Below are 114,315 nucleotides of genomic sequence, written 5' to 3'. Positions count from 1 at the left end.
CCATAAACGGTACAAGATCCGGCCCGCTTTGGATGATGGTCAGCGGATCCAACCGTACCAGTTCACCACCATGGTTTGCATAGCGGTCACAAGCGCCGGACTTGCCGTCGGCGATGTAACACATCACCGGGCAGGCATCGCAGCGGATCTTTTCGGGCTTCGAAGCATTGGTCATTGCATCACGCTCTTCTTCAGGGCCTCATGAACGACGCTGGGGGTCGCAGGGCCTTTGTACAACCGCACCCCGGTTGCGTGTTTGATCGCGTTCAAAAGCGCAGGCGCGGTGGGGATCAAGACGTGCTCTCCCAGACCCTTGGCCCCGAAAGGCCCATGCGCATCAGCCTCTTCGATGATGATCGCTTCAATCGGAGGGATATCCCCAATGGTCGGGATCAGATAGTCATGCAGGTTCTCAGTCCGGCCAGGGATGTATTCTTCCATCAGCGCCATGCCAAGTCCCTGAGCAATCCCACCGTGAATCTGCCCTTCCACAAGCATCGGATTGATAGCCTGGCCGACGTCATGAGCCGCGACAAATTTCACAGGTCGGACAATGCCCAGCGCGGTATCTACCTCGACCACGGCCAAATGCGCGGCATAACCGAATTGGGCGTAAGGATGCCCTTGCCCGTTGTCGTCCAGGGGTTTTGTCGGAGGATCATAGCTTTCTTCCGCACGCAGAACAAAACCGTCTTCATCGGCTGCAAGCGCAGACAGGGTCAAAACATGAGATCCTGCGGCATCGGTTGCATGGATTTCTCGGTCTCTGAAGCCCAGAACTGCATCCTCTGCCACATTCAAACGCTCCAGGATCGCAGCCCGCAACGCTTTGCCCGAAAGCCGCGCCGCATTACCCGAGACAAAAGTCTGGCGCGAGGCCGAGGTTTTGCCCGCGTCAGGTGTTACATCCGTATCCACGCCAACGCGCGTGATCTGACCTGCTTCGACCCCAAGCGCGGTTGCAAATATCTGCGTGATGACGGTGTTGGCCCCCTGACCAATATCCATCGCACCTTGATGCAGCACCACCGAGCCATCTGCGCGAATACCACATTTGATGGTTGACGGGTTGGGCAAAGATGTGTTGCCGCACCCGTACCAGCCACTTGCGATGCCGACGCCGCGTTTCAGCTTTTCGTTGCGGGCGTTGAACCCCTCGGCCTCTGCACGTTCTAAATCCCAGGCAGGCCGCAACGCCTCAAGACAAGACTTGATCCCGACGCCCTGATCAAAAACCTGCCCGCACACGGTCGGCACATCATTGTCCAATGCGTTCGCTATGCGGAATTCCAGCGCGTCCATTCCCAATTTCTCGGCCAGTTCGTCAAAAAGACTTTCTTGCGCGATGGCCGATTGCGGCACGCCAAAACCACGAAACGCACCGGATGGCGGGTTGTTGGTGTGAACGCCCTTGGCCTGCGCTACATAGTCCGCAACGCGATATGGACCCGAGGCATGGACCGGAACCCGGTTCGCCACCGTTGGCCCCCAACTGGCATAAGCACCAGTGTCGAAGCTGCCGCGAAAGTCAAAGCCGCACAGCTTGCCATCTTCATCAGCTCCGATCCTGAGTGTGATGTCGCACGGGTGCCGCTTGGTCGAGCTTTGCATGGATTCCGTGCGTGAATAACAAAGCCGTACCGGCTTGCCTGTTTTAATCGCCGCAAGCGCCAGATAAGGCTGAACGCTCATATCCAACTTGGCACCAAATCCGCCGCCAACAGCAGTAGGAACCACCCGGATTTTGGCGCGATCCAACCCCAGAACAAGCGAAAGCCCGTCAAGATCCATCACCGGGGCCTGCGTGCAGGCATGCACCTCAAGACGACCGTCTACGAGTTCTGCAAACCCCGCTTCTGGCTCTATATAGGCATGTTCCACAAAGCCGCTTTGAAATCGGCCTTCCACAGTCACATGGGCACGCTCCAGCGCCGCCTCAGGGTCGCCGCAGGTCACAAACCCGGTGCACATCACGTTGTTATTCCGCCCCTTATGCAACTGTGCCGCAGAGACACTCTGAGCTGCGCCCATGTCCTGAGCTGCAGGCAACTCAGTCCAAACGATCGGCAATACGTCAGGATCAATCGCGCGCAGAGCATCCCGCGCGCCGACCAGGGCAGCGACCGCCTCACCCCGGAACCGAGTTTCTCTCTCGGCGAAAACGGGCTGATCCTCAAACCCCGGAATGACACCAAAGCAATTCTGGCCCGGAACATCCGCCACCGTCAGGACCGCGTCCAGCCCAGCCGCCTGCGCAAACCCCTCAAGATCACCGATTTCGAAGGTTGCCCGCGCAAAGGGCGAGCGGATTACCATAACCTCAAGGCACCCGGCCGGCGCCACGTCGTCCCCATATTTCACGACAGCTGAGACCTTTTCGATCCCATCCAAGTGTTGGATCGCGTCACCCACCTGGCCTGCTGTTTCGGTTGCCATGGCAGGCGCGCCCATGACAGCGTCGATGATTTTGCGGTAGCCCGTGCAGCGACACAGCACGCCACCCAAAGCGTCTTGCACCTGCGTCTCGGTGGGCGCAGGCACATCTCGCAAAAGCGCGACAGCGGACACGATCATACCCGGCGTACAGATGCCGCACTGCGCCGCCCCATGATCCAGAAAACTCTGCTTTAACCTCGTGGCAACGGGGTCTTGGGCGTTCAACCCCTGCACAGTCTCGACCTTGCGCCCTGCAACCTGATGCGCCGGGGTCAGGCAGGCGCAAACTGGGTCACCATCGATCAGTACGGTACACGCCCCGCAATCCCCTGCGTCGCAGCCGATCTTGACATCACGCTGACTCAGACTTTCACGCAAAACCTCGGACAATCGTTGGCCAGGTGCGACGAGTGGGGCCGCCTCTCGACCGTTCAGTTGGAATGGAACCGGGGTATCTGACAACGCTTTGTTCATGACGTAACCGCCTTGTGAATTGCGCGCTGAACTTGATGACGCACCGCGTCGAACCGGTACGATGCCGCCCCCCGGACGTCATCAATGGGCGTCAGACTCGCGATGTCGTCCTGCGAAATCCTTAGTTTATAGGGATCCTGCCCGATCAAACGCGCTTCCAGCGCTGTCAGCCGCTGCGCCACAGCGGAACAGGACCCTACGGCGACGCGGGCATCTGCGATTTTGCCCTGTGCATCCAGCAGGATGTTAACCGCCGTCATGGCAATCGAGATGACCAAATAGCGGCGGCTGCCTAGCTTCTCAAAGCCGGATGTCATGCGGACATGTTGTTTTGGCACAATGATGGCTGTCACCAGCTCATCTTCTCTAAGCACCGTTTGCCGCACGCCCGTAATAAATTCGCCCAACGGCAGAATGCGTGTCCCTCGCGCTGCGCTGGCAAGCTCAACCTCAGCGTTCAAGGCCAGCAGAGGCGGAACACCATCTGCCGCCGGTGACGCGTTGCAAATGTTCCCGGCAATCGTGCCCGCGTTCTGGATTTGCAGGCTTCCGACCTCACGCGCTGCCTGTTTCAAGGCGTCAAACGCTGCGGGCAAATCCGCTCTAACAACATTCGACCAAGTAGCAGCCGCACCAAACCTTGTGGCGTCTTCCGTTTGCTTGATGTCAGACAGGCCACCGACTCTGGTTATGTCTAACACATTCTCCGTCTGCTCACCCGGTCGTAGTGCCGGATAAAAATCTGTGCCACCCGCGATTACACGAACCCCAGCCTGCTTACGAAGACACAGCGCATCCGACAGCAAGCTTGGTTGTGAGTAGGCCATGCACAAATCCATTTTCGTTAGCGTACTAATGATAAGAGGGAGTTTCCACTAAAGTCAACATGACTGGCCAGGGAACGAAGAAGAACGGGATGCGTTCCGGGCAGTCTGTTGGTGTCGCATTCACTGGAACCCCGAACTGCACACGTCTGTGTTGACAGAATTCCGAAGCTGGCTAGGGAACATGACGCAACAAGTGCTGAACAGATCGGCGCTCCGAAATCGGTGCGGGTCGCCCTCACGCTAGAGGAGGGGATCCGATCCGGCAGGCTGGACAAGGGTGCGCCGCAGGCCAGTGAGAACACGCTGAACAAGCGGTTCTAGGTCAGTCGCAACATGGTACGAAAAAGCCTGGAGATCCTCAGCCGCAAGGGCCTGATCACAACGAGGCGCGGGGTTGGATCATTTGTCACTTTCGGCGGCAAAACCGTCGACGATCACACGGGATGGAGCGTGACATTGTCCTCAGGTGAAACCGAACTCGCCACGCGCGTCTTTCGTTTAGCGCGTGGAGAAATGGATCTGGTAGGTGCACCTGATACGGCTGGCACCGATGTCCTGATGGTCGACCGCCTGCGATTTCGGGCAACCACTGGCCAAAGCGTCTCACTGGAACGCAGCCGCCTTCCTTGGCGTGCAGGATTCTCCGAGATTCTTGAAAGCGGGCTGAAAAAGTCGATCAATGAAAATCGGCGCACCATCTGATGTTGTACTTCAGACTTGCCTTCGAATATGACCCCCTTAACCTGCCTCGCTTTGTTGCTACCATGGAAGCTTTGGCAGTTTGCATGGAAACTTTATTCAACGAAAATGATTGAATTTGCGTCGCGTGGAAATCCTCTAACAATTGTCCGCGAAGTTCAAAATCGAGCAATAGTAACAAACCTAAACAAGCAAAAAAATGATTGATTCCTGTTTGGTTGTCCGCCCATCAAGTGTCTCGCCACGATATTTAGACCGGCTCTTGTTTTTCAAGCCCGACAACGGCGATGGAATTCGCCTGGCTGGTTAAATTCACGTTCCGAAACTAAATAGGGTCGGTCGGTATCTCACCCGCCGTCCCTTTTTCCATTTTGTGGGCGATCTCAGCGTCCAGCGAGTAAAACAACCCTCACCGTGCAGCCAAGATCCTAAAGCTGAACCCGCTTTGAATCCGCTGTTGGTCCAGCAAATTGGTGTATTCAGCTATAAGCAACCGTGTTTTGTTGCTGTATGCCGAGGCCTTCGATGGAAAGTCGAATTTGTTGACCTTCTCTCAGAAATACCGGTTCAGGCTTTTGCCCCATACCGACGCCCGGAGGCGTGCCGGTGGAAATGATATCGCCAGGCTCCAGAGTCATAAACCGGCTGCAATAGGAGATGAGTTCTGCCACTCCAAAGATCATTGTTGAGGTCGAACCATTCTGATATCGAACGCCGTCCACTTCTAACCACATGGCAAGTGCCTGCGGATCCGGAACTTCATCCCGAGTCACCAGCCATGGGCCAATCGGGCCAAATGTGTCACAGGATTTTCCTTTAACCCACTGACCGCCCCGCTCGATTTGAAACTCGCGTTCAGAAAGGTCATTTACAACGCAATATCCCGCGACGTACGAAAGGGCATCCGCCTCGGAGACATGACGAGCAGTTTTTCCAATCACGACCCCGAGTTCAACTTCCCAGTCAGACTTTTGAGAGCCTTTTGGGATAATGACATCATCAAAAGCGCCGACGATGGAACTGGTCGCTTTCATAAACAGGATCGGCTCACTAGGGATCGGCATATTCGCTTCCTTGGCATGATCGCTGTAGTCCAGCCCAATGCACAAGAACTTCCCGATACCGGATACACAGGCCCCCAGACGAGCCCCTTCTTCTGCTAGCGGAAGACTGGAGACGTCCGCGGACCGAAGAACTTCAAGCGCGGAATCGGTAAGCACGTCACTGTTGATATCAGCGACAACTGTCGACAAGTCGCGGATCCTTCCTTCTTCGTCTACAATTCACGGTTTTTCCTGGCCCGGTGAACCAAATCGCACAAGTTTCATTTCATCTCCGATTTTATGCTAGAGCAGTTGGGCTATAGCCCTAAGCCTAGATTTCGATGCGATGGTGTGGTCAATTTCATCGTTATGAACATAAACCAGCTCAAAACGCTACTCGCAGTCATTGAACAGAAATCTTTTGCTGCTGCAGGGGAAGTCATCGGGCTGTCGCCTTCGGCTGTAAGCCTTCAGATAAAGGCCATGGAAGATGAGTTGGGCGTACAGTTGTTTGACCGTATCAAGCGACCCCCTGTACCGACGGCGCGGGGACGCGCTCTGGCAGAGCACGCGCAACAGACTCTGACCCTCTTCGAAGCGTCGGCGCGTGTAGCACGGGGTGAGATCGTCAGATCAAGATTGGCGATTGGGGCTGTCCCCACGGCCTTGGCAAGCTTCCTTACGGTTGGCCTGAAGGCGCTGCAGACGACCTATCCCGCCTTGCAGGTCGAGGTAAAAAACGGAAGTTCATCTGCATTGGCCCAGAAGCTCACGGATGGGCATGTAGACGTTGCGATATGCACCAAACCTGTGAACCCGATCCCCGGTCTGGATTGGCACAGTATCGCGATTGAACCTTTCGTTGTTGTAGCTCCAGCGCATGCCAAGGGCGACAAATGGCAGGACTTGCTGCGCACGCAACCGTTTATCTGGTTCAACCGTAAGACTTGGGCAGGCCAGAGCATTGAAGAAGAACTGCGTGCTCAGAACATTGACGTGAAAAGTGCGATGGAGATCGACTCACTGGATGCAATTTCCAATCTTGTCAGTGAGGGGCTCGGGGTTTCGATTGTTCCGCTCTGCAAAGGTCGTCGGCCATTTTCGAACCGCCTGCGCACGCTTCCTTTTGGGGATCCGCCGTTTTCCCGAGAGATCGGAGCTTTCACAAACTCCGACGGCCGGGCAGATCTTGTAATCGATACTTTCATAGGGGCGCTGCAGTCTTCATGAGGAAACCTCATGCAAGAAACAAGAAATTGAAACTAACATAAATTTTTTTGGCGATGCTATGCTGACTTTATCAACAAGGCGAGCGCACCATGCTTCAAGACGCTAACTATTCAGCAACCCCGTCATTCGAGCTATCCGTCAGACAACGCGAAATTCAAAACAAGGCTCGGCACATCGCCGAAACCGTCTCCGGCCCGCTTGCTGCAGAAACTGATCGTTCCGAGAGGTATCCGGTCCGCGTTGTCGAAGCGATGACCAAATCGGGGCTAATGGGCATGAGCGTTCCCAAATCGCTTGGCGGTCCTGGTCACAGCTATTTTGACGTCGCACTTGTTGTTGAAGAGTTGGCTGCAAAATGTGGAGTATCGGGTCGGATCGCTGTTGAAGGAAATATGGGAGCCGTCGGCGCGATTATCACCTACGGATCACACGACCAAAAGAAAAGTGCGGCAGCGCATGTGTTGGCCGGTGACAAACCGGCAATCTGTATCACAGAGCCTGATGCAGGAAGCGCCGCGACCGAAATGACCACTACAGCGGTGCGCGAAGGCAATGCATGGGTTTTGAAGGGAAAGAAACACTGGATCACGGGAGGTGGCGTCTCGCAGCTCTATTTGATCTTTGCCAGAGTTATTGAAGAGGGCGAATTCAAAGGGATCGGTGGCTTTATAGGCTATCTGGGCGAAGACGGGCTGATGATCGGCGCGCGTGAGCCGACGCTGGGCCTTCGTGGCATCCCGGAAACCGAGGTCATTCTGGATAATCTGCGCCTGCCCCTGGACCGGTTGATTTCACCGCCCGACGGGCTGAAGCATGGCTTTTCCGCATTGATGAACGCCTACAATGCGCAACGCGTCGGGGCGGCGGCGGTCGCGCTTGGGATCGCACGCGGAGCGTATGAGGCAACGTTGGCGTTTGTAAAAACGCGCGAGCAGTTCGGTCGCCCGATTGCCGAATTCCAGGGTCTGCAGTGGATTATTGCCGATATGTCGATGCAGATTGATGCCGCTCGGATGATGATCTGGCGCGCAGCGGCCAGTGCAGACCGACAGCACTTAGGTTTTCCTGATCCCATGTTGGCGGCGCAAGCCAAGGTCTTCGCCTCGGAAATGGCGGTGAAAGTGACCAACGACGCGTTGCAGTTACACGGCGCACGCGGGTATTCGCGCAACACTCCCATCGAGCGCATGATGCGTGATGCACGAATGTTCACAATAGGCGGCGGCACGGCGCAAATGCTGCGCAACCTCGTGGCTGGACAGGTTTTGAAAATGAAAACCCCGCAAACACGGGGTGGATATCTTCCGAAAAACGAAAACGCTTGAAGAAACAATCAGAGACCAAGACGTATTGGACAAAGCGCATCCCCTGGCTTTGAAGCGGCGCGGAAGGCGTGACGTTTCCCGGAGAATGCACAACCGACGGCGTGAGCAACTTAGACTTGCAATTGGCTTAGCTTTCCAGCGGAATACCTTCACCTTAATTTCAGCTTTTGTTGGAAGGAGTGCGCATGACGGCCGTATCTGAAGTCTCACACAAACGGGCAACTTTCACCGATTGTCGGGGCGTGCCAATCTCGTATAAAGACTCCAAGGCCATTGACGGATTGGAACGCGCGATTGAGATGTCGTTGTCTTTTCGGGGCGACGCGATTGCGGAAATCGACGCGGTTCTGGCCGAGCATCCTGAATTTATCATGGGTTGGCTTTTTAAGGCCGGTTGGCTGACCCAATCCATGGAAACTCGCATCTACAGCGAGATGGTCGCGGCTTTGGACGAGGCGGGCAAGCGCCTCAAATCCGCCAATGATCGCGAGATTGGCCATTACGAGGCGGTCAAAGCCTGGGTAAATGGTGATTTCTACGGTGCGGTGCAGAAATGGGAGGCCGTGCTGGTAAAATACCCCATGGACCTCTTGGCAATGGAGTTGGTTCACTACACCGACGTTCTTCTAGGAGACGTCGCTGGGCAGCGCGACGTGGTCGCCCGCGCCTCCACGCTCTGGGAAGAAAGTATACCCGGATACGAATTCGTGCTGGGTTTCTATGCTTTTGGCCTCGAAGAGAACCGTGACTTTTCCCACGCCGAACAATTGGCGCGTCAGGCTTTGGCCATTCGCCCTGATCACCCCTACGCCGTGCATGCTGTCGCCCACGTTATGGAAATGCGTGGCCGCCAGATGGGCGGCGTGCGGTTCATGCAAGAACGCGCAGGTGAATGGGGCACGTCCAATTTCGCCAATCACCTTTGGTGGCACACCGCACTCTACCACCTTGATATCGAGCAATACGACAAGGTGTACGAAATTTTCGATGCGCATTTGGACTCGCGCCAGAAGGACGGCAATAAATATGAGGAACTGGACGCTTCAGCCTTGCTGTGGCGCATCAACCTTGTTGGCCAAGAGTCTGGCGACCGATGGAAACACCTCGCGGACAAGTGGGAGCCCGCCGCGCAGGACACGCTTTATGCGTTTAACGATGTCCACGCGATGATGACCTTTGTGTCAGATAACAGGGTCGAGGCACAAGACAAGCTATTGACGGCCAATGAGCGATATCTAGAAAACGCGTCTGATGCCAACGTCGCCATGAGCCGTGAGATTGGTATGCCTTTCTGCCTGGCCATGCGCGATTTCAAGAATGAGAAATATGGTGATTGCGTGGATCGGCTTTTGCCCGTCCGCTACCTGACCCACCGGCTTGGCGGATCCTTTGCTCAGCGTGACATCATCGGTTGGACATTGTTGGAGGCCGCCTTACGTGCGCGTCGGTTTGATCTTGCACTGGCCTTGGCCAACGAGCGCACCGCACTCAAACCAACCTCGGCGCAGAACTGGCGGGCCGTAGCGCGGGCGTTCAAAGGGTTGGGCGACACTTCCAATGCTGATCGGGCGATAGCCAAGGCGCAATCCCTAATCCTTGCGTGATCGGGCCAGACCCTTTCGGTTTACATATGAAAAGGCCTTTAAGCGCCCCGACCGGTGACGCTGTGCCGCCATTGTGAAGTGAACTTACTTACCTATTGGGTGGTCAGGTTCGTACTTGAAAAACTGAGAGCCAACATTAAAAGCGAAACGGCACCCAACCACGCTGCAATTACACGGAAAGAAATTCCAACCCACGGCCGTGTAAAGTGCTTCCCGACCAAAAAGCAAATACCCACAAGATACAGCAAACCTAAGTTGGCACCGATCATCGAACCGGACATCGTGAACACCCTGTCTTGGGATGGGCCATCGTCCGGCACCGAAGCATCACCGATCAAAAATGCACCCAGCCCGATCACTAAGGTTGCAAGAAGCGTAGGTTTTCCGGGAAAAAGTGCAGCCGTTGAACAAGCCAAAAAGGCCATTGCAAACATCATTGAATCGATTTCAGCAAAGCCAATCGCGAAAATGAGGCCAGCTAGGCTGGTGACAAAAAAGCTTACAAGAAGAAATCTCGCATGTGCTGGTTTGAACCCGCCAGCAAGCAAACGCAGGCCAATCATCAGCAGGGCTTGCGGTGGCGTTGAAAAGGGGTGGATTATTCCAACGTAAAACCCCTCGATACCCGGCAGGGAACTATGTGCCGACGCCGGATCGGCCACCAACACCAATGGGACAGATGCAAGGGGTTTGGGGTCGTTCATCCTCAGGCGACACCCGTGAGAAACGCAATCCCGGCAAAAGCAATCAGACCACCCGCGCCGCAAAACCACCACCATACCCATCGCCGGAGTGGGCGTACGCGGCAAATGTAGTAAGAAAGTATACCAAAGAAATAGCAAGAAGGCTGTGCACGATACGAGTAGGGAAAACAATTACCCCTTTGAAAAGCGGCCCTTCATTATTGGTAAGCTACGTATTCGAATGATTAAACGTGAGATGATCCAAGCGTTGTCTAAGCGTATGCCGCCCCGCGCAGTTAGGCACTACTATGCCTCCCCCTCTGTTCTGACAATACTGGTGCTGGGATTGGCAGACACATCCTCAAGCATCGCAAGGACTTCAGATTTCCAGCCCGCTTTGATGTTCAGGGCCAACTGTGAAGGAGGGCGGTGTACTGGCTCTAATATCGCGTATTCATACCTAAGTGGGCTTTCGATGGGCAGAAACACGACCTTTCCGCCAGACAGCTGCAATTCCCGTTCGGTTGCAACGGTTAGAGGATCCACGATTGTGCAACACTGCCCCGAACTTACGAAGGGGATCAGGGGTAAAAAGTACTGACAGGTCACCGTCGAGTTATACTGAGCAGAGGCCCCTTGGAACTGTGCCCTTATTTTGCGCTGAAACGGGTGCGTCTCATGAAGACCACCCATTGGAACCCCGTCGAGATCGGAGACCGAGATGCGATCACGTACGGCAAGCGGGTTTTCTCGGTCAATGGCACAGAAACAATCCGCCATAATCAATTCGACGGAATACTGCGGCCCTTTACCGTTGGAATGTTCGAAATCCGCAAAGCCAAAATCGATATTCTGTGTTCCCGCAAGCTCGATAATTTGCGGTGAGCTGCGCGTTGACAAAGTGATTTTAATGTCAGGGTTTTCACCAACTGACTGGCTAATAAACCGCGGAAACAAAAAGGCAGAAGGACCGGGCATGGTTGCAATATTCAGGCTGCCTGAATGCCCTTTAATAAGCCCCTCCATTGTGTTGGAGATCGCAGCTAGACGGTCCAAGATACCAGTCGTCTCAGCAAGCAAATAATGCGCTTCGGGGACCGGCACCAACCGCCGCCCTTTACGCTCAAACAATGTCAAACCCAGAGTTTTTTCCAGGTTCTTCAGTGCCAAGCTGATCGCTGGTTGGGTGCGGTTCAGCTTTCTGGCCGTCTGAGCGATGGAGCCTGTTTCCATAACTTCGCGAAAGACTGTGAGCTGTGTCAGGTTCATAACTCATATATAAGCTAAACTTTAGTTTTGTGAAATATAACAAATTTGTATTAATGAAATTTGTCTTTACGCTCTCAGGATCGAGGTTCGGGAAAACCGAATCCCACGATCCAACAACGGAGACGACTATGAAACTAGTGAAATGTCTGACGGGTCTGGCTTTGGCTGGTGCGCTGGCCGCACCGGCGCTGGCGCAGGATCCGACCTTTTTCCGCATCGGCACCGGTGGAGCTGGTGGAACCTATTTCCCCATCGGTGGCACCATTGCGAACGGTATCTCGGCCCCTCCGGGCTCGCGTCCTTGCGAAGAGGGTGGCCAATGCGGCGTACCAGGACTCATCGCGATTGCACAATCGACAACTGCGTCTGTCTTTAACAATGCTGCCGTACAGAATGGCGAGCTTGAGGCCGGTCTTGCCGCAGCCGACGTGACCCGCTCGATGTATCTTGGCGAAGGCAAATTTGAAGGCAAACCCCACCCCAACCTGCGCATCGTCGCAAACCTGTTCCCCGAAGACCTGCATCTGGTGCTTCCAGCCGGTGAGACGATCAACGATCTGAGCGATCTGGAAGGAAAACGCGTTGGTATTGCGCAGGCCGGTTCTGGTACGCAGGTTGCAGTTTTGCAGATGTTGGACGCCTGGGGCGTCAACCGCGACAACATGGAAGAAGCCGAGCTGAACAACAGCCAAAGCGCCGAGCGTCTGGCAGATGGTCAGTTGGACGCCTATTTCTACGCTGCAGGTTGGCCTGTTGCCGCGATGGTGCAGTTGTCTTCGACCAAAGGCATGAACCTGTATTCCTTCAGCGACGAAGATCTGGCGAAGATCAACGAGATCATCCCAGCCTATATCCCGTCCGCCATCCCTGGCGGCGTTTATGAAGGAATCGACGCAGAAACCAAGACCCCTGCGGTCAGCGCGATGCTTGTGGTGTCCTCTGAGTTGTCGGAAGACCTAGTTTATCAGTTGACCAAAGCTTTGTGGAACGACAACACCCGCAAACTGCTGGACAATGGCCATGCAAAAGGCAAGCAGATCACGCCTGACACGGCGCTGGACGGTGTCGAAGCCTTGGGTGTTCCGCTGCATCCGGGTGCCGAGAAATTCTATAAAGAAGCCGGTCTGCTTCAGTAAACGAACCCAATTGAAACCTGTCGCTGGTGCCCCTTATGCGGGGCACCGCACTCTGGAAATTTGCGAAATCGGGGGGCCATCATGTCCGAGACCCAGAAACTTGATGACCACGAACTGACGGCCGAGGAACTGGCGGCCATCGAAGAACAGTTCGATGAAGGTGCTGCCGTCCGGCAAGTCACGCCCACCACAGGCAAGGTGCTGCGCGTTGTCGCCCTGATCTTTGCGTTTTATGAATTTTTTACTGCCGGATTTGGCCTGCCCGCCGACCATTGGCATATGGGTATCTATTTGGCGCTGCTGTTCATTCTTGTCTACGCCACGATCCCGATTGTCGGGGCCAAGAGCCTATATGCCCTTAAGGTCAGCCGGTTCCGCATTGGGAATATCCCCCTCTATGACCTGGTTTTCATGGCGCTTGGCATCACGGCCGCGTTGTATGTTGGTCTTGCCTGGCGCGGCATCCCGTTTCTGGGAATCGAGGAACAGACCTTCCGAATGGGCAATCCCAACGGATATGATGTGTTTCTTGGCGTCATCATCATCCTGCTGGTGCTGGATATAGCCCGCCGCACGTTAGGGTGGGTGCTTCCGCTGATCATCTGTGTCTTTATCTCATACGCCCTGCTGGGGCCGTACTTCCCCGGGTTGTTGCAACATCCCGGCGTGAACTTCAAAACCTTCGTTTCGTCGATGTACTTCCCGCAAGAGGGTATCTACGGGGTCACTCTGTGGGTTGTTTCAACCATCGTCTTTCATTTTGTCCTGTTTGGCGTCATCGCCCAGCGCACCGGATTGGGACAATTGTTCATCGACAACGCTACAATTTTGGCGGGCCGCTATACAGGCGGTCCGGCAAAAGTGTCGGTGGTGTCCTCGGCCTTCTTCGGCACGATCTCGGGGTCTTCGGTGGCCAACACCGTATCAACCGGCGCGCTGACAATTCCCAACATGAAGCGCCTAGGATACCCCGGCCACTTTGCCGGGGGTGTCGAGGCCGCGTCTTCGGCTGGTGGACAAATCACCCCACCGATCATGGGGGCCGCCGCCTTCATCATGGCCGAATTTCTTGAAGTTCCTTATACCACAATCGTCATCGCGGCGATCTTCCCGGCCATCCTCCACTACGTAGGCGTCTTTGCCGTGGTGCATCTGATGGCACGCAAACTGAACCTACAGGGCCTTGCCAAGGAACAACTGCCGCAACTCAAAGCCGTCTGGGCCGAAGGTTGGGCCAATATCGTGCCTCTGATTGGACTGCTTGTCGTATTGTTCACTGGCTACACGCCGTTCATGTCAGCTTTCTGCGGAATCTCACTTGCGGTCATCGCAGGCATGTCGCGGCTCAGGCAACCTCCAACCTTGATTTACGCGGCAGCCTTTTTGGCCTTTGTGCTTTGGAAATTCTCGGACGGCGGATTCGACCTGAACATGACCCTGATCTTATGTGGGCTTTCAGCAGTCGCAACGTTGAACCCCCAGAAACGCATCGAAGTACCTGAAATGCTGCAAGCGGTCGAACTGGGCGTAAAATACTCACTGGCCGTGGGTGCTGCGGCGGCCGCGGTTGGCATTGTTGTCGGTGTGATCAACACCACCGGCATCGGCTTCCGCATCGGATTCATGGTGACGCAGGGCGCGGGGAATCTGGCGGCTGATCTTTACAACATGATCTCGTTCGGCAGCTTCCAGTTGTTTGCCATGGAAGACCTTCAGCTGTTTATCTCGCTTGTTTTCATAGCCGTGGTGTGCATCCTGATGGGTGCAGGCATTCCCACCACTGCACTATACATCATGCTGGTCTCTGTAGCACAGCCAGCACTGGCGCAGTTGGGCGTTCCACCCATCGCAAGTCATCTGTTCGTGTTGTACTATGGTGTTGTGTCCGAGATCACACCTCCGGTCTGCACCTCAGCCTACGCGGCAGCGGCCATTGCGAACTCCAACCCATTCCGAACCGGTTTGTCCGCCTTTACCCTTGGGCTGGGCAAGGTGATCGCGCCAATGGCTTTTGTCTACGCTCCGGTGCTGTTGTTTGTATCCTCAACCGGTTTTGATCTGTGGGAGTTCACGTACACTGCGGCCAGCTGTATCGCCGGTGTCATCGCCCTGTCCGCAGCTGTGGTCGGTTACTGGCTGAAGTCATTGAACATAGCGTCGCGTATTTTGATGGCGATCGCGGGGGTGATCTTCGTCGCGCCAAGCCTGACAGCGGACCTGATCGCGTTGGCAGTGGCCTCGCCAGTCATCATCACCCAATTGATCGCGCGCAATCGCACCCATTCTCCGGCCTGACAGGATGACACAACAAGTTACCATCATAGGCGCTGGCATCGTCGGAATTTGTTGCGCGCTGTCGTTGCAAGAGCGGGGCATACCGGTCCGTCTTGTAGACCGGGGTGAGCCAGGCCAGGAAACATCATTTGGCAATGCAGGCGTGGTGTCACCCTGGTCGATAATTCCTCAGGCAGTTCCTGGAATTTGGAAGAAACTGCCACAAATGCTGTTGGATCCGAAAAGTGCGCTGTCGGTACGGGCGTCATTCTGGCCGAAGATGATACCTTGGGGGATGCGCTTTCTGGGAAAATCCGGCGAAAAAACCGTTCGTGAAGTCTCGGATGCGATGGAGCTTTTGTGCCGTCCATCCATCGATTTGTACCGTCGGCATCTGCACGGCACCGGGCATGAAGATTTAATTGCCGACAGTTATTACATCCACGCTTTCCGCAATTCTGATCAGGCCAGCCTGGACGAGCTTGGTTATCGGATCCGCCGAGAAAAAGGCGGGGAATTGGAGCGTGTCGACAGCGCCGAGTTGCGGCGCCTGGAACCTGCGCTTTCAAAAGCGTTCAAGGCCGCAATTGTGATCAAAGGCCAGGCGCGCGCGATCTCTCCGGGACGCTTGGGCACTGTGCTTGCAGAAAAAGCGCGCGCGCAAGGGGCCGAATTCGTGCGAACCGAAGTCGCCAAGCTGACACAAGCCGAAGGAGGCAATTGGCAGCTTGATACTTCGCAAGGCAAAATACATGCACATCATGTCGTTCTTGCCGCCGGGGTATGGTCTGCCGACCTGCTGAAGCCATTAGGACTTCCCGTACCACTTGTGGCTGAACGGGGTTACCATGTTGAATTCCCTAACCCCTCTGCGGTGCTGAACAATTCGGTCATGGACGTGGATGCAAAGATCGTCGCAAGCTCGATGCAAGGTGGATTGAGAGTTGCTGGTACAGCCGAGTTCGCAAGCGTCGATGCTCCAGCCAATCCACGAAAAGAAAAGATTCTGACCGAGCAAGCCAAAGCATTGGTGCCGGAGCTTAATACAGGCGAACCGCAGTTTTGGATGGGCCGTCGCCCCTCTTTTCCCGACAGCCTGCCTGCGATTGGGCCGCTGAAGGGCAAAGACGGTTTATTTGCCGCGTTTGGACACTCTCACTACGGCCTGATGATGGCGCCGAAGACTGGGGAACTTGTGGCAGACCTTGTGTCTGATCGCAGCCCAAATATCGATTTGGCCCCATTTTCGCTGGACCGTTTCTAAATCTCCAATTCGAAAGGACCTGAGCACATGCCAATCTACAATGGCGGTCAAAACATTTGCGGGGCTTCGATCGGGGTTTTGTGCCTTGAAAGTTATTTCCCCAAACCCCCAGGACACATCAAGAATCCGTCCAGCCTTCCGTTTCCGGTGCTCTACAAAATGATAAGCGGGATCACCGTCCCTACCCTTCTAAACAACCCAACGCCTGAGTTGCTGGCTCCATTTATTGAGGGCGCAAAACGCCTTGAAGCCGAAGGTGTTCGGGCCATCACCGGAAGCTGCGGTTTTCTGGCGTTGTTCCAAAAAGAACTGGCCGCGGCTGTTTCTGTACCTGTCTTTGCATCCAGTCTTATTCAGGTGCCTCTGGCCTTTCATATGACCGGAGCAAGTGCTCCAGTGGGCGTGCTGACTGCAGACGCTTCAGCGCTGACAGCGAAGCACTTCGAAGGTGTCGGAGCAGCTACCATCCCCGTTGCAGTGCAAGGTTTAGAAGACACCAATGAATTCGCAGAGGTGATCTTACGGAACACGCGGACACGCATGGACACCGACCTGATCGAGGCCGAAGTTCTGGAAGCTGCGCGAAAGCTCATACAACGTGCACCTGATATTCGGTCGCTGGTTTTGGAATGTACCGATTTGCCGCCATATGCCGCGCTCCTTCAGGAAGAGCTGCGTCTTCCAGTCTTCGATTTGACGACATTGGCACAGATGGCGCATACCGTTGCCACGCGCAAAACTTATGGAGGCCTCATGCCTTGGGCGTAAAAGCGCCTGCAGTATCATGAGGGACAACGGGGAAATCAGTGTCCGTTGACTATTCTATCTTGATGGTCGCCATAGGCCTTGGTGCTATGATGCAGGTCGGTGTCGGCATCGGATTTAGCATCATTGCCGGGCCACCGATGATGATCCTTCTTGGAACGGCAACAGCAGTTCCGATACTGCTACTTTTGAACACTGTCGTTTCAGCGGTCGCAACAGACCAACGGGTGCTGAAGAGCGACAAACAGACAATTCGCACGGCAATCATTGGTTGCCTCGTCGGAGTGGTGTCAGGCCTCTCGATCTACCCCTGGCTAAGCGAAGCGTTTGTCCTTGTTCTGACGGCCAGCCTTTTGCTGATTGGGCTTCTTACGACTTTGCTGCCCGTTCGTTGCTCAATTGGTACAGCAGGATTTTCAACCGTTTCCGGTTTGTCAGGGGTGGCAACCGTTTGGGCGGCGACGCCCGGCCCGCTAATGGTTTTCGGATTGATTGCGAAAGGCCATTCCGCCAAAGAGGTTGCAAAACTGGTGCAACCCATTGCGCTGGTGGCGTACGGTATCGCTTTTGTTTTACACTGCCTGACAGAGACTCAGATGCTCAGTTTTGGCCCGCAACTTTGGGGTTTTATCGCGCTCACACTGACAGGCAGCCTGCTTGGTCGCACTGTAGGCCCCCACTTACCGCAGACACTGGTCACGACTGCCATCCGCGTGATTTCCTTTATCGCCTGCGGTGTTCTTTTTCATCGCGCATTGACGATCGCGTAACTTCGAAGGTCAAACCATGATGCAAAAAAACATTCTGGACAGGTTCCCTAGAGCCCAACTCATGTCTGGCCCTACACCCTTGGAGCGGTTGGACAGGCTGTCTTTAGAACTGGGTATAGACCTATGGTTGAAACGTGATGATCTGACAGGTCTTGGATTTGGCGGAAATAAAACGCGGCAACTTGAATTCTACTTTGGCGATGCTGTTCGACAAGGCGCCGACACTATTCTGATCACTGGCGCTGTTCAGTCTAACTTTGTTCGATCTGCGGCAGCTGCGGCTGCCAAATTGGGCATGCAATCCGTGCTGCAGCTGGAAGAGCGTGTACCAGATATGGGTAAGGAGTATTACAGGTCCGGGAATGTGTTGCTTGCAAAGATTTTAGGTGCGGAACACTTGAGCTTTCCCGAGGGCGAAAACGAAGTTGGTGCCGACGCTGCGTTACACGCGCGGGCCGAAGAACTGAGAGTGCAAGGACGCAAACCCTATGTCATTCATCTGGGTTTACAACATCCACCTTTAGGTGCCTTGGGCTACGTCGCTGCCGGACAAGAATTGTGCCAGCAGATGTCGAATGTTGACGCGGTCGTCGTCCCTTCAGGTAGCGGCGCAACACACGCTGGTATATTGGCAGGCCTCGCGCTGGAAAAGAATGCCTGTTCTGTGTTTGGGGTTTGCGTTCGCCGAAATCAACACAAGCAAAAAACCCGAATGAACACTGTCCTGCAGAAACTAGCGGATTTGCTGGAAATCGACGCTGGGCCCTTGCAAGACAAGGTCACCGTTCTGGACGAGGTGTTATCCCCTGGCTACGGCAGACTAAGCGAAGTGACCCGTGCAGCCTTGGAAAAGATGGCGCGCACCGAAGGAATATTCCTTGACCCCGTTTATTCCGCAAAAACATTTGCGGGGTTATTGCACCTGCTGAGTAAAGGAGACATTCAGCCCAGGCAAACGGTTGTTTTGCTGCATACAGGGGGACTACCTGCGCTCTTCGGATACCAAAACGAACTGGCAGACAACATGGAATCAAGCCAACCAAATTAGTCTCAATAGCCTGCCGACTTGCGCGGCAGATTTATTGTTGCTGAACGCGATTGACCTCAACGGCCATCTGCTGTTTGGCGTCGACAAGCACTCAACTCAAGCTTCCTCAACTGGAAAGACATAAGAAATGACCATTACTCGGATCGAAACCGCCCAGCGCATGAGCCGGATCGTTAAACACAACGGCGTCGCCTATCTTTGCGGGCAAACCTCGGACGCAGCTACTGTCGCTGAACAAACACGCGACATCTTGGCCAAGATTGAAGACCTGTTGACCAAAGCAGGCAGCGACAAGAGTCGTATTTTGAGATGCGAGATTTGGCTGGCCGACATGGCAGACTTTGCTGAGATGAATGCTGTTTGGGACGCTTGGGTGCCCGAAGGTCACGCTCCTGCCCGCGCCTGCGGAGAGTCCAAACTCGCCCGCAGCGTCTTGAAGGTGGAAATGATTGTGACCGCAGCCTACGACTGAACCGAAACCCAGGGGTGTAGACGAGATCAGCTATACGTTTTGACGGCATGGCAGCATACGTCCCTGGCTATCCAACAAACGTCAAAGCAGCCGCACAGTTTGGCCAATCCAAGAACCGCGGGTCAGTCCGAGTGTGATCTCCAATCCAAACCTTTAGGATGAATGTATTGACGTAAACTCCGGCATGCCCGCCGGTCAGATGGGTTGCCGGTTTTTCAGCACCCAGTCACGAACGGTTTCCGCTTTGGGCGTCAACGACCCGATCTTGGACCAAACCAGATAAAACCCGTTTCCAGTTTTCCAGGCCCATTCGGGACGCCCCGCCAACAAGCCCTTTCTCACGAAAGGATCGACAAGGTGGTGCCGACCGAAGGCAAACCCCTCGCCCGCAATGGCGGCCTGCAACACAAGAGCGTAATCATTCAGTCTCAGCCCGCCACTTGGCGGCATGTCCTTAACACCAAATTCGTGAAACCACTGCTGCCAGGATGGTCGTTCGCGGATCGGTTCCTCCAAGTGAATCAAACGTTGGCTCAGTAACCCCGGTACGTTTTTCAGGTTTACGGCCGCAGCCATCACGCGGGGCGCGGCGACCGGGTATATCACTTCTTCGGCAATTAAAGCGCATTCGCATTCCGGCCAAGATCCATTGCCACGACGGATGGCCAAACTAATCGTCTCAACACTAAGATCGGATTCCCGATCACTCGATTGCAGACGCAAGTCGATTTCAGGGTGATTTTGCTGGAACGAACCAAGGCGCGGCAAAAGCCAGTAATTGTTGAAGGCAGACGATGCGCTGAGGGTGACATGGTCGCTGCTTGCGAATTGTCGGATCGATGCTGCGGATTGTTCCAATTGGGTAAACGCCCGGGTCACATCTGAAAACAAACGGCTTCCAGCATTGGTGAGAGTGATCTTTCGGTGGCTACGCTCAAAGAGCACAACACCCAATGACACCTCCAATTGTTTGATTGTCATGCTCACTGCAGGTTGCTGAACATTTAGTTCCTGCGCGGCATTCGTGAAGGATTCCGTTCTGGCCGCCGCTTCGAAATATACCAGATGACGCGGTGAAGAAAAATGAGACCAGAGGTTTTGCATAAGCTCCACTTATCCAAATCATATATTATTTTAAGCGTCACAAAGGCGGATTCGAAAGCTATTTTCTACGTACTTGCTTAAAGAGGGGTCCAATGGCTCGTAGGTCACGCACATCAAGGGCACGAAACGCCGTGCAAACCGGCGCTGCTCCGTCTCCCTTCATTCGCCGAACACTGCCTCATTACGACGTGTTGGACGAGGATCAGATCGCCCGGCTAGAGGAGCAGGTGGATTGGATATTGCAAGATGTCGGCATCGCCTTTCGCGACGACCCAGAGGCGCTGGAACTTTGGAAGCGCGAAGGTGCAACCGTCAACAAAGACATCGTGCGCGCGCCGTCCGATTGGATACGCAATCTCTGTGCCAAGGCTCCACGCGAATTCACCCAACTGGCGCGAAATCCTGAACGGTCCGTTCAGATTGGCGGGATGAGCCAGGTTTTTGCTCCGATTTACGGCGCGCCCTTTGTACGCGACGTTGAGGGCGGGCGCCGGTATGGCGATCTTGAGTCATTCGAAAAGCTGGTCAAGCTGACCTATATGCATCCAAACCTGCATCATGGCGGTTTTGTCACCTGCGAACCCTGTGACGTTCCGGTCAGCAAACGGCACCTCGATATGCTGTTCGCGCACATGACCCTCAGCGACAAGCCGCATCTTGGCGCCATTACCGAGATGAGCCGCGCACAGGATAGCGTCGAGATGGCCGAGATCGTTTTTGGGGCCGACGTGATGGCAGAAAACTGCGTCATAATGGGTAACGTGAACACGAACTCACCGCTCTTGGTGGACCGGGTGGTAACAGAGTCGGCCCGCGTCTATTCGACCCGCGGTCAGGGTTTGATTGTAGTGCCCTTCATCCTGTCCGGTGCCATGGGGCCGGTCTCGACGGCCGCATCCGTGGCCCAGGCCATGGCCGAGGCGATGATGGTCTGTGCCTACGTGCAATTGCTGCGCCCGGGTGCGCCTTTCGTACTAGGAAATTTCCTTTCATCAATGTCGCTGAAATCCGGTGCACCGACCTTTGGCATGCCCGAACCGGTGATTTCCAACTATGCGATCGGCCAGTTGGCGCGCCGTGCCGGACTACCACTGCGTTGCGGCGGATCGCTGACCGCCTCGAAGATCGAAGATGCGCAGGCCGCCTACGAATCCGCAGATTCTATGCATTCCACAATGCTGGCCGGAGCGAACTTTGTACTGCACTCCGCGGGCTGGCTTGAGGGCGGGCTGTGCACCGGCTTTGAAAAGTTGATCATGGATGCCGATCGACTGGGATCTTACCAGAAGGTGCTGGGTCAGGGTCTGAACACCAGTGACGAAGCCTTGGCCCGCGACGCCTATGACGAGGTTGAAGCCGGAGGTCACTTCCTGGGCTGTGCCCACACCATGCGTAACTATCAAACGGCATTTTATGAGCCGAAACTCAGCGACAGTGAGAATGTCGAAAGCTGGGAAGAAGGTGGCTCGAAAGACATGCGTCATCGCGCTTATGAGCGCTGGAACCAGATGCTAAACGAATACGAACCGCCCGCGATGGATGAGGCCAAAAAAGAAGAGTTGGCCGCCTATGTTGCGCGCCGTAAAGAGGAAATCCCAGATGCATGGTATTAGGCTCAGGACCCGTTGATTTCCGTTTGGCTGCGTGATTCATCGCGTTCAAAACAAGCGGTGAACATATCTGATCTTTTCTGGTTGAGCGACGAGCAAATGGCGCGTCTGGCGCCGTTCTACCCAGAGTCTCATGACAAACCTCGCGTTGATGACAGGCGTGCCTTGAGTGGGATTATCCTCGTCAACCGCAGCGGGTTACGTTCGCGCAATGAACCCAGGAAATATGGACCACACAGTTGAAGGGGACCGCGGCCCCAAGGGGGCCGCGAAAGCCCTGGAAACGCTCTACAATCGTTGGAAGCGGTGGAGTGACAAAGGTATCTTTGCCCGGATTTTGGTTGGCTTGGCTGCCAACCACGGCGAAGAAAAGACGGTCATGATCGATGCTAAACACCTGAAAGTCCATCGCACAGCTTCCAGTCTTGCCGTGAAAAAGAGGCCCTGGACTTCTGATCGGGCGCACCAAGAGCGGCATGAACATAAAGTTGGATGCAGTTTGTGATAGTCAGGGACGCCTTTTGAACCTGTTCTTCACTGCTGGTCAGGTCAGCGACTACATTTGTGCTAGGGCATTTGTCAGCAGTCTGCCAAATGTCGAATAGTTGCAGGTTGATCGCGGCTATGATGCCGATTGGTTCAGAGAAGGGCTAAAAATCCAAGGGATACGCGTGTGTATCCCAGGACGCAAACAGCGCAAAACAACCGTCCGATACGACATGCGCCGCTACAAACGCGCAATCGGATTGAGATCATGTTTGGCAGATTGAATTGAAGGACTGGGGGCGTGTCGCGACGCGGTACGACAGGTGTCTCACAGTCTTCCTCTCAGCCATCACTCTCGCCGGTATGGTCATCTATTGGCTATGAGTTCTGCCCCTAAGTCCGAGAGGCTTCGAACGCCGTCCATGCTTTTTCAAAAGTGTCGAAATCGAACCCTGTTGCGCGGGCGGGTTCAAGGATCAGTTTTTCGGTTTCAAGCAGCTTGATGATCGCCTGCTCTAGATCGTCCACCACTTCGGGTGGGACAACAAGGGCACCATGCCGGTCGGCATGCACAAGGTCTCCATCTTTGATCACAAGGCCGTAGATTGTCACCGGTGTGCCAACTTCTTTCACGTGCACGAATCCGTGGCTTGGCCCGACAGACCCGGCAACTACCGGAAATCCATCCGGCAGGTCGCCGAGGTCTCGCATCACGCCGTTGGTCAGGGCGCCGCTGATGCCGAAACCCTTGTGTACGGTCGTATTGATCTCACCCCAATAAGCGCCGATGCAGTTGGGGTAGTCCGTGTCTTCCACAACGGTCACAGATGGGCCACTGCCCGAGGCCATGTGCCGGTAATAGTCCATTCGGCGCGCGCGGATCACGTCGGGGGCCTCGGTCGGCGGATTCACGGCGGCAATCTTAGCGGTGCGGGCATATCCCACCATCGCGCCTGCATCGGGATCAGAGCACAGCATTGTGCCCCGGGTAAAATCATTGAATCCGCGCTTGCCCTGGGCCACTTCGATGGCGTTGCAAACAGTCGGCGTGTCGACCTTTTTCAGCAGGTCCAGCAGGGATTGTTTCATATCAGCTCCAGCCAGCGGGTCAGAGCCGCCGTGGTTTGTTGCGGTTGTTCCAGTGTAGGCAGATGGCCGGCGTTTTCGATAATCTCCAACCGGCTCTGCGGCATCAGATCGTGCATCAACTCATGCCTTGAGACGGGACACAGGGCATCGTCGCGCCCGCACAGAACCAGTGCTGCGCCGGTAAAGTCCCGCAGGGTATTGCTCTGATCGGGGCGATCACGCAGAGCATTGGATTGATTAATGAAAACGCCCGGCCCAAGTCCCATGGCCATATCCATGCACAAATCCAGAATGGCGGCGCGGCGTGGGCCGTCAGTCAGGTAGTTCGGCTTCATCTCTTCGGCCATCACCTTGTGCAGGTTGCCGCGTTCGACGGCATCGATCTGAGGACTGCGCCTCGCCCTGACCTCGTCCATCTCTGCCATCGGGTTGGTGTCCATCAACGCTATACCAGTCACACGATCCGGTGCTTGACGTAGGATTTCCATCGCCACGATGCCGCCCATAGAGAGCCCGGCCATAGCAAATCGTTCAGGCGCATAGGCCAGTACATCGGCGGCCAGCGCTTGTATCGTGTCCTGTCCGCCAATGGGTGCAGACAGGATCGGGTATTTGCCTGACAGCGCGTCAATCTGCGGGGTGAACAACCGCGCATCGCACATCATGCCGGGCAGAAGGATAAGAGGCGTCATTTAACCAATGCAGCCCCTTCAGCAAGCGCACGCAGCTTGGCATAGGCGATATCCGGGTCGACCGCGCCAAAGCCAGCAAAAGTGCCAAAGCCACAATCCGATCCGGCAATCACCCGCTCAGACCCAACAATGTTAGCAAACCGCTCAACACGCTGCGCGATCAGTTCCGGGTGTTCGATAAAGTTGGTCGTGGTGTCGACAACACCGGGCACCAGAACTTTGTCATCGGGAATCTCATCCTTGCTGTCGCGGAACACCGTCCATTCATGCGCATGTCGCGGGTTCGAAGTTTCAAACAGAACATAGCGGGACTTGGTGGACATCAGCGTTGGAAACACCTTGTCCATGCCGATGTCACAGCAATGCGGCCCCTCGTAATTGCCCCAGCAAATATGGACACGCACTTTGTCAGAAGGGACGTTTTGCAGCGCGTGATTCAACGCCTCAACATGCATGTCGGCGATTTTCACGAATTCATTGTCAGAAAGATCATTGAACAGCATATGACGAGACAGCGCGAGGTCAGGACAATCGAGTTGCAAATCCAAACCCGCACCAACGATGGTCTCATATTCTTCCTTCATCGCGTCGGCCAGCGCGACCAGATAAGTCTCACGCGTTGGGTAGTAATCATTCTGCAAAAACAGGGAAATCACCCCAGGGCTGGCGGCATTCATAAAACCGCGCTCAACCCCGTGTTCCGCCATCGCGGCCTTGAGATTATCTATGTCCTTCTGCAATTCGCCCTGCCCCTTCGAGCGCACCTCACCTACGCACATGGGCCGCGCATATTGCGGCGTTCCGCCGTCATCTGCCAAACGCTGCAGAAAACCCGGAAACATCTTGAGGTCCGCCGGCGCGTTGCGTGGGCTGTCACCGGAAAAGCCGGTATAGCGGTCCTTTACATAAGTGGCATATGAGATCTTTGAGGTCTCGCCGTCTGAAACGATATCAATTCCGGCATCGGCCTGTTTGCGCACCGTCTCAGACACTGCGGCGGTCATACAGGCATCGAATGCGGCTTGATCGAACGGTTCCTCTCGCTCGCGTGCGAAGATGAAGTCAACAACCTCCTGACTGCGCGGCAGGCTTCCCACATGGGTGGTTGAAATGCGGGTCATGTATTCATCTCCCTTCAAATCTTGTTCCTGCGCCGGGCCGGAAACCGGGCGCAGGATGTGCTGAGCATGTCCCGATTGATTTCGGGAGACGCAATTTTGGCGTTATGCCCCTGTCCAGGTTGCGCCAGCCGGATCGTCGGTGGCAGTGATACGGTACAGACCCGCTTCGCCGGTCATCGACGGCTCGGCGCTGTAGCTTTCACCGGGCAGAACCAGCGCGGTATCACCGTTGGACAGGGTGGTTTCGACCTCATTGATTTTGATGCGCCAATGACCGCTGGCCGGCATCAGAACCACAGGTTTTTTCGCTATGACCTGTTTACAAACGGCGGAACCGCGTGTCAGGAAATCCACCTCAAAGCCGGGCTTGTCCTTGATCAGACCATTTTCGCCAATCACGACCGCCGGCTTGTCCGCCGCCAACGCCATCAGGTCCCAGTACCGGGCGACATATTTGCCGATCACCGCATCAACGGGAACCTCGGGGTACGCTTTCATCTCTTCCTCGGTTAACAAGGGCATGGGCTGCACGTTGTGCGGCAATTCCTCGCCCTTTTTGCTGTCATAGAGCACCCCGTTATTGCCTAGAACCAAGCCATGGGCCTGCGCGTCCTGAATAACTTGCGGAGCCCAGGTCACACCGCCACCTGCGTCATCGCCGCCCAGCATCGACATGATCATGCCATAGTCCTGGCCGACATTCTCGAACCCACGGAAGATGCCTGTCGGGATGTTGAAGATATCGCCTTCCTCGGCGATAAACTCTCCTGCGGTCCCGTATCGACCCCAGAAGAACCGCCAGCGGCCTTTCGCAACAAAGAAGACCTCGGCTGTGGTGTGGCTGTGCAGCGAGTTGCGGCATTTCGGAGGTTGTCCCGCTGCTCCGATGTTGAACCCGATCTTGTCGGTGATGTGGACGTGCTGATCGGGGCTTTCGCTGACGCCGCCGCCGATGATGGTAAAATTCTCTTTCTGGTCCGAGCCTGGCGTGTGCGCATCGATGAACGCGGTCTTACAAGGTTTCAGCTCGCCATAACGGACGATGCGGCTTTGAATTGTACTCATATCTTTTTTCCTTTTGATTTGCGTTTGATCGGATCAAACCAAACCTCCCGGCGGGCGATTGTTCAGCCGCCGGGCGCGCAGGCTGGCGCGATGGGCGTGGAACCGCCGTAACGCCTGCCCGGTATCCAGATTTGAGATACGGTGCGGCATTCTAGAGATCGCCGGTTTTCAGCAGAATCTGTTTCCAGATCGAGGTTTCGTCAAACAGGGTGTATTCCTTGCGCAAACCCCAGGGACCGAATTCGGCCTGGCTGATACCCAGCACAAAAACCTCGGCCCCTGTCGGCACACCAAAGACGCCCCAACCGTCATGCTTGCCGTGCAGCGTCCAACGGATCGCGGCACGCGGGGGCATCATCGGATCGTCGCGGCCAATCTGGTGCTGAACTTTGAATTCTGCGTTCGGGAAAGAGGCGCGCAGGCCCATCCAGAACCGATCCACTGGCCCCCAACTATGCCCCGTGGTACCGCCGGGATATTCCGAAAGGACCGCGCGATCATACTCTGCCTGGATTACACCCATATCGGCATTCATGATCCGGGTCAGGATCTCAGAGTATTTCTGGCCCCACTCATTATCGTTGCCATGGCCTTTATAAGGACCGGGCTGATCGTTTGCGGGCGTGTAGGGCTGAACACAGGCGTCGGGTCCGCCTTCGCGTGCGATCAGGTCGCGGGCATATTCCTTGGGATCCCAACCCATCTGCTGGACGATCGCGCTCTGGTCGCGGATCAGCCATTCGTCGTTGATCTGGTTGTTGATAGCGTGGCAGTCGGCGAGAATGCGATAAACCAGCTTTTTAGCGGTTGCATTGCCATAAACGCCGTCGCCCAAATGTGTTGCCGTGGACAGCAGCCGGTGCGACGACAGCATGCCCTCTTCCGGTGTGCCCGACCAGATCACATCCTCGCCGAGCAATGTACGATCCGGAAACTCGGCAAGAGTCGCCATCGTGGCGGCGATAACCCCTTGATTGCCAACCACAACCGAAGCGGGCGAACGCACCACAATGTCCGGCGCATAATAGTGGTGCAAAGTGGCAATGCCGCGATCTTCCCAAATCTCTTTGGTGATGCCGATGATATAGTCGGGAAAATCTTTGAATTTGGGATCAAATCCCTTCATGTCTTCCATCCTTCAGGTATGCGGGCAGAGCCGCGAACAATTAGCGGTCCGTCAATCTCTAACCGGCGCGGACCGACGTCCGGGCCTTCGATTTTGCTCAGTAAAATGTCCACGGTTTCGGCAACCATACGGTTGGCGGGTTGCCTCACAGTGGTCAGGTCATAGGTGGGCCATGCAGCCACGGCCACGTCATCATATCCAACGACAGAAACATCATTGGGCACGTGCAGCCCCAACTCAAACCTCAGAGTATCCATTACCGCAATCGCCATATGATCATTGGCGACAAACACGGCGTCAGGCGGATCAGAGGCAAACATCTCGAGGGTCGCCTCGCGCGACTTTTCGCTGGAAAAGTCACCAACCCCGCGCGCGTGCAACGCGACGCCCGCTTTGTTCAACGCAGCTAAAAATCCTGCTTCGCGGTCCCGTTGGGTCGAGGCCCCTTCCCAGCCCGCAATGTACCCGATTTTCTTATGACCGCCTGCCAGAAGAAAATCAGCCACCTTACGGCCTCCGGCAATATTGTCAGACGAAACCGCTGACATCCCCGGATCGTCCTGAGCCCGGTTGAACAGCACCACCGGAATACCGGCTGCCTGACACCGATCAGACAGATCAGACGACAATGCAACCGACGCGGCAATGATCCCATCCACTTGGAAATCAAGGATTTCCTCGACCACCTTGTCGATGTTCTGCGCCGAGTTCGATGCCATAAAGACCAGCACGTGATAGCCACGTTCCTGCAGCGCGTTCGTCAGCTTTTCCAGGGCTTCGGGGTAGAACTGGTTGTTCAGATACGCCACGACCAAACCAATGATCCGGCTTTTTCCAGAAACAACTGCGCGGGCCAGTACGTTGGGTCGGTACCCCAGCTCGTCCGCCGCCTTGCGCACTTTCTCAGCTGTTTTCTTCGACGCGGATGCGCCGGGCGTAAACACCCGGCTGACCGCAGATTGACTGACCCCAGCCAAACGGGCAACGTCCAAGGATGTGATCTTTTGCCCAGGCATCAGTCTGCTGTCCACCCACCGTCAATCATCATCGCAGTCCCGGTCACAAGCGCTGAGGCGTCTGAAGCGAGATAGACCACAGCCCCCATGATGTCTTCGATTTCACCGGGGCGACCCAGTTTGATCTTGTCCAAAATCCAGGCGCGTTTGTCCGGGTCATCGAAGGTCGCGCGCGTCAGGTCCGTCAGGATAAAAGTTGGGCAGATCGTGTTGACCCGGATTTTCGCGGGCCCGAACTCTAACGCCATCGCCTTGGAGAACCCTTCAACGGCGAATTTCGACGCGCAGTAAACGGCGCGTTCGCGGCCGCCGACATGGCCCATCTGACTGGAGATATTGATCAACGAACCGGAGCGGCCAGCATCGAGCAGGCCCTTGGCGACGGCCTGGGTCAGGAAATAGGCACCTTTGACATTGACGCCCATCACGGCATCAAAATCTTCCGGCTGCGTGTCCACGGCCTTGCTATGGCGGGCAAGCCCGGCCGAGTTCAGCAGAATATCAAAGGGCCCGCTCTGCGCCACGGCTTCAGAAGTTGCTGCCACGTCCGACACATCCAGTTCCAGAACCTCTGCCAACCACCCCCGAGCCGACATGTCCTTTGCAATTTGCTGCAGCGCGCCAGTACGGCGCGCCGCCAGAGTGACCTCAGCACCATGTTCCGCCAGCGCCACAGCGCAGGCCATGCCGATGCCGGACGAGGCTCCGGCAACCAGCGCGCGCTTGCCGCGTAGTTTGAAACTGGGTGTGCTGGGGAATTGGGGCATATCAGACCTCGCAGACCGGGAACGCAATTGTGCCCGGAACGCGTGCCTTGTTGAACTCACGCAGGCGGGCAAAGACATCTACGCCCAGTTGGCGGTATGCGTCCAGCAGATCGACCATGACCCAGTTCTCGCGGATCAAACCACCTTCGAGCCGCCAGAAATCAAGGCTACGCATGGTGATCCGCTTGCCAGAGGGTGCAATGCCCATCCAGCCATCGTGGGTGACAGTCTGGATCATGTCGGGCCAGCCGGTCACAGCTGCATAGTCGCCATCGCCAAAGAAGTGATAGGTGATTTCATCAACGAATTTACCGCGGTCGGGCATGCCGTTCAGAAAGGGTATCTGGTGCCAGTTGCGGAAGCCCGAGATGCCGCGCCCGGTTCCGATCCCGGCAGGGCCATACCAGTTCATGCGCGGGTGCCAGAACTTTTCCATCTCCATTACTTCGGGCCCACCCTGACTGGGGTGTTTCTTCAGGTGGTTCAGCATGTCGACGATATGGTTGCACGAGGCCTGTGATGTCGCCTCATCCCACGGTCCGGGCACGATCCCGTCCAGTGTCACCGGGCCGGGAATGCAGAACTCCAATCCCAGTGATGGGGCCATCGGCCAGGCCTTCGCCTGCATCATCACTTCGGGAATGTCCCAGAGCGTCTGGATCTCGACAACCTTGCCATTTTCGAAGCGGTAGAATTCGTGGAACCGCATATGGGTCAGGTGCCCGGTCGGCGGGATGTCCAGCCAGGGGGCAACGAAAGTACCAACGTAGTGGCCACCACAGCCGATCCAATCATTGCCATGTTCCGTGGGTCCACCCATCACGATCCAGTCGCGACGTTCCAGATCTGGCATGGATGTCAGCAGCGGCGCATAGCAGGTATCGTAGAGCTCCTGCGGGCCGGTCAGGTCACCGAACGGATGCGGCATGTGGATGACGGCGTCAGGCGCAACCACAGCGCCCAAAGCGGCCCGAACGCCGGTTTCGTCAAAGTTGTACATGGCTTCGCGCAAGGGCGCGATCAGAGCCTTGTGAGTAGAATGTGTGTCCATTGCGACATCTCGCATTGTGTTATCTGCTTCTCTTTCAAAATCCGTAACACCTGGTCGATCCCGGGCGCATGTTCTGTGGCGGTTACCTGGCGGTCACGAAGACGCCTCGGCGGCCTCGCGATAAGCCGCGCCTTCACCGTAGGGCACGTTAATGCCCCCATAACGGCGAACTCGGATGTTGCATTGCTCGGCATGGCCAACAAAGCCCTCCAGCATACACAGGCGCGAGCCGTATTCGCCGATCATCGCCGCAGCCTCGTCAGTGATGACTTTCTGATAGCTGTGCGTTTTCATGAACTTGCCGACCCAGAGCCCACCTGTATAGCGACCGGCTTTTTTGGTTGGCAGGGTGTGGTTGGTGCCGATCACCTTGTCGCCGTTGGCCACGTTGGTGCGTGGCCCAAGGAACAACGCGCCGTAGCAGGTCATGTTTTCCAGGAACCAATCGTCGCGGTCTGTCATCACCTGAACGTGCTCGGACGCGATGTCATCCGCCAATTGCAGCATTTCCTCATAGGTATCGCAGACGATGATCTCGCCATATTCCTCCCAACTGACTTTGGCTGTGCTGGCGGTGGGTAGGATACCGAGGATACGGTCGATTTCGACGAGTGTTTCCTCAGCCAGCTTGCGCGAGTTGGTGATCAGGACACATGGGCTGTTATAACCATGTTCGGCCTGTCCAAGCAGATCAGTCGCGCAGAGCTCGGCATCGGCTGCGGTTTCATCGGCGATGACCATTGTCTCTGTCGGACCCGCGAAAAGGTCAATGCCGACGCGGCCAAACAACTGGCGCTTGGCTTCGGCCACAAAGGCATTGCCTGGTCCCACCAGCATGTGAACAGGGTCGATGGTCTGGGTCCCTATCGCCATTGCGCCAATCGCCTGAATACCGCCCATGACATAGATTTCATGCGCGCCGCCCAGATACATGGCCGCGATCACCGCCGCGTTTGGTTTACCCTGAAAAGGTGGTGTGCATGCGATAATCCTGGGAACGCCCGCAACTTTCGCCGTTGCCACTGACATATGCGCCGAGGCAACCATCGGGAACTTGCCGCCTGGCACGTAGCAGCCCACGGACTGCACCGGGATATTCTTGTGACCCAGGATCACACCGGGCAGAGTTTCAAGCTCGATATCCAACATCGAGTCGCGTTGCGCCTGAGCGAAGTTAATCACCTGCTTCTGAGCGAACTTGATGTCGGCCAGCTCGCGTTCAGTCAACGACGCGATCAGGTCGTCGATCTGCCGTTGGCTCAGGCGGAAACTCTCAGGCGAGTAGTTGTCGAATTTCTCCGACAACTCGCGCACTGCGATGTCACCGCGGATTTCGATATCTTTCAGCGTCGCCTCGACGACGGTACGGGTCTTGGCATCGTCTTCGGCCCGGTCGGCCTCGGGTTTGCCGCGTTTCAGATATTCGATTGCCATTGTCCTAATCCTCAATTGTCGGGGCGGGGCGGAGTTTTCTCTCCCCGGTCAAATGTTTCCCAGCCTTCACCATTGAACAGATCAACGCCAAGCTGTGCGGCGACATGGGCAAAATCGACGTTCACCCAGTTGTCGACGATTTTGCCGTCAACGACTTTCCAGAAATCCATGTATCGGATTTCGACCCGCTTGCCGGTCGGGGCGATGCCCAGAAATTCGCCCGAATGCGTCGCCTCCTGTCGGCCGAAGGCCGCAGCCCATTCGCCCATGTAAAGCCGGGCCTCGTCGATGCAGGTCTTGTCTGAGAACGCCGCCTGAAACGGGCGTTGCCAGTTTTCCTGAAACTCTTTCAACCCGGTTTTGGTGCCGCAGCCCTGGTTGCCCAGCCAGCGGAACCCTTCCGAAAAGAACTCGCCTATATCGTCGATGCGGTGGTCGTTCAAACCATCGACCATCCCCTCGATCACGGCGCGGGTCTCGTCGGTTTTGCTCATGTCCGTGTCTTTGGTCAGCACGGCCTGTTCGGGGCGGGAGCCCTTCATGTGTCTCTTCCTTTTTAGGTGCGTGAGGAATCTTCTGATGTGAACCGCGCGGTTAGCGCGCCGACAAAAAATCCCTCGGCATCCGGTTGAGCGCTGGGTGACGCGCAACAAAACTATTTCTTGCAGCCGAGCTCATGCCGCTTCCTTCATATCGCTTAGGGCGGCCATACGGGCGAACACGTCCACACCCAGCTGTCGGTAAAGATCAATCATATCGACCATGACCCAACATTCTTGAACCAGATCATTCTCGATGCGCCAGAAATCTAGACTGCATCGCGTGACCCGACGACCCGTCGGGTCAAGCCCGAGGAACCCGTCTCCGGAGTGAGTGGCGGTGCCAGATGGCCAACCGGTGAAGGCCACCAGATTGCGGTCACCGAAAAACACCCCATCTTCTAAATGGCGCGTATTGTCTGACAGTCCCTGCCGAAAGCCTCTAAAGATTCTGTTCCGAATTCCTGCGTGACCGCGTGCTGTGCCCAACCCGGTTGGGCCAAACCAATAGGCATTGTCGCTCCAATACCCACCAAGACCACGACCCGGGGACGTCGCATCGCCTTGCTTCAGGTCATGCAGCATGTCCCAAACGAGGTGTACTGACGCATCAGTCATCGCCTTGTCATTTGGCGCAGTCACCACGCCCTGCCCATCCGCCGGTCCGGGGCACATCCATTCGACACCCAACTGTGGAGCCATGGGCCAAACGCCAGCCTGAAGCATAACTTGAGGAATGTCCCATAGACCTTCCATCTCGACGACTTGCCCGTCTTCGACGCGCAGATATTCGTGGTAGCGCATGAAAACAAGCTGGCCAGTCGCTGGGATACCCAGCCATTTCGCGTGCAACGTGCCAACAAAGTTACCGCCCAAGCCGACCCAGCTACCACCGGCGGAGCCACCCCAACGCGGGCCTGCCATGACAATGAAATCTCGGCGTTCCAGATCGGGCATAGCAACCAGAAGCGGGCGATAAACACGGCTCCACAGTTCCTGAGGGCCTGTTATTTCGTTGAACGGGTAGCCAAGTCGGATCCTCGCGTTAGGCGCGAAAATCCGCAGGATTTCCTGCTGCATCCTTTGCGGATCGCCGGCCCTAAACGCAGCCCGCAATGGCTGTAAGAGGACCTTGTTCTGATCGTGAATCGTCTCCATGATCAGCCCTTTACGGCTCCGGCGGTCAAACCGCTGACGATCTGGCGCTGGAAGAACAGGATCAGGACGAACAGCGGGGCAGTCGCCGAAACCACGGCGGCGACCGCATACATGACCTTGCCTTCAACCTGAGTGGTGCCCATGAAACTGTTGATCGCAGGTATGATGGTTTCATTCTCTTCGCTCAGCAGCATCACCGCGACGGTAAAGTCGTTATAGGCCAGCAGGAAACTGAACAGGCCAGTGGTGATCACGCCGGGCCACATGACCGGGACGATCACGTGCCGGAAGGCCTGGAACCGGGTGCAGCCATCGACCATGGCACTTTCGTCCATGTCTTTCGGGATGTTCTTGAAGAATGAATGCAGCATCCACAGCGTGAAAGGCTGATTGATTGCCACAAGCACAATGATGGTCGTTGGCAGAATGCCCCAGACGTTCCACTCGAAGAACCACAGCAGGTAACCAGAGACCAGCGTGATGTGCGGCATAGCGCGGAACACCAGCGCGGCCATAAGGATCCAGAATGCATAGCGAAAGCCGGAACGGGCCAACGCGTAACCGCCCAATGTTCCGAAGGTTAGCGAGATGACTACTGTGAAAAACACCACGATGCCGGTGTTCTTGAAGTTGAACCAGAAGTCTTCTTCAATCCACGCGCCATAGTAACCCGCACCGGTAAATGCGCTGCCGGTTTGCTCGATCGTGTTAGTGCCGCGCAGTGCATTCATCCAATCGGCCTTGGACAGGAAGTCAGCTTGCACCTTGAAGCTGCCCCAAAAGGTCCAGAAAAAGGGAAACGCAGCAATGATCAGCCAAAGGGCCACAAAGCCAAAAGAGAACAGCTTTAGCGGGGTCATGCGGGATTGTGCTTTGGTCGCCATGTCGTGTCCTCAGTGAGATTTACGGGTGAAGTCGCGCCAAGTGCGCACCAGTACCGGCATCATCAGAATGACAACGATGATGATGGTGATCAGCGAGGTCGCTCCAGCCGAGGCATAAAGCGGATTGCCACTTTCGCGCAGGTCGTTGAAGATAATCCAGCTCAGCGAGCGCGCATGGGCCTCGGCTTTGAAGCTGACGATGGGTTCAAAGACACGCAAGTTGTCCATGATCATCATAAGGGTCACAAACGAAACCAACGGCATCAGATGCGGCACGACCACATGGATCATGCTTTGCCATTTGCTGGCACCGTCGATCTGCGCGGCTTCCATCGTGTCTTCGGGCACGGTCTGAAGCCCGGCATAGAATGTAATGAAGCTGAACGGCAGGGTGTGCCAGACACCGTAAACCATCAACATGATCCACATCAGCGGCGTGGACGCCTTCAGGCTTAGGGTTGGATCATTGAAAAGCCGTTGAATTGTTGCTCCGATCACCCCGTCACCGTCGACCATCCAGAACAGGATCAAGGAACCAACCAGTGGGGTTACGAGGAATGGCAAAAGGGAAATGAAGATCGCAAGGCCCTTCAACGCGCGTGGCAGGTTGTTGACCCCAACCGCAATCGCCAGACCCAACACCAAGACCAGAGGCGTCACAATGAAGGTATAGGCCAGCGTGAAGGTCAGAGCGTTGTAAAATGGCAGGTTGTAAACCTTCGACCAGAACTCACCCAGGCTTTCTGAAGTCGCCCATGCCTCCCCAATGTCGGCGAGGGCCAGGTGTGACCTGTCGAAATACGTGCCCAGACCGTTGAAACGGCCCAGCGGTTGTTCTTCCCGCAGCTTCTCGGTCGCTTCGATATCGACTGTCGTTGTCGGGTTGCAACCAAACGGACCGCAACTTTCCGAGACGACCAGAACCTGTTCGTGTTCGACAAAAAGCGACTGGATAAACACCGACACGATCGGCAGCGCGATGAACAAAATCATCGCTGACAATGTCGGCAGAACAAACCAGAAGAAGGTGCGGTGTTTCATGACATGCGTCCCGATTCAAATTCGAGAAAGAGAGGGGGCCGCGACAGCCCCCTCAAGTCGGGGAGATTTACTGGAGGAAGCCAGCCTCTTTGGCGGACGTCCGGTAAGACGCCTCAACATCAGCGAGCGCCTGTTCAGCGGACTCGTCGCCCTTCAGGAAGTCAGACAATTCCTTGCCAAGCGCGGCATGCAGAATGCCGATCTGCGGGATCATCGGATACGGTTTGGCACCGCCCTGCGCCGTCGCCGAAACACCAGCAGCGGCTGGGCCAGGCTGATAGCCATTCAGCAGCCAGACGGCATCATCGTTGTTTGCCGCCACCATCTCCGGTGTCAGGGCGCTGACCAATGCCGCAAAGGTGGCTTCAGCTTCTTCGTCTGATACGTTGGACGCGATCGAGATTCCGTCCCACCACAGCGTTGCAGCCGGGATCGAACCACCGCCAACGGTCGGCGCCGCGGACAGAACCGTGTTCGACGTCACTTCTTCCGAGGAACCCTCGTCATCCAGGATCGGCGCACCGCGCGAGCCCCACATGACACCAAGTGCGGCCTGACCAGCTTCCCACAGGCCTTGGGTTTCGTTCGAGGCATGGGTCAGGTGGTCGGGATGCGCATATCCAGCAAGCGCCTTCATAACTTCAAGCGTAGCCAGACCTTTTTCGTTGTTGATCGCAGGCTCGGCAGTGCCCGGTTCAAAGAACTCTCCACCATGGCCAAGGTAGATCATGTTGAACACCTCGGCGAGGTTCCAGCCACCGTCACCGGCGCTCAGGTTCATCACGATCGGATGTTCCATGATACCGGCGGCACGGATCATCTCGGCGGCCTCAAGGACTTCCTCATAAGTCGCTGGAATACCCTCAAAGCCGGCCTGCTCGAGAATGTCGGTCCGCGAGAACAGATGCTGCGAGTTGGCCATAAAGGCCACAGCCATGACATTGCCATCGATGGTGATCAGCAAGTTCGGCGAGATGTTTTCGCCGTATTTTTCAACCAGATCATTCAGCGGACGCACAAGGCCGTCATTCATCAGCTGAGTCAGCGTCGAGTTGGCCAGAATAACCGATGTGTATTCAGACGGGTTCGGCGTCAGGGCCGCGTTCATGATCTGGCGCGCCTCGGTTGTGTGGTTTGTCGAAAACTCAGACGCGCCACCTGCGCAATTTTCCTCGGCGGTGCCTGCAACGGCGTGGATGGCCGGGAAGTCACTGGCCAGAATTCGGATGGATTGACCTTCGGGACCGCAGTTCGCCGCATACGCAGCCGAACCCATCAATCCGACGAAAGTGGTTACGGTAGCTAGCTTTCTCAGAAACATCTCATCTCCCTGTTTCTCTGAAGTGTCGTGCGCGCCCCTGTCGCGCACAAAGTTCGGGCCCCGGGGCTGATCCCCGGTGATTTGCGGGGCTACTTTCAGATCCGTTCGCCGGTTTGGCCGTCAAACAGATGACAGATTTCGACCGGCACCGAGATCGACACCATGTCGTCAATTTCAGCCCGGAAATTCTTGTCGGCCTTCACGGACACCAGCGCTCCACCAACGCGGACCGAGATCATCGTCGCGTCGCCCAGCAACTCCTGGGTATAGATCGGAGCATTGATTTGCCCCCGCCCGTCTTCGGCAAGCGTGGCGTCTTCCGCACGGAAGCCGAGCGTAAGAGGACCGTCAGGTGCGTTGATATTCGCGATTTCCACGTGGTCGGCTAGAAACGTGCCGTTGCGGACTTGGCCTTCCATCAGGTTCATGGCCGGGTTGCCGATAAAACTGGCCACAAAGGTATTGGCCGGGGTGTCGTAAATTTCGGTCGGGCTACCCACTTGCTGCACGACGCCTTGTTTCATGACAACCACGCGATCGGCAAGCGTCATCGCTTCGATCTGGTCGTGGGTGACGTAAATTGTGGTCACCGCCAATTCGTGGCTTAGGTTTTTGATCTGTGCCCGAGTGGACACGCGTAGCTTGGCATCAAGGTTGGACAGCGGTTCGTCCATTAGGAACACATTGGGTTCGCGAACAATGGCACGGGCAAGCGCAACACGCTGGCGCTGACCTCCCGACAATTCTGCTGGCTTGCGATGCAGGAAGTCGTCCAGTTCGACCATGGCGGATGCGCGACGCACTTTTTCGTCATGCGTAGACGGGTCGATGCCGCGGACTTTCAGCGGGAACCGGATATTTTCGTAGACGTTCATGTTCGGATACAGAGCGTACGACTGGAACACCATCGCGACGTCACGATCCTTGGGCTCCATATCATTGACCCGGGTACCGTCAATCAGAATGTCACCTTCACTGGCGTCCTCTAGGCCGGCGATCATGCGCATGGTCGTCGTTTTGCCACAGCCTGATGGGCCGAGAAGAACCAGAAACTCTTTGTCGGAAATCGTTAGATCGAAATTGTCGACCCCGACAAACGAACCCCAACGCTTGCCAACGTTGCGAAGTTGAATCTCGGCCATTGAGTCCCTCCCTGCGGGTCGTCATGCATACGTTTGCAAAAAGCATAGACAACAAAAGAAACATCTGGCAAGCTTTTTTTGCATGCGCATGCAAAAGCGGATTTGCCCCTCATAAACTGCTCTGATGCAACAGTTAAAGCACTGAAAGAAATTGATAATGTCTTACGATGCCGAAAAAACGATCGTTCTTGAGTACTACGAGGCGCTAGGCAACGCAGATGAATCGGATGTCACTGACACGATGTCTAACTACTGCGCGGAAGACTACCTGTGGCGCGGATTCCATCCGTTTGATGAACTGCACGGCTCTGAAGATGTGGCCCAGAAATTCTGGCACCCTCTGAAGCACAGCCTAAAGCACCTGCAACGTCGGATGGACGTGTTCATGGCCGGTAAAAACGAGATCGACGGGTTCAGCTCGATCTGGGTCGTGTCGATGGGTCACCTCATGGGCCTTTTTGACAATGAGTGGCTGGGTATCGCCCCAACAGGCAAGATGGCGTTTCTGCGCTACTGCGAATTCAACAAGGTAGATAATGGCAAAATCAGCGAGACGGCGATGTATTTCGACATCCCTCACCTCATGATGCAGGCCGGGCTTCAGCCCTTCCCGCCACAGACCGCAGCCCATCTTGTTCAACCCGGACCGATGACGCATGACGGGCTGATGTTTGGCCCGCAGCCCGCCGAAGAGGGCAAGAAAACGCTCGGCACGATTAATGCCATGATTTCCGATCTGGGCCAATGGAACAGCGGCCTGAGCCTTGTGGACGAATTGCACCAGACATGGTGCGAAGACATGATCTGGTGGGGTCCTGCCGGGATCGGTGCGACTTATACGATCGAGCGCTATGCAAAGCAGCACTCGGGCCCGTTCCGCGCATCCTTCACGGACCGCTCAAAGACCAAACATATCTGCCGCATGGCTGAGGGTCAATATGGTGGTTTTTTCGGCTGGCCGAATTTCACGGCGCGACCCACCGGCGGGTTCATGGGCATGCCCGCCACCGACAAGGCCGGTGAATTCCGAGTTATCGACATATATCGACGCGACGGTGACAAACTGGCCGAGAATTGGATTTTCATCGACCTGCTGCATTTCTGGAAACAACAGGGGGTCGATATTCTGGCCCGTATGGCGAAGGTACCACGGACATGATTGGCTGTGTCGACGCGCATCACCACCTATGGGACCTTGAGACAGTGCACTACCCTTGGCTGATGGCGCGCGGTGTGGATAGGTTCTTTGGCGACCCGACGCCAATCCAGCGGGACTACCTGCTAGATGAATTCCGGTCCGAGGCCGCACCCAGCAGTGTACGCGCTTCGGTCCATATTCAAGTTGGGGCCGAAAACGGTCTGGACGAAGCTCGTTGGGTCCAATCCGTTGCCGATGCCAATCCAGATTGGCCGATGGCGCAGGTTGTGTTTTGTGACCTGACCTCAACCGACCTGCCCGCCCAACTCGACAGGTTTCAGACCCTCCCGACTGTTCGCGGCGTGCGCCAGATCGTTGGCCGCGCACCCGGAGAGGACGCGCAGACAGGCACCAATACCCTACTCGACGACCCACGTTTTCTGATCGGCTTGCAGGAAGCAGGGCGGCGGGGTCTCAGCTTTGATCTGCAACTCATCCCTGAACTGATCGAAAAAACCGCTCGAATTCTAGCACGGGCGCCGAACACGCGGATCGCGCTGTGTCACGCAGGCTCACCGCATGATCGCAGCGCGGCAGGCCTGAACGACTGGGCTCAGAGACTGCATGCGCTGTCTGATCTGCCGCATGTCTCATGTAAATTGTCTGGCCTGGGCATGTTCGACCACAAATGGACCGCGGAAAGCGTACGCCCAATTGTGGATGAGTGCCTCGCCCAGTTCGGAGCGAATCGAGTCATGTTCGGTTCAAACTTCCCGGTCGACAAGCTCTACGGTGACTACGCCTCTCTGATGCAGGCTTACCACGATCTGGTGCCCGCTGAGGTGCACTCGGCAGTGTTCAGTCAGACCGCTGCGCGTTTCTATGATCTTGAGCTGCCAGAAATCTCTGAGCTTGCGACGGTAACTTGAACCGTCCCACGATCTTCTGTCGTTTTCGGCCCGTTAGATGCGTTTGTTCTGCACGGTTGCTCAACACTTTGTGGGATCGGTATTTGGCTGACGGCGCAAGACTCTTTACCGGCTCGAAATAGCCGCGCAACTTGTCCGATATGACAACAAGCGGGTCTTCATATGCACTTTTGAAACGCTGTAGAAATCGCCAGGCTGCCTTTGCATTGCGCTGCTTCTGGACCAGAAGATCAAGCGTGTTGCCATATCCAGATGCCACTTGTCACTATGCCCGGGACGGTCACGTTTGATGCAACTCGCAAAAGGGCGGCCAAACCGGTTCACCCAAAGCCGAACGGTTTCCCGACTGGCAGCCACACGGCGTTCGGCATACAGGTCTTCAACATCAGCCGTACTAAAAGAAAACCGATGATACGCCCAGATCACATACGCGATCAATGCGCGTGGAAAGCGGAAGCCTTTGAGGTCGGGCATATCTGTTGGTATCTTCATCCAAATGCTCCAACCAACCCACCCTAGAAATTCAATTTGGTAATGCCACGCCCACCTCTGCGAGCGCGCATTCCCACTCCTGCGCCGACGTCGCAATAGCTATCGGGATATGGCAGATGCCCAGCCCCTGCTTTCAATGGCGCAGCATGCTTGTAGTGTTCGGGACGACCCTCATTCGCGTAGTTGCGCGCTTGTGTTTGAAGCCACGGCTGCCCAAGTTCAGCGTCAGGGTCAGTCAACAGGCAATCAATCATCATCCGCGAACTGAGTGCCGTCGCAACGCTGGTTCCGTTCATCGCCAGCGCCGCGCCGTCCCGAGGCCCGGCCCCCAGGATGCCTGATTTTGTGTCACTGTCGTCGCACGGGAAAATAACATCAACATCCGATTGACTATTGAACGCAGGCGGGGCGTGATACCCGGTGGCAGAGTATGTCGCCGGACGACCGTCAGAGTTGCGATACCCTCCAATCATAGAAACATAGGGGGTTGAAGCGAGCGCGTTATGGGTTCCCACCCGGCTGATTGGCCCGTTATCAAGGGGTTTGTCAGGTTCGCAATACGAATAGCTGTCACGCACATGTCCGCTTTCCAGGTAGTCGCGGTAAAGCCTGTGGTCGAAATACGCGCGCCTTGCGTTTTGCGGCAACGGACCGCCAAACAGATCAGCCTGAATGTATGCGTCAAATCGCAGAGTGTTTTTTATCCCTTTGAAAGTAAATTTCCAACGACCAGCGGGGGCAAGCTTTACCGTTGTGTTCCGGCGTTGGTTTTTCATCGGGAAAAAAACCAAAGTCGGCGCAAGGGCAACAACAACACGCAATCTAACTTGATCCTTGGCGCGCAAAGGCGACTGGTTCAGATTATAGTAGACCCGCCCGATCTGAGCTGAATTGTCCGGCGAACTTATTTGCCGCACTTCCGGAGCTCCGCGCCCTGGGTTTTTTAGACCGATTGGAATTTTTCGGCCGTCGGGAAGATCGATTTGAAGTTCAAGCCGCTCCAAGTAACCAGAACTCTTGTTGAAAGGTTCTGACCAGAACTCGACATAGGTTGAGGAATGATCGCTGGGCTGCACAATAACTTCGAAAGGCTCATGACCGTCCGGTTTGACCAGATCACGCCCCGAAACACGCATCAGGTTAGAGTTCCCTGCCGGCATGTTGACGAAGGTCTTCACCTTCCGTGGCCTACATTTCCGTTTGCGGTTCTTCAACGGCGCGTCATCGTCAAAATCACAGGCCCTATTGCGAATTTCGTTGCGGATCACCTGTTCCATCTCCAATGAACCATCTTTCGGCCCGGCTTCAAAACCGAATGAAAAGTTCACAACAACAGGAAACTGGTGATCTGCGTCAAAACCAGGACACTTAGCTTTGTGTTTGGCCGCGGAAATTGCATCAGCGAGGCGAATAATTCGGATCAAACCCAGAACTGCATGATATTGTAGAAAGTTCCCCGCGTGACCGTGAAGGAAAAGTGGTGGCAAGGATATAGCCACCAAATGGCAACGTGGGCGCCCATCGTCCAAACTCGCGCCCAGCGCGCCTGGGTTTATTCCACCCGCCACATCAAGAATATGCGTACCATGAGAGGCAGAAAGTTGAAGTTCTTTGGCGCCTTCCCAACTTGGCTTATCCGCGTCTACAGCCCCAGTCGCACGGTTAAAGCTTTCCTGATTCAAAGGGTTCTTCAAGTCTCCGCCGCTGTGTTTGCGAAGTTCTGCTTCGATCTGAACCGTTGAAAATTCGCGCCCGAACGGAAGATGCCGCGCACCTTTTTTGCGGGCATCTGCGCCTTGCAGCCAGGCCGCCAACAACCGCGACTGTCCGTTCTCAAACCGAAGCCGTTTCTGGCCCAGTGCAAAACTTGTATCAATCACTCCCAGAATAACGTCATCGGTGCGTATATGGGGGTAATCTTCCGCGTTGGCTTCCCAGGACTCCCAAGCATTGGGACTGAAATCCGTGTTGGTCGCGCCTTCGGGTAAAGGAACTTCAATTTTGCGCTTTTTCTTATCGTGCAAGCCAAAGATGTTCCGCTCTAACGGCTGAATGTCGATCCGGGTGCAGTCGTCGGAGCGTTGTGTCCTGCTGCCTTCTGCCAAGGCCCACCAATCCACGTAGGGGTCGGAATAGTCAGGCTGCAACAAGCTGGAAGGTGATGAAGTGGGTTTTCCCATATCACCACTCCTGATTTGCTTCATTCCAAAGGTGACGCGCTATGGATAGCGGAGCGAAGCCGCCTTTTAGTTCGGTCACATCTTTTTCTTGGGACAGTTCTAAAAACTCACTCGGAAGAAAATCCGGCGTGCTGTCTGAATAGCCCCAATACCTTCTGGGATTTGATTTCTGAACTCTGAGTTTCCGCGGCGCTTCGGCTTTTGGGTCGTTCGCGTCTTCACAAGCACTTGCCCCCAGATTGTAGATCAACTCTCCTAGAATGACGCCGATATAAGCGCCTGCTCGGCAATCAATTGGGAAATGCACCCCAGAAACAACTCGGTTTACTCCGATCCGATGGGCCAACAGGAAAGGTAATGGGGCTTCCTCTGTCCCGAATTTTACTTTCCCGATGTCGCCAGCAAGTGAGCGCTTCATGAAACGATGTAAAACCGTGGCCACCGCAAATGCTTCGATCGAATGACCGGCCGGAAAAGTCGAATGATCAGGGGTTTGAATAATTGGCTGAACTTCAGCAGCATAGTCTATTGGGCGTTTTTGGCGAAGGTTGTACTTCATCAATGCAGCCACATGGATTGCGACTGAAAGTGTAACGGACAAATACAAAAGCGTTTTACTGCGGCGCCCGTTGTCCAGATATGCATGTGCACCAAAGAAAGACAGCATATCGCTCAATTGAACCTGAATTTCTGGTATCCGGTCGGCCCTCAGGTCGGCATATGCACGGACCCAACGCAACTGATCTTCAAAATACTCTTCTCTAGGTCGTTTGATATTGACCAACATCTGAGACTTTGGGGTCCCTTCAACGTCATGCAAATACACAAGTTTGGCTTTGCCATCGGTGAAGCCGCCACTTTCGTTGGTCGCCCCCAGAACAGCCAAGCGGCTGCGCAATTCGCTATCGAGGATCATCGCCTTGGTTGGGTTTCGGACGTGCTCCAAGTAAGTCGCGTCAGTCGGGAACGGAGTCACCGGACTGCCACGACCAGTCCAATAGTTAATCAAGCCGTCACGAGATGTATTTAGCGCGGCGCTCAGAAGCGGGGACGCAGGTGAGCCCGCGTGCCTGCTGATAAAAACCTCGCCTGCCAGACCAACGTCACCAGCACTACCTGCACCCGGTCCGGTTCCGGGGCCCGTGCCCGGTCCGGTTCCAGGCCCGGTACCCGGCCCTGTCATACGTGTCATAACAATCCCCCCTGAGCTGCTAAGCTTAACAACAGTCAGCGCAAAATTGAGTGAGTCAATGCTGCAGCTCTTGCGCGGTGGCATTTTTGACGCATTAATAACGGTAGCCGATCCTAAGCGCTGTGATTTCTGAGTGCTGCAATTTAATTCGAGAGGCTGTGGCATTGTGAGTATTGTCGCCCATATAACGGGCCCATTTCGGTTAGAGACCGACCAAGGCATTGATCTTACGCCCAGATCGGCGAAGGTCTGTGGCCTTTTGCTGCTGCTGCTCACTTCTCCTAATGGAAGTCGCGAAAGGGTGTGGCTGCAAGACAAATTGTGGAGTGACCGGGGCAAAAATCAGGGCGCAGGTAGTCTTCGTCAGGCGGTATATCAGTGCAAAAAGTCGCTTGGCGCTCAAGCAGCGCTTGTGACTTCGACAAAGCTCAGAGTGTCTTTGAACCTTAACGAAATACGGATCGATGACAGCAATTTCGGAGAGTTCGCTGAAGGGATTGATATACGTGATCCCGAATTCGAAAACTGGCTTTCATTGGAACGGTCGAGCCGCTCAGTCGATCAAAATGTGGTTCCATTGCGGCCGGCGAGCGCTCCTGAACCATCGGTGAAGCCACCTACAATCACTTTAGCCATCGAAACACTGCCCGGCCCAAACCCGTTGGCCGATTGGTTCACCGAGGTGACGGCGGACCAATGCTCTACAATGCTACATCAAGTTATCGGTGCAAATGTCATTGGACCAGAAACCGAAACTCAGTATGAGCCGGAGTTTCAACTGACGTTGAGCGCTGTTCAGAGCGACAATGGCTGGGTTTTCATGCGCGCCAGGCTGCGCGAAGCACCGTTTGGGCTGCAAATCTGGTCGGGACATCGGATCATCAAGTCCCTTCTGGAAAATCCGTTACAAAACAAAGATATGTCGCAAATGGTTTTCGAAATCACAGAGACCATTCGACATCGATTTAGTCAGCGTCGCGACGACAATAATGCTGGATCTCCTTTGATGAGCTCAAAGGCGATTTCAAGTATGTTTGCAATGACCGAACAGGGCGCGGATTACGCTGACCGCCTGTTGGCCTCTGCGTATGACAATGATCCCCACGCCACGCACCTTGCCTGGCGAGCGCAGGTTCGTGTTATCCAGTTCTTCGAACGCTACAAAAACGGGAATGCAAATATTCTTGAAGAAAGCCGCGAACTCGCGTCCCAAGCGCTCGAGAAAGAGCCCAACAACTCAATGGTTCTTGCGTTAGTTTCGAACAGTTTAAACTACCTTGAAGGTCGATTTCACGATGCGTTGTCCCACGCCGCACGTGCCGTCGAATTGAACCCTGGAAACCCTTTCGCCTGGTGGACACTTGCTGCTGCACAACTAAACAATCACGAGTTGGAATTAGCTTATGAGTCCTCTCAAAGATCAAGAGAACTGTTACGCGGTTCAACACTCGAGTTTTTGCCCGAAGCGCTGTTAGGCGGGTCTGCTTTGGCGCTGGGTATGGAACAAGTTGCCCTTCGGCATTTTGAGCGTTCGCTGAGTTTCAGACCAACCTTCAAACCTTCTCTTCGATATGCAATTGGCCTTAACGCCAAACACGGAAACTTGGACCGGGCGCGAAAGCTCGTTATTTCGTTGAGCAATCAGGAAGAGGGGTTCAAACCTGACCAACTCGTGGAGGATGGAAAGTATCCCACTTCATTGCTCAGGCGGGATGAGAGCGTTGATTTTCAAGTTTTCCGAGACTTGTCCTGACTTTTCCTGCAAGGCCATTCGCAGGAGCCATGAGGCAGGGGACCCGACCCATCACAAATTGTATGTTCACAATGGCCCCCTGAAACACAGCACAAAACCTTAGAAATCAAGATTCATCAATTCCGCCATGTCCGGCGTCCATGTTCCGGTTGCAAAGCCAATGGTGTCATTTTGAGCACTGGCGAGCAGTTCTTTGGTTCGCGGGCCAAATTTGCCGTCGCTTAACGCATCGATTTGTTGCTGAAGCTTTGCCACCACCTCACCCTGCGAGCCATGTCGCAAGCAGGCCAAACGCGGCCAGTCAACCGGATTGGTGAGTGAATAGGCTGCTGCCTCGTGCCCGGTCAGCAACATCACATCATAACGTGACCCGTGTCGTTCCCCATCAAACCCGGCGGCCTTGCGGAACCGGCGCCATTCTCCTGTCCCGGTCGTATGGGATGAACCGCTGCCATGTTGGGTGCCCGGCAACGTGAGACATCCTTGCGACGAAAAGCTGACTGACAGGAATGCTGGATGGATATTGTCACCGGGTTTGGTCCGGTCCCAATAGTCTTGAGTTCCATAGGCCAAGTCATTGTGTGTGCGCAATGTCGTGACAGTGCTGGAATTGACTGGAAGCGGCCCGTTTCCCTGGCGCAAAACGAATTTTACCTCGCCATTCACCGTGGAAAAATGTGAGCCGACACAATATTCGTAACACCCGGTCGGCAGCATATTGCACAATACTTTCGATGTGCCGAAATTCACGCGGTTATAGTATTTGAGCATCTGCGTTCTGCGCGGCACGGTCGAGGCCGAGTACAGCGACAAAACACCCGTTACGACATCCGCGACGCCGATCACGCAGCGAAAGTTCTCATGATCAGGCGAGATCGGTTGAAGCTGTGCTTCGGTGACGCCTTCAAGGCGGGACCCACCATTACGAAGCTTGCATCCGCGCAACCCAAAAATCAGCTTATTATGACCATCTGTCACTGGCGCAAACCCGTTGATTTCGGCCAAGCCTTTCAGGGTCGCCAAGGTGAGCTCGAAGGGGTGATCCGCAAACTCTTCCGGAAGATGCCAGGTATCCGGAGCGTTTCGCGGCGACGAGGGCCAATAGGCGTCATGGGCCGACAATTTCGGTCGTGCCACTTGTGTCTCAAAGGCGCTGGGCAAAAGGATGGTCGTATCAATATTCTCCATCCATGCGTCTTCATCCATACGTTCCGCTGGCGTGAGGGGACCAATCGAAGCGGCCGAAACCGGAGCATTCAAAGGCAATGGATCTGATCCGTTCCTGGCTTGCAACAGCACTTGATCGACCTCAGCCGCCATGGCGCTGCCTACATTTCGTTTGTTCAGGATGTCTTTGAGAATTTCGCTGACACGTATACCCCGATTGGCCACGAACTGGCCTGGATTTGCCGGATCGGGCACCGCCATGTGATGCAGAGCAACTAACTGAAATTCTTCATTAAAGACTGGCGCTCCGGAAGATCCCGGTTCAGTGTCTGTGACATAATACAGAAACTGCCGCCGCCGCCCGAGAACCAGGTTTTCCCGCAGCGCAACTTTCTTCAGGTCCCCACGCGGATGTTGAATGATATTGACGTATTCGCGTTTCAAGGCCTTGCCGGACCGGGGCAACATTTCGATGTGGCCGAACTCTGAAAGGCTGCGGCCATTGCTGGATGTCGGCTCAACACTCACAATTGTATAATCGTGCGACACTGACGTCAGGAAGACTTCCTCTGTCATGCGAAACGTCGCCGGTTCGTTGAGCGTGCCATCTATGTCGAACTCATGCCCAAAGGTCACCTGAGAACTCCGCGCCAGACTTGGGTCGCCCAGTACATGGTTGTTTGTCAAAAGCAGATTGCCGCCAATCAAAAAGCCGGTTCCAAAGCTGGACCCGAACCCTGGCGAGCGTACAAATAGTCGTGCAACGGCGTTGCCCATCAGCGCACCGCGTGAAAGAACATAAAACTCGTCAAGGTTTCGGTCACCGATGACACGCTCATACGCGGAGGCTGCGTTTGGAAGGCGGTAATCCTGCCGTGCCCGTACGAGCTCCGGGTCGTCCGGCAGGTGTATTTCCTGCTCCAACTCCTTGAGATCAGCATGAGCAGCGGCCACGTTCTCAGAGCAAAGCGCAAATTCTGCGTCGGCATTTTTTGGATGTGGCACAGATTGTTGCTTGAGCCGATCATACAACGCGTTGCTAACTATGGCTTCCGGCTGTGGCGTGCCAAAACCAGGAATTGAGGCAGAATGACCTGCCAAACCTGAAATCGATAACCGCGTGCCAAGATTGCCAAGAACCAACAAGACTTTGTTTGCAACACGCTCGAATCCGGGGTTGCGCGGGTGAATCTCATCATACCAACTGGAAACGTTGCCTCCGACTGAGGTTCGCACATCGACATAACGCACGTTACCGGCAAAACCGGACGCAAACGCTGCCAGCGCGTCATTAAAACGCCCGACGATCAGCTCTACGATTTCACGTCCAATGCCGAGCGGGATACCTTTTTTATCCAATGGCTTGCCCAACCACTTACCGTTGTTCTGCGGCAAGGCGTTATCGTAACCGTGAACCAATACGACAAGCGAAGGCTTTGTGGCCAACGCGCTGTCGACCATGTCGCGGTAACTGTCCATTACTGTCTTCAGTGCCGAGTTGAATGCGTTTTCGTTCAACAGCGCTTTGGCGGTAGATCCGGGTTGATATGGTTTCAGAAGCTTTACAAATCGACCGTCGCCCAACAAATCATTCCCACCCATCGACAACATGAAAATGTCCGGATCCAGCTCGTGAATTTTATCTACGTGCTCGGATGCCAGCGCCATATTCGATGCAAGATCACTTGGCGCAGACAGCGAATAGGTCGGAAAAATCCGAGACACATTGTCGATCACGTCCCGAAGAAAGACAGGGTATTGGTGCCAGCTGTCCCCCTCTTCCAAGATGCGCAGCTTGTTCGGATGTTGCGCGATCATCCTTTTGTATTGTCCGTTTCGAATTCGACGCGCCCATTTCGTCACAACGCCAATCAGATCAACGCCTTCAAGCAGCTGATCTTCGAAATCTAACCCCTTCAATGTGACGGCGGCAGAGTAGGGCTGAATTTGATCTTCGGGTGCCAGCTCTTTGACATGTTCAGCCAGTAGCGCTTCGGCTTCTTCGAATTTTTCTGCATTAATAAGGTCTGACAGTTTCTTTTCGAACTCAGTGAGTTTCATAGGAATACCTTTTTTAACAGCATCAGTTCTGCGCAATTGGATCTTTTGAAAGCGCGAACGGCGTTCTGAATTGGTCACAAAAACCTCGACAGCCCAGCGAGGGACTGCGCCAGCTACCGTGTGTTTACCCTTGCCGATCGCGGAAAAAAAATCAGTGGTTCTATTGGAAAGACGCATTAGACGCGAGATCCGCAGCATTGCGTATCGGGTCGATGAGAAAATCCACCAGCAATCGGGTTTTGACACGTTTCGCGCGCTTTTGTTGCAGGCGCAAACCCTCATCAAAACGCGTGTTGGGGACTCACTCGTATGCACAACTCCACTGGTCACCGTAATCTCCTATCCCACACAGATTTCGCAATGACCACGATTCTAGGGACAGGCCGTCAGCGCAGCGTCAAACTGGCGTTAAAACGCCATTCGCTGACCCAAAGGGTTGAATTTTTGTTCAGCTAGATGTGAAAAGCCCTTTGCCTATGCCGCACTTTTCGTTGGGCATTCAGATAAATGAGGCCGATCATCACGGCCTTCTCGTCGACGTACTCGGCTGTCACACCGACCGTCATCCACGCGGGGCTTACCCTGGGACTTGAAAAAAGATTGAGAGTCGCGTCATTTGCGCGTCTCTCAACCAGAAAAGATCATACATGTGCACCGCTTGTTTTAGACGCGAAGACTCATGTGGTACGGCGAAGAACAATGGGTCCTTAACCTAGTTCTCCGGAGTATACCAAATCGGGGAAGTATACGCTCGTTCCTGCGTAGACGTGGGAACGTCATTCGGAATCTCATCGCCAAACCGGACTGCCTCATAGACTGTCCATCTTGGCGTTGGGATTTCCAGAACCCGCGCGTAGTAGAAAGCCTTTTGTTCGGGATCAAATTCCGGGTCGGTCCAGACGATTATCAATTCCGGCGCTCCGATAGAGTTCGTGAACGTGCCTGTCTCAACGTCTACGGTGTTGCCAACAGATGGTAACTTACCAGCGTCGTCGATAACGCGGTCATCAGACCAAACGACGTTAAACACTTGCTCCTGCGTCTCGCCGTCAGCCGTTAGCCAGCCCTTGACGATCTGAATTCTATCAAGATTGCCAGAATATGGATCCTTGAGGGCAGCGACGAGAAAGGACGGCGCAGAGGCATCGTCTGGCGCTGCTTGCAGATCTCCTCCCATTGGCACGCCTTTTTCATAGCCAATTTTCGCGGGAAGCCGGGATTGAGCATCAGACGCGTCGAAGTCCCATCCGCCAAAGAAACGTACGGTAATACGGCTGCCGGTTGTGCCGTATACTTCCTTGCGCTCCATTGCGTCAAAAATAGAATCCCGCGTGTTCTCCTGGGCCCAAACAGCTGCATAACCCGACGCCGCCATCTGCCAGCCTAAAATTCGCGTCGCTTCAAATTCGCCGACCACATGTTGCCAGCGGCCCGGTTCCGGCTCTACCCCTGAGTGTTTGCCGAAAAAGTTGTCTTCCTGCGCCGTGGCCAATGCAGTGTGGCTATCAGTCGATCCAACGACACCAAATTTGTAAGGGTTTGTCCCAAGCTGCTGTTCCAGTTTCAAACCATTCTTGAACGCTTCGCGCGCATATTCATACTGCAACATCCAGTCTTCCTTTGGCACAGGGCCAAGGTTCGCGACGTCCCAGGTTTCGTAATCTGCAAACTCATCGTTGGGACTCAGAAACGGATGGGCTTCACCGTCACCCTTTATCTGTGTGATCTCATAGAGAGGCTCCCATTTGGCACGCCGTTCCGCATAATCTCCTGTCAGCGGTTCCCCGGTGTCTGGATTTGTCTCGACCGGAAACATCAGACCGTTCGAGACATTCCCATTGTGCGCCAGCGCCAATACACGGCCGCCGGTCTCTTCTTCGTACCGCTCCATCCAATCCCACAGGTCTTCCGGATTGAAGGTTTCTGCTGTGGTGAACGGCAGCATTTGGCGGGCTCGAATTGCATCGTCGCGATAGATGACATTGCGGTGGAGGTTGTTACCGCCCTCGGTCGACGTCCATTCATACCCGATAAAGGCTGTGAAAGAGCCGGGATCATCAAACGCGTCAGCGGTTTTGGTAAAGTCATCCCAAACCGATTGCACAAAACGGCGGTCCGCTATTGCTTCTGGCAATGCACCACCGGATATGCCCGCAAAAGTCTCGATAACTTCCATGGTTGCACCCAAAGCGACGTCGCCGCCCTGATTCAACCGGTCATTCCAATCACGCAAAGTCGGATCACGCATGAGTGTGGCGTTACCAGCCACGATTTCATTCATCGCACCCATGGCGTCGGAATGGTCAGAGACCACGAGCCAATCAAGCGGACGGGATAATTTCGCCTGCAACCCGTGCGATGTTGTCACTTCTTCGCCGCGGGCAAAACGAAACGCGTCGGCAGGCGACAACAACACCCCAAAGGCACGCGCATCCAGCGAAAGTGAGGTGTGCAGATGTGTGTCACCCCAAAGCGGTCGGGTCGGGAAATCCCGCCCGGCATAAGGTGAAAATGTATCCGCTGCCTGCGCGCGCATGTCGGATTTCGAAATCGTCATCTCACCAACTTGTCCACCTTCTACGGCGTCCTGCGCGAGAATGGATGTTGCGGACATGAAGAAGCTAAAAACTGTGGTCGTGCTATACAGGATTCTCATAACGATATTCCTATCTTTGCAAATGATACCTGATGCGACCATTTTGAAACCGCTGCTGTCAAGTTAGTATCGTGTGCGCAACTCGGGCGCACGCTATCAGTGTGTGCGATCCTACTCGCGGGGTCTTCCAAGCTCGCTATGGTGTTTCAAACCGTGATCTTAAGGAAATCATGGATGGTGTTATATTTTGACTGAATCGCTGGGTGACAAGATATTCAGGCACAATCGCTGAGGCAGGGCATGCCACCTTTGGCCCGCAGGCCCGGATAAATTGCAAGTCGCTACCGCGCCGAACGACTGAGATTGTCTCAGTCAGAAGACTGCCCATAGCTTTGACTGTTCATCTTCTCAATCACAGCCGCCATTTCCTTGTCTGACAGAACAGGCGGTTCCCCCAAAGCCAATGCGTTAATGTAGATTTGCGAAAGTGTCTCGACCTCTGTGGCAAGCCACAAAGCAGCGCTCAGGCTTTTGCCGATTGCGATTTGCCCGTGTTGCCCAAGCAGACAGGCACGACGCCCCTCTAACGCGGTCAGAGCTTTGTCCGATAACTCTTGCGTTCCGAAGGTGGCATAGCCCGCACATTTGATATCGGTGCCTCCGGCAACTGCAGTCATATAGTGAAAACTTGGAATACTTCTGTGATGGCAAGCCAGCGCCGTCGCGTGGACAGAGTGGCAATGCACCACGGCATTTGCATCGGTTCGTGCCTCAAGAATGTCCCGATGAAAGCGCCATTCAGACGACGGCCTGGGACCCTGATAAGATCCGTCAAAAGCCATGTCCACGATGTCTTCCGGTGTCATCGTGTCATAAGGCATACCCGAAGGTGTAATCAGAAAACCGTCCCCCGCGCGTACAGACACGTTGCCAGACGTGCCCTGATTTATTCCGCTCGCGTTCATGGCGCGGCAGGTTGCGATCAGAGCCGTGCGCAGTTCAAGGTTTTCCACGTAAAAACTCCCGATGAATTTACCCAGCCACGTTTCCAGAGCAAATCCAACATTTTTTGGTACAAGATGGCAATCGTCTTTCCTGTATGAGCTTATAGCTTGATGCCGGTCATTATCTGTCACCTGCACTTCGTCAAAGACTTAGCATCTGCAGGCCGTGCATTACGCAACATATCAAGGCTTCGCTGGATTTCAGGCCGGTTTAGGTTTCGGCCTATCAAAACGATGCGGGTACGCCGGTCTTTGCCGGTCCAATTCTTCAACGGGACCGGCGGGTCAAATACGTGCTGGACGCCATGGAAAGCAAACGGCGATTCAATTCCCTCGAGAAACAAAATACCTTTCACACGCAGGATATCCCGGCCCTTGTAGGCAATCAAAGTGTCGAACCACTTATCAAAGACTGCATCATGCAACGCCTCGTCCAGAACAATCGAAACAGACGAGATATCTGTATCATGGCGTCGAAACTCGGAAGTGGTCCCAGGTTTTGTGTTTGAGGTTGACATGAGCCCTGAAAGGTTGCCCAGAGGATCATTTGCAACCTTGGGCGTCGTCCAGGAAATAGCATCCTGTTGACGGGCGTTTTCGCGCATGCTCGTCAGGTTCCGCAAGCTTTTCGGGCCAAAATCATGATCAGATGGGCGAACAATGTCGGCTGTTGGATTGAGACCGCGCAGCCGTTCGGTCACAGCTTTATTAGATGCTTCAGATACTAGGTCCGTTTTGGTTAGGACGATCAGATCGGCCACCGCGACCTGCGAAACGGCCTCGAACTGGGCATCCAATGTTGCAGGCCCATTCACCGCGTCCACCACCGTCACGACGCCATCCATTCGCGTATTTCGCGCGAGAAAAGGATCGACAAGCAGCGTCTGAAGGATTGGCCCCGGATCTGCGAGACCAGTGGTCTCGATCACAATGCGGCCAAAGTTGAGCATGCCTTCGTCGCGCCGTGCGAGCAACTTGACAAAGGTGTCCGAAAGGTCTCCGCGGATTGAACAACACAAACAACCTGACGACATCAGCATCACATCGCCGTCCACCTTTTCAATCAGGTCATGGTCCAGACCCACTTCGCCGAACTCGTTCACAATGACGGCAGTTGGCTCAGAAGTTGGAACGGCCAGCAATTGGTTCAGCAAGGTGGTCTTACCCGCCCCCAGAAATCCGGTTAGCAGCGTTACAGGTATGCTCGGGTCATCAACCTTTTCTGACCGGTTTTTTGAGGCATGGGCCATGAACATCACAAGCTCAGTTTTGAAATAACATTACATCAGTATGGTGAATCAATTGGGCTGTCCAGTTAAGCTGCGCCGTTACATTCCTTCTGCCATATGTTCACCACCCGACCAGTTACAAAACAAGGGTTAACGCCCTGATGCAAATCTTCGACTGCGCGTTCCATTTTAACCAAGAAGTCCGACAGGGTTGGTATTCCCTGCGTACCGGCGTGCCGTTCCAAATCCTGACCTTGTTGTCACTGCGAAAGGCGAAATGTGCGGCAATCAGAACCCTAAAGAACTAACAAAAAACCTGTTTCTTAGAACCTAGGAAAGAATTTCAAAAATGAGGTTGTAAACCTACCTATTGATAGGTAGAGTTCGCATATTGCAATCCCAAACGGAGGCATTCCAATGAAGATTTATGATGTCGAGGGTTTCCCGAATCCCGCCCGCATTCGCATCGCGCTGGCCGAAAAAGGCGTTTCAGATAAAGTGGAATTCATACCGGTGGATGTGATGGGCGGCGAACATCGCACGCCCGAATTCAAGGCCAAGAACCCCGATGCGGCTGTGCCCTGCCTGGAACTGGAAGACGGATCACATATTGCTCAGTGCAACGCGATCACCGAATATATCGATGCAATGTTCGACGGCCCTTCGCTGACAGGTGTGACCGCACAGGAACGCGCACGCATCTCAATGATGAACCTGCGTGCGGAAAACGGTCTACTGAATGCGGTTGGAACCTATTTTCACCATGCCACACCTGGCTTGGGCCCGGATCTTGAAACCTATCAATGCGCCGAATGGGGCAATAAGCAGAAAGAGGTCGCCGAGAATACCATGGCGTATCTGGACTCTGTTCTGGCCGAAAACGACTACTTGGCCGGTGACACATTCTCGGTGGCTGACATAACAGCCTTTGCAGGATTGGCGTTCGCCGATTTTGCCAAGGTTGAAATTCCCGAAAGCCTGACCAAACTCAGGGCTTGGCGTGCGAAAATAGCGACCCGCCCGTCTATTGCAGCCTAAGCGAAACCTGACATTTAAGTCGAAAGGACCTTTCCCCATGGAACTCAACTCGGATTTCACGTCCCGTGTCGTTGTTCACTCCGACCAAATTGAGTGGCAGGCCTCGCCTATGAAGGGTGTGGACCGGCGCATGCTGGACAGGATCGGTGGCGAAGTCGCCCGCGCCACCACCATTGTGCGTTATGCACCGGGCAGCAAATTTTCGGCCCACACCCATACAGGCGGTGAGGAATTCATAGTCTTGGACGGCGTCTTTCAAGACGAACACGGCGACTATCCCGCCGGCACCTATGTGCGAAATCCTCCGACCACGGAACACACACCAGGCTCGGAACCCGGATGCACCATCTTCGTCAAACTCTGGCAGTTCAACATGGAAGATCGCACCCAATTCCGCAAAACCATGACTGAAGAGTTGGCTTCACCAGTGAACGGTGTCGCAAGCGCAACCCTGCACAGGGACGACCGCGAGATCGTAACGTACAGCCATCTTGACCCAGCTGCGACCTTGGCTTCGGACGCGACGGGAGGGATCGAGCTTTTGGTCATCGACGGCTCAATCACAACCGGGGGTGACGTTTTGGGGAAAAAAGGTTGGTTGCGCCTACCCGAGGGTGAAGCTCTTTCCGCCGTAGCTGGACCAGAAGGCGCAAAGGTCTGGATGAAAACCGGGCACCTTCCCTTTGCCCAACCACCGGCGGTGTAGCATATGAAATCCGCTAATCCACTGGCGCTTGTCGCAGGTGCTGGGGCTGGCCTCGGCCAGTCTCTCCTTTCCCGATTTCAAGCTGGCGGCATGACCGCCGTTGGCCTCGGCCGAAGTCGACCGGAAAGCCCAGTCGGCACTTTTCATGAACTTGATCTGAGCGACCCTGAGGCTGTCGGCCCAACCATCGCGGATCTGATAGCGACCTATGGCCCGCCAAAAATCGTGGTCCACAATACTGCTGAACTGGTGATCGCACCCTTTCCCGAAACCACATTAAAGGATTATCAGCGGGCTTGGACATCAATGGTGCAATCGCTAGTGGTCCTTGGGCAATGCGTGCTGCAACCCATGGTGCGTGGCGGCGGTGGTACGCTGATCGTGTCTGGAGCGACTGCATCGCTGCGGGGTGGCCCGCGTTTTTCGGCTTTCGCGTCCGCCAAGTTCGCTTTGCGCGGGCTGACGCAATCACTCGCGCGAGAATATCAACCAGCCGGCGTGCATGTCGCTCATGTGATAGTGGACGGTATCATCGATACACCTCGTTCTCGTGATTTGCATAGTCTCGATCCGGCGAAAATGATCAAACCCGGCGAGATTGCCGAGGCGTACTGGCAACTTGCACATCAGCCGCAATCGACCTGGACACATGAGCTGGACCTACGACCTGCTTCGGAGGGGTTTTGACATATGCAAACTGAGACGTTGATCATTGGCGCTGGCCTGTCGGGCTTGTCGCTCGCGGTGCGGATGGCCGAAGAGGGTCGCGACTTTTTGCTTGTCGAGGCGCGGGACCGACCCGGCGGACGCATTCTAACCCAACGGGTCGGCAAAGGTTACTTCGATGTAGGACCCGCCTGGTTTTGGCCCGGCCAACCCCGGATTGCGGCGCTGATCAGCCAGTTGGGGTTGACGCTGTTCGAACAATACTCAATGGGCGCGCTCAGCTTTGAAGATGAAAATGGACGCGTCGAGCGCGGTCGAGGCTTTGCGTCTATGGAAGGGTCATATCGTCTCAAGGGCGGTTTGAGTGCACTGACCGACGCGTTGGCAGCCCAACTGCCCAAGGCCCGCGTGGTTTTGTCCTCACCCGTTGTGTCGCTGGCGCAGACCCACAAGGGAATAACGGCAAACACAGAGTCGGGGCAGGAATTCCAGGCCAAAAAGGTGGTATTGGCCCTGCCGCCCCGTGTGGCCAGCCAGATCACCTATTCCCCTTCTCTACCGCGGGAAACGCTTACCGCGATGAAGGACGTTCCCACGTGGATGGCAGGCCAGGCAAAGGCTATTGCCATCTATGACCGACCATTCTGGCGCGAAGCCGGCTTGTCCGGCGACACCATGAGCCGCCGTGGGCCAATGGTCGAGATACACGATGCTTCGCCTGACGAAAGCGGCCCGTATGCCCTGTTTGGTTTTATCGGAATACCACCTCACGCCCGCCGGGATCAGCGCCGCTTGCGACAAGCCGTGCAAGACCAATTGACCAACCTGTTCGGACCCAACGCCGCAAAACCGGAAACACTGCTGATCAAGGACTGGGCCTATGATCGCTTCACCTCTACCGAAGAGGATCAACTACCGCTATACGCACATCCGTCATATGGATTGCCACAGGCTTTGACGCAGATTTGGGGAAATCGCCTGATATTCGCCGGAACCGAGGTGGCGTCGCATTTCGGAGGCTATATCGAGGGTGCCCTGGAAGCAGCGGAAAACGCGTTTGCCCTGATCGCTGAAGAAAAGGTTTGAAAGCATGTCGGATACCAAAACTGCGTTACTGGATTTTGCTGAACATGCAGCACGCGCGCGAGGGTTTGACGGGTTTAGCTATGCTGACCTGGCAGAAGCAGTTGGTATTCGCAAAGCTTCGATTCACTATCACTTTCCTACTAAGGCCAATCTGTCCGCAGCGTTGATGGACCGCTATCACACTGTACTTGAACGCGAATGCCAGAAGATTGAGGATAAGTATGAAACTGGATCTGAACGCCTTCAGGCTCTTGTCCAGCTTTACCGGGATGCACTCAACGATGGTAAAACACTTTGCCTGTGTGTCTCGCTGATCAGTAGTCGCGAAAGCCTGTCTGATGAAGTTATCGAAAAAATCCGAGCTTTCAGGGCCATGATGGTCCAGCGGATTCAGTCGATCTTTGAACTTGGCCAGAAGGATAAAACGATCTCGGGCGTGACCAACCCGGCATCCGAGGCCCGCGCCGCTCTGGCATTGCTCGAGGGCGCGCATCTCACCGCCCGGGCGGAGGAAAACATCAAAACTTTTGATGAAGCCATAGGTATTTTGAAGTCCCGTTGTTGACCCAACGTTCCACCTGAGCGATCGCCAAGGCCGTCGGCGGAATGCTAGGTAATGAGTGTCTGCCGATACACCAGAAATCTATGAGTGGAAGACCACACCGGAAGAGTGACAGTGAGTCTGGCTTGGCCGCAATTTCTTCCTCTCTGTCTGAAGTGGGGTCCACATTTTGATGCCGTCATGAATTTCGGCCTTCAGCAATTCGAGAACCGCATCATGTTCAGCGGTAGATGGCAGGTGGGTCATTCGGGGCCGGGTTCCGGGCTCGCCGACAGTTCGTTCAGCAAAGCTTGGGCATGTGAAGCGAGAAAGGCATCTTCGCGCGCGCAAAGTGGCCGGCTTTGCCGCCGAGCATAGAGAAGAGAAAACAGTCATGATTGACGCGACATCAGTTCCTCCACTCTCACCCTTCTAAAGTTGGGCCGCAGTATGGGGTGTGGATCAGAACACCCATCACCACGCCTGAAAGGTTCTGAGCAATTGGATTTCCATGCCACCTTTTCTAAATTCGGAAACTGGAAAATCAAAACCCTGCGTTGGCAACCCAACTCTCAAGGTCAACCCCGGAGAACAGCCGAGTAGTGGTTTCGATGTTGTTGCCCCCTTCAGGTATCGAATTCTAGATGGAAATGGCCGGGGAACCCGGCGATACCTGGTTGGATCTGTCCGGCAGCGCCGGGCGCACGGCGCAGGTTTTTTTGGATCAGAAGCGGTTTCAAGATGGCAGGGATGACCGCCTGATTGATGGTATCACCAAAGCAGCGGTGCATGCCGTAACCCCAGATGATGTAATCCTTCCATGGGCGGTCAGTGCGGAACTCGTTGGGGGCTGGTATGTCAAGGCGGTCAAAACAGGCTGATGCGTTCGCGGCGAAAACGATCTGGCCTTTGCGGATTTTGGCGCGACGCAGGGTAGACGGTGCGATCTCGGTATCGTGCAAGGCTCGGCGGTAGATCACTGGGTTGAACGGATTGAAGCGTAGTGCCTCCCAAATGTGTTGGGCAAGAAGCGCGTCGTCGTCAGCGCGTGCGGCGCGTCGGGCTGAGACGAGCACTTCGGGTCGGTTAAGTAGCTCATCGAGTGCGAGACAGCTGGCCTTTGAGATGGTGGGAATGGCACCGATCAAAAGGCCGAGTAGGTTGTTGCGGATGCCCAGATCGCTCATCCCCGGCGTATCCGAGGATTGTAGCGCAAGGCAACGATTGAGGATGTCCGGAGTTTCGGTAGGGTTGGCCTTGCGTTCCGCGATATGTGCATCAAGGTAGGCACGCAGGAGATCGGCTTGTGCCAGCGCACGAGCTTCACCCGCAGCGTCAGCTCCAAGGTCCTGGAACAGGTACCAGAACAGGTTGGATGTCCATTCCTGCATTTGCGCGGGCTTTGCACCGCAGCCAAAATAGGTTTCAGTCATGTCCCAAGGCACTTCGAGCGTGAGGGATGGGACGATGTCGATCTTGCCCTTGCATTGTGCGATGATACGGTTGGCAAGATCTGCGGCGCGGGGTTGCACGATCTCAGCCACATCGCTCATCCGCGCGGCAAGGCGCATGGCGGACGTGTCGCGGGTATAGTCCCAGCCCGGCTGCATCCCGAGAAAGAAGTTTTCGCCTTCGGTCAGTTTACGCATGCGCGAACCGTAAACGACTTCAAAATCTTCGTTGCGGTTCAGCACATCAAGACAATCGGCGCGGCGGGTGACAATAGCAGTGCCGGTGTTTTCGTAGCATTTCATCAGCACGCGGTTGAACGTAAGATTAGGCCAGAAGGCGCGCAATACGGCAAAGACGCGGCGCTGGGACGCTGGCTTTTGTAGGTAAACGCCGATTCCGCCGGACATAAGCGATCCAAGGCAGCCCGGCAGTAGGCAGGCGAAGGAAAGAAGCCCCTCGCCCCACAAGACGAGGCGTTGAAGGATGCTGAGGAAGATGTTGGCAATGGCGGTAATCATGCACTGATGCTCCGATCAGGTGGGATCAACAATGCCCATGGCCATCATTCGCAGCGCGGTCATGGAAGGCACAAAGAAATAGTCACCTCCGCGGCATTCCACGAAGGTTTTGAGCTTACTCATAACATAAGGCGGTTTGTTGGAACTCGGGTCGGACGGAATCGTGTGGCGTGTGTGGTGGTCGTGATTTCCAAGAAGTGGACAAGTGTTGTTGCCCTGATGGAAATCGAGCCCGTATTGAATCCACTGTTGCTGTATGAACTCGAACTGCCGGAACAAGCTGGCCCCCATGATGATCATGATCACGCCTTGTTCGGTATCATCGTCCTTATGTTCAAAATTATGTGGCCCATAAGGCAGACCGCGCCGCAGAATGCGGCGGCGTTTGTTGAGAGCGCTGGTGGCTTCGGGGTTTTCGAAAGGTTTGCCCGTGGTTTCGTCAATGCCGCCCTTGTTCAGCGGGTCGAGATAGTCGCGGGTGTTCATGCGGCGCATATGGGCACCGCCTGGGCATTTGAAGCCCGTCATGTCATCGCCGTAGCGGAAATCCCGTGCCTCTGGAGACGCAATATAGGCGAGGTTTTTCTTGTAACCTTCGATCGGGTCGACACCCTCACCCCGGAAGCCCATCTTTTCGCCAAAGGCGACCCATTCGTCATAGGTGGGCACCTTCGAGAGCGGTACGCCATCGGACCACCGCCCGCACATTTTGGCGCGTAGGGTTTCCTTGGCTTCTTCGATGGGAACGTTCATCACCTTGGCATATTGTTCGGCCTCCTCGGCGACGACGGCATCGAAAGAACCGACATTTTCGTGCAATTTTCGAAAGGCGAAGAACGTGCCATTTCGCATGAATTCAGGAGGTGTGGCGGTGGGGGCAAGTTCCTGGCTTTCGTCTGGATGGCCAAGGATAAACTCTCCGGTGGCCAATGGTTCCCAGCCATTTCCCATCAACTTACCGCGCCCGATGACGGCAGATTTTTCGTCCTCGGCGCGCAGTTGGCCTTCGAAGACCGGATTGCCAATACCGTCGGTGAAACCAAAATGTTCCTTTGGGGTGGGAAGGATCGCGCCACCGATCTCTTCAAAGACGGCTGAGGCATCCTGATAAGGCTGGTCGCCCTCGGCACCGACACCGGTCAGGTGAGTTACGCCGCATTTTTTGGCGGCCTTGAGCAACCAATCTGTGCGCTCTTCCAGCTCAGGATGTGGGGTTGCAAGGTCGGTTTTGCTTTTGCTCTGCACATTCAGAGTGACCAGCACATGTACGTCGTCATCGCCAAAACCCAAAGTGCCAGGGGCGCGGCTTTTCTGCCAGATCGGGTCCCAGTGCTTTAACCAACTTTGGTCTTTGGCATCTTCGACCTTGGTCTGGTCGCGGTCACCAAGAATAAACGCCCGCTGGCGCATGCCCTCGATGAATTCGGCTGGCATTGCCTGCAGTGTGCGCACGGGCAATTGCAGGGCAAGCATTCCGGGAAAGGTAAGGGCGATATTTGTGGTGCAGGTCGGCTTTAGGTTTTTTTCATTCCAGCGGACAGCGGTTGTGACCTTTTGGCGAACTTCTTCAAGGAATGCGCGCCCGGCCGCGGGGTTGGGGAAATGAAAAAATACATAGCGGGCAAAGGGGAAGGAATGGCGGCCATAGGCGCGGATGACGTTCCCCTGAATGTCATTGAGATTAAGATTGCGTGTCATGTCGTGCTCATGTCTTTAAGAATTCACATTGCCGGGGTGGGTCGAGGAAATGACGCCTGGTTTTTGCGTTTTGACTCTGGTGTTCAGAGGTTCGTGCTCTGACATGAAGTCGCCAAAAGCCGCGTACAGATCTGTATCGGACTTGGCCTGGTTTTCGACAAAGAAGTCAGCGAATTTCTGTTGTAAATAGAGCGCCTTCAGAACTGAAGGTAGATCGTCATACTTGGCCGGGGCTAAGGGTTTTTCACCGTTTTGGATGGCGTAGCGAATGAAGATCACTGCAAGAACAAGTCCAAGCAGAATCGCGAAGAGACCAGTGGCAAGGCTGGAAAGACCCAAGAATGGCACGGTTGCGATACCGAAGAGCCAGAGCACTAGCGAGAACAGACCGATCGCCAGCGGGGCAACCGCGCCGATGATCAGTTGCGTAAGTGGCAGATTGTGGAATTCTGGCAGCTCCAGGTAGTAATCATGGAACGGCATCGTAGTTTCGACATGGCATTTGTCGAGGTAATCCCCGAACTGCTCTGCCGAATTGACGTGTTCGAAGCCGTAGCAGTTAGAGTACACCGCACGAAGCTCTTCTTCCATTGTTCTCCAGAGCTCGCCTGCATATGAAGCGCGCACTTCGCGTTGTTGTTCGGCGCTCAGAGTGGTGGGTAGCCGATCGCCATCTTTCAAAACCGCGTCCACATCCGCGCAGAATACCAAATAGGGCGTTTTCAGTTCATCCACATGCTGGGGAATGATCGGGGGAGGGCTACGCCTAAGGCGGGCGACCAACGTATTTTGCGTGTTGCGTCCGTTATAGACCACATCGCTAAGCACAAACATACGCGCCAAGTGGTTGCGGGTGTTACGGGCAAAGGGGCTGTTGAATTTGGTATGTTCGGTGGCCGGTGACTGATGAGCTGTGGGCAATTCGGCAAGCGCGATGCGAGCGCGTTGCTCGAAAGAGGTTTGAGGATCGTCCTTTGGGGCACCGGGTTTGATCGGGGCAAGCGTGGTCAGGAAAATATGGCCGGAATCGAGGTCGGGCATCAGCGATCTCCCTGTGGCTTTGGAGCGGCTTTGGCTGAAGCGCGTAGGGTGTCAAAGCCGGATTGTGCCTTGTTGACGAATTTCTCACGATTAACGTCCGCACGTTCGGTATCGAGGCTCGCGACGGGTCCGAAGCCAGGATCACCAAGGCCCTTTTGCATAACATAAGCGGCGTCGCGGTAGGCATCGGCGAATTCTTCGGGGGAAGATCTTCCATGTTTTTCAGTAAGGTCGCGCAGTTGGTCATAGATCAGCAGGCTGGTCTTGATGTCACGTTGGGCAGAGCCGGGCGTGGCGTTGTAGTAATAGTCGGTATCGATCTGGTTGTAGGTGATGTAGTTCTTGAACGGCGTAATCGGGATCGACTTGGGGTACTTGATCGAGGAAAACCAGAACAGGTCAAGACCTGACGGGATACCGTCGGAAAAGGCATCGATATACTGGTCCCATGTTCCGTTGAAGTTTGAGCAGAAAAGCACATAGTCGTCTTCTACCTGCTCTTTACCTTGGCCGAGATCGGGCCAGTCCTTGGGTTTGATGATTACCCAGCGGGCGAAGTGAATAAGTGACAGCCCTAGCAGTCCAAGCAAATTTGATGGAACTCCGCGTGCCGCCATGAACAGCAAGCGGTTGATCCCGGTTATTCTTGGATTGCTGGGCGTGACCACATTCATTGCATAGGCTTTACCGGCAATATTCGACATGGCGATCCCTTTCGTTAGCAAATTGATTTTAAAAATTGCGCATGCATAGCGATCCTAATTGAACGTTATCACTGCTGTAGAATGAGTCGAGGAATAATGGCGGTAGCTGAAGATGCTAGGTTCAGGACTCATAACGCGTAAATAACAACTGCTGCGTGGACGATTGCTTAAGGATGTGTCGCAAACTTTGGGCCTGGATTAACGAGCATATAGATTTCGATCTTTGGTGTCCGCGTATTGTTCTCCAACAGGTTTCAGCATGATTTCCTTGAAAGGCTGTCATTTTCCAAAGGATGCAGTTTTGTGCGCCGTTTACTTCTACCTGCGGCACACGGTTTCTTATCGTGACTTGAAAGAGATCATGGCGCATGGACGAAACCAATATTCGTGTGCGCGGGAAGTGGATGTATCTCTATCGAGCGGTCGACGAAGTGGAAAACACTCTTGATTTCACGCTGTCTGAGCGGCGAAATCGTCCAGAAGCCACCAGGTTCTTTGCCAAAGCACTGTCGTCAAACGGAATCCCAAACAAAATCGTTATAGACAAGAGTGGTGCAAATGCAGCCGGCAGTCGAGAAGTGAACAGAATCCTGAAGCGGTTCGGATGCTCTGCCAAAGTACAAGCGATCAGGTCCAAATATCTAAACAAAATGATCGAGTAGGATCACAGTTTCATCAAACGACACGTGCGGCACATGTGCGGGTTCAAGCCGTTCAGATCCGCCTCGGCTACTCTGGACGGCATTGAGGTCGCCAACACGATCCGCAAGCAGCAATTTCCCAGCACTACCACGTCGGGCTTTCTGCAATTTGTCGAGATCGCAGGATAGTCGTGTCCGGCAGGTCGCTGGCACGGGCCGTTCTAAAAGTTTGCGACACATCCATGCTCCTGACCCTAGATAGGATCTGTTGCAAACTTTTTGTCATTGACGCTCAAGAACACAGAGAGTGAATAGCGGCCGGTGTAATTCAGCCGAAAGCCAGCTCATGATCTCCTTTAAAGGCGCTCAATATCCCAAGGATGTGATCCTCTTTGCTGTGTTCTTCTACCTTCGATACGGCGTGTCATATCGGGATCTGGAAGAAATCATGTCCGAGCGCGGCGTTGCGGTAGATCACACGACGCTGAACCGTTGGGTGACGAAATACGCTAGTGCAATTGCCGATGTTGCGCGCAGACGAAAGGGACTGTGCGACCGTTCTTGGAGAATGGAGGAGACTTACATCAAGGTAATAGGCAACTGGGTCTATCTCTATCGAGCCGTCGACAAGCACGGCAAGACGCTTGATTTCATGCTTTCCCCGCGACGAAACAAACCGGCTGCGACAAAGTTCTTCTCCAGGATGCTGGAGATCAACGGTCTTCCGAGGAAGATTGTCATCGACAATAGCGGAGCTAGCACGGCCGGCATCAAAGCCATAAACAAGATGCTGAAAGGCTTTGGTTGTCCGATCCCAATCGAAATGGTCAGGCGGAAGTATCTGAATAACATCGTGGAACAGGACCATCGCTTCATCAAGAGACGCACTCGGCCGATGTTAGGGTTCAAAGCCTTCGCTTCAGCGGCGGCTACACTGGACGGGATCGAAGTGGCACACATGATCCGCAAAGGCCAAATCAAGCCCGGAATCTGCCCGTTTCGTCAATTTGCAGAACTGGCGGCATAAGCCGCGGGTTCGGTGTCAACTCTTCGGTCAGTAAGAAACTTTGCAACAGATCCGTAGCGGTTATTCGCTGCACTCGGCATAAACGACCGCTCTGCGGACAAAGCTGCCGATTAGTCAGTTTGCCGGGATGTGTGACAACGGCCCAGAGCCGACTTTGAGCACTTCGTTGGATTTCGCAGCCGCAGCCCGCATTCCGGCCATTCGCTGCACGCGCGAAATCTAAAAAGCCCGCCGACGGGGATCGCGTAAGAGATTAGACAAATGGCCCCTGGTTGTGAATGCCGATTGCATTTGTACATTCTAAATTGGTCGTCGAGTTTGACTATCCCGAGAAATATTAAAGTACTCACAGAAGAGCTCTTTCATTTAGTCAGAACGACGAAGGAGTGCAGGCGCTGATCACTTTACATGGCGTATCACCGGCATTCCGAAACCTGTGTGGCAGTATGCTTGAGAAATAGTACGCGTCCCCTGGACCTAATACCCTGGACTGCCCATCTACCGTCACTTCAAGACGGCCCTCTATCACAACCGCACATTCCTCTCCTTCGTGCGACAGTTCAGATCGACCCGAGTCGGCACCAACCTCGTACTCTTCTATGAGCATCTGGAGTTTTCTGTCTCGGCGCTCACCTGCGACAAGTAAATAGGAGACACCGGGCGATCCTAGGTCGCGCATTCTTTCGTGCGGGTAAAAAAACGACTCCTCGTTTTGCAACTCAAAACTGAAGAAGAAGCCCAAATTGACGTCTACCGAGGCAAGGATCTTCTTTAGCAACGCCACAGATGGTTGAGTCGAACCGCTTTCGATTTGAGAAATCGTCCCGCTACCCACTCCCGCGCGTTTGGCCATTTCACGTTGACTGAGGCCTTTGGTCGTCCGAATCAACTTTAGACGACGGGCTGTTTCGAGATCTGATGACAAAACCGTTACTCTAGTGCTTTCTTGCTTTGGATCGAAAGCATTCTAGGGGTGCAATGATTTTTTTCAATAACTTGCAGATTAAAATAAAACTGGATGTGCTGAAGGTCTGAACTCTGCAAGGATTTGTCATCAAATGAAAATCTGTTTCACGAGGAATGAACGTGCTCGATCAACCCAACGCAATGTCATCGTTTTGGATGCCGTTTTCGGCCAATCGTGATTTCCTTCGCGAGCCCCGAATGATCCAAGCAGCCGAGGGGATGTACTACACCAGTTCTGATGGTCGGAAGGTCATGGATGGCACCGCCGGACTGTGGTGCGTCAATGCGGGTCACCGTGATCCGCTGATCGTTGAAGCCGTGCAAAAACAGGTGCACAAGCTGGATTACGCACCAAACTTCCAGTTCTCCCACCCTCAGGCATTTGAGTTGTCGGCCAAGCTGACCGCGATGATGCCTGAGGGAATGAACCACGCATTCTTCACTAACTCTGGCTCCGAGTCCGTCGATACGGCACTAAAGATCGCGCTTCACTACCATCGAATGCGCGGCGATGGGGCGCGTACGCGTTTGATCGGGCGCGAGCGTGGTTACCATGGCACAGGGTTTGGTGGCATCTCGGTTGGCGGTATCGTGAAGAACCGCATGCATTTCGGCACGCTTCTGACCGGCGTTGATCACCTGCGCCATACGCATGATCCAGAGAAAAATGCCTTTTCCCGCGGTTGCCCGGAACACGGCGCGGAACTGGCGGATGATCTGGAACGATTGGTCGCGCTTCATGATGCCTCGACCATTGCGGCTGTGATCGTTGAGCCGATGGCCGGGTCCACCGGTGTTCTCCTGCCGCCGAAAGGATACCTAAAACGACTGCGTGAGATCTGCGACCGCCATGGCATTCTGCTGATCTTCGACGAAGTTATCACTGCATTCGGTCGCTTGGGGGCAGCGACGGCGTCAGTGTATTTTGATGTAAAGCCAGACATCATCACAACCGCCAAAGGCCTGACCAACGGTGTCATCCCGATGGGTGCGGTCATTGTATCCGACAAGATCTATGACTCGGCGATGGAAAACGCCGATGCGCCGATTGAGCTGTTCCACGGTTATACCTATTCTGCCAATCCGGTGTCTTGTGCTGCCGCGCTGGCAACGCTGGAGAGTTACAGGGAGAACGATCTGTTCCGCCGCGCTGCATTGCTGTCGCAGCCCTGGGAGGATCAGCTTCACAGCCTCAAAGGTCTGCCGAACGTCATCGATATCCGCAGTCTGGGATTGGTAGGCGCGGTCGAGCTTGCACCACGAGATGGCGCGCCTGGGGCGCGGGGTTATGATGCAATGAAACGAGCCTGGGACGCCGGAATAATGATCCGTGTCACAGGTGACATCATCGCCTTGTCTCCACCTCTGATCATCTCGGAACCTGAAATAACGACACTTTGTCAAACACTTGGAGAGGTATTGGCGGATCTGCCATAACCCCTGACTTCTAAACCCAAAAAGGACTGACATCATGAAAGATGCATCCCCGATCGCGTTGATCGGCCACTACATTAATGGCCAAATCACTGTTCCTTCCGGCGAAAATACGCAGCCGGTTTTCAATCCCGCAACCGGTGCGCAAACCGGAGAGGTGTCACTGGCGAACGTCCAGACTGTCGACGACGCAGTGGCCGCTGCCAAAGCCGCGTTCCCGAAGTGGTCAAACACACCGCCAATCCGCCGCGCCCGCCTTATGAACAACTTTCTGGCCCTGGTACGCGAGCATAAGGACGATCTGGCGCGCGCCATCACGGTTGAGCATGGCAAGGTGTTCACCGACGCCCAAGGCGAAGTTGAGCGCGGTATTGATATTATCGAGTTTGCCTGCGGCATTCCACAACTCCTCAAGGGCGATTACACGGAGCAGGTCTCCACTGGCATGGACAACTGGACAACCCGTCAGGCTTTGGGCGTTGTCGCCGGGATCACTCCCTTCAACTTCCCGGTCATGGTGCCGATGTGGATGTTCCCGATCGCCATCGCCGCAGGCAATACCTTTATCCTGAAGCCGTCGCCGACCGACCCGTCCGCTGCGCTGCTGTACGCGGATCTGATGCAGAAGGCCGGTTTCCCCGATGGCGTATTCAACGTCGTACAAGGTGACAAGGTCGCCGTGGACGCGTTGTTGGAGAATGACGACGTAAAGGCTGTGTCCTTTGTCGGTTCGACCCCGATTGCGAATTACATCTACGAGGTTGGTGCGCGGCATGGCAAACGCGTTCAGGCTCTGGGTGGCGCGAAGAACCACATGCTGGTGATGCCCGATGCCGACATGAACAAGGCCGCGGACGCATTGATCGGCGCAGCCTTTGGCTCGGCAGGCGAACGCTGCATGGCAATCTCGGTTGCTCTGCTGGTTGGTGATGCTGCCGATAAACTCATGCCGGTCCTGAAAGAGCGCGCCGAAACTCTGAAGATCAAGAATGGCCTTGAACTGGACGCCGAGATGGGCCCGATTGTCACCGCCGCTGCGCGTGATCGGATTAAAGGCTACATCGACTCTGGCGTCGATGAAGGCGCTGACCTGTTGGTCGACGGTCGAGACTACACCGTCGCAGGGCACGAGGCAGGCTATTTCCTGGGCGGCACCCTGTTCGACAACGTCACCCCCGACATGAAGATCTACAAGGAAGAGATCTTTGGCCCGGTTTTGTCCTGCGTCCGCGTCTCGAACTTCGCCGAAGGTCTGCAACTGATCAACGACCACGAGTTTGGTAACGGCGTATCACTGTTCACCCGTGACGGCAACGTAGCTCGTGAATTTGGTAAACAGGTTCAGGTCGGCATGGTCGGCGTCAACGTTCCGATCCCGGTTCCAATGGCTTGGCACGGTTTTGGCGGCTGGAAGAAAAGCCTGTTCGGCGACATGCACGCCTATGGCGAAGAAGGCGTTCGTTTCTACACCAAGCAGAAATCCATCATGCAGCGCTGGCCCGAAAGCATCTCGGAAGGTGCCGAGTTTGTCATGCCAACGGCAAAATGATCATCCGATCCAAGGAGTGAAGAACATGTTCATTGGTGTTCCCAAGGAAATCAAGAACCATGAATATCGGGTCGGCCTGACCCCCGAGAGCGTCGCGGAACTGGTTTCTCATGGTCATAACGTCATCGTGGAAACCAATGCCGGCACTGGCATCGGGGCTGATGATGATGCCTATCGTGCCGCTGGCGCAGAGATTGCCGAAACCGCAGCCGATATCTTTGCCAATGCAGAGATGATCGTGAAGGTTAAGGAACCTCAGGCCGTGGAACGCGCCATGCTGCGCGAAGGTCAGATCCTTTACACGTATCTGCATCTGGCCCCCGACCCGGAACAGACTAAAGATTTGGTCGACTCGGGCGCTGTCTGCATCGCTTATGAGACCGTCACCGATGATAATGGCGGTCTTCCCTTGTTGAAACCGATGAGCCAGGTCGCCGGTCGCATGTCGATCCAGGCGGGTGCCAGCGCGTTGGAGAAAGCAAAGGGCGGTCTGGGCGTATTGCTGGGCGGTGTGCCCGGCGTGAAGCCCGGCAAGGTTGTGGTCATCGGTGGAGGCGTCGTTGGTTTCAACGCGGCTCAAATGGCTGTTGGATTGCACGCGGACGTGACCATTCTGGACCGCAATCCGGCAGTGCTTGAGAAGCTGGAGAACCATTTCGAAGCGTCCGCCAAGGTTGTCTATTCGACCAAAGCCGCGCTGGAGGAAGAAGTCACCAATGCCGATCTGGTTGTCGGTGCTGTTCTGATCCCAGGTGCTGCTGCGCCCAAGCTGGTCACACGCGAACTGATCTCAAAAATGAAACCCGGTGCGGTCGTCGTGGACGTGGCGATTGACCAGGGCGGTTGCTTTGAAACGTCCAAAGCCACCACTCACGCCGAGCCCACATATATTGTCGACGATGTTGTTCATTATTGCGTCGCCAATATGCCGGGCGCAGTCGCCCGAACGTCAACCTATGCACTGAACAACGTCACGCTGCCGCACGCTCTGGCTATAGCCAATAATGGATGGAAGCAGGCGCTCGCAGACAATCGTCACCTGATGAACGGCCTGAACGTGGCCGACGGGAAGGTGACGTACAAGGCTGTGGCCGATGACCTTGGATACGAGTTCGTCGCCCCGGAAATTTGCTGATTTGAAGCAAAGAAATGTCCCGCCGCGCGTAATGCGGCGGGACACCCACCACTGAGGAGGAAACCTTAATGATTACGAAAATTAACCGCCGCGCCCTCGGCGCGATGGGTGGCGCTGTATTGCTTGCTGCAACCACACTCTCAACAGCAGCCGCAGCGGAAGACATGACACTGCGCTTTGCCGGCGTGTTCCCGATTGACCATCAGGGCACGAAAATGATGGAGCAGGTCGCAGCGGATGTCGCTGCAGCAGACGTCGGCCTGAAGATCGAAGTATTCCCGGCAAACCAACTGGGTTCTGGTGAAGCTCTGTTCGAAGATGTTGCACGCGGCAACATCGATCTGGCTTCAGCGTTTATCTATGCCGATACCGATCCACGCCTGGAATTCCTGTCAATGCCATTCCTGCTGGGCGGCTGGGATGACATGGAAAGCACGCTTCTCAACATGGATTCCGAGTTCAACACCATCCTACAGGAAATCACGGACGAATATGGTGTGCGCGTTATGGCGCAGAATCCGGAAGGGTTCATCGGCATCGTTTCGTCGCAAGAGCCCGAGAACTGGAATACCTTTGACGACAAGGGCATGAACATTCGCGTCTGGTCGTCCAGCGTCGTGAAATCAATGGTTGAAGAACTAGGGTATCAAGCGACTACCATGGCATGGGGCGACATCTTCCCCGCACTTCAGGCCGGCATTGTCGACGGAGCAATCTGCTGCACGAAGACCGCGACTTACTCGATCTTCGCCAAGTCGGATGTTGGCACCCACTTTGTCGAATACAATTCGATCTCAGAGCTGACAACTTTCTACGCGTCGCAGCGGACACTCGACAAGTTGACCGACGAACAGCGGGCCGCGCTGCAAGCCGCGATGACCAAGGCGTCCGAAGACTTCTTTGCCTACAACCGTGAGAATGACGAAGTATTCGGTCAGAAATTGCTCGACAAAGGCTACACCATCCTGCGCCTGAGCGACGAAGAACAAGCTGCGATGGCCGCTCATGTCCAGGAAACGGTCTGGCCCGCGATGGCACAAAACGTCGGTCAGGACATCATCGACCGCCTGCTGGCAGCCAAAGAACAGCAATAAACACTGAGAAAGGGCCAGCTAATCAGTTGGCCCTTTTTGCGTCTCTAGCTCAACAAAGGGAGGGAGAAAGATGTCTAGCACTGAAGCTGAGCGTCCGTTGGTCGTCGAAAGTGCAGAAAAGAAGAGCTCGCAAAAAATCACTGACGAGTTGCCAGTCATTATTGGGTATCCGCTGAAAGCAGTGGCTTTTGTCATGAGGCAGATCGTTATGTTTGCCGGTTTCCTTATGGCTTTCACATTTGGGGCAGTTGTTGTCATCCGGTATGGATTTGGCGGTGATCTGTTTGCCTACGAAGAGTGGCTTTTGGGAATCAGCATCATCGGCTTTTTTGCAGGTGCTGTTCTGGCCTCTGCCCGCAACCTGCACATCAACGCGGATATTCTTGGCATCGTGATCCAAAATCCTCGGTTGGTTTGGTGGCGCGGCTTTGTCGTCCTGACCGTTGAGGTGCTGGTGATCCTATTCCTCATGTACGCCTGTTATGTCTCGCTGCTTGATGACTTCTCATTCCCCCGGCTGCGCGCAACCCCGGTGCTGCGCATTCCGTTTGTGACCTGGCGGATTGCGATCATGATTGCCTTTGGCCTCATGGCGACGTTCACGGCGGCATATCTGTACGTGCATATCCGCAAGGGGCTCGGGCTTCCCTTGAGATCAGAAATGCAAAAAGGAGAAACCCAATGATCATCGGAGGAAGTCTCCTAATCGTCTGCTTTATGCTGCTGTTGGGCGTCAGCGTTTATGTAGCATTCGGATCGGTTTTGATTTTCATCGCCCTTGTTGGAGATCAATCCATCACCGGCTACTTGCCCACCGGCTCTACAGGTATCCGCTCACTTGTACTTCTGGCGATCCCACTCTTCATGATCGCCGGAGGCATCATGGAGAAAGGTAAAATCGCGGCCCCTCTTGTCTCTCTGGCTGAAATGTTCATTGGCCATATCAAAGGAGGTTTGAGCGCGGCTGGAGTTCTGGCCTGCGGTGTGTTCGGCTCCATTTCCGGTAGCGCCAATGCAACGCTGACCTGTATCGGCGGCATCATGATGCCCCACCTTAAAAAGGCCAACTATCCGGGTGGGCAATCGGCGGCTTTGATCGTAGCGGCCAGCCCCTTAGGTCTGTTGATCCCACCGAGTTCGTCGCACATCCTTTATGGCTGGGTCGCACAGCAGCATGTACTAAAGTGCTTCTTGTCCACGGTCATTCCGGCGATCATCCTGATCACGCTATTGATAATCGTTAATCAGTTCATGCTGCGGAAGTATGACGACATCAACCTGACGGAACGTCCTAAGCCGTTCCTGCCGACATTCGGAGTTCAGGCGCGCCTGGCCGGACCTGCGCTTATGATGCCGTTGATCATCCTTGGCGGTATCTATGGCGGTATCATGACACCGACCGAAGCCGCCGGTATCGCAGTGGTCTACTCGATCCCAATCGCGATCTACTTCTATCGTGGCCTGACCTGGAAAACTCTGGCCCAGACGATCCAGAATTCCGGTGTTACGATTGGTGTGGTCATGGTCATGATCTTCATGGTTCTGATCGTGTCGGACAACCTGATCTCGCAGGGTGCACCTCAGTTGGCCAAAGATCTGGTCTATTCCGTTTCGGACAATCCGGTCGTCATCCTTCTGATGATCAACGTCGTGATGATCCTGATCGGGATGCTGATGGACGATATCTCGGGTTTGCTGCTGGCGACACCGATCTTGCTGCCCATCGCGCAGAGCACTGGAATGGATCCGATCCATTTCGCGGCCGTAATTGGTGTGAACCTGGGTATGGCGAACATCACTCCACCAACTGCGCCGCTACTTTATCTCGGTGCTCAGGTCTTTGATGAACCGGTTTCGCGCATGTTGTGGCCGACTTTGATCTTCATTGTCTTTGCATGGCTTCCGACGCTGATGCTGACGACTTTTGTCCCAGAGTTGGCCCTGTTCCTGCCTGATCTCCTGCTCAGCCGGTAGTGGCAAGAAAGCGCAAAAGCCCGAGACGAAATAGCACGCACCCCAACCTTACGGCTGGGGTGTCTGAGCGCCCTCCTAAAGATGAAGTGGGAGAGGCCAGTTCGCAGAAGAAAACTGAAAACCTAAATACGGAGGTTTAAAATGTACAAAAATATTCTAGTCGCGCTGTCTCTGGAGCATGGCATCAGTGAACACGCGCTTGCGGCGGCACATGCCCTTGTATCCGAAGGTGGAAAAATCACTGCCGCGCATATCCATAAGCCCCCAAATAGACAGATAATGTACTATATGGATGAAGGGATCGCAGAAAAATCTCTCCAAAAAGCAAAGGCGCGCTTGGCCGAGCGCCTAACAAGTGAGACCGACGTGTCGTCTATCTTGCTCGAGAGCCAATCGGCAGGTCGCGCAATCACCGAATACGCCAACAAACATGGCATCGACTGTATCGTCCTCGCTTCACATAAACCTGGGATGAAAGAGTTCTTTTTGGGTTCCACGGCTGCTCTCGTTGTTCGCCATGCTCAGTGTTCGGTGCATGTACTCCGTCTGTGACGCTGGTACCCGCAACATGTTAGCAACTTTGCCCTGTGAAATCTGCGGTGATAAGCACGTCTCATGGCAATCTAGGTCTAATTTTGGCGTACCAAAAGAGTTTCATTTTGCGGCATTTGGGAGGTAGGACTCGCAGCCGACCTCGGCGGCAACGCGCCATCCTGTGATACCCTCTTTCGTCAACGTCGGGTTGTCGTTGTGGGCGGGAATGGCGGAAAGGAGGATCAGTTATGGAAACACCAAATTTACCTGCCATTCGCGCGCTTCGCCCTGCTTGGAACAAGGGACGCATCGTCGGTCAAAAACGGCCGTTAAAACCCAAACACGTCTGGGCAATTCGAGTAAGATTGGAGCTCGCAGAGAACCATCGCGACCTCGCTCTCTTCAATATGGCCATCGACAGCAAGTTGCGCGGCTGCGACTTGGTTAAGATGAAAGTCGTTGACATCATGGCCTCTGGTCAGATCAAGGAGCGGGCTTCCGTGCTGCAAAGTAAAACTCAGAAACCCGTCCGCTTCGAAATTTCTGAAGGAACTCGGGCCTCTGTCGAGAAGTGGATGGAAGACGAGCTCATGGTTGGGTCCGAATACCTTTGGCCAGGGCGTTTCCATGAGCGTTTGCACATTTCAACGCGCCAGTATGCCCGGATCGTGCGTGATTGGGTCACGTCTATAGGTTTGGAAGCAAGCGCTTATGGCACACATTCAATGCGTCGAACCAAGGTCACCCAAATTTACAAGAAGACGGGCAATCTGCGCGCGGTGCAGCTCTTACTCGGACATACTAAGATGGACAGCACCGTTCGGTATCTCGGTGTTGAGCTTGAGGACGCACTTGCCATAGCGGAGGCCATTGAAATCTGAATACTACGGGCCGCTTTCGTTGGCGGCCCATATCAGTCGTTCAAGAACCCTGTGGCGAACGGCCGGTTTGGCCCGAAATATTCGATCTTGTATTCTTTCGGCATTGCCCGCAGTCACAGAAACCAACCCACAAAAAAGCTATCCACAACAGCAGTCCCCTAACTGGATAGGCGGACACGGAACGGTAGCGTAAGAGCAAAAGACACAGCAATCGCCTTCTAAAGGCTTCAAAACTGACTTGCATGATTTGCATTCATAAAACCACTGGCACGAGTCAGTTGGCATTTTCTCGGTTTCAACATGCCCACACCGAGGGCAGGTCAAAGTGCTATCCAGCACCACAGTTTGTTTTGTCATTGTCTCACATCTGCATGATTAGATAATCGTTGATTTGAGCCTCATTGAACACGATGACCCATGCCAGTGCGGTGATCGCCGTGCTTCCGACAAGCCACCATTTCAGGTTTGCCAACGTCCCGTTTCGATGCGCTACGAACCACGAAACCGCGATCAGCGCTGTTGAGATGGCGAGAACATAGTAGCTTGCTGCCGCTATTTTTCCGAATATCGCCAACCAACTGCCACCCAAGCCGAGCAACATCATGGCCATTGGAAGAACACAGCATGTCGCAACTCCCAGAGCGGAAACCGATCCCAGGTAGCTGAGGGTCAAGTACTTCTTCATCTTTCGCTCCCTGGGTACTCGATTTGAATGTGTTGAGGCACCGGCATTCAGAGCGTATAACTCCTGTAGTAACTACAGGATCAAGCGGAGGCACTTCACATGATTGCGATAGGTGAGGCTTCTCGGCAAAGCGGGGTTGGAATAGAAACTATCCGCTACTACGAACGCGAAGGTATCGTACCAAGACCCGCACGAGCTCTGAACAATCGTCGCCTCTATTCAGCAAACGATGTGGGTAGACTTCGGTCTTTGAAGAAATGCCGCGACCTGGGGTTTCCTCTATCTGACGCAAAGGCGCTTTTGGAGCTGTCAGAAGGGAGTACCGAAGACTGCCGATCAGTGAAAGAACTGGCCGAGGCACACATTGCCAGCGTTCGAAGCAAGATTGATGAGCTCAGACGTTTGGAGCGCGCCTTGAGTGAGCTTACGGCCAATTGTGATAGCGGAAACGTTCAATGCCCGATGCTGCAAAGACTTAGAACGATGGATGATATCTGACTCTGGCCGCTGGGCGGAATCAAAGAGTCTGAGATTTAGCCAGATCGCGTCAGACCAAGGTCTGTGGTGCGGTAACAGATTGTAGTTCATAGTCGATTTCACGATGAGAGTGAAAGTAGCTGACCTGACGATTGGCAATTGGTCGTTGTCGCGAGTGTTTCTTGCGGCCAGCATCGTTGTGATGGGCACTGCTACTGCAATCGTCGGGGTGTGGGTGTCAAATCGAATCCAGAACGCAGTCGTGCAAAACTCCGCTAACACTGCGGCTCTATATATGGAAAGCGTAGTATCCCCGCTCAGCCAGGAATTGGCACATGGCGATCGCCTTTCAGAGCAAGCGAGCCTGGCGCTGGACGAGATTTTTATGACCCAACCAATGCGTGACCGCATCGTTTCCTACAAATTCTGGAAGCAAGGCGGTGTGATTGCGCATGCCTCGGATACAGACATCATTGGAAACAGTTTCAATCCAACAGATGACTTAAGGCGGGCGTGGAGCGGTGATATCTCCGGCTCTTTCGAAGAGCTTGATCATGCCGAAAGCGCCGCAGAGGCGGCATTGGGAATACCATTACTTGAAGTTTACAGCCCCATCCGCGAACTCTGGTCCGGCGAAATCATCGCAGTTGCTGAGTTCTACGAAAGAGCTGATCAGCTTGAGTTAGACTTAGCCCAGGCCAGGCGAACAAGTTGGTTGGTCGTCGGTTCCGCATTTCTGGCATGTACGATTGTTCTGTATTCCATCGTTGCAATTGGCGACAAAACAATTCGACGACAGGGGGCTCTTCTTAAACAGCGCCTGACAGAAAGTGAGAGGATGGCTGAGCAGAATGCGCTGCTGCGGTCGCGTGTGGTCGAGGCGTCAGAAAGATATGCCACGCAAACAGATCGGTTCCTCAAGAATCTTGGAGCTGAGCTACATGATGGCCCTGCGCAATACCTGTCGCTCGCCGCCCTTAGACTGGAGGCGGCGTTTTCCAAAGGGTCCGAAAGACCTAAAGAGGCAGAGGAAATTCAGCAATCCCTGCAAAAATCTCTTGCTGAAATTCGTGCAATATCGCGAGGGCTGTCCGCGCCAGATATCGACAGCCTGTCATTCGCCGATGTTGTGAAGAGAGCAGTGGAGGATCACGCCGAACACAGCCCGTTGCGACCGGAGATTTCGTTCTTGGGTAGCCAGGCCCCAGAGTTGTCATTGTCCGACAAGCTGTGCATTTTTCGGTTCCTTCAGGAAACGCTTTCCAATGCCGCGAGGTATGCCCCAGATTCCAACTGCACTGTTACTTCTGAGGTGCAAACCGACCGCATAATTATAAAGGTCAAAGACGACGGGCCTGGATTTAGAAAGTCAGAAGGATCCGCATTGCGTGACGATGGAGGCCAGGGGCTTATGGGCTTGCGAGATCGAGTCGAGAGCATTGGCGGCAAGTTTGAAGTCGTATCGAGACCGGGCGAAGGCACCACCATTGCTATGACACTCTTTCCCAGAAAGTTAGGCACATCATGACTACATCCGTCGTAATAGCTGATGATCACCCGATATTCAGGGATGGTTTGCGACGCACACTAGATGAAGCTGATGGTTTCAAAGTTTTGGCTGCCGGTTCCAATGCTGAAGAGGCAGTGTCGCTGGTCGGCACGCATCAGCCGGACATAGCTATTCTTGACCTCTCGATGCCCGGTGGCGGGATAAGCGCGACACGTAAAATTGCGGCAATGGAAAATCCACCCGTCATTGCAATCTTGACGGTCTCAGAGAACAGCAGCGATGTCGCGGACGCCTTGGAGGCGGGCGCTATTGGGTACATTGTGAAGGGAGTAACCGCGAGCGAACTAACCGCTTCCTTACGCAGCATCGCCGCAGGTGAAGGGTTCGTTTCTCCGGGCTTGGCCTCGCGGGTATTGCTGCAAATCAATGCTGACACCGGCATGTCTATTAACAGCAGCATTCTCGATGACCTTACGCATCGTGAGGAAGAAATACTTCGACGCGTGGCCAAAGGACTGAGCAATCGTGAAATCGCTGACGAGTTAGACCTTCAGGAAAAGACCGTGAAGCACTACATGACGGCAATCCTGTCCAAGCTTCATGCGCGAAATCGGGTAGAGGCTGCAATCATCGCCCATGATGTATGGAACAAAGCAGAATAACTTCTTTTTCTTTCAAGACGATGGCGGCCCTCACCAAGAGAAGCCGCCAACGAATCTTCGACTGGAGTTGCTGTTCAGTTAGCAACCGCCTGTAGCCTCCGGCGATCAGATGCCGTTGCGTTTCTCTCAACAACAGTCCGGTTGTACGGGTCTTTCAACTCGTAGCGCCCGAACTCGATCTCTTCCTTCCAACCATTGGCATAGTTAACTTCGATGTTGTTGCCTTGGATTTCCACTTTCGTGGGCCGACTTCCGGCAGTGCCGCCTTGCCCAGAGGAACGCACGCTGTCGATTGAGATACCATTCGCTAGAGACCGAAGCCTAGAGACGTCAGCGCCAGTCGCGGGGCGCTCCTCAACGGTTCGGTTCTGAGCATTCTTTCTCTCATACCGACCGTTTTCGATCTCTTCCTTGGTTCCGTCGGCGTAACGCACTTCAATGCCGTTAGCGCTTGTTTCGACCTTCGTTATCCCCGCCGAACCCGACGGTTTGCCCCCTGCTTGAGACCGATCCTTCTTTCCGCTAGCTTCATTGGAACGTTTGGAGTCATCATCGTCATCATCATCGTCATCATCATCGTCGTCGCGACCACTTTTTCCTGACCCCGAATTGTCATCACGGTCATCATCTCTGTCGTCGTCGCGATCATCATCTCTATCGTCATCACGATCATCATCCCGGTCATCGTCTCGGCCGCTGCTACCGGACCCTGAGTTGTCGTCTCGGTCATCATCTCTGTCGTCGCGACCATCCCCGTCGCTTCCCCTGCCGCTCTTGGCAAAGGCATATGACGGTTCAAAGTGTAGGCGACCATCGGCATCAAACGCTGGCACATAAGGCGTCGCCGCAATCAACGAAGCCAACGCCGCTGTACTAAGAAGTTGACCCAGCTTTCTTTGAATTTTCATTTTCGCCTCCAATTCTGAGCATCACGTTTCGTGACGTTGGAGACAGGTTACTTCTGGTTCGGCTGTCCCACATCGGGCTTAAGTCTGACGAATTTCAAGCCGAACGTCTTAATCAGATCAGTCAAGCCGATAGTGTTTTTGTAGAGCCAAATGACCAGTTTAGTGGGATCTAACTCCGTCACCCTTCAATTCGTCATCAGGTTCGAGATGAATGACAAAGACCGAACCCGGGTACAAACGCTCCAATTCTTCCTCGATGTCGTTGCATATATCGTGTGCCGCGCTGACTGGCATCGTGCCGTCCACAACAAGATGAAACTCCACGAAGATGACATTTGCGGACCTGCGCCCTTTGAGGTCGTGGTACTCTAAGGCTGCGCCGAGATTTGCTTCGATTGCATTAGAAACGGTCTGCAAGTCATGATCCGAAAGGGTCGCATCCATGAGGCCATCGACGGACGCCCGAATAACTTTCCAGCCCTCCCACAAGATGTTCAGCGCAACAAGAATTGCCAAGATTGGGTCGAGGATCAACCAGCCGGTGGCAAGCGCCAGTATCAGACCTGCGATGACACCAACTGAAGTCATGACATCTGTAAAAATGTGCCGGGAGCTTGCCTCCAATGCAGGCGAACCCTCGCGCCTGCCGATTTTGAGCAATAGGCAGGCCCATGCGCCATTCACGCCCGTTGCAACGACGTTGACGACGATTCCAAGAAGCGGCGCATCCTCAAGATGCGGGTTTGGGAGTGCCAATACAGCTTCTCTGATGATCAAGAACGCCGCCAGCACAATCAGTACGCCCTCGACGACAGCGGAAAGATACTCGGCCTTTTTGTGACCAAAGGGGTGGTTTTCATCAGGGGGTTTATTGGCAACCCGAACCGCAAAGTATGCCAGCAACGCCGCAACGACATTCACGGTAGATTCCATTGCGTCCGACAACAACGCGACCGAGCCTGTCAGCCACCAAGCGAGAAGTTTCAGAGCCAGTACGGCAATGGATATCGGAATGGACCAAAGAGCGATTTTTTGTGTCATTTGGCCACGACCCTCAGTCAATCATGAACAGAAACTCGGTTGTTTGGTGAGCTCCGACGTTCAAAACCTAAAACAGGTGTTTGATGAAAAGGGAATAGGCCTTACGGCTTCCTACCGGCGACAGCATCAGATCCCCGCGGCATGGCGCCAAACGACTGTTACTCAGATGGAAGCCGCGTCGACGAAACGGGAACAGCTTTGAGATACGCGGCAATCGCCAAACGATCCTCATCCGTGAGGCGTGATGTGTTCTCGATGACCTCCACCATCTCGCCACCTGCGCTGTCATAGTCCGGCGTGAAGCCGGATTTCAAGTACTCGGCGATGTCAGCCTCGGACCAATCAAGCTGGTCTGAGGTAAGGCCGGGGATGCGACCTTTCCCGTTTGGATTTGGTGCACCTGTCAGCCAAAGGTCTCGTTTCAGACCACCTAAGCCATTTCGCGGCGTGTGGCATTCGGCGCAGTGACCCAACGCCTCCACCAGATACCGGCCTTGCCTTTGTTGGTTGGTCAGATCACCTTGGACTACCCAACCTGGCGACATGAACAAAAGCTTCCATCCCCCCAGTCCGCGTCGAATGTTGAAGGGAAAGTGAACCTCATGCGGAACGCTTGCAGTTGTGGCTGGTGGCAGAGTGCTGAGGAATGCTTGAAGCGAAACGATGTCATCCGCTGACATGTTGGTGTAAGATGTGTAGGGAAACGCTGGAAAATAGTGCTGCCCTTCGGCTCCGGTCCCATGGATCAAGGCGTTGGCCAGATCAAGGGCAGACCAGAACCCAATACCAACTTCTGGGTGACTGGAAATGTTGGGGGCGATGAACGTGCCAAACTCCGTCTCAAACCGGCGACCACCAGAGAGCATGAGCTTTTCTTCACCAACCGCGTCCGGCGCTGAATGACAGGATGCGCATCCTGCGGCGTGGAAAACGATTTCACCTCTGGCGAGATCTGGGTTCAAACCGTCAAGTTGAGATCGATCCATTCTTTGTGGTCGGGTCAGCACCAAACCGGCCAACCCAACCAAAAGTGCAACGAAAGCAGTGAAAAGGAAAAACCGTTTCACAACTATCTGCCAATTAGTCTTTCGGTGCTCTGTACGCTTTGTGACATGCCGAACAGCTTCCGCCCAGATTGCCCATCGCAGCTTTCAGGGCATCAACATCTTGTCCGGCCGCAGCCTGCATCGCAACAGCTGCGTCTGCCATGGCTTGCCCTTTCGCACCAACGTCAGGGAAGTTTTCCCAGATTGCCGGCAGCGCTCGGGTGGACGGATCGGACACATTGTCAGATCCCTGGGGCCACATCGCGGATTGGTCGATCTGCGTTAGCACAACAAGGTTGTTTGCAGCCCGTGTTGCGGCCTTGGCGTCATAATCCACCTCGCCTTTGGCCATGCCGCCAAGCGTACCAAGATTGAAGGCATAGAGCTGCATGATTGAGGTTCGAGCTTTCACAGCCGGGTTTTCACTTTCGTGGGCGATGGCTGTGCCAATTGCGGTCAATGACAAAAGACCCGCTGCGAAGATTGAGAACTGCTTCATCATGATGTGTCTCCCTGTTCAATGCTCCGAATGTTAGCTTGAACGAATTTTCTTGTAATTGTTTGTTATTGGTCGTCTCTTGTTAATTTATGAACAACGAAAACTGGGACGACATTCGATACGCGCTGGCGGTAAGCAAATACGGCTCACTTAATGCAGCCGCAACGGTCATGGGCGTCACGCACGCCACAGTCTTGCGCAGAGTGGCCGCTTTCGAAGAGCGCAATGGCTGCCGGATTTTTCAAAAAAACCCGTCAGGATATTCCGTTCTGCCCGAAGCTAGTGCGATCTTTTCTGCAATGGAAAGCGTCGAAGACGCAGTGCTGTCGGTGGAGCGAGCGGTTGTCGGGGCAAACCGGTCTCCTATAGGTCACGTGCGAATTACGTCTACCGATAGTCTTTGTCAGATTGTTCTCCCTAGAATACTCAACGAAATCTCACGCCTTTACCCAGGTTTGAACCTGACTCTGCTAAGCCAGAACAGCCACCATGATCTTTCCCGACTGACAGCAGACATTGCTGTGCGCCCTTCGATAAAGCTCGGGGAAGGGCTGATCGGGGAGCGTGCAGGAACGCTGTCCTTCGGTGTCTTTGACGATGGTAGCCCCAATCGCAGGTGGATGAGGCTAGACGGGGCGTTGAGTCGTTCACTTCCTGCCAAATGGCTGGCGCAGAATGTAAGCGCCGACGAAATGACCAATGGAGCAGACAGTTTTCTGGTGCTACAGCAGATGGCGGCCTCGGGAGCTGGTAAAACCTTTCTGCCGTCATTTTTTGGCGACGTGGATACCCGCCTTAAACGGTCACAGGACGTGAATCCTAAGATCGAGGTTCCGCTGTGGGTCGCAACGTTAGAAGAAATCTCGAAAACTCCAAGGTTTGCTGTAGTTCAGAAGGCACTAGTCGAACGCATATCGGAAGCGCTAGCTAAGTGATTTTGGGCAACTGAGACTTTCGAGTTCCTAAATTTTTGACTTTCCAAGTTTGCAAAGCCCAGTCGGAAACGTTCGCATTAGGCTACTCCAATCAACTATGATTGCTACGGAGAACGGCAAAACTGAGCCCAAACTGCACACGAGAAGAATCTAAGGCGATCCGGCTTGAATTGATCGATTCACAAGTTTCTAATCTTCGGGAATTTGGGAGATTTGCGAGAATGAGTATCCTCCGCAGTTTTGCCGCGTCACGGGGCGCAACAGTCTTTCAACCAGGTCAAGCATGTCCAGGCTTCATCATTCTGTCAGAGGGATCAATTCGTGTAACGCTTACAGGCCCGAGCGGACGCGAAGTGGTCCTTTATCGTGTCACGCCGGGCGATGTATGCCTCCAGACTTTGTCATGCCTGATAAAGGACGAGGCCTACGGCGCCGAAGGTGTTGCAGAGACCGACCTGACCGGGCAACTCGTGCTAGCGCACGAGTTTCGAAAAAAGCTCGCCGAGGACGCTGAGTTCCGAGATATGATTATGTTGTCCGTTTCCTCGCGGTTTTCGGAGTACCAGCAGTTGATTGAAGATGTGGCGCTTACGAACTTCGATGCGCGGCTCGCCAAGGCGTTGATAAGGCTTGCCTCTTCAGACAGCAGGGTGAAGGCAACCCACTCCGAACTCGCAAGCGAAACAGCCTCAGGTCGCGCCTACGTTACTCGCAGATTGGCGGCGTTCGCAAAGAAAGGCTGGGTAAAGCAGCATGAGGACGGCATCGCCATACTTGATCGCAAGGAACTGGAACATGTTGCCGCAAGTTAACGGTGACTCTGTCACCGTCTGTCGACGACGCAAAAGGTTAGAATTGGGCATCAATCAACCAAGGAGGATTTAATGATGTCCAGAAATGAAGGAACACTTGATCGCTCACTGCGTATCATTCTCGGCCTTGTGCTGCTGTCTTTGATCTTTGTCGGTCCTCAGACGATGTGGGGGCTTATTGGCATCATCCCACTCATCACAGGTCTATTTGGCGTTTGCCCGATCTACTCCGCTCTAGGGATCAAAACGTGCAGCGTGAAAACGAACTAATGGAAGCTGCATATCTCGGTATTGGGGGCGATGTCACGCCCTCATAGATTCTCAAGTTGAAGCCCAGTTCACCTTGGCGTTGTCGATCCCAACTGGACTGAGGGCGATCTCAGAATCTTGCGAACCTCGTAAGTCCGCTTCGTCCCGCGAAGCCACATTCGCAGGGTCTTGTTTTGAATGTCCGCTTCGGGCTGCGAACAGTCATAGGCGCGGGAAGCAGCGAAGGTCGAATGCGAGCCCAAAGTGCCGGATGCTGCGGTTCGCACAAATGTCCGAAACGCGCTTTGAAGCGGCTATTAAACTTTGCTTTGTAGTCTTTCCAGTAATGGATGCTGACGATTGTGTCGTATTTTCACTTGATTACAGAGACGCGTGTGTAGCTTGTGTTCATTGATTGTTGTGCTGGTGCAAACTTCAGCTAGGCTGACCAGCGTCGCTCGTTGACGCTCATCCACTACCGCTCCTTAATCGTCGGCGTGGCCTGCGTCGCCATCAATTGCCATTGGGTGTCGGCGGCTGAGGCAAAGCTTGCTCGATCAATGCCGAAGTCCGGATCATCCTTGTTGCAAATAGTGGGCTGTTGTTCACCTAGGGCAGCGGTTCGTCGCGCAGCGCGAAATTCGGCACCAAGTCCGAGGCACACCCAGCGTTAACTGCAGTGTCAGGTTGATCGAAGAAAGCGCCAGCTACATCTCTTGCACATTGCGAGAACAAGGTTGCACCGTGTCCTGTATTCGGGAAGCGCACGAACTGTGATCCGACCAGATTGTCGGCGGCCTGTTCCGACCAGGACGTCGCGGTCTGGATGTCGTTCGTTCCGGTGAAAACCATGGCAGGAAGGGACCCATCGCCGGTGACCGGTGCATGGAAGTCCTCTCCAAGGGTGCCAGTCGGAAACCCGTCACAGGCACCGAGCTCGTAGGCCATCGTGCGCGCCTCCCGCACTGTCAGCCCCGGGATGCGATAGCTTTCGATGCGCTCGCGGACGCGTTCCGCGCTGTTGAAGGGGACAGAGTCATTGCAGGTGAACATGCGCAGTGCGAAGGCCAGTTCGTGGAGCTGCTCGCTGAAGCGGTCCAGATTCCGCAGTCGGCGAAAGATCTCGGAAATGTCGTCCGGCGTCATTTGCCCCACGAGCGATGTCAGGATCTCTGCATCGATCCCGGAGAAGTGTCGGCCCACGAACTGCCCGAGTTCGACGGGCGTTGCGGGGCGCAGGGGCAACGAGACGCGGTCTGCTGCATAGGTGTCATCGAGTGTTGTGCTGTACGGAACATCCTCGAGCTCGCTGAGTGTACGCAGGAACACCGCCGCCAGTGACTCGTCGGCCTCGCTTGCCATGTCCTGGGCCTGCCGGGCCAGAGTCTCGGCGCTTTGCCGGAGTGCATCGCTTTGAGATACAAGTGCGTTGGCCCGATTGAGCATCAGGCGCGCCGGAATACTTGACACGTCTAGTTGAAATGCTGGCGGGGAAGCAGTTTCCGCTTCTGCATAACGCATGAGGGAAAGGGCTTCGAAGAGCGCAGGGTCGCCTTGCGCTAGGTCGTGGATCATGCGCGGCAGGTACCGAACCCGCCACTCACCACCCGCTTGGTTGGCCGACGAAAGGATCAACTGTTCCAGGCTCGCTGCTGTGACCGGTAATCCGCTCTCGGTGGTCAATGGCTGTGCGGAAAGGGCCGTGAATACTCCGTTGAGCGTTTCAACGAGATCGGGATAAGCCTCGGCGCAGGTTGGATCGGAAAGACACATCCCGTAGATGCCGAGGAACGCTTCCTCATTGGTTTCGGGAAGTCGCTCGCGCCAGGCCACATCTGTCGGCAGCACAGAGTCGAGGAGGATCGCGCGCAGACCCGGCGGGTTCTGCCGCAGAACCTCCAGCCCAAGACGTGTGCCGTAGGAATGACCGTAGAGGTTGAAACTGTCGAACCCCAGCGCCTCGGCCACGTGGACGACATCGCGGGCATTGGTGACCGTGTTGTACTGCGACAGGTCCACGCCTTGTTCATTAAGGTGAGCCGCGCACAGGGGGATAAGGTACTCGCCAGCCGCGGCGCCCGGGTTCATCCCCGATGCTTCGGCAATTTCTCCGGCGGCGGCGAAGGCCGCATCGCTGTTGGCTGCGAAAACCTCGTTGCACTCGATCTCCCCCGGGGAGAAGCCCGATCCGCGCTGATCGAAGACAACGATATCGCGTCGGGCGCGCAAGGTTGCCAGTCGTTCCGCGAGCGTGTTCGTCAAACTGGCCAGTTCACCGCCGCCGGGTCCACCATGCAGGTAGATGATCGGATCGGCTGCGGGTGACAGGCTGGTCGACCGCAAAACTCCGTACATCAACTCGATCTGACTGCCGTCCGGGTTATCATAGTCGGCGGGCACGCGAACGATGCCGCAATCGAAGGTTTCGCCTTCAATCTCGGTCACAGTCTGGGTGATGACGTCCGGGCAGGGAACGGGCTCTGGGCGCACCGACGACGTTTGCGCGTTGGCCGCGCCATGGCAGCAGACCTCAGCCATCAGAGCGATAAGTGTAATCGTCGCCCCACGGCGAAACGAACCGCTACAAAGTACAACCAAACTATTGGTTGAATGACCACTCCATTTAAGGATGCCTTGCGAGATGTTTACAAGTTGAAACAAGTAACTCTTATTCCTGCGTTATACGCTAAGCGGTTGGTGGCTTTGCGCAGCCTAGACTGGTCACCTCATTGACTCCCCTAATTTGCAGTAAAGCAATTTCGCAGTTTTTTTTCGCTACTGTTCACTCCCAAGGAAGCTCTCGGGCAATGCCTTTTCGCAAATGAAGGAGCCGGATCCCCGTGCGCCCTCAACCTTTATGGGAGCTTCCCGAGCGTTCACCACCATGAAGACGCCCTCCATGCCATACACGGCCTGGCCACTGGTAAGGTCGGCTTGATAACGCAGCCGAAGCACATTTGTGGTGACGGCCGCGCGAACGGTCGCGTGAGCCATGCAGACACCGTCGACGCAAGCCCAGACATCTTCACTCGTGAAATCTTCCTCGCTCAGGAACAGGGCTACGTTTGCCGCGTCGTCAGCGTCCCGCACCGCGAGGCGCATGGGCTCGACACGAGTGGCGCTATTGTCATCCTCGGTCCATGCAATAGCACCGGTGCAGGTCGTGAAGGGGCCTCCGAGTGCGTCTTCTATCAACTCGTTGCCCGATGCAGTCGTCGCCAGAGTTGTCGCCGCGAAGAGTGCGCCGATACGCAGGGGGGAAAACAATGATTTCATTTCGTACTCACTCTCTCAGATTCTAAAGAACCTTGGCGCAATTATCTTCGCCGCCAACGACCTCGCCAGGTGCGTCAGTGTCAAAGATCGCTGCCGCATTCGCCGCAGTTTGCGTCAGGCTCTGATCGATTTCTTGGCGCGTCAGTGGCCCCTTGTCTTCGGTTGCCTGTACTGTCATGCAGATGCCCGCCGATGCCCCTCTCGCGATACCGATCCCGGCCGCCGTGCCGCCGATCAGCGATCCATCGAAAATCGCGCCACCGATAAAGCCGATGATCAAGCCAACAATTCCAATAATCACCTTACCCAAATCTTCTCTCCCTGCTAGAACGCGACGGCTTTCAGGGCCAAACCAAGTTAAGGATGAACACGGCCGCACCTATTCCGAAGAACAGCGGCCAACTCCATCTTGGGCCACCCTCCTTGTGCGGCACGTAGAGACCAGCTTTGTGCATGCCGATCATCACGACAAATATGAGAACTCCCGTTAAGAGCGCATGTGCAAGATCAAAGTGCATCTGACCCTCCCTTGTCTGGTTTTGTTTTTTGAGCTTTGTCGCTTCTAAAGTAGCGACAAAGCAATGTCAGGATAAGAATATTGAGCAGCGGCACAAAGGCCGCCAGCGACGGCAACAAAACGTCCGGAACGCCATCTGACCACAGGAGCCATGGCAAACCTAACGGCAACAAGAAGATGCCTGAAAGCGGATCCTGCTCCTGACCGAAGAGTCCGAAGGTTCCGATCAGAAGCAACGCCAAGGCCACGAGGTACAATACCCCGACGATCCGAATGACCCAATTGCATAGCCCGGCCATCTATTCGTCAGTTCGCAAACTGAGAGAACGCCGTGAAAATGCCGTTGTCTTCCTCCCGGCACCCCCAGCTTTCACCATCGACCATCATGCCGACGAAAACACGATTATCCGGTCCGGCTGTGATCACCTCACGGATTGAAATAGTTGCATATGGTCGTCCGACCCTGATCTGTCGAGTGCACTCTTCAACCATGCCCGATGGTGCCACGATATCTTCGTTGCTCTGCGATATCTCAACGCATCCTGTTATGGACATGGCTATCGCAGACGCAACGAAGGCTCGCTTCGTCAGTTGCACGCAGGATAGTTGGCGCGATCCGCTTCCGTCACATCTACCGGGCACTCAGTGTTCCGATTTGCTTCCGAGATATCTGCTTCGGTTGTGAAGGACTGCTCTTCGGCGCATCCCGCCAAGGCAATGAGGACGAGAGAAGTGGCTAGGATTTTGTTCATGGGTTTTCCTTTCAGGATTTTGGGAACGGTGTTTGCCGGCTGAGTGACTCAGCAATCTCCGGCTGGAAGCATGGTCACATCGGAGTAGCGACCATCGGATGTGGTGATGCGAGCACAAGCGCCTGTGCTGCGATTGAACCAAAAGGCCGTGAGGCCATCTGTTCTGATCAACTCATAACCGAGATTCTGAATGCCCATCTCAGCTTGACCGGCGCGCGCGCCTTCGAAGGCCGTCAGATCCGATGAGCTTCCGACGGACGGTTGCCCGGTGGCAGGGCTGGAGGTGTCCGCGCATCCTGACAACGCCACGAGAGCGGCAGCGCCAAGCAGCTGTTTTGAGTACGAAGTCATTCTATCCCCTTCTTTTGTATATCAGATTTGTCGGCTAAGTCTTTTGGCAGAGAACCCCAGGTTTCAGAGGCAAGGTGAAGCGTCCGTCCTAGCAGGAAGCAGACCCGGTTCGCGACCGCCTTTCCGCTTGCAATTCAACGAGCGATTCTTGAATAGAGCTTTCTGTTTTGGCTGCATCGCTTGCTGTTGCATTGGTAGCGTCGTTCCACGCTGCAAGTGCGGTATTGGCCTCTGCTGTCCGCTGAGCGTCCCGGAGGAAAACCACGCGCTGCAATTGCGAAACATTGGAAGCCAGACCTCCTGAGGCCTCCGCCTCTTCCAACGCTTGTAGCGCACCAGGGAGGTTACAGGAAATTGCAAGCTCATTTGCGCGCTTCACCGCATCGCTATTGCCCATGCTGAGTTGTAGGGCGTTGCCCGTCGTGCAAGCGGAAAGCGCGATGGCCGCGGCGGAAACAGAAAGCAATCTGAGCGACGGCCAAAGGCCAATGCCTTTCTTTCGCATGTTTTGGCTCATTCAATTCCAAAGATCACATTGAAGGACTGAGCGCCGTTCGATGTATTGTAAACTTGGACGACATGATCTCCCGATTGCCACAACTGGCCCCGGTACTCCTGATCGGCGCTCATCTCGTCTAGCAAGACGGAGCCATCAGGATTGTAGATGACGTAGGTCATTCCTGGCCCATTCGCTGCGAGCCGGAAATAGAAAAACTGACCGTCGCGCGCGCCTAGAACATAGCGTCGGCTTTCCTGCGGTAACAGTGAGCCTGTCAGTTCCGCTCCCGAGGTTCCTGAAGCGAATGAGACGCGTTCTGTACCAGAACCGGAGGCCCCGGCCATCGCGCCGCCTCCGTCATCAGCAGCCTGCGCAACGGTCAGTTCGGCCACGACCCCGTCGTTCGACACCAGACAGCGCCAGACGGTATTGCCCGCATCTTGGAACATGATCAGCGAGTTTGCTTCGGAATACTCCGAGGAGATGACGGTTCCGCTCTGGCCATCGGGACCACCGACACTGCGTATCTGGTCGATACAGCCATCTATAGCCGCTTGGCCGACATTCGCGGATGCAGGCCCACCAAGGGACAGCGCCAGAACGGCAGAGAAAGTCGTGACCAAAAGGGGCTTGTTCATTTTGTCGTCTCCTTAAACGCTGTTTTCGATACCGTTTCGGGTGCGTTGGCTCGCTGTTGTGTTGCGCCGCGTGGGGTCTTGGCGGCCTTCAGAAATGCAATATGTGCCACCATTTGCGGGATGACGAATCTTCGAAAAGCTTGCACAAGAAAGGGGAGCAGGATATCCAAAATTCGCTATGATTATCCAAAATCCGCAGTGTGCTAGTAATTTGCACGGCCCGACCGGAGACGGCGCCAACGCATTGATCGGGCTCGCACCTTCTGTGCTACGCAAGGCAGCCGACAATGCATTGCCAACTGCGGTCGGGAGCTTCAAGCTGAGTTCCTTCTACAAGGGCGATCGTTCAAATTTGACAAGGCGGCAGTTCTCAGGATCTGCTCCACTCCAACTGCATGACCCAGTCGATGGAGAGGCGGCGGTCGCGATCAGCGACATCGGCCTGATGAGCTTAGCCTACATCAGATCGACTGGGCATAACGTGGTCGTGCCAGAATACCGACGGCCCAACCTTCTTGTGTCGGTCACCGGCACTTTGTCGAGTAGTAACGGTCATATGCAGTTCAAGCGAAATAGCGAACCCTGGATCCTGTTCGGCCGCGGGAAGCGCGAGACGACTGTCATTTCTGAGCGGAACGCACCATACCAAGCCCTTGTACTGTCCATGCCGTCCAACTTCCTGGGCGACCGCCTGGACCGCGTGGAGGCGCGGGGCGGAATGATATGGGGTGACGCAAATAGTTCAGATGACTTGCATCTGGCCAAACTCACGGTTGCACTTGCAACGCAGGTCTCCGTTTCCACGGATCGGGAAATGGAAATGCACTTGGCGGATGCTTGGAAGACAGTGGTTCTTGCTCAGTTGAACCGCTGCCTCGACATGTGCTTCGGTCCGCGCAGACGCACTCACTCTACCATCGCGCGAGACCTGTCCAGTAGGCATGTCAAAAAGGCAGAGAAACTGATCTACGAACAACCCGATAAAATTGACACCCTCCGGGACATTGCGCTTCATGTTGGCGTTTCTGAACGAACATTGCAGGCCGCATTTCGCAAAGTTCGCGGGGCCACGCCGATGCAAGTGCTGGCCCAAGCTCGACTTCATCACGCTAGGCGAGCCCTAATTGACCCCGAAGGACCTGTCACAGTATCGGCTGTCTGTGCGATGTGTGGCATTGAGCATCACGGAAGGTTCAGCAGGCTCTACAGGCAGACCTTTGGCGAACTTCCTCGCACCACACTCCGATTGCGACGGAACAAATGACCGCTAGATATCTGGCTGTTTAGCTCGGGCAGTTTTCAGGAAGCGTGTTGCACGAATGAAGAGCAGAAAAACTGTCGGTTTGGTCTCTTGGTCACTTCGGCAATCGAGGTTGGTGAACAGAGTTTGTGAACCGTTGAAATGACCCTCCTTTGAAGAGTCAGCCCTCTGGACGTCGGTTTGATCGCCCTTGAAGGATCGGACCGATTGGCAAACTTATCCAATGGATTGGAAGTTTTACATATACACTCTGTTTGCGCTTCGCCCAGCAAGTCCACAAAGCAAGGTGGAGCAGACCTTTGTCATCGCCGCCCGAACGGCTGAAATGTCCGCGACTCGGACATAGCCGCATTTTTCGTCACCGTCCGCTCCTGCGCGAAACGGCCGTTCATGGTCGGAAAATTCAAATCTCGCTTGAAATGTCTGCTAACCGCACCTTATCAGTCACCTGAGCAAAAGACTCGGATGACAGGGTCGAGCCCAAACGGGGCGCTCAATTTAGCTCTCAAATTTAGCACTTGCTCGGATGGCGCGCAGTTTCCAATACAACTCTCAGTACGCGGGCAATTTCCTGTTCGGGCGCTGCATAGATGCCATGTGATTTCTTGTTTCGCCCAATGAACAAGGTAAGCCCCTCAATAGCCGCAGTAACGTGAAGTGCAAGTGCATCGCAGTCGTCTTGTGGCCAGTCGGGACGGGTGGCTCCTATCAGCCCTGCAATCACCTGTCGCTCCAGCTCGTGGATTTTGTCCATCAGCTCGGCCGCAGCATCGTCATGCAATGAACGCGCCCAGAGTTGCGGGAAAAATGCAATCTCTGGTTGGCGCAAGTCCTGAACAAGGAGCGTTACCACCCGTTCGAGCGCAGCTTGCGGTGTTGTTTCGCTCATCTGCAGACACGTCAGGATGTCGTCAGCATAGTTCGCAAGCTGATCGCGAACGAGGCTGTCGAGGAGTTCTGACTTGGTCTTATAGTGATACGTCAGGTTGCCGACGCGCATATCCAAGGCGTTCGCCAGATTCCGCATCGTGTAGTCTTCTGCTCGGGTGCCGATGAAAAGCGCAAAGGCCGCATCAAGTATCCGCCGCTTGGTGCTGTCACCACTGGAAAGCCCGCGGGGTTCCTTTGCAACCGGGCGCTGCACGACCAAATCCTGTAGCAGGTGCGTTACCCTTTCGGGAATGTAGCTTTCAATCTTCTTGTCCATCGATCCAGTTCACTTTGCGTTTTGCAGGTGAGGAACATCACCATGGGCCTGTTTCAATTCTGACAGTGGTCGTAACGCAACATTGACACAGATCACACTGCTCGCCAAGATTAGGACGATAGTCCTAATGACACATGCGTGAGTCGATGACCTATGGGAAAGGTCGTTTCACGAATACTCGGACCAAGACGGGAGCACCCAAATGAGAAGTCCACTCAAACCAATCCTTATGTCGGTGGCAGCTTGTGTCCTTTGGGGCGGCTCATCTGTGGCCCAGACCACTGAGCAACCCAATGTCGTATTGATGATGGTCGACAACCTCGGCTGGGGCGAGTTGGGCGTCTACGGCGGCGGAGAGCTAAGGGGGGCCGCGACCCCTCGGCTTGATGCGCTGGCCGCAGAGGGGATGCGACTGCTGAACTTCAATGTCGAGCCGCAATGCACACCCAGTCGCTCGGCCTTGATGACAGGTCGCCGTCCGATCCGCTCTGCGACCACGAGAGTGGTTTGGGGCGTGCCCTACGGCATGGTCGGATGGGAAGTGACCATGGCCGAGTTGTTCTCGGATGCTGGCTACGCCACGGGCATGTTCGGCAAATGGCACCTCGGTGATTTGCCCGGTCGTTTCCCGACCGATCAGGGGTTCGACGAATGGTATGGCGTTGCAAACACAACGGATGAATCTGAGTATTCGTCGCAGTTCCAGTTTGATGCCGCCGTCAGCGAGCAGCCGATGATCCAAGAGGCCAAGCGAGGTGAAATCCCTCGCGATGTCAAAGCCTACACAATTGAAACAAGACGTGAAATCGACAGTGAGTTGACGGAACGAGCCATCGATTTCATGGAGCGGTCTGTTTCCGCGGATGTACCGTTCTTCGCGTTCGTACCCTTTACACAACCGCACCTGCCTACATTGCCGAACCCTGACTTCGACGGGATCACAGGCAACGGCCATTATGCAGATGTGCTGGCCGAGATTGACTTCCGCACAGGGCAAGTCCTCGATGCAATCAGCGACCTTGGCGTTGAAGACAATACCATCGTCATCTGGCTGAGCGACAACGGGCCTGAGTACTTCCAACCTTGGCATGGTACGGCTGGACCATGGCGCGGCAACTATTTCACCGCATGGGAAGGGTCGCTGCGCGTTCCATTCCTCATGCGGTGGCCGGGTCGCATCGAAGCAGGTACTACAAGCAATGAAATTGTGCATCTGGTGGACATGCTGCCAACACTGGGCCGCGTCGCGGGCTACGATGTTCCGGATGATCGGATCATCGACGGTGTAGACCAGCTTGATTTCTTTCTGGGGGAGCAGGACACCTCGAACCGGGAAGGCTTCATAATCTACAACAACGACGACGTGTACGGCTACAAGTGGCGAAACTGGAAGCTTCATCTGATTGAGTTGGAGAACATGAACAGCGAGCCGCGTCCACTCAATGTGCCTCGAGTCTTCAACCTCATCACTGACCCGAAAGAGGAATACGAGATACAGTCCGAAGCCACATGGATTCTACCCGTAATCTTCGAGAAGATCGTGGAGTTCGAGAAGACCCTTATTGAGGAACCGCCGGTGCCGTTTGGGGTCCTAGAACCCTACGAGCCGCCGAACTGACCATAAGGGCCGTCCGTCAGTTTGTGTACTCACGCGACTGGCGGCAAAGTCCGCGAAGCAGACTTTCAAGAAGTAAACCGTGGCGACCAAACGCTTTGAGACCGGAGCCGGCTGACACAAGCCCAGCCGACGCGGGTATCAGGCGACTCAAGTGGCTTAAATGCCCTCTATCACGCGCATATCCCGCATGACACCCAGGCGCGGTAATATCGCTTGATATGTTGGGTCTTCGTAGGCACGAATTGCAGCGTCTGTGGAGTCGAACTCAATGATGATCGAACGTTCGTTCTGACCCGCCTCAAAGGTCTTAACCGGCATACCTCTTGCGATGAAACGCCCACCCAACGCTTCTATTGTTTGTTTTGCATTAGATGCATAGGCGGCCAAGTTTTCTTCGGTTGGCGGTGTCCTATAGCATACCACCAGATAACCTTTGCCCATAGTCTTTCCTCCAACTTGTATGCAAAATGAGCATTCTCAAAACGAAAAGTCAAAGGCAGCATCGTCCGCAAAGCAGAAGCAGTCCGCACGTAGGAGATTACAGACATGAAGAACCCAAAGCTCTACCTTGGTTCTCTATCTTCTCAAATTAGTTTTTTTCACCTTACCGGTGAGAATTTCGCCCTCATGTCAACTGGTAATCGGGCTAGAGTAGAGCGACGAAATAGCCTCGCATCAGGAGAGCAAAGCCGCGCGTCATGGCGAAGATACCGTCGTTGAAAAGCATTCAGGCCTTCGAAGCGGCCTGCCGGCATCTGAGTTTTAAGGATGCCGCCGATGAATTATGCGTCACGCCGACTGCCATTTCCCATCAGATCAAATCGCTGGAGGAGCAACTTGGGGTGCCCCTGTTCCACCGGCTGACTCGCGGCCTGAAACTGACCCAGGATGGGGCCAACTACGCGCCCCACATTATTGAAGCCTTCAAGAACATCGAAGTCGCCTCTCGCGCGCTGGAGGAAGACCACCTTGCGGGCACATTGACCATCTCAACAACCGGGTCCTTTGCCGCCAACTGGCTTAGCCCGCGGCTGCGAGGCTTTTATGAGAAACACCCGGAGATTTCGGTAAGGGTTCTGTCAAGCGATCAACTGGTGGAATTCAAATCCACCGATGTGGACGTGGCCATTCGGTACGGCTTTGGCGATTATCCTGACAGCAATGTGGCGTGGGTCTTGAATGATTGGGTAGCCCCTGTCTGCAGTGAGGAAAAGGCGAAGTCACTCCGCTCCCCAGAAGATCTTCTGAAGTCTCGTCTGATCGAATACCAATGGAGTGGGTTTTCCGATGCCGATCCGAGTTGGGAGCGTTGGATGGACGCGGCTGGCTTGCCGACTGGTGATGTCGAGCCCTATGTTACCTATTCCGAGGAACAAATCTGCTTGCTTACGGCAAGCGATGGTCATGGTGTGGCCCTGGTCAGCCTATTGGCCGCCGCGCGTTTTCTGGAACGCAATATGCTGGTCGCTCCCTTTGACACTGCATTGAAGAACAAGAGCTATTTTCTCGTTTGCCCGGAAACTTACGCCAATCGTGCACGCGTTCGTGTGTTCCGGGAATGGCTATTGGACCAAGCGGATGAGTTTCGCGACAGCGCTGTAGGTCAAAGGTTTTTTGAAGAATAGCGTGTTCGCGACGATCTAATCCGTCGCTTAGAATTTTGTCCTTTCTAAATTGCGGAGAAGCATGCGTTTCTGAACCCCTACACAGGAGTTCCTGGGCATGTAGAGCTTTATTCCTTCCCAACATGGACGCGGATGTACTTGCGACGGCGTCTCATAAGGAAAAGGAAATTTTTAGCGAGTAGAGATGGCTGAGGTCAGTTCACTCTATTCAGAATTCTCTTCATTTGTAACAGTGCGCCTCTGGCTTCACCTTTGAATGGTTCATTGCAAACTGACTAGGTGACGAGATGACCACGATCCTGAGAATTGACGCTAAACACCGTTGGTTCCTCACGTGAGACGAAGTCATCCAAAAAAAGACTGAAAGAGAATTGAATGATATGCCTGTTTCCATCTCTGTCTGAGAACGCGACGCTTGGAAGTGTCTATCAAGCCTTTCCAGACAAACTCTCTCCGCTTTATGCGTACGAAATCTTGGTGATGAGGGGAGAGAGACTGACCTGCTCCCCTTGGAGTCCGCGTTTCTTAGCTAGCTCTGTTCAGTGTTTGGTCCTCTCTTGACCGTTGGTGATACTCCCACGGTGTGAGCCCGTCGAGGCTCGAGTGTGGGCGGTGGTGATTGTAGTCGGCGCGCCATGCCGCAATTGTGCGGCAGGCATGGCGCAATGACGGGAACAGGTGTTCGTTGAGGCATTCCTCGCGCATCCGGCCGTTGAAGCTCTCGACCAGACCGTTTTGCATGGGTCTGCCTGGTGAGATGGTGCTCCTTCAGGATGCCAATGATCTGCTCTTCGCTAAAACGGCTTCTCTTCATCGTCTGTCTCCTCAGTTGGAGAACAGGCTAACCTTAAATCGAGGACTTTTCAGGGGAGCAGGTCAGAGAGGGTGGTTTCAATTTCGCCGACAGATTTCTCACCGCCGAGAAGCAGACACAAGATCTGCAAACGGCCGTCATGCGCCATGGCTTTCAAAAAGTCAGTCGCCTCAAGAGCGTTTTTGCTGAGATCGGGTTTCAAGTGGCGCTCGCAAAAAGAACAATAATTCTTGATATGACGATTTCTAAGAACTGTCTCGATATGGCGAAGAGTTTACCAATCACCACCTAACCGGTGAATAGGCTGCCATGAACCTATGCATTCAGAACATTTTTGTGAGCGTAGTAGCGGGTTGTTGGGTTTCAAAACAACTTGATAAGCGACCGGCTACGCGTCTGGATGTTTCTACAAGCTATGTCCGTCATCCTCACGACTATAAGCAATATGCTCACGCGCATGAAAAATCTCCTGCACGACCTCAGCGATCCTGCTCGACGCCACCTGATGCAGCGCACCGACCTGTTGATGGCTATGCGAAGGGCTCTGCTAAATCACAGAAAAGCGGCCATTCGTTCCGAGGCCTTCAAGGCAGCCGTCTCACGCAGTCTGAATGAGCCTGGTGCTTTCGCTTTCTCACGTGGATCGACTGGCGACAAAGTCCCATTTCTCGCCTACTCCACCAAATCACATTCCAGACAAAGCTCACGGCTTTCTCTTCGCGGCTGCCGGCGGTTCCCCTTGCCAACGTCGATATGCACGGGTGAATGCTGACTGGTTTGCATACCCAAGTTTTGATGCCAAGTTTGAGATTTTCTGGCCTTTTTCCCGGATCTGTTCGCTTGCCAATTGATGGCGAACTCCGTCCAGAACTTGGGAGAAAGAAGTGCCTTCTTCGGCCAGTCGACGTTGCAGGCTTCTGCGGCTTGTTCCAATTGCCGAAGCAATTCTGTCGATGCCTGGCTTGCCTTCCCGGAGACACCCTCGGAGCAGAAGGGCTAAGGAATATGAGGCCGATAATCCTTTTCGTAGCGGAACGTATTCAATGTCCAGATCGATCATCTCGTTTTCTCCGCCCTGGATCAGGAGTGGCGCGTCGGCAACTTCAGACCGAATTTCCAATCTGAGGTTTTTTGATCCCTGATCTGACACCCGGTCACCGAGCCAGCGGCGGAGGTGGTCAAATCCGTATTGGGGATGGGGGATCATCACGACCTGGCTCAAATGTGGCTCCGGTGCCGACGTAAGCCCGCAGATCATCGAAATCATGGCAGTGAAATACTGCTGAATGATGTGAAGCGTCTCATCGTCAAAGTTCAGTGCCCAGCCTTCTTCGACGATCAGGTCACCATTGGCATCCGAATATGCTCTGAACATTTCATGGGTACAGTGACTGGGCATCACCGTTTCGACCAGAGACATCACACCCCGCGGGGATCCGGCCTGTAAGCCAATAGAACTAAGCAGACCGAGCTCGTAGAATCCCCTGTCACGAACAATACGCCAAGGCAAGTCGGGCTCATGTTGCCTTGCCAGGTCACGCAGGAATTGCGCTGCGGGTCGCAGAGGAATGGGCTCCAGGGGATCGCGCTCGGAATACCATCCCAGATCGACCTTCCGAAGGCTCCGGTATGGGTCCTGTCTGTTCTCCCGCATCCAACGCAGGACCGGTGCGAGAGCTCCTGATCTTATCAATGGGACAGTCATGACCATGCAACCCTCTATTGCTTCGAAGCTCTGGTTCGCGCCAGCGGTCGATTTTGGCACGAAATGGTAAATGCATGCGCGGTGCATTGATTTGCATCAAATCCGGAGTTCCTACCAACCCTATCCTTTCTTCTATCCGAGCTACCGCTTTCAAGGGCGGCGGCTTTGAATGGAGGAAGAAGCATGAATTCCCGCCGAAATTTCAACATCTGGACGCTGCCGGTATCCACCGCTGCACTCTTGGCTGCCGGTCCGGCTCTGTCTCAGCAGAATGATTGGAAGTTTGCAGCGTCGATCTACCTGTTTGCCCCCGAAACCACTGTTGGAGCGACAACGCCACTAGGGCCGGTTGAAGGCAAGCTGAGTTTCAGCGACGCGATCAGCAATCTGGACTTTGCCTTCATGGGCGCGTTTGAGGCCAGGAACGGACGCTGGGGTTTCATCGCGGACTACATGCTGAATGATCTGTCGTTCGGGAACAGCACACCCGGCCCGGCCTTTTCGGGTCTGAACACATCGCTCAAGACTCAGATCCTGAGTGGATACGCGGCCTACCGTGTTAGCGAAACCCCGGATGTCCAGGTGGATCTTGCCGCAGGCTTTCGCTGGTTTGACACGAAGTCCACGTTCACTTTGCTGCCTGGCGGGCTTCCCGGGGGGACAACGACACTGGAGGATAACTGGGTTGACCCGGTTGTCGGTGCTCGGATCGGGTTCACAATCAGCGAACGATGGTCTGGCACTGTATTCGCCGATTACGGCGGCTTCAGCAGCACCAGCGAAACCTGGCAAGCTCTGCTGACCGCAAACTATGCGTTGAGTGACAGGTGGGATTTGCGGATCGGCTATCGCTACCTGTCGGTTGATCACGACATCAACGGCAATGATTTTTCGTTCAAGCAGTCCGGCCCGATCTTTGGGGCAACCTACCGGTTCTAAGCAGCCTTGCGAGAGCAGAAAAGATATCAAAGGAACATGAAGCAATGCACACATTTCATTCACGAATTGGGTCCCTAGCGGCGAAGGGGCTGGCTTTCGCCCTGATGGCCGGATTGCCAACTGTCTCGCTGGCGCAGTCAGAGCTTGACCGCACGATCCTGCCGATCATCCCGCCGTCGGAACCGCAATTCACGGAGCAGAATGTGCGCTTTGCGACACCGCCGCAACTGTTCGAAATCACAGCCCCAGAGGACGCACCCAATGTTTTGGTGGTTCTGGTCGATGATCTTGGCTTTGCCGGAACCAGCACCTTTGGTGGCCCGGTTTCCACGCCGACATTCGATGAACTGGCCGCCGAGGGACTGCGGTTTGTTGATTTCCACACGACCGCTGTCTGTTCCCCCACCCGGGCTGCGATCAAGAGCGGGCGCAACCATCATGTGAACAACATGGGCGGGATCATTGAGACGGGTACGACATTCCCCGGCAACACCGGGCAGATCACGGCTGATGTTGCGCCAATCGCTGAAATCCTGCGGCACAATGGCTACAGCACAGCGGCGTTCGGCAAGTGGCATGAAACAACGGCCTGGGAGGCCAGTGTTTCCGGACCGTTCGACCGATGGCCGACGCGGCAGGGCTTTGACAAGTTCTATGGCTTTCTTGGCGGTGAGACCAACCAATGGGCGCCGTTCATCTACGACGGCACCCATCCGGTCGAACTGCCCGACGATCCAGATTATCACTTCCTTGAGGACATGACAGACCAGACCGTATCCTGGATCAGATATCAGAAGGCTCTGACACCGGATCGACCATTCTTTATCTACTATGCCCCCGGTGCCACCCACGCGCCGCACCATGTGCCTCAGGACTGGACTGACCGCTGGAAGGGCAAGTTCAATCAGGGCTGGGATGTTCTGCGCGACGATATCCTGGCCCGTCAAAGCGAGAGCGGCATCATCCCCGAGGGGACCACGCTTGCCCCCAAACCGTCTGCCATTCCGGATTGGGATAGCCTCAGCGAGGACGAGAAGACCCTGTTCACCCGGCAGGTCGAGGTTTTCGCCGGGTATATCGAGATGACCGACTATGAAATCGGGCGTGTAATCGGCGCAATCGAGGATGTCGGGCAGCTCGAAAACACCCTTGTCATCCTCGTCTACGGCGACAACGGCACCAGTTCCGAAGGCGGTCGCTTCGGCATGTTCAGCGAGATGACCTACTTCAACGGAGTTCAGGAACAGGTCTCGGACATGATCAAGAAGCTGGACAAATGGGGCGGCCCGGAAACCTATCCCCATATGGCCGCTGGGTGGGCCGTTGCGTTCGACACGCCTTACAAATGGACCAAGCAGGTGGCCTCGGATCACGGCGGCACCAAGGTGGGCATGGCTGTGCACTGGCCCGCCGGGATCAAGTCCAAGGGGGAGCAGCGCGATCAGTTCCATCATGTGATCGACGTGGCCCCGACCATTCTGGAAGCCGTGGGTCTGCCTGAGCCGACGTCAGTTAACGGTGTTTCGCAGAGGCCGATGGATGGCGTCAGCATGGTCTATGCTTTTGATGATGCCCAGGCCGAGGATCGCCACACCACCCAGTATTTCGAGATGTTCGGTAACCGGGCAATCTATCACGAGGGCTGGTTTGCCCGCACCATCCACAAGGCCCCGTGGGAACATGAGCCGCGTCGGCCTCTCGATCAGGATATCTGGGAACTCTACGACACATCCCGGGACTTCAGCTTGACGAACGACCTGTCCGAGGAGCATCCGGAAAAGCTGGCCGAGCTTCAGGACATCTTCCTGATTGAGGCCGCTCGTAACAAGGTCCTGCCAATTGACGACCGCACCTTCCTGCGGATCAACGGCGAACTTGTGGGGCGTCCGGACGTTATGAAGGGCCGTACGTCTATTACCCTGGCCCAAGGCATGACTGGCATGACCGAGAACGTGTTCCTCAACATCAAGAACAAGTCCAAAACCATCACCGCCGACATTGAGGTAGCCGAAGATGGTGGCAACGGCGCCATCATCGTGCAAGGTGGCCGGTTCGGTGGCTGGGGGCTTTATGTCAAGGACGGCATGCCGGGATACGACTACAACTTCCTCGGGCTTGAGCGCTATTCGATCATATCGGACCAGCCACTTTCTCCCGGCAAACATACGCTTCGCTTCGAGTTTGCCTACGAGGGTGAAGGGCTGGGGCAAGGCGGCGTGGCGACACTCTATGTTGATGATGCCCAGGTTGCCGAAGGCCGGATCGACCGCACTCAGCCGATGGTGTTTTCGGCAGACGAAACTGCCGATGTGGGCATCGACCTTGCCACGCCCGTCATCGAGGCAATCGGGGCCGAAGCCAAATCCCGCTTCACCGGCAAGATCAGCCGAGTGTCCGTGGAAGTACACTAAACCAAAGCCTGTCGCGGCCACCTAGTGGCGGCGGTAGAGATTTTCATTTCAAACACGGGGAGATCGAAAAATGCCAAGTTGTTGTTCCACCTTACGAAAAGGGGTCGCTGCATCTGTACTTTCGTTGGGGTTGGTATCGTCTTCGGCCTTGGCCGATGAGACCGATGCCAAACAAATCCTTCAGGCGATGTCTGACTATTTGTCCGGCGAGCAATCCCTGTCATTCGATTATGACTCGATGCTCGAAATCGTGACCACCGAGGACCAGAAGCTAGGCATCACCGCCTCTGGCACCGTGACCCTGACCCGGCCCGACAAGCTTCGCGCTACCCGGCAGGGCGGGTTCTCGGACATCGAGATGGTGTTTGACGGGGAAACCTTCAGCTTGCTGGGCGATCATGCCGGGATCTACACCCAGTTCCCGGCGAAGGGATCGATTGATGAGTTGGTTGATCTGCTGCGGGAAGAATACGGAAGGCCACTTCCGGCCGCAGACCTTCTGGCAGGAGCCCCGTATGAGATCCTGATGAGCGAAGTCACCGATGTGAAGGACATGGGCGTTGGCGTTATCGGCGGGAAGGTTTGCGACCACCTGGCCTTTCGCACTCCAGAAGTCGACTGGCAGATCTGGATCGCAACAGATGGCACACCCCATCCCTGTCGCTACGTGATCACCACCCATACGCTGACCCAGGGCCCGCAATACGTCGTGGACATACGGGACTGGCGTGACGACCCCGAAATTGCCGACGAGAGCTTTGCGTTCACCGCGCCTAGTGGTGCGACCGGTGTCGAGTTTGAAGAGTATCATAAGGCTGGTGGAGAACTTCCGGATCACTACAGAACAGGAGAAAGCAAATGAAACTTCTGCGCAATACAGCAGTGCTGACCTTTGCTGCTATTTTGGCCGTCGCCTCGCTTGAACTTGGTCTGAACCTTGCGGGGGCGAGCATCGACGGCTTCGTCTCTAGGGCCGAAGCCCGCCTTGGGAGACCAGCAACCCCGGTCAGCGTGGCCGGGGCCGGTCGGCGCACAGTTCGCCGTTGTGCTGCCGGGGTCTACAACTGCTGAGTCGAGGCACAGGTTTTATCGGGCTCCGGCGCCAAGTTTGCCGTCGGCTTTCGGCTTGAATTGGAAGCGACTTTGAATGTCGATCACCAGACGTGGAAGACCGAGGGGTGAAGTGAAAGGTTCATCATGAGAAGTACCTTTATCAGAGGCCTCCTGCTGCTCTTGCCGATGGCCGTTGCCGTGATCGTCCTGGCCAAACTGTTCCAGTTCGGCCGCAGTATTGCAGAACCGGTGGCAGATCGTTTTCTTGCCCCGGGGCCGTATGCCTGGATTTTCGTGGATCTGGGCTCAACGATAGTGTTGATACTGATTTGCCTCCTTCTGGGGAAATTGGCTGGAAAAGGGCGAGAAACGCAGCGCTTCAATGTGTTTGACAATCTCCTTGCCGACTATTTTCCCCGTTACACGGTGCTGAAGTCCTTCATGCAGGGTGGGAACAGCGGGTCGCAAGAAGTTGGTCTGCCAGATCCGGTTGTCTATCGGACCGACGACGGGGCACGCATTGCTTTCGAGATTGAACGAACCGGTGATCTGGTCACGGTTTATGTACCGGACGCACCGAACATTTGGAGTGGCGAGGTGGTTTTCGCCGCAAAAGAGCGGATATTGCAGCTGGACATGTCAGCAGTCGAAGCAGCCACGTTCATGAGGCAATTAGGGCGGGGAGCACAGGCAAGATTGCCGGAGGAGCTATAGAAGTGAATACGTCGTAGCTTCTTGAGGCTCTTGATTTCGGAAATTGACTGCTGCGACCGGAATAATTTGACTGTTTTTTGGCAGGAACTGGCGATGTTTCGCCATCAGTTCAATGTCCACTTTGCGAACGTCGGTATGCGAAGAACGGGCTGGCGTCTTACTACCGATTTTGGCGGTTCGCTGGACTTTGCAAAGTCCGGTATCTGCGCATCGCTGACATTGGTGCTTTCAGCAACATCGGTTGGTTTGGGCTCGAAGCGGCCATTCTCCGCAGCTTGCATGTTTGGCAGGTCCGGCCCGAAGCAGGCATTCACAGTCAAGCTTTTCAGTTTTGCACCAAACCGTTCACTAGGACATGCGCGACGTTCAGGAAATCATGTTGTCTTTTCCAAGCAGCGTAATTTGCGTTACCAATAGACATGAATGGAGACCGCAGACTTTCCGCAGTACTCTCGGCAGATGTAGTAAACTACTCAGGCCAGATTAAGGCAGATGAAAATAGGACTCTCAGCGAACTTCGTGTTCTACGTCGAGAGTTATTTGATCCTTTGGTTAGCGATCATCGAGGTAATGTCGTTAAGAGGATGGGTGATGGATGGATAGTCGAGTTTAACTCGGTATCTGATGCAGTACGATGCGCCCTTGATCTTCAAAGCCAGGTGTCGACTCAGTCCTCATTGAAACTACGAGTGGGTGTGCATCTTGGAGATGTCGTATTCGACGAAGATGACATTTTCGGCGATGGCATCAATCTATCTGCACGTCTACAAGAGGCTTCCAACGAAGGGGCTGTGTTAATTTCAGATGTCGTCCATCGCAGCCTTGACGAGCGCCTCGCTGAGCAATTTTATCGCGCTGGAGAGCGACAGTTTAAGAACGCGCCGTCACCAATAGAAGTTTTCCAATGGTCGCCGCCAGGTTCTGCCCCACCGCGAGTAACTCCGGCTAGCCATACAAAGTCTCTGCTAATCGGCGTCTTACCTTTCGATAATCTTTCTTCTGACCCGGATCAGGAGTTTTTTGCAGATGGAATTACCGAAGAGATCATCACCACTTTATCAAAACTCCCGAATTTACTAGTCGTCGCGCGTAACTCTACATTCGTCTACAAAGGTCGCTCCGTTGACGTGAAACAGGTCGGTCTGGAGCAGGGTGTCGATCTTGTTCTTGAGGGAAGTGTCCGTCAAAGCGGTAACCGGGTGAGGATCACAGCACAGCTAATCGATGCAAAGTCCGGCATGCATATTTGGGCAGACCGCTATGATCGCCTCATTGAAGATGTATTCGAAGTTCAGGATGAAATCGCACTTAGGATTGCAACCGAGCTTCAAGTCGAACTGTTGGCGGGAGAAATGGCTCGTTTCAGAGGATCCGGCACAAATAACCTAGGCGCGTGGACCGCTCAACTAAAGGCCGTTGAGGCTTCGCGCAGAATTACCAGGGAAGCTCAGGCCGACGCTCGCCGATTTGCACAACAGGCAATTGCACTCGACCCGGGTTACTCGGCTCCGTATTGTACTTTGGGATTCATTTGCACTGTCGAAGCACGACATGGATTTGTTGCTGACCGGCGTGCCGCGCTAGCGGAGGCTCGTGACTGCGCTCAGCGGGCTCTGGAAATAGACAGCTACAACCCAGAGGCTCACGCTATTGCGGGTTTTGCGGATGCAATCGATGGCAAGCTGGTTTCGGCTATCGAGAAGTTCAACGAGGCACTAGCGCTGAATCCAAACCACGCTGACGTGGCTGCCAGACTGTCAATCACCCTAGCTTTCAATGGCCAGGCAAATGAAGCGATCCAAGTCGCACAACAAGCCATTACCCTGAACCCTCACTATCCAGGTTGGTATGCAGGCGTTCTGGGTTTAGCCCTTCGACTCGACGGTCAATACGAGGAAGCCAAGAAAGCATTCACCGAATATGGTCAAAGGGTTGAAGGCTTTGGTCACCTCGACCTCGTAATCGTCCATGTAGAGACGGAGAACCTTGAGGCCGCTCGCGATGAAGCACGGAATGTGATGAAATACCGCCCTCAGTTTTCCATATCGGACTGGGCGAATACTCAACTTTTCTCTGACAGAAAAAGGCTGGAGAAAGACTGTGCGTCATTGCGACTAGCCGGTTTGCCTGAATAGGAGCAAGGTTTCGCTGTAGCAGGATGGTTTGTGATGCAAACCAATCTCACACGTTTCCGATTTGGGTTCGTGATGGCCGTGCGCTTCTAGGCGCCTTGGCGGTAGGCCGCAGTCCAAACCCGGATACTCACAAATGGGCCCAGCAATTTCCCAGTAGCAGACGAAAGCTGCCCTTCGCGGTTAAGCAACCAAGTTGATAATTTTGGCCGATTATCCGTAGGAACTTGAAGCTTAATTTATTTGATCAAGCGGGCTTTATTAGTGTTTCCAGATATGCCCGAGTGTCGGCATCCCACGAGCTGGGGTCCTCTCCATGAGCGACCACCGCGTGGAGCTCCATGAGTTTCCATACTTCATCTTTGGTCGCTGCGATCACTTTCCCTGGGCAGGCCTCCATGCCCTCGCAATCCTTGCAGGCATATGAATAAGCAGCGTTCATCGCTTTCTCCTCTGTTCGCTCGGAAAGTTATCTAGAATTCAGGAAACGCCGGCAGCCCGTCGTCGAGTTTTATCCATGGCTGCTGATGTGACACGAAGATGTGGGCCATGGGTTGTGCAATCGATGGGTCGTCCAACGTTACAGCAGAAAACCACGCATCAGCGCTCCAGTCTTGGCCCTCAACTTCATTTAGGGCGGCATAGGTCAACGTCGTTCCACAGTCCCGACAAAACCCGCGGCGAATACCCGAAGTTTTCTCAATGTGTTGGATTTCGCCTTTGATAACTACGAAGTCTTCCGCTGCCACTTTAGCCCAAGTTACAAAGGCACCGCCAAGGGCCATTTGGCATGAACGACAATGGCAATGTCCCGACCAGACAGGTGGTGTCGCGATCTGGTATCGAACAGCACCACAGTAACATCCACCTTGAAGTTTTTCCATCGTATCAAGATCTCCTGGCATGCGGCTAGGTTGACATCAGCACTAAAGCATCCGCTCCAATATTTTATAATAGCAGCGCAGATTTCACTGTGAATAATGTCAAGAATGTCGATATCATGCGACTCAAATAGTCTAACAAAACTTTAGAAAAACTACAGTATGGATTGGTTGCACCTTCCCCCAATGAACGCTTTGCGCGCCTTCTCAGCGGTTGCGAAGGCTGGGAGTTACACTGTAGCGGCTGAACGCTTGAACGTGACCCAAGCGGCTGTCAGCCAGCAGGTGAAATCGTTGGAAAGGCACTTGGGTGTAGCTCTTGTTGCTAAACGTGGGCGCAGCATTGAATTGACAGAGCCAGGCATCATTCTTGCGCGTGAACTGGGTATCGGCTTTGAAATCATTGGAAGGGGTGTCGAACGACTGGCAGAACACACAGCGCAGCGTCCCGTTCAAGTGACAATGTCACCAGCATTCGCGGTGGAGTGGCTGTTGCCGAGAATGGCAGAGTTTCAACGCGAACATCCAGAGATCACTTTGATGCTGAACCCAACTTCGGAACTGGTTCAGATAAGACCAGGTGGTATCGATGTCGCCATTCGGTATCACGACAGACGCATGCCGAGAAAAGAAGAGGATACTGTCCTTGTTTCCGACATGGTCGTGATCGGGACACCTTCACTGGTGGAAGGCCAAGATCTGCGTGACCCGGCCTCTCTGACAAAACTGCCTTGGTTGCAGGAACTGGGCACCAACGAAGCGGCCGACTGGTTCACCTATCATGGGGTCGTACCTCTCGAGCCATTGACGATAAATCACATGCCGGGGAACCTGATCATGACTGCGGTTCGCCGGGGTGACGGTATCACGTATTCTGCCAGAGCTTTTTTCGAGGACGATCTGTCATCTGGTCGGATGATTGAATTGTTCTCTGAGCCTCTCTTCGGCGTCTATTACATCCAGACGCAGGCAGAATTTCAGCGCCCCGAGGCTAAGGTTTTCGTCAATTGGCTAAAATCTCAGTCGCAAGTCGTATCGAGACACAACTCTGCAAGCTGAGAAGCTTCTATTGACCCCTGCGTGTTTGCTCATCACCGTTGGTTTCGCCTTTTTTAAGGCTGCTTTGTAGAGGAGCCCGCTGCGATCAGAGCCGCCATCCCTCCATCGATGAACTGCACGTTTTGAAAACCCATCGCAGTCAATACATTTGCCGCTGCCGCGCCTCGATAGCTCGGAGCTCCGCCACAAGTGGTGAAAATTCGCCTTGCACGATCCTGTAACTCTTGAGATCTGTATTCACTTTCAAGGTCTGCCATCCAAGCGACGGCGCGACCAGGAGCCGGAATTGCTCTTGGGCTGATACCTGTGGCCGCAATTTCAGCGCTATCCCTTACGTCCACCACAAGTGCGTTGGGGTCTTCGATCAGTACTGCCAGCGCGTCAGTTGCTGAAATTGGATTTGCTTTGGATATTTCCTGAGTTTCCATTTGTGCGAATGTTAAGACCATGTTGCCCCCCGACTGCAAATCCTACGCGATGCTACCATGCGGCTGATTTACCGCAAAACGGCATCCAAGCGATGATTGCCGGTCTTGTGGTCGCCCAGACGGTTGCCATCAACGAAGTTAAACAAGTCCCGATCAACGGCAGAAGCGGGCCTCGCAATTGCCCCAGCCATTGCTGTTGATCCGAGATTACTCGGCGGCCAACGCCTTCTGCCTGCAATAACACGACGCCTTTATCGGCACCTCGGCGCGGGCAGCGGCCTTGTCCAGTTGTAGCTTAATGTGGGCGGCTTCGACCGTTTCACCGCGCCGGGCGAGACATTCGTGCAAGCCATGCAGGCTCCAGACGTTGCCCGGATGCTGACAGGCCCGGCTAAGCGTTGCATCCAGGCCAAGGTCTGCACGGTAAACAGCTTCGGCTTCCTCCATCTGGCCCTGTTCAAGAAGAAGAGCACCCAGCGCATGACGGGTGGGTTGCATCCAGCCCCAGGGCTCGTCGTATGGCAAGTTGTCGTCGATCTCGACTGACTTTCGCAGGTGGTCAAAGGCCGTTTCGTGCTCTCCTGTGTGATAGGCCAACTCACCCAGCATCATTTGCTCAGCGACCTTCAGAATGTCCCGGCATGTGTTGTTGAACAGCATTCGGGTCTCAGGAACTCTGGCTAGAGCATCATAGAACTTGGCTTTTTCACTCTCGGCTTCAGCGACCCTGTGTAGGTTGGCCAAGGCGACCGTCCTTGCATACCGCATCATGGCGATAGTGACGCTGTAGAGCTCCGCATCTTCAGGTAAATCCTGATCAAGGATAGCCTGCCAGCGTCCAAACCTGATCAATACATGTTGTTTCATAGGAATGAACGCCTCGAACCAATCAGCCATTGGCCGAAGTGTCTCTGAAGGTAAAGTTTCGACAAGCTCATCAGCAGCTTCCAGTGCCGCCGTTGGCTGCCCCAAAAACATCGCTCCGTAGATTTTGAAGTGGTAGTTATGACACCTGTAAACGGAATAGAAGTTGTCAGGGCCTTCGCGTTCCAGGAACTTTCGATCTGACAAGATGGCTTTGTGATTACGCAACACAACGTTCATGTAATCTCCACACAAGACGTCAATATGGGTGGGCATGTGAAGCAAATGCCCGGCCTCGGGCACCAGCGTGCTGAGCAGATCGCCGTGACGCAGTGCCCGTTCGGGGTGGGGCGACATTTCCATCAGGTGAATGTACATGTGCAGGAGCCCTGCGTGTTCCCATGCTCCGAGGAGTGTATCAAATGCAGTTTCGAGGACTGCTATGGCTTCAAGTGTATCGGCTCCATCCGCTGGTTTCCCAGTCGGCAAATCCCAAAGCTGCCAAGGTGTCCGGTTCATGAGCGACTCGGCCAGAATCGCAGACACGTCCAGATCCTGATCGAATTCAGAGTGAACCTTTCGCATCGCATCAGCGAATGCATCATTCCATGGGCTAAAATCCTCGATATCCGATGAGGATGGATAACGAGCCGGAATGGCTTCGATGAGCGCGCGCTCAACAGGCGTCAGTTTGTCCTTTAACGACGCAGCAGCCTCGATTGACGCTTTTGCCAAGGCGATACAGTCAGGCTTCTCGTCTTCTTCGAATGTTTCCCAGGGCTTGTTGTAGTTCGGCCCAATGCAATACGCGATGCCCCAATGCGCCATTGCGCAATTTGGATCCGCAGCCACGGCATTCTGAAAGCATACAATCGCTTCTTCGTGGTTGTACGCGTAAGTCCAAGCCAAACCACGATCAAACCAAAGCTGGGCTTCGTCCGACGAGGTTGTGATCTTTCGGCTGTAGCTACCGAGATCATAGTATTCCATCACAATAACCCCCTAATTAAAGGTAGGAGGTTACCACAATGGGCTGTTTCTCGATACTGGCGACATCAAAGCCGACCCAAGGCATAGACCCGACTTATATGAGCCCCATTAGATCGAAGCACTCTCCTTGGCGACTGATCAACTTATCGGCTACGTGCGTGAGGCACCGTCCAATCCCTCCACACTAGCCCACCGACAAGACCACAAACACCGCTCGCACACCTAAGACGGTCTTTTGAGAAAGCTGATGTCGGCAGTCAGGTTGGTCTTTTCCGCCAACCAACACTTTCGGGGCCTGGTAACGTCGTGCGACAGCTTCTGTTCTAACTGGCGTTGAAAACGTGTAATTTGGGCTCATTGCGGGCGTCAAAAATACGGGCACCCTACCCTTCTAGCGTGGCAACTGCATGGTCGTGAGAGGTATGCGGTCGATGCATGTTGAGGATACGTCGAGCTTCATTCGATTGTCCCGATATTGCCAGCGCATGCGCCAATGAAAACTCAACAATGTCGCGTTGCGCCCGGCTACCACCAAGGCGTTCGTGCTCAGACATGACACTTACGAATTTCTCAATCGCTTCGTCCGCATTTCCATCCGCCAACGCACGGAATGCGCCTGCTACCGAAGCAACGGTGGGGCCTGCGGGTCCCTTTGCGCCGTCAATGGTTGCTTCCAGACGCTCTCTGTTTCCAGCCATCGCATGCGCAAGAGCAGCGTGAACATCCGCAAAAGCCAAACCAGGTGAAGGAAAGAACTGAACAGCATAGTCGCTGAGTTGTTGCCAACGCTCCTGAGGAATTTGCTCGCCAGCCAAAAAGGCGCGGTGAACAATTGCCACACTATCAGTCAGAACGTTCAGTGGTGGCGCAGGTGGTCGGTCGGGGGAAACATAATCATCGAACAGCTTCCACATACCTGCCACATCGCCGCTCTCAAGCGCCCAAAGAGCGACGTGCCAGCTGAGATGGCAGTGCAGATACGCTGTGAAGGGATAGTCTTGCCAGAACTCGCGAAGATAAGCGTAGCCAGCGTCCGTCTCCCCGTTCTCATAGTAGAGATGGGCCCTGACATGTGCACTGTGTGCGCTGTCAGGCTTCAATTCAAGCGCGCGCTCGATGTTTTCCGCGGCCGGGCCAATCTGTCCGGCCTCCATCTGGGCAAATGCATGCTGGCAGAGAAACCACCAGTCGTCGCCATAGTGTGGCTTTAACATGGTTGTGTACGCAAGCTGCTCTGCCTCGCGTCCAGCCTGACCTGAAAACCCTATTAAGCCAAATACGCTGGTACATGTCTGAGCAAGCAAAATATCTCGCGGATGGTCTGCGACGTGATCTCGGATGCGCCTGTAGGCCTGCGGTGCACGCCCCTCAATGAGATCGCTGATAATGTCGATCTGGGCGGCTTCGCGCGGGCTGACGCCATGCGAAAGTTCTTTTGCGACGGCTATTTCACGCTTTGCATCTTGTCCACGCCCGACAGTAACAAGGTAGCGCGCAAGCCCAACATGCGGCATAGCAAAACCATCATCTGCCCGCATTGCTGATCGGTAGGCTTCTTCAACATCATCAAAAGCACCCAGAAAACGGTCGATGCCTTCAACGTACGCGTCTCGCGCAGTTTGTGATGTGGTCGTTAGCGGGCTTCCGTATCGATCTTCAAGCATCCAAACCTTCCACTATCTGTACCAAACCTGTCCGTCAGTTAGCTATATGAGCATGCCTAGCCATAAACGAGTCAAAGGAAATCGACGGTACGAGGCGCCATGATTTCAGCATCCGTTTCTTTCAGAAGTCTCATGAAATCATCTAAAAGCCGTTCAAACCATAGTTGCTTCATCAAATATCGATTTTCCAAAATTGGACTCCGAAACCAAATTTGGGGATTATTGCATACGGCTCGACCCGCGTCCGGTTAGAGGAGAACGTAGGTATGACTACCCAAACTCGCCCGCTCATTGATACGGCTTGGTTGGCAGATAACCTGACTGACCCGAAACTACGCATCATTGATGTTCGCTGGAAGTTTAGGGAGGAAAACGGCAAGGGCGTGGCCTATGATGATAGGAGCGAATTCCAAGCCGAGCACATTCCTGGCGCAGTGTATGTTGGCATGTCGACAGAGCTTGCAGACAGCACTCAGAACACTCCCGATATGATGCTCGGGCCAGAGGATTTTGGGGAAAAGATGCGAGAGTTGGGTGTTTCCAACGACAGTCATGTCGTGGTCTACGATGACTCTGGGCTTCCGTTGGCGTCTGCGCGTCTTTGGTGGGCACTTTCGCACTATGGCCATAACAACGTGCGGGTCTTGGACGGCGGCTTGCAGCAATGGAAACTCGAAGGTCGGACCACTGAAACTGGCGATCTAGCCGTTGAGCATGGTGACTTTGAACCAACAGTGCAGAGCAATTGGATTGCCCGCAAAGCTGATGTCTTGGATGCGATAGGTAAACCCAGAGTCAGAATTGTGGACTTTCTACCAAACGACCTCTTCCGAGGCGACGGAGTTCACACATGGGGAGGTCGCTCGGGACATATCCCCAGTGCGGTCAACATACCGGCGATATCGAACATCGATCCGGACTTGGCACACACACCCATATCCGAACGTGCAGCTAAACTAAAGGAACGTGGGTCATTCAAGTTGGCGGATCATTCCAAGCTCCTCAAGCACTATCAGGACAAGGGAATTCAAACTGACGATGAGGTCATCGCTTATTGCGGCCGTGGCATAGCTGCTTCTTGTGGGCTCCTTGCGCTGCGCCAAATGGGGTTCGAAAAGTCCCGCCTGTATGATGGTTCATGGGCTGAGTGGAGCGCCGATGAGAGCCTTCCAGTTGAAGCCTCGTGAGACTACGATTTTGGGTCACTTTGGGTGGTCCAATTATTAACGCTTTGCTAGGAGGATATTTTTGATGACGGACAAATTCCGGCTGACCAAAGAAGCTGCGCAGAAGTACAACAACCATAGTGTGCCTGCGATGTTCGGTCCATTGGCTGAAGCAACAATGCAGAAGGTTCAGCTTCGAAGCGGCACTTGTGTTATCGACATTGCATGCGGCACCGGGGCTTTGACGCGAGAGATTGCAAGGAAACTGACGGGCGAAGGCCGGGTTGTTGGCGTAGATCTGAACGAAACCATGATTGAGGTCGCGCAATCCAATCAGCCGGATTGTCGTCATGTGCTCGAGTGGTATGCAGAGGATGTAACCGAGTTACCTTTCGAAAATGCTACGTTTGACTATGCCTTCATACAACAGGGGCTTCAGTTCTTCCCCGACAAATCCGCGGCTTTGCAGGAAGTTCATCGGATCTTGCGCAATGACGGTCAGCTATTTTTGACATGTTGGCGTGCAGTGTCGCCCTTCAATGGAGCGCTTGCAAAAGCTCTCGAGCGCCATGTTGGAACAGATGCCGCAATCAAGGCCAGAGCGCCTTTTTCGTTTCGAGATGGGGACCTCATTTCTAAGTTGTTGGTCGATGCAGGCTTCAAGATAGCTCGTCACGAGCCATTGGTACTTGAGCGAAGATTTATTGATCTTCGCGCGCAAATCATGGCGCTGCCAATCGAAACCGATCTTAAGGATGCAGGTGCTGACGTCACCAACAAGGTCGTGGAAGAGGTTGCAGACGCTTTGTCTAGATATGACAAAGAAGGCGTATTGCACGTACCGCAAGAAGCGCACCTATTTGTCGCCGCGGCATAGGTCAACGACCACTGACTTAGTTCTCCATTACGATCTTTGCGGTCGAAAGACAATGCAGCATTAGTGGCGGCCGAGCCTGGCTCCGCGTTGACGGTTGAGTCTGCATCAAACTATACTTTTGCCATGGCTAGCGGAAAATACATCGACGATTTGTCGGTTGGCGAAACCTTCGAAACCGGTGGCGTCACGCTGACCGAGGGAGCGATTATTGACTTCGCACTGGTTCATGACCCGCAGCCCTTCCACGTTAACAAAGTGGCTGCCGCAGAGTCGATGTTCGGCGGTCTCATTGCCAGTGGATTTCAGACAATAGCGCTTACTTTCAGGTTGTTTCGCGACACTGGTGTACTTACCGGAACCAATCTGGGTGGACATGGAATGGACGAGGTACGGTGGCTGGCTCCGGTGTATTCCGGTGACACGATCAGCGTGCGCGTCACGGTTGAGGCGATTACACCGTCACGTTCGAAGCCAGACCGGGGAACGGTCAAATTCCGATACCAGACATTTAACCAGAACGATGTTGAAGTTCTTAACCTGGTTATGCACCACGTGATGGCATATCGGAGTTAAGGCAGTTTGCAGCGACTTGGGCGCGGCGATCAATTTGAACTCCCATTGTCATCTTCAAGAGTATCCTTGGGCTTGCTACATAAGGCTTCTATTCGCAATTGCGGTCGTGGCGTACATGCAAACTAGCTTGTTCGCGTGTTATCAATCCTTTTTGCCTAAATAACTACTTGTAGATTGCCGCATAGCGAGGTGCGAAGAACTTAACGAAGGCTCTAACCTCTGGCCGGCGATAAGCTTCCGGCGAAATGAGCATTAGGTGCGGCACCGCAAGTTCGGGGATTTCGTCGAAACATCGGATAAAAGACATGTCTGTTTCCACCAGCTTGACATTGCTGATCCCAAGGCCTTGCCCTGACCTGATCGCCGCATGCATTAGCTCCAGTTCAGTGAAAGACATGACGATCTGGTCCGGCTCCACGTGATTGGTCAACCATTCGTGGAATACATTGGGCACATCGTCCCGCTGAAAGGTAACAAACTGATGCCCGGCCAGATCATTCGTTGACCCCGGTAAGCCAAATTTGTCCGCGTAATTTTTGCTGCCGAACAAAGACCAGCGGGCCGTGCTGATCTTACGACAGATCAGGTCAGGATCGGGATCGGTTCTTGCAAGGCGCAAAGCAATGTCGGCCTCGCCCGCCATCAGGTCCAGCGCCCGAACGCTGGACAAAAACTCGAATGCGACATCCTGATTGTCGGCGGAAAACTCGTTTACGATTTCAATCATGCGTGCGGAGAAGTTTGCCGAATAAGCGGTGATACGGATGGGTTGTGTCGACGTCAATTCCTTCGCGCAATCGGTAAATTCGAGGACTGAAGCCTCGATTGCTTCGGCGAGGGGAACGAGGCGAAGGGCTTCTGGGGTCGGTTTGAACCCGTGCGTACCACGCTCAAACAGCGTCAAGCCTGTTTCTCTTTCGAGAACATCAATGCGTCGGGCGACCGTTGGTTGGGAGACCTTTAGCTTTCTGGAGGCCGCAAGCGTCGATCCTTCTCTCAAGACAGAGAGGAACACACGAATATCCGACCAATTTCGGAACCCGTTCTTCATTTTTTTAGAACAGCACAATTTTGTGCCGGATACCA

General features: G+C 54.6%; 107 protein-coding genes and 4 pseudogenes (1 of these 111 only partly in view). 51 read left to right on the top strand and 60 right to left on the bottom strand.

All coding sequences use genetic code 11. The features are described from left to right. The 3 genes in view from GOV89_RS09030 to GOV89_RS09020 are tightly spaced (each overlapping or abutting the next) and all read right to left on the bottom strand, a layout consistent with a single transcriptional unit that may run on beyond the window. Positions 1-175, bottom strand: the 5' end (the start) of a protein-coding gene (locus tag GOV89_RS09030) for a 6-hydroxynicotinate reductase (RefSeq protein ID WP_171176405.1). The gene continues 1,310 nt to the left of window position 1, outside the view; only the first 175 of its 1,485 coding nucleotides appear in the window; it begins with the start codon at positions 173-175; its stop codon lies beyond the left edge, outside the window. After that, complete coding sequence (locus tag GOV89_RS09025; RefSeq protein WP_171176403.1) at positions 172-2,910, bottom strand: molybdopterin cofactor-binding domain-containing protein; 2,739 nt, start codon at positions 2,908-2,910, stop codon at positions 172-174. The genes GOV89_RS09030 and GOV89_RS09025 overlap by 4 nt, the downstream gene beginning before the upstream one ends. Next, on the bottom strand, positions 2,907-3,737 hold the full coding sequence (locus tag GOV89_RS09020; protein ID WP_171176402.1) for a xanthine dehydrogenase family protein subunit M: 831 nt from the start codon (positions 3,735-3,737) through the stop codon (positions 2,907-2,909). The genes GOV89_RS09025 and GOV89_RS09020 overlap by 4 nt, the downstream gene beginning before the upstream one ends. Positions 3,738-4,070: 333 nt before the next feature. Here GOV89_RS09020 and GOV89_RS09015 point away from each other — a divergent pair, with 333 nt between their 5' ends. Beyond that, the gene (locus tag GOV89_RS09015; protein ID WP_174827339.1) at positions 4,071-4,439 is read left to right on the top strand and encodes a hypothetical protein; all 369 of its coding nucleotides are present in this window, start codon (positions 4,071-4,073) and stop codon (positions 4,437-4,439) included. A 476-nt stretch (positions 4,440-4,915) separates the two neighbouring features. On the opposite strand, the gene GOV89_RS09010 is transcribed toward GOV89_RS09015, so the two are convergent. Further along, a complete protein-coding gene (locus GOV89_RS09010) occupies positions 4,916-5,719 on the bottom strand; it encodes a fumarylacetoacetate hydrolase family protein (RefSeq protein WP_371810633.1) in 804 nt (267 codons plus the stop codon). Positions 5,720-5,830: 111 nt separating this feature from the next. On the opposite strand from GOV89_RS09010, the gene GOV89_RS09005 reads away from it, so the two are divergent. From GOV89_RS09005 to GOV89_RS08995, 3 genes are all read left to right on the top strand, one after another. Next, a complete protein-coding gene (locus GOV89_RS09005; RefSeq protein ID WP_171236271.1) occupies positions 5,831-6,709 on the top strand; it encodes a LysR family transcriptional regulator in 879 nt (292 codons plus the stop codon). Between the two features lie 89 nt (positions 6,710-6,798). After that, positions 6,799-8,034 carry a 3-sulfinopropanoyl-CoA desulfinase gene (gene acdA, locus GOV89_RS09000; protein WP_171176396.1) on the top strand — a complete coding sequence of 412 codons (1,236 nt, stop codon included), beginning with the start codon at positions 6,799-6,801 and terminating at the stop codon, positions 8,032-8,034. A 185-nt stretch (positions 8,035-8,219) separates the two neighbouring features. After that, positions 8,220-9,638, top strand: a complete 1,419-nt coding sequence (locus tag GOV89_RS08995; RefSeq protein ID WP_171176394.1) for a tetratricopeptide repeat protein — start codon at positions 8,220-8,222, stop codon at positions 9,636-9,638. Between the two features lie 92 nt (positions 9,639-9,730). Here GOV89_RS08995 and GOV89_RS08990 read toward each other — a convergent pair whose 3' ends face one another. Together GOV89_RS08990 and GOV89_RS08985 are read right to left on the bottom strand one after the other, a co-directional pair. Beyond that, a complete protein-coding gene (locus tag GOV89_RS08990) occupies positions 9,731-10,309 on the bottom strand; it encodes a hypothetical protein (RefSeq protein ID WP_171238001.1) in 579 nt (192 codons plus the stop codon). Between the two features lie 318 nt (positions 10,310-10,627). After that, positions 10,628-11,590 (bottom strand): LysR family transcriptional regulator, encoded by a 963-nt coding sequence (locus tag GOV89_RS08985; protein ID WP_171176390.1) that lies wholly within the window; start codon positions 11,588-11,590, stop codon positions 10,628-10,630. A 128-nt stretch (positions 11,591-11,718) separates the two neighbouring features. On the opposite strand from GOV89_RS08985, the gene GOV89_RS08980 reads away from it, so the two are divergent. The 7 genes from GOV89_RS08980 to GOV89_RS08950 all read left to right on the top strand — a co-directional run bounded on the left by GOV89_RS08980 (position 11,719) and on the right by GOV89_RS08950 (position 19,319). Beyond that, positions 11,719-12,726, top strand: coding sequence for a TAXI family TRAP transporter solute-binding subunit (locus GOV89_RS08980; protein ID WP_171176388.1), 1,008 nt, complete (start codon positions 11,719-11,721; stop codon positions 12,724-12,726). 81 nt (positions 12,727-12,807) lie between these two features. Further along, positions 12,808-15,021 (top strand): TRAP transporter fused permease subunit, encoded by a 2,214-nt coding sequence (locus tag GOV89_RS08975; protein WP_171176386.1) that lies wholly within the window; start codon positions 12,808-12,810, stop codon positions 15,019-15,021. A 4-nt stretch (positions 15,022-15,025) separates the two neighbouring features. Then, positions 15,026-16,264: an FAD-binding oxidoreductase gene (locus GOV89_RS08970; protein WP_171176383.1), complete on the top strand. Its 1,239-nt coding sequence runs from the start codon at positions 15,026-15,028 to the stop codon at positions 16,262-16,264. 27 nt (positions 16,265-16,291) lie between these two features. Continuing rightward, on the top strand, positions 16,292-17,032 hold the full coding sequence (locus tag GOV89_RS08965; protein WP_171238000.1) for an aspartate/glutamate racemase family protein: 741 nt from the start codon (positions 16,292-16,294) through the stop codon (positions 17,030-17,032). Positions 17,033-17,070: 38 nt separating this feature from the next. Further along, positions 17,071-17,799: a hypothetical protein gene (locus GOV89_RS08960; RefSeq protein ID WP_171176379.1), complete on the top strand. Its 729-nt coding sequence runs from the start codon at positions 17,071-17,073 to the stop codon at positions 17,797-17,799. 79 nt (positions 17,800-17,878) lie between these two features. Next, positions 17,879-18,847, top strand: a complete 969-nt coding sequence (locus GOV89_RS08955; protein WP_253282839.1) for a pyridoxal-phosphate dependent enzyme — start codon at positions 17,879-17,881, stop codon at positions 18,845-18,847. Between the two features lie 127 nt (positions 18,848-18,974). Next, positions 18,975-19,319, top strand: coding sequence for a RidA family protein (locus GOV89_RS08950; protein ID WP_171176377.1), 345 nt, complete (start codon positions 18,975-18,977; stop codon positions 19,317-19,319). A gap of 195 nt (positions 19,320-19,514) precedes the next feature. Here GOV89_RS08950 and GOV89_RS08945 read toward each other — a convergent pair whose 3' ends face one another. Next, positions 19,515-20,423, bottom strand: a complete 909-nt coding sequence (locus GOV89_RS08945; protein ID WP_171176375.1) for a LysR substrate-binding domain-containing protein — start codon at positions 20,421-20,423, stop codon at positions 19,515-19,517. A gap of 92 nt (positions 20,424-20,515) precedes the next feature. Between GOV89_RS08945 and GOV89_RS08940 the strand changes: the two genes are divergently transcribed. Further along, on the top strand, positions 20,516-22,036 hold the full coding sequence (locus GOV89_RS08940) for a trimethylamine methyltransferase family protein (protein ID WP_171176373.1): 1,521 nt from the start codon (positions 20,516-20,518) through the stop codon (positions 22,034-22,036). A 63-nt stretch (positions 22,037-22,099) separates the two neighbouring features. Beyond that, positions 22,100-22,903: pseudogene (locus GOV89_RS08935) on the top strand (IS5 family transposase). A 9-nt stretch (positions 22,904-22,912) separates the two neighbouring features. Here the strand turns inward: GOV89_RS08935 and GOV89_RS08930 are convergent. The 15 genes from GOV89_RS08930 to GOV89_RS08860 form a co-directional block, all read right to left on the bottom strand. After that, entirely contained in the window at positions 22,913-23,608 is a 696-nt protein-coding gene (locus tag GOV89_RS08930; protein WP_171176371.1) for an RraA family protein, read from the bottom strand. Then, positions 23,605-24,300, bottom strand: a complete 696-nt coding sequence (locus GOV89_RS08925; RefSeq protein ID WP_171176369.1) for an alpha/beta fold hydrolase — start codon at positions 24,298-24,300, stop codon at positions 23,605-23,607. The genes GOV89_RS08930 and GOV89_RS08925 overlap by 4 nt, the downstream gene beginning before the upstream one ends. After that, positions 24,297-25,421, bottom strand: a complete 1,125-nt coding sequence (locus tag GOV89_RS08920; protein WP_171176367.1) for a cobalamin-independent methionine synthase II family protein — start codon at positions 25,419-25,421, stop codon at positions 24,297-24,299. Before GOV89_RS08920 ends, GOV89_RS08925 begins: the two co-directional genes overlap by 4 nt. Positions 25,422-25,523: 102 nt before the next feature. Beyond that, on the bottom strand, positions 25,524-26,486 hold the full coding sequence (locus GOV89_RS08915; protein WP_171176365.1) for a cupin: 963 nt from the start codon (positions 26,484-26,486) through the stop codon (positions 25,524-25,526). Positions 26,487-26,637: 151 nt separating this feature from the next. Next, on the bottom strand, positions 26,638-27,612 hold the full coding sequence (locus GOV89_RS08910; protein WP_171176363.1) for an ester cyclase: 975 nt from the start codon (positions 27,610-27,612) through the stop codon (positions 26,638-26,640). Next, positions 27,609-28,628: a LacI family DNA-binding transcriptional regulator gene (locus GOV89_RS08905; protein WP_171237999.1), complete on the bottom strand. Its 1,020-nt coding sequence runs from the start codon at positions 28,626-28,628 to the stop codon at positions 27,609-27,611. Before GOV89_RS08905 ends, GOV89_RS08910 begins: the two co-directional genes overlap by 4 nt. After that, positions 28,628-29,395: an SDR family NAD(P)-dependent oxidoreductase gene (locus tag GOV89_RS08900; RefSeq protein WP_171176359.1), complete on the bottom strand. Its 768-nt coding sequence runs from the start codon at positions 29,393-29,395 to the stop codon at positions 28,628-28,630. The genes GOV89_RS08905 and GOV89_RS08900 overlap by 1 nt, the downstream gene beginning before the upstream one ends. 1 nt (position 29,396) lies before the next feature. Beyond that, on the bottom strand, positions 29,397-30,461 hold the full coding sequence (locus GOV89_RS08895; protein ID WP_254451509.1) for an ester cyclase: 1,065 nt from the start codon (positions 30,459-30,461) through the stop codon (positions 29,397-29,399). Positions 30,462-30,539: 78 nt separating this feature from the next. Then, positions 30,540-31,880 carry a histidinol dehydrogenase gene (gene hisD / locus GOV89_RS08890; RefSeq protein ID WP_171176357.1) on the bottom strand — a complete coding sequence of 447 codons (1,341 nt, stop codon included), beginning with the start codon at positions 31,878-31,880 and terminating at the stop codon, positions 30,540-30,542. Between the two features lie 11 nt (positions 31,881-31,891). Further along, positions 31,892-32,422: an ester cyclase gene (locus tag GOV89_RS08885; RefSeq protein ID WP_171176356.1), complete on the bottom strand. Its 531-nt coding sequence runs from the start codon at positions 32,420-32,422 to the stop codon at positions 31,892-31,894. A gap of 132 nt (positions 32,423-32,554) precedes the next feature. After that, positions 32,555-33,577: an ester cyclase gene (locus GOV89_RS08880; RefSeq protein WP_171237998.1), complete on the bottom strand. Its 1,023-nt coding sequence runs from the start codon at positions 33,575-33,577 to the stop codon at positions 32,555-32,557. Positions 33,578-33,579: 2 nt separating this feature from the next. Further along, positions 33,580-34,461 carry a carbohydrate ABC transporter permease gene (locus GOV89_RS08875; protein WP_170575797.1) on the bottom strand — a complete coding sequence of 294 codons (882 nt, stop codon included), beginning with the start codon at positions 34,459-34,461 and terminating at the stop codon, positions 33,580-33,582. 9 nt (positions 34,462-34,470) lie between these two features. Then, entirely contained in the window at positions 34,471-35,502 is a 1,032-nt protein-coding gene (locus tag GOV89_RS08870; RefSeq protein WP_171176352.1) for a carbohydrate ABC transporter permease, read from the bottom strand. 67 nt (positions 35,503-35,569) lie between these two features. Beyond that, positions 35,570-36,823: an ABC transporter substrate-binding protein gene (locus GOV89_RS08865; protein ID WP_171176350.1), complete on the bottom strand. Its 1,254-nt coding sequence runs from the start codon at positions 36,821-36,823 to the stop codon at positions 35,570-35,572. A 95-nt stretch (positions 36,824-36,918) separates the two neighbouring features. Beyond that, positions 36,919-37,965, bottom strand: coding sequence for an ABC transporter ATP-binding protein (locus tag GOV89_RS08860; protein ID WP_171176341.1), 1,047 nt, complete (start codon positions 37,963-37,965; stop codon positions 36,919-36,921). 157 nt (positions 37,966-38,122) lie between these two features. On the opposite strand from GOV89_RS08860, the gene GOV89_RS08855 reads away from it, so the two are divergent. After that, complete coding sequence (locus GOV89_RS08855) at positions 38,123-39,124, top strand: ester cyclase (RefSeq protein ID WP_171176339.1); 1,002 nt, start codon at positions 38,123-38,125, stop codon at positions 39,122-39,124. Next, positions 39,121-40,032 (top strand): amidohydrolase, encoded by a 912-nt coding sequence (locus GOV89_RS08850; RefSeq protein ID WP_171176337.1) that lies wholly within the window; start codon positions 39,121-39,123, stop codon positions 40,030-40,032. The genes GOV89_RS08855 and GOV89_RS08850 overlap by 4 nt, the downstream gene beginning before the upstream one ends. Here the strand turns inward: GOV89_RS08850 and GOV89_RS22800 are convergent. The 3 genes and pseudogenes from GOV89_RS22800 to GOV89_RS08835 form a co-directional block, all read right to left on the bottom strand. After that, positions 39,980-40,524: pseudogene (locus GOV89_RS22800) on the bottom strand (transposase); the annotation flags it as partial. The gene GOV89_RS08850 and the pseudogene GOV89_RS22800 overlap by 53 nt on opposite strands. A gap of 23 nt (positions 40,525-40,547) precedes the next feature. After that, complete coding sequence (locus GOV89_RS08840) at positions 40,548-42,704, bottom strand: hypothetical protein (RefSeq protein WP_171237996.1); 2,157 nt, start codon at positions 42,702-42,704, stop codon at positions 40,548-40,550. Between the two features lies 1 nt (position 42,705). Next, entirely contained in the window at positions 42,706-43,896 is a 1,191-nt protein-coding gene (locus GOV89_RS08835) for a phosphatase PAP2 family protein (protein ID WP_171237995.1), read from the bottom strand. A gap of 166 nt (positions 43,897-44,062) precedes the next feature. Here GOV89_RS08835 and GOV89_RS08830 point away from each other — a divergent pair, with 166 nt between their 5' ends. Continuing rightward, positions 44,063-45,649, top strand: a complete 1,587-nt coding sequence (locus GOV89_RS08830; protein ID WP_171237994.1) for a tetratricopeptide repeat protein — start codon at positions 44,063-44,065, stop codon at positions 45,647-45,649. Positions 45,650-45,748: 99 nt separating this feature from the next. On the opposite strand, the gene GOV89_RS08825 is transcribed toward GOV89_RS08830, so the two are convergent. From GOV89_RS08825 to GOV89_RS08810, 4 genes are all read right to left on the bottom strand, one after another. Further along, positions 45,749-48,877, bottom strand: coding sequence for a trypsin-like peptidase domain-containing protein (locus GOV89_RS08825; RefSeq protein WP_171237993.1), 3,129 nt, complete (start codon positions 48,875-48,877; stop codon positions 45,749-45,751). A gap of 712 nt (positions 48,878-49,589) precedes the next feature. Continuing rightward, positions 49,590-51,533, bottom strand: a complete 1,944-nt coding sequence (locus tag GOV89_RS08820) for a DUF3604 domain-containing protein (protein ID WP_245223164.1) — start codon at positions 51,531-51,533, stop codon at positions 49,590-49,592. Between the two features lie 308 nt (positions 51,534-51,841). Further along, positions 51,842-52,486: a class II aldolase/adducin family protein gene (locus GOV89_RS08815; RefSeq protein ID WP_171237992.1), complete on the bottom strand. Its 645-nt coding sequence runs from the start codon at positions 52,484-52,486 to the stop codon at positions 51,842-51,844. A 119-nt stretch (positions 52,487-52,605) separates the two neighbouring features. Then, positions 52,606-53,727 carry a GTP-binding protein gene (locus GOV89_RS08810; RefSeq protein WP_171237991.1) on the bottom strand — a complete coding sequence of 374 codons (1,122 nt, stop codon included), beginning with the start codon at positions 53,725-53,727 and terminating at the stop codon, positions 52,606-52,608. 396 nt (positions 53,728-54,123) lie between these two features. Here GOV89_RS08810 and GOV89_RS08805 point away from each other — a divergent pair, with 396 nt between their 5' ends. The 5 genes from GOV89_RS08805 to GOV89_RS08785 are packed head-to-tail and all read left to right on the top strand — an operon-like array spanning position 54,124 to position 57,767. Further along, the gene (locus GOV89_RS08805) at positions 54,124-54,744 is read left to right on the top strand and encodes a glutathione S-transferase family protein (RefSeq protein WP_171176329.1); all 621 of its coding nucleotides are present in this window, start codon (positions 54,124-54,126) and stop codon (positions 54,742-54,744) included. A 37-nt stretch (positions 54,745-54,781) separates the two neighbouring features. Then, the gene (locus tag GOV89_RS08800; RefSeq protein ID WP_171237990.1) at positions 54,782-55,450 is read left to right on the top strand and encodes a cupin domain-containing protein; all 669 of its coding nucleotides are present in this window, start codon (positions 54,782-54,784) and stop codon (positions 55,448-55,450) included. Between the two features lie 3 nt (positions 55,451-55,453). After that, positions 55,454-56,137 (top strand): SDR family NAD(P)-dependent oxidoreductase, encoded by a 684-nt coding sequence (locus GOV89_RS08795; RefSeq protein WP_171176325.1) that lies wholly within the window; start codon positions 55,454-55,456, stop codon positions 56,135-56,137. 3 nt (positions 56,138-56,140) lie between these two features. After that, positions 56,141-57,202, top strand: coding sequence for an NAD(P)/FAD-dependent oxidoreductase (locus tag GOV89_RS08790; protein WP_171176323.1), 1,062 nt, complete (start codon positions 56,141-56,143; stop codon positions 57,200-57,202). Between the two features lie 4 nt (positions 57,203-57,206). After that, positions 57,207-57,767, top strand: a complete 561-nt coding sequence (locus tag GOV89_RS08785) for a TetR/AcrR family transcriptional regulator (RefSeq protein WP_171176321.1) — start codon at positions 57,207-57,209, stop codon at positions 57,765-57,767. Between the two features lie 602 nt (positions 57,768-58,369). On the opposite strand, the gene GOV89_RS08780 is transcribed toward GOV89_RS08785, so the two are convergent. From GOV89_RS08780 to GOV89_RS08765, 4 genes are read right to left on the bottom strand one after another with little or no spacing between them, the layout of a single operon-like run. Continuing rightward, positions 58,370-59,713: a cytochrome P450 gene (locus GOV89_RS08780; protein ID WP_171176319.1), complete on the bottom strand. Its 1,344-nt coding sequence runs from the start codon at positions 59,711-59,713 to the stop codon at positions 58,370-58,372. A 15-nt stretch (positions 59,714-59,728) separates the two neighbouring features. After that, entirely contained in the window at positions 59,729-61,411 is a 1,683-nt protein-coding gene (locus GOV89_RS08775) for a peroxidase (protein ID WP_171176317.1), read from the bottom strand. A gap of 15 nt (positions 61,412-61,426) precedes the next feature. After that, entirely contained in the window at positions 61,427-62,452 is a 1,026-nt protein-coding gene (locus GOV89_RS08770; protein WP_171176316.1) for a phage holin family protein, read from the bottom strand. After that, positions 62,452-63,156: a hypothetical protein gene (locus GOV89_RS08765; RefSeq protein WP_171237989.1), complete on the bottom strand. Its 705-nt coding sequence runs from the start codon at positions 63,154-63,156 to the stop codon at positions 62,452-62,454. The genes GOV89_RS08770 and GOV89_RS08765 overlap by 1 nt, the downstream gene beginning before the upstream one ends. Positions 63,157-63,415: 259 nt before the next feature. On the opposite strand from GOV89_RS08765, the pseudogene GOV89_RS08760 reads away from it, so the two are divergent. After that, positions 63,416-63,986, top strand: a pseudogene (locus GOV89_RS08760) (IS6 family transposase). A 157-nt stretch (positions 63,987-64,143) separates the two neighbouring features. Next, on the top strand, positions 64,144-64,824 hold the full coding sequence (locus GOV89_RS08755) for an IS6 family transposase (protein ID WP_171176312.1): 681 nt from the start codon (positions 64,144-64,146) through the stop codon (positions 64,822-64,824). Between the two features lie 370 nt (positions 64,825-65,194). On the opposite strand, the gene GOV89_RS08750 is transcribed toward GOV89_RS08755, so the two are convergent. After that, on the bottom strand, positions 65,195-65,749 hold the full coding sequence (locus GOV89_RS08750) for a cupin domain-containing protein (RefSeq protein ID WP_171237988.1): 555 nt from the start codon (positions 65,747-65,749) through the stop codon (positions 65,195-65,197). Positions 65,750-65,904: 155 nt separating this feature from the next. Here GOV89_RS08750 and GOV89_RS08745 point away from each other — a divergent pair, with 155 nt between their 5' ends. From GOV89_RS08745 to GOV89_RS08710, 8 genes are all read left to right on the top strand, one after another. Beyond that, positions 65,905-67,227 carry an aspartate aminotransferase family protein gene (locus GOV89_RS08745; protein WP_171237987.1) on the top strand — a complete coding sequence of 441 codons (1,323 nt, stop codon included), beginning with the start codon at positions 65,905-65,907 and terminating at the stop codon, positions 67,225-67,227. A 34-nt stretch (positions 67,228-67,261) separates the two neighbouring features. Further along, entirely contained in the window at positions 67,262-68,773 is a 1,512-nt protein-coding gene (locus GOV89_RS08740) for a CoA-acylating methylmalonate-semialdehyde dehydrogenase (protein ID WP_216599087.1), read from the top strand. Between the two features lie 25 nt (positions 68,774-68,798). Further along, positions 68,799-69,908, top strand: a complete 1,110-nt coding sequence (gene ald / locus GOV89_RS08735) for an alanine dehydrogenase (RefSeq protein ID WP_171237986.1) — start codon at positions 68,799-68,801, stop codon at positions 69,906-69,908. Positions 69,909-70,012: 104 nt separating this feature from the next. After that, a complete protein-coding gene (gene dctP / locus GOV89_RS08730) occupies positions 70,013-71,002 on the top strand; it encodes a TRAP transporter substrate-binding protein DctP (RefSeq protein ID WP_171238089.1) in 990 nt (329 codons plus the stop codon). 70 nt (positions 71,003-71,072) lie between these two features. Then, on the top strand, positions 71,073-71,687 hold the full coding sequence (locus GOV89_RS08725) for a TRAP transporter small permease (protein WP_245223165.1): 615 nt from the start codon (positions 71,073-71,075) through the stop codon (positions 71,685-71,687). Then, positions 71,684-72,976 carry a TRAP transporter large permease gene (locus tag GOV89_RS08720; RefSeq protein ID WP_171237985.1) on the top strand — a complete coding sequence of 431 codons (1,293 nt, stop codon included), beginning with the start codon at positions 71,684-71,686 and terminating at the stop codon, positions 72,974-72,976. Before GOV89_RS08725 ends, GOV89_RS08720 begins: the two co-directional genes overlap by 4 nt. A 141-nt stretch (positions 72,977-73,117) precedes the next feature. Continuing rightward, positions 73,118-73,528 (top strand): universal stress protein, encoded by a 411-nt coding sequence (locus tag GOV89_RS08715; protein WP_171237984.1) that lies wholly within the window; start codon positions 73,118-73,120, stop codon positions 73,526-73,528. A 230-nt stretch (positions 73,529-73,758) separates the two neighbouring features. Beyond that, positions 73,759-74,391, top strand: coding sequence for a tyrosine-type recombinase/integrase (locus GOV89_RS08710; RefSeq protein ID WP_171176308.1), 633 nt, complete (start codon positions 73,759-73,761; stop codon positions 74,389-74,391). A 138-nt stretch (positions 74,392-74,529) separates the two neighbouring features. Here the strand turns inward: GOV89_RS08710 and GOV89_RS22795 are convergent, their stop codons facing one another. Together GOV89_RS22795 and GOV89_RS08705 are read right to left on the bottom strand one after the other, a co-directional pair. Beyond that, a complete protein-coding gene (locus GOV89_RS22795) occupies positions 74,530-74,748 on the bottom strand; it encodes a GDCCVxC domain-containing (seleno)protein (RefSeq protein ID WP_245223166.1) in 219 nt (72 codons plus the stop codon). A 4-nt stretch (positions 74,749-74,752) separates the two neighbouring features. Further along, complete coding sequence (locus GOV89_RS08705) at positions 74,753-75,076, bottom strand: hypothetical protein (protein WP_170724270.1); 324 nt, start codon at positions 75,074-75,076, stop codon at positions 74,753-74,755. Positions 75,077-75,175: 99 nt separating this feature from the next. Here GOV89_RS08705 and GOV89_RS08700 point away from each other — a divergent pair, with 99 nt between their 5' ends. The 3 genes from GOV89_RS08700 (at position 75,176) to GOV89_RS08690 (ending at position 77,725) form a co-directional block, all read left to right on the top strand. Then, positions 75,176-75,574, top strand: a complete 399-nt coding sequence (locus GOV89_RS08700; RefSeq protein WP_171237983.1) for a MerR family transcriptional regulator — start codon at positions 75,176-75,178, stop codon at positions 75,572-75,574. A gap of 154 nt (positions 75,575-75,728) precedes the next feature. Further along, complete coding sequence (locus tag GOV89_RS23065; RefSeq protein WP_171237982.1) at positions 75,729-77,081, top strand: sensor histidine kinase; 1,353 nt, start codon at positions 75,729-75,731, stop codon at positions 77,079-77,081. Beyond that, positions 77,078-77,725, top strand: coding sequence for a response regulator transcription factor (locus GOV89_RS08690; RefSeq protein ID WP_171091450.1), 648 nt, complete (start codon positions 77,078-77,080; stop codon positions 77,723-77,725). Before GOV89_RS23065 ends, GOV89_RS08690 begins: the two co-directional genes overlap by 4 nt. A gap of 74 nt (positions 77,726-77,799) precedes the next feature. Here the strand turns inward: GOV89_RS08690 and GOV89_RS22685 are convergent, their stop codons facing one another. The 4 genes from GOV89_RS22685 to GOV89_RS08670 form a co-directional block, all read right to left on the bottom strand. After that, the gene (locus tag GOV89_RS22685) at positions 77,800-78,633 is read right to left on the bottom strand and encodes a hypothetical protein (protein ID WP_216599088.1); all 834 of its coding nucleotides are present in this window, start codon (positions 78,631-78,633) and stop codon (positions 77,800-77,802) included. Positions 78,634-78,792: 159 nt separating this feature from the next. Then, entirely contained in the window at positions 78,793-79,674 is an 882-nt protein-coding gene (locus tag GOV89_RS08680; protein WP_171237981.1) for a cation diffusion facilitator family transporter, read from the bottom strand. Between the two features lie 158 nt (positions 79,675-79,832). After that, positions 79,833-80,741 carry a cytochrome c gene (locus GOV89_RS08675; protein WP_348540081.1) on the bottom strand — a complete coding sequence of 303 codons (909 nt, stop codon included), beginning with the start codon at positions 80,739-80,741 and terminating at the stop codon, positions 79,833-79,835. 13 nt (positions 80,742-80,754) lie between these two features. Continuing rightward, the gene (locus GOV89_RS08670) at positions 80,755-81,222 is read right to left on the bottom strand and encodes a cytochrome c (protein ID WP_171176297.1); all 468 of its coding nucleotides are present in this window, start codon (positions 81,220-81,222) and stop codon (positions 80,755-80,757) included. An 86-nt stretch (positions 81,223-81,308) separates the two neighbouring features. Here GOV89_RS08670 and GOV89_RS08665 point away from each other — a divergent pair, with 86 nt between their 5' ends. From GOV89_RS08665 to GOV89_RS08655, 3 genes are all read left to right on the top strand, one after another. After that, positions 81,309-82,154, top strand: a complete 846-nt coding sequence (locus tag GOV89_RS08665) for a LysR family transcriptional regulator (protein ID WP_171176295.1) — start codon at positions 81,309-81,311, stop codon at positions 82,152-82,154. Between the two features lie 221 nt (positions 82,155-82,375). Further along, positions 82,376-82,966 carry a Crp/Fnr family transcriptional regulator gene (locus tag GOV89_RS08660; RefSeq protein WP_171237980.1) on the top strand — a complete coding sequence of 197 codons (591 nt, stop codon included), beginning with the start codon at positions 82,376-82,378 and terminating at the stop codon, positions 82,964-82,966. A 72-nt stretch (positions 82,967-83,038) separates the two neighbouring features. Then, on the top strand, positions 83,039-83,236 hold the full coding sequence (locus tag GOV89_RS08655; protein ID WP_371732485.1) for a DUF2892 domain-containing protein: 198 nt from the start codon (positions 83,039-83,041) through the stop codon (positions 83,234-83,236). A gap of 588 nt (positions 83,237-83,824) precedes the next feature. Here the strand turns inward: GOV89_RS08655 and GOV89_RS08650 are convergent. The 9 genes from GOV89_RS08650 to GOV89_RS08610 all read right to left on the bottom strand — a co-directional run bounded on the left by GOV89_RS08650 (position 83,825) and on the right by GOV89_RS08610 (position 89,248). Further along, the gene (locus GOV89_RS08650; protein ID WP_171237979.1) at positions 83,825-85,876 is read right to left on the bottom strand and encodes an alpha/beta fold hydrolase; all 2,052 of its coding nucleotides are present in this window, start codon (positions 85,874-85,876) and stop codon (positions 83,825-83,827) included. A gap of 114 nt (positions 85,877-85,990) precedes the next feature. Further along, on the bottom strand, positions 85,991-86,491 hold the full coding sequence (locus GOV89_RS08645) for a hypothetical protein (protein ID WP_171237978.1): 501 nt from the start codon (positions 86,489-86,491) through the stop codon (positions 85,991-85,993). Positions 86,492-86,513: 22 nt separating this feature from the next. Further along, positions 86,514-86,801, bottom strand: a complete 288-nt coding sequence (locus GOV89_RS08640) for a hypothetical protein (RefSeq protein ID WP_171237977.1) — start codon at positions 86,799-86,801, stop codon at positions 86,514-86,516. A gap of 197 nt (positions 86,802-86,998) precedes the next feature. Continuing rightward, positions 86,999-87,307, bottom strand: a complete 309-nt coding sequence (locus GOV89_RS08635; protein ID WP_171237976.1) for a hypothetical protein — start codon at positions 87,305-87,307, stop codon at positions 86,999-87,001. A 7-nt stretch (positions 87,308-87,314) separates the two neighbouring features. Continuing rightward, on the bottom strand, positions 87,315-87,563 hold the full coding sequence (locus tag GOV89_RS08630) for a hypothetical protein (protein WP_170461186.1): 249 nt from the start codon (positions 87,561-87,563) through the stop codon (positions 87,315-87,317). Positions 87,564-87,595: 32 nt separating this feature from the next. Continuing rightward, on the bottom strand, positions 87,596-87,760 hold the full coding sequence (locus GOV89_RS08625; protein WP_170461188.1) for a hypothetical protein: 165 nt from the start codon (positions 87,758-87,760) through the stop codon (positions 87,596-87,598). Between the two features lie 48 nt (positions 87,761-87,808). Further along, positions 87,809-88,111: a hypothetical protein gene (locus GOV89_RS08620; RefSeq protein ID WP_171237975.1), complete on the bottom strand. Its 303-nt coding sequence runs from the start codon at positions 88,109-88,111 to the stop codon at positions 87,809-87,811. 88 nt (positions 88,112-88,199) lie between these two features. Then, positions 88,200-88,616, bottom strand: coding sequence for a hypothetical protein (locus tag GOV89_RS08615; protein WP_171237974.1), 417 nt, complete (start codon positions 88,614-88,616; stop codon positions 88,200-88,202). An 8-nt stretch (positions 88,617-88,624) separates the two neighbouring features. Then, the gene (locus tag GOV89_RS08610; protein WP_171237973.1) at positions 88,625-89,248 is read right to left on the bottom strand and encodes a hypothetical protein; all 624 of its coding nucleotides are present in this window, start codon (positions 89,246-89,248) and stop codon (positions 88,625-88,627) included. Between the two features lie 178 nt (positions 89,249-89,426). Here GOV89_RS08610 and GOV89_RS08605 point away from each other — a divergent pair, with 178 nt between their 5' ends. After that, positions 89,427-90,512, top strand: coding sequence for a helix-turn-helix domain-containing protein (locus tag GOV89_RS08605; protein ID WP_171237972.1), 1,086 nt, complete (start codon positions 89,427-89,429; stop codon positions 90,510-90,512). A gap of 508 nt (positions 90,513-91,020) precedes the next feature. On the opposite strand, the gene GOV89_RS08600 is transcribed toward GOV89_RS08605, so the two are convergent. Next, positions 91,021-91,716 carry a TetR/AcrR family transcriptional regulator gene (locus tag GOV89_RS08600; protein WP_171237971.1) on the bottom strand — a complete coding sequence of 232 codons (696 nt, stop codon included), beginning with the start codon at positions 91,714-91,716 and terminating at the stop codon, positions 91,021-91,023. Positions 91,717-91,918: 202 nt separating this feature from the next. Between GOV89_RS08600 and GOV89_RS08595 the strand changes: the two genes are divergently transcribed. Beyond that, the gene (locus GOV89_RS08595; RefSeq protein ID WP_209940156.1) at positions 91,919-93,334 is read left to right on the top strand and encodes an arylsulfatase; all 1,416 of its coding nucleotides are present in this window, start codon (positions 91,919-91,921) and stop codon (positions 93,332-93,334) included. A gap of 156 nt (positions 93,335-93,490) precedes the next feature. Here GOV89_RS08595 and GOV89_RS08590 read toward each other — a convergent pair whose 3' ends face one another. After that, complete coding sequence (locus GOV89_RS08590) at positions 93,491-93,775, bottom strand: DUF1330 domain-containing protein (RefSeq protein WP_171237970.1); 285 nt, start codon at positions 93,773-93,775, stop codon at positions 93,491-93,493. Between the two features lie 257 nt (positions 93,776-94,032). Between GOV89_RS08590 and gcvA the strand changes: the two genes are divergently transcribed. Continuing rightward, complete coding sequence (gene gcvA / locus GOV89_RS08585; RefSeq protein WP_171237969.1) at positions 94,033-94,959, top strand: transcriptional regulator GcvA; 927 nt, start codon at positions 94,033-94,035, stop codon at positions 94,957-94,959. A gap of 525 nt (positions 94,960-95,484) precedes the next feature. Here the strand turns inward: gcvA and GOV89_RS08580 are convergent. The 3 genes and pseudogenes from GOV89_RS08580 to GOV89_RS08570 form a co-directional block, all read right to left on the bottom strand. Continuing rightward, positions 95,485-95,718 (bottom strand): annotated as a pseudogene (locus tag GOV89_RS08580) (transposase); the annotation flags it as partial. A gap of 104 nt (positions 95,719-95,822) precedes the next feature. Continuing rightward, positions 95,823-95,975, bottom strand: coding sequence for a hypothetical protein (locus tag GOV89_RS23060; protein ID WP_171237968.1), 153 nt, complete (start codon positions 95,973-95,975; stop codon positions 95,823-95,825). 501 nt (positions 95,976-96,476) lie between these two features. Next, on the bottom strand, positions 96,477-97,193 hold the full coding sequence (locus GOV89_RS08570; protein WP_171237967.1) for an AraC family transcriptional regulator: 717 nt from the start codon (positions 97,191-97,193) through the stop codon (positions 96,477-96,479). A 468-nt stretch (positions 97,194-97,661) separates the two neighbouring features. Between GOV89_RS08570 and GOV89_RS08565 the strand changes: the two genes are divergently transcribed. The 7 genes from GOV89_RS08565 to GOV89_RS08535 all read left to right on the top strand — a co-directional run bounded on the left by GOV89_RS08565 (position 97,662) and on the right by GOV89_RS08535 (position 104,730). Then, positions 97,662-98,417: an outer membrane protein gene (locus GOV89_RS08565; protein ID WP_171237966.1), complete on the top strand. Its 756-nt coding sequence runs from the start codon at positions 97,662-97,664 to the stop codon at positions 98,415-98,417. A gap of 44 nt (positions 98,418-98,461) precedes the next feature. After that, a complete protein-coding gene (locus GOV89_RS08560) occupies positions 98,462-100,828 on the top strand; it encodes an arylsulfatase (protein WP_171237965.1) in 2,367 nt (788 codons plus the stop codon). A 70-nt stretch (positions 100,829-100,898) separates the two neighbouring features. Next, positions 100,899-101,690: a DUF2092 domain-containing protein gene (locus GOV89_RS08555; protein WP_171237964.1), complete on the top strand. Its 792-nt coding sequence runs from the start codon at positions 100,899-100,901 to the stop codon at positions 101,688-101,690. Beyond that, positions 101,687-101,899, top strand: coding sequence for a hypothetical protein (locus GOV89_RS08550; RefSeq protein WP_171237963.1), 213 nt, complete (start codon positions 101,687-101,689; stop codon positions 101,897-101,899). The genes GOV89_RS08555 and GOV89_RS08550 overlap by 4 nt, the downstream gene beginning before the upstream one ends. Before the next feature lie 126 nt (positions 101,900-102,025). Then, on the top strand, positions 102,026-102,595 hold the full coding sequence (locus GOV89_RS08545; RefSeq protein WP_171237962.1) for a hypothetical protein: 570 nt from the start codon (positions 102,026-102,028) through the stop codon (positions 102,593-102,595). Positions 102,596-102,688: 93 nt separating this feature from the next. Then, a complete protein-coding gene (locus GOV89_RS08540; protein WP_171237961.1) occupies positions 102,689-103,012 on the top strand; it encodes a hypothetical protein in 324 nt (107 codons plus the stop codon). Positions 103,013-103,014: 2 nt separating this feature from the next. After that, positions 103,015-104,730, top strand: coding sequence for an adenylate/guanylate cyclase domain-containing protein (locus GOV89_RS08535; protein WP_253282942.1), 1,716 nt, complete (start codon positions 103,015-103,017; stop codon positions 104,728-104,730). A 244-nt stretch (positions 104,731-104,974) separates the two neighbouring features. Here the strand turns inward: GOV89_RS08535 and GOV89_RS08530 are convergent, their stop codons facing one another. Together GOV89_RS08530 and GOV89_RS08525 are read right to left on the bottom strand one after the other, a co-directional pair. After that, positions 104,975-105,169, bottom strand: coding sequence for a DUF1059 domain-containing protein (locus GOV89_RS08530; protein WP_170805199.1), 195 nt, complete (start codon positions 105,167-105,169; stop codon positions 104,975-104,977). Between the two features lie 31 nt (positions 105,170-105,200). Next, entirely contained in the window at positions 105,201-105,611 is a 411-nt protein-coding gene (locus GOV89_RS08525; protein ID WP_171237960.1) for a GFA family protein, read from the bottom strand. A 159-nt stretch (positions 105,612-105,770) separates the two neighbouring features. On the opposite strand from GOV89_RS08525, the gene GOV89_RS08520 reads away from it, so the two are divergent. Beyond that, on the top strand, positions 105,771-106,667 hold the full coding sequence (locus GOV89_RS08520) for a LysR family transcriptional regulator (RefSeq protein WP_170415292.1): 897 nt from the start codon (positions 105,771-105,773) through the stop codon (positions 106,665-106,667). Between the two features lie 53 nt (positions 106,668-106,720). Here GOV89_RS08520 and GOV89_RS08515 read toward each other — a convergent pair whose 3' ends face one another. The 3 genes from GOV89_RS08515 to GOV89_RS08505 all read right to left on the bottom strand — a co-directional run bounded on the left by GOV89_RS08515 (position 106,721) and on the right by GOV89_RS08505 (position 110,613). Next, a complete protein-coding gene (locus tag GOV89_RS08515; protein ID WP_170805202.1) occupies positions 106,721-107,116 on the bottom strand; it encodes a rhodanese-like domain-containing protein in 396 nt (131 codons plus the stop codon). Positions 107,117-107,302: 186 nt separating this feature from the next. Continuing rightward, positions 107,303-108,949: a tetratricopeptide repeat protein gene (locus GOV89_RS08510; RefSeq protein WP_171237959.1), complete on the bottom strand. Its 1,647-nt coding sequence runs from the start codon at positions 108,947-108,949 to the stop codon at positions 107,303-107,305. A gap of 383 nt (positions 108,950-109,332) precedes the next feature. Next, positions 109,333-110,613, bottom strand: coding sequence for a tetratricopeptide repeat protein (locus tag GOV89_RS08505; protein WP_171180434.1), 1,281 nt, complete (start codon positions 110,611-110,613; stop codon positions 109,333-109,335). 266 nt (positions 110,614-110,879) lie between these two features. On the opposite strand from GOV89_RS08505, the gene GOV89_RS08500 reads away from it, so the two are divergent. From GOV89_RS08500 to GOV89_RS08490, 3 genes are all read left to right on the top strand, one after another. Then, the gene (locus GOV89_RS08500) at positions 110,880-111,800 is read left to right on the top strand and encodes a sulfurtransferase (RefSeq protein ID WP_170805205.1); all 921 of its coding nucleotides are present in this window, start codon (positions 110,880-110,882) and stop codon (positions 111,798-111,800) included. Positions 111,801-111,864: 64 nt separating this feature from the next. Next, positions 111,865-112,656 (top strand): class I SAM-dependent methyltransferase, encoded by a 792-nt coding sequence (locus GOV89_RS08495; RefSeq protein WP_170805206.1) that lies wholly within the window; start codon positions 111,865-111,867, stop codon positions 112,654-112,656. A gap of 123 nt (positions 112,657-112,779) precedes the next feature. Continuing rightward, on the top strand, positions 112,780-113,229 hold the full coding sequence (locus GOV89_RS08490) for a MaoC family dehydratase (RefSeq protein ID WP_170787436.1): 450 nt from the start codon (positions 112,780-112,782) through the stop codon (positions 113,227-113,229). Positions 113,230-113,392: 163 nt separating this feature from the next. Here the strand turns inward: GOV89_RS08490 and GOV89_RS08485 are convergent, their stop codons facing one another. Beyond that, the gene (locus GOV89_RS08485) at positions 113,393-114,280 is read right to left on the bottom strand and encodes a LysR family transcriptional regulator (protein WP_170805207.1); all 888 of its coding nucleotides are present in this window, start codon (positions 114,278-114,280) and stop codon (positions 113,393-113,395) included. Positions 114,281-114,315 lie beyond the last annotated feature (35 nt).

The organism is Ruegeria sp. HKCCA5763, assembly GCF_013034545.1.
Classification (GTDB): domain Bacteria; phylum Pseudomonadota; class Alphaproteobacteria; order Rhodobacterales; family Rhodobacteraceae; genus Ruegeria.
This window is presented reverse-complemented; position numbering and strand designations above follow the sequence as displayed.

What these genes read in the sequence shown, in the direction of transcription:
- GOV89_RS09025 (WP_171176403.1), bottom strand. Translation starts at nt 2,910, where the DNA reads ATGAACAAAGCGTTGTCAGATACCCCGGTTCCATTCCAACTGAACGGT.
- GOV89_RS09020 (WP_171176402.1), bottom strand. Translation starts at nt 3,737, where the DNA reads ATGGCCTACTCACAACCAAGCTTGCTGTCGGATGCGCTGTGTCTTCGT.
- GOV89_RS09015 (WP_174827339.1), top strand. Translation starts at nt 4,071, where the DNA reads ATGGTACGAAAAAGCCTGGAGATCCTCAGCCGCAAGGGCCTGATCACA.
- acdA (WP_171176396.1), top strand. Translation starts at nt 6,799, where the DNA reads ATGCTTCAAGACGCTAACTATTCAGCAACCCCGTCATTCGAGCTATCC.
- GOV89_RS08995 (WP_171176394.1), top strand. Translation starts at nt 8,220, where the DNA reads ATGACGGCCGTATCTGAAGTCTCACACAAACGGGCAACTTTCACCGAT.
- GOV89_RS08985 (WP_171176390.1), bottom strand. Translation starts at nt 11,590, where the DNA reads ATGAACCTGACACAGCTCACAGTCTTTCGCGAAGTTATGGAAACAGGC.
- GOV89_RS08980 (WP_171176388.1), top strand. Translation starts at nt 11,719, where the DNA reads ATGAAACTAGTGAAATGTCTGACGGGTCTGGCTTTGGCTGGTGCGCTG.
- GOV89_RS08975 (WP_171176386.1), top strand. Translation starts at nt 12,808, where the DNA reads ATGTCCGAGACCCAGAAACTTGATGACCACGAACTGACGGCCGAGGAA.
- GOV89_RS08970 (WP_171176383.1), top strand. Translation starts at nt 15,026, where the DNA reads ATGACACAACAAGTTACCATCATAGGCGCTGGCATCGTCGGAATTTGT.
- GOV89_RS08965 (WP_171238000.1), top strand. Translation starts at nt 16,292, where the DNA reads ATGCCAATCTACAATGGCGGTCAAAACATTTGCGGGGCTTCGATCGGG.
- GOV89_RS08950 (WP_171176377.1), top strand. Translation starts at nt 18,975, where the DNA reads ATGACCATTACTCGGATCGAAACCGCCCAGCGCATGAGCCGGATCGTT.
- GOV89_RS08945 (WP_171176375.1), bottom strand. Translation starts at nt 20,423, where the DNA reads ATGCAAAACCTCTGGTCTCATTTTTCTTCACCGCGTCATCTGGTATAT.
- GOV89_RS08940 (WP_171176373.1), top strand. Translation starts at nt 20,516, where the DNA reads ATGGCTCGTAGGTCACGCACATCAAGGGCACGAAACGCCGTGCAAACC.
- GOV89_RS08930 (WP_171176371.1), bottom strand. Translation starts at nt 23,608, where the DNA reads ATGAAACAATCCCTGCTGGACCTGCTGAAAAAGGTCGACACGCCGACT.
- GOV89_RS08925 (WP_171176369.1), bottom strand. Translation starts at nt 24,300, where the DNA reads ATGACGCCTCTTATCCTTCTGCCCGGCATGATGTGCGATGCGCGGTTG.
- GOV89_RS08920 (WP_171176367.1), bottom strand. Translation starts at nt 25,421, where the DNA reads ATGACCCGCATTTCAACCACCCATGTGGGAAGCCTGCCGCGCAGTCAG.
- GOV89_RS08915 (WP_171176365.1), bottom strand. Translation starts at nt 26,486, where the DNA reads ATGAGTACAATTCAAAGCCGCATCGTCCGTTATGGCGAGCTGAAACCT.
- GOV89_RS08910 (WP_171176363.1), bottom strand. Translation starts at nt 27,612, where the DNA reads ATGAAGGGATTTGATCCCAAATTCAAAGATTTTCCCGACTATATCATC.
- GOV89_RS08905 (WP_171237999.1), bottom strand. Translation starts at nt 28,628, where the DNA reads ATGCCTGGGCAAAAGATCACATCCTTGGACGTTGCCCGTTTGGCTGGG.
- GOV89_RS08900 (WP_171176359.1), bottom strand. Translation starts at nt 29,395, where the DNA reads ATGCCCCAATTCCCCAGCACACCCAGTTTCAAACTACGCGGCAAGCGC.
- GOV89_RS08895 (WP_254451509.1), bottom strand. Translation starts at nt 30,461, where the DNA reads ATGCGAGATGTCGCAATGGACACACATTCTACTCACAAGGCTCTGATC.
- hisD (WP_171176357.1), bottom strand. Translation starts at nt 31,880, where the DNA reads ATGGCAATCGAATATCTGAAACGCGGCAAACCCGAGGCCGACCGGGCC.
- GOV89_RS08885 (WP_171176356.1), bottom strand. Translation starts at nt 32,422, where the DNA reads ATGAAGGGCTCCCGCCCCGAACAGGCCGTGCTGACCAAAGACACGGAC.
- GOV89_RS08880 (WP_171237998.1), bottom strand. Translation starts at nt 33,577, where the DNA reads ATGGAGACGATTCACGATCAGAACAAGGTCCTCTTACAGCCATTGCGG.
- GOV89_RS08875 (WP_170575797.1), bottom strand. Translation starts at nt 34,461, where the DNA reads ATGGCGACCAAAGCACAATCCCGCATGACCCCGCTAAAGCTGTTCTCT.
- GOV89_RS08870 (WP_171176352.1), bottom strand. Translation starts at nt 35,502, where the DNA reads ATGAAACACCGCACCTTCTTCTGGTTTGTTCTGCCGACATTGTCAGCG.
- GOV89_RS08865 (WP_171176350.1), bottom strand. Translation starts at nt 36,823, where the DNA reads ATGTTTCTGAGAAAGCTAGCTACCGTAACCACTTTCGTCGGATTGATG.
- GOV89_RS08860 (WP_171176341.1), bottom strand. Translation starts at nt 37,965, where the DNA reads ATGGCCGAGATTCAACTTCGCAACGTTGGCAAGCGTTGGGGTTCGTTT.
- GOV89_RS08855 (WP_171176339.1), top strand. Translation starts at nt 38,123, where the DNA reads ATGTCTTACGATGCCGAAAAAACGATCGTTCTTGAGTACTACGAGGCG.
- GOV89_RS08850 (WP_171176337.1), top strand. Translation starts at nt 39,121, where the DNA reads ATGATTGGCTGTGTCGACGCGCATCACCACCTATGGGACCTTGAGACA.
- GOV89_RS08840 (WP_171237996.1), bottom strand. Translation starts at nt 42,704, where the DNA reads ATGGGAAAACCCACTTCATCACCTTCCAGCTTGTTGCAGCCTGACTAT.
- GOV89_RS08835 (WP_171237995.1), bottom strand. Translation starts at nt 43,896, where the DNA reads ATGACACGTATGACAGGGCCGGGTACCGGGCCTGGAACCGGACCGGGC.
- GOV89_RS08825 (WP_171237993.1), bottom strand. Translation starts at nt 48,877, where the DNA reads ATGAAACTCACTGAGTTCGAAAAGAAACTGTCAGACCTTATTAATGCA.
- GOV89_RS08820 (WP_245223164.1), bottom strand. Translation starts at nt 51,533, where the DNA reads ATGAGAATCCTGTATAGCACGACCACAGTTTTTAGCTTCTTCATGTCC.
- GOV89_RS08810 (WP_171237991.1), bottom strand. Translation starts at nt 53,727, where the DNA reads ATGGCCCATGCCTCAAAAAACCGGTCAGAAAAGGTTGATGACCCGAGC.
- GOV89_RS08805 (WP_171176329.1), top strand. Translation starts at nt 54,124, where the DNA reads ATGAAGATTTATGATGTCGAGGGTTTCCCGAATCCCGCCCGCATTCGC.
- GOV89_RS08800 (WP_171237990.1), top strand. Translation starts at nt 54,782, where the DNA reads ATGGAACTCAACTCGGATTTCACGTCCCGTGTCGTTGTTCACTCCGAC.
- GOV89_RS08795 (WP_171176325.1), top strand. Translation starts at nt 55,454, where the DNA reads ATGAAATCCGCTAATCCACTGGCGCTTGTCGCAGGTGCTGGGGCTGGC.
- GOV89_RS08790 (WP_171176323.1), top strand. Translation starts at nt 56,141, where the DNA reads ATGCAAACTGAGACGTTGATCATTGGCGCTGGCCTGTCGGGCTTGTCG.
- GOV89_RS08785 (WP_171176321.1), top strand. Translation starts at nt 57,207, where the DNA reads ATGTCGGATACCAAAACTGCGTTACTGGATTTTGCTGAACATGCAGCA.
- GOV89_RS08780 (WP_171176319.1), bottom strand. Translation starts at nt 59,713, where the DNA reads ATGATTACCGCCATTGCCAACATCTTCCTCAGCATCCTTCAACGCCTC.
- GOV89_RS08775 (WP_171176317.1), bottom strand. Translation starts at nt 61,411, where the DNA reads ATGACACGCAATCTTAATCTCAATGACATTCAGGGGAACGTCATCCGC.
- GOV89_RS08770 (WP_171176316.1), bottom strand. Translation starts at nt 62,452, where the DNA reads ATGCCCGACCTCGATTCCGGCCATATTTTCCTGACCACGCTTGCCCCG.
- GOV89_RS08765 (WP_171237989.1), bottom strand. Translation starts at nt 63,156, where the DNA reads ATGTCGAATATTGCCGGTAAAGCCTATGCAATGAATGTGGTCACGCCC.
- GOV89_RS08755 (WP_171176312.1), top strand. Translation starts at nt 64,144, where the DNA reads ATGATCTCCTTTAAAGGCGCTCAATATCCCAAGGATGTGATCCTCTTT.
- GOV89_RS08745 (WP_171237987.1), top strand. Translation starts at nt 65,905, where the DNA reads ATGAACGTGCTCGATCAACCCAACGCAATGTCATCGTTTTGGATGCCG.
- GOV89_RS08740 (WP_216599087.1), top strand. Translation starts at nt 67,262, where the DNA reads ATGAAAGATGCATCCCCGATCGCGTTGATCGGCCACTACATTAATGGC.
- ald (WP_171237986.1), top strand. Translation starts at nt 68,799, where the DNA reads ATGTTCATTGGTGTTCCCAAGGAAATCAAGAACCATGAATATCGGGTC.
- dctP (WP_171238089.1), top strand. Translation starts at nt 70,013, where the DNA reads ATGGGTGGCGCTGTATTGCTTGCTGCAACCACACTCTCAACAGCAGCC.
- GOV89_RS08725 (WP_245223165.1), top strand. Translation starts at nt 71,073, where the DNA reads ATGTCTAGCACTGAAGCTGAGCGTCCGTTGGTCGTCGAAAGTGCAGAA.
- GOV89_RS08720 (WP_171237985.1), top strand. Translation starts at nt 71,684, where the DNA reads ATGATCATCGGAGGAAGTCTCCTAATCGTCTGCTTTATGCTGCTGTTG.
- GOV89_RS08715 (WP_171237984.1), top strand. Translation starts at nt 73,118, where the DNA reads ATGTACAAAAATATTCTAGTCGCGCTGTCTCTGGAGCATGGCATCAGT.
- GOV89_RS08710 (WP_171176308.1), top strand. Translation starts at nt 73,759, where the DNA reads ATGGAAACACCAAATTTACCTGCCATTCGCGCGCTTCGCCCTGCTTGG.
- GOV89_RS22795 (WP_245223166.1), bottom strand. Translation starts at nt 74,748, where the DNA reads ATGACAAAACAAACTGTGGTGCTGGATAGCACTTTGACCTGCCCTCGG.
- GOV89_RS08705 (WP_170724270.1), bottom strand. Translation starts at nt 75,076, where the DNA reads ATGAAGAAGTACTTGACCCTCAGCTACCTGGGATCGGTTTCCGCTCTG.
- GOV89_RS08700 (WP_171237983.1), top strand. Translation starts at nt 75,176, where the DNA reads ATGATTGCGATAGGTGAGGCTTCTCGGCAAAGCGGGGTTGGAATAGAA.
- GOV89_RS08690 (WP_171091450.1), top strand. Translation starts at nt 77,078, where the DNA reads ATGACTACATCCGTCGTAATAGCTGATGATCACCCGATATTCAGGGAT.
- GOV89_RS22685 (WP_216599088.1), bottom strand. Translation starts at nt 78,633, where the DNA reads ATGAAAATTCAAAGAAAGCTGGGTCAACTTCTTAGTACAGCGGCGTTG.
- GOV89_RS08680 (WP_171237981.1), bottom strand. Translation starts at nt 79,674, where the DNA reads ATGACACAAAAAATCGCTCTTTGGTCCATTCCGATATCCATTGCCGTA.
- GOV89_RS08670 (WP_171176297.1), bottom strand. Translation starts at nt 81,222, where the DNA reads ATGATGAAGCAGTTCTCAATCTTCGCAGCGGGTCTTTTGTCATTGACC.
- GOV89_RS08665 (WP_171176295.1), top strand. Translation starts at nt 81,309, where the DNA reads ATGAACAACGAAAACTGGGACGACATTCGATACGCGCTGGCGGTAAGC.
- GOV89_RS08660 (WP_171237980.1), top strand. Translation starts at nt 82,376, where the DNA reads ATGAGTATCCTCCGCAGTTTTGCCGCGTCACGGGGCGCAACAGTCTTT.
- GOV89_RS08655 (WP_371732485.1), top strand. Translation starts at nt 83,039, where the DNA reads ATGATGTCCAGAAATGAAGGAACACTTGATCGCTCACTGCGTATCATT.
- GOV89_RS08645 (WP_171237978.1), bottom strand. Translation starts at nt 86,491, where the DNA reads ATGAAATCATTGTTTTCCCCCCTGCGTATCGGCGCACTCTTCGCGGCG.
- GOV89_RS08635 (WP_171237976.1), bottom strand. Translation starts at nt 87,307, where the DNA reads ATGGCCGGGCTATGCAATTGGGTCATTCGGATCGTCGGGGTATTGTAC.
- GOV89_RS08630 (WP_170461186.1), bottom strand. Translation starts at nt 87,563, where the DNA reads ATGTCCATAACAGGATGCGTTGAGATATCGCAGAGCAACGAAGATATC.
- GOV89_RS08625 (WP_170461188.1), bottom strand. Translation starts at nt 87,760, where the DNA reads ATGAACAAAATCCTAGCCACTTCTCTCGTCCTCATTGCCTTGGCGGGA.
- GOV89_RS08620 (WP_171237975.1), bottom strand. Translation starts at nt 88,111, where the DNA reads ATGACTTCGTACTCAAAACAGCTGCTTGGCGCTGCCGCTCTCGTGGCG.
- GOV89_RS08615 (WP_171237974.1), bottom strand. Translation starts at nt 88,616, where the DNA reads ATGCGAAAGAAAGGCATTGGCCTTTGGCCGTCGCTCAGATTGCTTTCT.
- GOV89_RS08610 (WP_171237973.1), bottom strand. Translation starts at nt 89,248, where the DNA reads ATGAACAAGCCCCTTTTGGTCACGACTTTCTCTGCCGTTCTGGCGCTG.
- GOV89_RS08605 (WP_171237972.1), top strand. Translation starts at nt 89,427, where the DNA reads ATGATTATCCAAAATCCGCAGTGTGCTAGTAATTTGCACGGCCCGACC.
- GOV89_RS08600 (WP_171237971.1), bottom strand. Translation starts at nt 91,716, where the DNA reads ATGGACAAGAAGATTGAAAGCTACATTCCCGAAAGGGTAACGCACCTG.
- GOV89_RS08595 (WP_209940156.1), top strand. Translation starts at nt 91,919, where the DNA reads ATGAGAAGTCCACTCAAACCAATCCTTATGTCGGTGGCAGCTTGTGTC.
- GOV89_RS08590 (WP_171237970.1), bottom strand. Translation starts at nt 93,775, where the DNA reads ATGGGCAAAGGTTATCTGGTGGTATGCTATAGGACACCGCCAACCGAA.
- gcvA (WP_171237969.1), top strand. Translation starts at nt 94,033, where the DNA reads ATGGCGAAGATACCGTCGTTGAAAAGCATTCAGGCCTTCGAAGCGGCC.
- GOV89_RS08570 (WP_171237967.1), bottom strand. Translation starts at nt 97,193, where the DNA reads ATGTCTCTGGTCGAAACGGTGATGCCCAGTCACTGTACCCATGAAATG.
- GOV89_RS08565 (WP_171237966.1), top strand. Translation starts at nt 97,662, where the DNA reads ATGAATTCCCGCCGAAATTTCAACATCTGGACGCTGCCGGTATCCACC.
- GOV89_RS08560 (WP_171237965.1), top strand. Translation starts at nt 98,462, where the DNA reads ATGCACACATTTCATTCACGAATTGGGTCCCTAGCGGCGAAGGGGCTG.
- GOV89_RS08555 (WP_171237964.1), top strand. Translation starts at nt 100,899, where the DNA reads ATGCCAAGTTGTTGTTCCACCTTACGAAAAGGGGTCGCTGCATCTGTA.
- GOV89_RS08550 (WP_171237963.1), top strand. Translation starts at nt 101,687, where the DNA reads ATGAAACTTCTGCGCAATACAGCAGTGCTGACCTTTGCTGCTATTTTG.
- GOV89_RS08545 (WP_171237962.1), top strand. Translation starts at nt 102,026, where the DNA reads ATGAGAAGTACCTTTATCAGAGGCCTCCTGCTGCTCTTGCCGATGGCC.
- GOV89_RS08540 (WP_171237961.1), top strand. Translation starts at nt 102,689, where the DNA reads ATGTTTCGCCATCAGTTCAATGTCCACTTTGCGAACGTCGGTATGCGA.
- GOV89_RS08535 (WP_253282942.1), top strand. Translation starts at nt 103,015, where the DNA reads ATGAATGGAGACCGCAGACTTTCCGCAGTACTCTCGGCAGATGTAGTA.
- GOV89_RS08530 (WP_170805199.1), bottom strand. Translation starts at nt 105,169, where the DNA reads ATGAACGCTGCTTATTCATATGCCTGCAAGGATTGCGAGGGCATGGAG.
- GOV89_RS08525 (WP_171237960.1), bottom strand. Translation starts at nt 105,611, where the DNA reads ATGGAAAAACTTCAAGGTGGATGTTACTGTGGTGCTGTTCGATACCAG.
- GOV89_RS08520 (WP_170415292.1), top strand. Translation starts at nt 105,771, where the DNA reads ATGGATTGGTTGCACCTTCCCCCAATGAACGCTTTGCGCGCCTTCTCA.
- GOV89_RS08515 (WP_170805202.1), bottom strand. Translation starts at nt 107,116, where the DNA reads ATGGTCTTAACATTCGCACAAATGGAAACTCAGGAAATATCCAAAGCA.
- GOV89_RS08510 (WP_171237959.1), bottom strand. Translation starts at nt 108,949, where the DNA reads ATGGAATACTATGATCTCGGTAGCTACAGCCGAAAGATCACAACCTCG.
- GOV89_RS08505 (WP_171180434.1), bottom strand. Translation starts at nt 110,613, where the DNA reads ATGCTTGAAGATCGATACGGAAGCCCGCTAACGACCACATCACAAACT.
- GOV89_RS08500 (WP_170805205.1), top strand. Translation starts at nt 110,880, where the DNA reads ATGACTACCCAAACTCGCCCGCTCATTGATACGGCTTGGTTGGCAGAT.
- GOV89_RS08495 (WP_170805206.1), top strand. Translation starts at nt 111,865, where the DNA reads ATGACGGACAAATTCCGGCTGACCAAAGAAGCTGCGCAGAAGTACAAC.
- GOV89_RS08490 (WP_170787436.1), top strand. Translation starts at nt 112,780, where the DNA reads ATGGCTAGCGGAAAATACATCGACGATTTGTCGGTTGGCGAAACCTTC.
- GOV89_RS08485 (WP_170805207.1), bottom strand. Translation starts at nt 114,280, where the DNA reads ATGAAGAACGGGTTCCGAAATTGGTCGGATATTCGTGTGTTCCTCTCT.